This is a genomic window from uncultured Flavobacterium sp., assembly GCF_963975515.1.
Taxonomy (GTDB): Bacteria; Bacteroidota; Bacteroidia; order Flavobacteriales; family Flavobacteriaceae; genus Flavobacterium.
On sequence record NZ_CAXBGY010000003.1, the window covers coordinates 1 to 115,343 of the forward strand.

107 protein-coding genes and 1 tRNA gene (1 of these 108 running past the window's edge) are annotated in these 115,343 nt (G+C 30.5%); 70 read left to right on the top strand and 38 right to left on the bottom strand.

The window, feature by feature from the left end; genetic code table 11:
• Positions 1–362: 362 nt before the first annotated feature.
• From AAC008_RS04615 to AAC008_RS04695, 17 genes are all read left to right on the top strand, one after another.
• Positions 363–749: a GxxExxY protein gene (locus tag AAC008_RS04615; RefSeq protein WP_339887712.1), complete on the top strand. Its 387-nt coding sequence runs from the start codon at positions 363–365 to the stop codon at positions 747–749.
• A gap of 263 nt (positions 750–1,012) precedes the next feature.
• Positions 1,013–2,149, top strand: a complete 1,137-nt coding sequence (gene wecB, locus AAC008_RS04620; protein WP_339887713.1) for a UDP-N-acetylglucosamine 2-epimerase (non-hydrolyzing) — start codon at positions 1,013–1,015, stop codon at positions 2,147–2,149.
• Between the two features lie 22 nt (positions 2,150–2,171).
• Positions 2,172–3,341: a glycosyltransferase gene (locus AAC008_RS04625; protein WP_339887715.1), complete on the top strand. Its 1,170-nt coding sequence runs from the start codon at positions 2,172–2,174 to the stop codon at positions 3,339–3,341.
• A gap of 4 nt (positions 3,342–3,345) precedes the next feature.
• Complete coding sequence (locus AAC008_RS04630; RefSeq protein WP_339887716.1) at positions 3,346–4,392, top strand: GNAT family N-acetyltransferase; 1,047 nt, start codon at positions 3,346–3,348, stop codon at positions 4,390–4,392.
• Between the two features lie 9 nt (positions 4,393–4,401).
• Complete coding sequence (locus AAC008_RS04635) at positions 4,402–5,364, top strand: polysaccharide deacetylase family protein (protein ID WP_339887717.1); 963 nt, start codon at positions 4,402–4,404, stop codon at positions 5,362–5,364.
• Positions 5,354–6,511: a glycosyltransferase family 4 protein gene (locus AAC008_RS04640; RefSeq protein ID WP_339887718.1), complete on the top strand. Its 1,158-nt coding sequence runs from the start codon at positions 5,354–5,356 to the stop codon at positions 6,509–6,511. The genes AAC008_RS04635 and AAC008_RS04640 overlap by 11 nt, the downstream gene beginning before the upstream one ends.
• A complete protein-coding gene (locus AAC008_RS04645) occupies positions 6,504–7,106 on the top strand; it encodes a sugar transferase (protein ID WP_339888136.1) in 603 nt (200 codons plus the stop codon). The genes AAC008_RS04640 and AAC008_RS04645 overlap by 8 nt, the downstream gene beginning before the upstream one ends.
• Positions 7,107–7,119: 13 nt before the next feature.
• Positions 7,120–7,734 (top strand): acetyltransferase, encoded by a 615-nt coding sequence (locus AAC008_RS04650; protein ID WP_339887720.1) that lies wholly within the window; start codon positions 7,120–7,122, stop codon positions 7,732–7,734.
• Positions 7,731–8,285, top strand: coding sequence for a sugar transferase (locus tag AAC008_RS04655; RefSeq protein WP_339887722.1), 555 nt, complete (start codon positions 7,731–7,733; stop codon positions 8,283–8,285). The genes AAC008_RS04650 and AAC008_RS04655 overlap by 4 nt, the downstream gene beginning before the upstream one ends.
• 158 nt (positions 8,286–8,443) lie before the next feature.
• The gene (locus AAC008_RS04660; RefSeq protein WP_339887723.1) at positions 8,444–9,070 is read left to right on the top strand and encodes an outer membrane beta-barrel protein; all 627 of its coding nucleotides are present in this window, start codon (positions 8,444–8,446) and stop codon (positions 9,068–9,070) included.
• 67 nt (positions 9,071–9,137) lie between these two features.
• Entirely contained in the window at positions 9,138–10,274 is a 1,137-nt protein-coding gene (locus AAC008_RS04665) for a DegT/DnrJ/EryC1/StrS family aminotransferase (protein WP_339887724.1), read from the top strand.
• A 178-nt stretch (positions 10,275–10,452) separates the two neighbouring features.
• On the top strand, positions 10,453–12,258 hold the full coding sequence (locus AAC008_RS04670; RefSeq protein WP_339887725.1) for a nucleoside-diphosphate sugar epimerase/dehydratase: 1,806 nt from the start codon (positions 10,453–10,455) through the stop codon (positions 12,256–12,258).
• 61 nt (positions 12,259–12,319) lie between these two features.
• Complete coding sequence (locus AAC008_RS04675; protein WP_339887726.1) at positions 12,320–13,093, top strand: polysaccharide biosynthesis/export family protein; 774 nt, start codon at positions 12,320–12,322, stop codon at positions 13,091–13,093.
• A gap of 2 nt (positions 13,094–13,095) precedes the next feature.
• Positions 13,096–15,462: a polysaccharide biosynthesis tyrosine autokinase gene (locus tag AAC008_RS04680; protein ID WP_339887727.1), complete on the top strand. Its 2,367-nt coding sequence runs from the start codon at positions 13,096–13,098 to the stop codon at positions 15,460–15,462.
• Between the two features lie 1,509 nt (positions 15,463–16,971).
• Positions 16,972–17,730: a hypothetical protein gene (locus AAC008_RS04685; RefSeq protein ID WP_339887728.1), complete on the top strand. Its 759-nt coding sequence runs from the start codon at positions 16,972–16,974 to the stop codon at positions 17,728–17,730.
• Between the two features lie 36 nt (positions 17,731–17,766).
• Positions 17,767–18,159 carry a DUF5675 family protein gene (locus AAC008_RS04690; protein ID WP_339887729.1) on the top strand — a complete coding sequence of 131 codons (393 nt, stop codon included), beginning with the start codon at positions 17,767–17,769 and terminating at the stop codon, positions 18,157–18,159.
• A 72-nt stretch (positions 18,160–18,231) separates the two neighbouring features.
• Positions 18,232–18,447 (top strand): hypothetical protein, encoded by a 216-nt coding sequence (locus AAC008_RS04695; protein ID WP_339887730.1) that lies wholly within the window; start codon positions 18,232–18,234, stop codon positions 18,445–18,447.
• Between the two features lie 847 nt (positions 18,448–19,294).
• On the opposite strand, the gene AAC008_RS04700 is transcribed toward AAC008_RS04695, so the two are convergent.
• Together AAC008_RS04700 and AAC008_RS04705 are read right to left on the bottom strand one after the other, a co-directional pair.
• Positions 19,295–19,579 carry a helix-turn-helix domain-containing protein gene (locus AAC008_RS04700; RefSeq protein WP_339888137.1) on the bottom strand — a complete coding sequence of 95 codons (285 nt, stop codon included), beginning with the start codon at positions 19,577–19,579 and terminating at the stop codon, positions 19,295–19,297.
• A 453-nt stretch (positions 19,580–20,032) separates the two neighbouring features.
• Positions 20,033–21,712: an AraC family transcriptional regulator gene (locus AAC008_RS04705; protein ID WP_339887732.1), complete on the bottom strand. Its 1,680-nt coding sequence runs from the start codon at positions 21,710–21,712 to the stop codon at positions 20,033–20,035.
• Positions 21,713–22,081: 369 nt separating this feature from the next.
• Here AAC008_RS04705 and AAC008_RS04710 point away from each other — a divergent pair, with 369 nt between their 5' ends.
• Entirely contained in the window at positions 22,082–22,816 is a 735-nt protein-coding gene (locus tag AAC008_RS04710; protein ID WP_339887733.1) for a hypothetical protein, read from the top strand.
• 438 nt (positions 22,817–23,254) lie between these two features.
• Here AAC008_RS04710 and AAC008_RS04715 read toward each other — a convergent pair whose 3' ends face one another.
• Together AAC008_RS04715 and AAC008_RS04720 are read right to left on the bottom strand one after the other, a co-directional pair.
• Positions 23,255–24,103 (bottom strand): RteC domain-containing protein, encoded by an 849-nt coding sequence (locus tag AAC008_RS04715; RefSeq protein WP_339887734.1) that lies wholly within the window; start codon positions 24,101–24,103, stop codon positions 23,255–23,257.
• Positions 24,104–24,569: 466 nt separating this feature from the next.
• Positions 24,570–24,752: a helix-turn-helix transcriptional regulator gene (locus tag AAC008_RS04720; RefSeq protein ID WP_339887735.1), complete on the bottom strand. Its 183-nt coding sequence runs from the start codon at positions 24,750–24,752 to the stop codon at positions 24,570–24,572.
• 898 nt (positions 24,753–25,650) lie between these two features.
• On the opposite strand from AAC008_RS04720, the gene AAC008_RS04725 reads away from it, so the two are divergent.
• The 3 genes from AAC008_RS04725 (at position 25,651) to AAC008_RS04735 (ending at position 32,627) form a co-directional block, all read left to right on the top strand.
• Positions 25,651–28,626 (top strand): SusC/RagA family TonB-linked outer membrane protein, encoded by a 2,976-nt coding sequence (locus AAC008_RS04725; RefSeq protein WP_339887736.1) that lies wholly within the window; start codon positions 25,651–25,653, stop codon positions 28,624–28,626.
• A 15-nt stretch (positions 28,627–28,641) separates the two neighbouring features.
• Positions 28,642–30,015 (top strand): RagB/SusD family nutrient uptake outer membrane protein, encoded by a 1,374-nt coding sequence (locus tag AAC008_RS04730; RefSeq protein ID WP_339887737.1) that lies wholly within the window; start codon positions 28,642–28,644, stop codon positions 30,013–30,015.
• Between the two features lie 218 nt (positions 30,016–30,233).
• Positions 30,234–32,627 (top strand): prolyl oligopeptidase family serine peptidase, encoded by a 2,394-nt coding sequence (locus AAC008_RS04735; protein ID WP_339887738.1) that lies wholly within the window; start codon positions 30,234–30,236, stop codon positions 32,625–32,627.
• A gap of 52 nt (positions 32,628–32,679) precedes the next feature.
• Here the strand turns inward: AAC008_RS04735 and AAC008_RS04740 are convergent, their stop codons facing one another.
• From AAC008_RS04740 to AAC008_RS04760, 5 genes are all read right to left on the bottom strand, one after another.
• Positions 32,680–32,964: a DUF6520 family protein gene (locus tag AAC008_RS04740; protein ID WP_339887739.1), complete on the bottom strand. Its 285-nt coding sequence runs from the start codon at positions 32,962–32,964 to the stop codon at positions 32,680–32,682.
• A gap of 92 nt (positions 32,965–33,056) precedes the next feature.
• The gene (locus AAC008_RS04745) at positions 33,057–34,538 is read right to left on the bottom strand and encodes a MauE/DoxX family redox-associated membrane protein (RefSeq protein ID WP_339887740.1); all 1,482 of its coding nucleotides are present in this window, start codon (positions 34,536–34,538) and stop codon (positions 33,057–33,059) included.
• A gap of 98 nt (positions 34,539–34,636) precedes the next feature.
• A complete protein-coding gene (locus AAC008_RS04750) occupies positions 34,637–35,515 on the bottom strand; it encodes a helix-turn-helix domain-containing protein (RefSeq protein WP_339887741.1) in 879 nt (292 codons plus the stop codon).
• Between the two features lie 496 nt (positions 35,516–36,011).
• Positions 36,012–36,746, bottom strand: a complete 735-nt coding sequence (locus AAC008_RS04755) for a CpsB/CapC family capsule biosynthesis tyrosine phosphatase (protein WP_339887742.1) — start codon at positions 36,744–36,746, stop codon at positions 36,012–36,014.
• A 267-nt stretch (positions 36,747–37,013) separates the two neighbouring features.
• Positions 37,014–37,769, bottom strand: coding sequence for a hypothetical protein (locus AAC008_RS04760; RefSeq protein ID WP_339887743.1), 756 nt, complete (start codon positions 37,767–37,769; stop codon positions 37,014–37,016).
• Between the two features lie 341 nt (positions 37,770–38,110).
• Here AAC008_RS04760 and AAC008_RS04765 point away from each other — a divergent pair, with 341 nt between their 5' ends.
• From AAC008_RS04765 to AAC008_RS04895, 27 genes are all read left to right on the top strand, one after another.
• Positions 38,111–38,980 (top strand): ABC transporter permease, encoded by an 870-nt coding sequence (locus AAC008_RS04765; protein WP_339887744.1) that lies wholly within the window; start codon positions 38,111–38,113, stop codon positions 38,978–38,980.
• 162 nt (positions 38,981–39,142) lie between these two features.
• Positions 39,143–40,429, top strand: a complete 1,287-nt coding sequence (locus tag AAC008_RS04770) for an ABC transporter ATP-binding protein (RefSeq protein WP_339887745.1) — start codon at positions 39,143–39,145, stop codon at positions 40,427–40,429.
• A gap of 1 nt (position 40,430) precedes the next feature.
• Complete coding sequence (locus tag AAC008_RS04775) at positions 40,431–41,279, top strand: GT-D fold domain-containing glycosyltransferase (RefSeq protein WP_339887746.1); 849 nt, start codon at positions 40,431–40,433, stop codon at positions 41,277–41,279.
• 15 nt (positions 41,280–41,294) lie between these two features.
• Positions 41,295–42,215, top strand: coding sequence for a glycosyltransferase family 2 protein (locus AAC008_RS04780; RefSeq protein ID WP_339887747.1), 921 nt, complete (start codon positions 41,295–41,297; stop codon positions 42,213–42,215).
• A gap of 72 nt (positions 42,216–42,287) precedes the next feature.
• On the top strand, positions 42,288–43,130 hold the full coding sequence (locus AAC008_RS04785; RefSeq protein ID WP_339887748.1) for a hypothetical protein: 843 nt from the start codon (positions 42,288–42,290) through the stop codon (positions 43,128–43,130).
• A 23-nt stretch (positions 43,131–43,153) separates the two neighbouring features.
• On the top strand, positions 43,154–44,020 hold the full coding sequence (locus AAC008_RS04790; RefSeq protein WP_339887749.1) for a glycosyltransferase family 2 protein: 867 nt from the start codon (positions 43,154–43,156) through the stop codon (positions 44,018–44,020).
• Positions 44,021–44,064: 44 nt separating this feature from the next.
• Positions 44,065–44,934 (top strand): hypothetical protein, encoded by an 870-nt coding sequence (locus AAC008_RS04795; protein WP_339887750.1) that lies wholly within the window; start codon positions 44,065–44,067, stop codon positions 44,932–44,934.
• Positions 44,935–45,091: 157 nt separating this feature from the next.
• A complete protein-coding gene (locus AAC008_RS04800; RefSeq protein ID WP_339887751.1) occupies positions 45,092–45,625 on the top strand; it encodes an acyltransferase in 534 nt (177 codons plus the stop codon).
• Positions 45,626–45,634: 9 nt separating this feature from the next.
• Entirely contained in the window at positions 45,635–46,720 is a 1,086-nt protein-coding gene (locus AAC008_RS04805; protein ID WP_339887752.1) for a glycosyltransferase family 4 protein, read from the top strand.
• Positions 46,721–46,835: 115 nt separating this feature from the next.
• The gene (locus AAC008_RS04810) at positions 46,836–47,582 is read left to right on the top strand and encodes a methyltransferase domain-containing protein (protein WP_339887753.1); all 747 of its coding nucleotides are present in this window, start codon (positions 46,836–46,838) and stop codon (positions 47,580–47,582) included.
• An 87-nt stretch (positions 47,583–47,669) separates the two neighbouring features.
• On the top strand, positions 47,670–48,797 hold the full coding sequence (locus tag AAC008_RS04815; RefSeq protein WP_339887754.1) for an acyltransferase: 1,128 nt from the start codon (positions 47,670–47,672) through the stop codon (positions 48,795–48,797).
• Positions 48,787–49,713: a glycosyltransferase family 2 protein gene (locus tag AAC008_RS04820; protein ID WP_339887755.1), complete on the top strand. Its 927-nt coding sequence runs from the start codon at positions 48,787–48,789 to the stop codon at positions 49,711–49,713. The genes AAC008_RS04815 and AAC008_RS04820 overlap by 11 nt, the downstream gene beginning before the upstream one ends.
• Positions 49,710–50,486 (top strand): class I SAM-dependent methyltransferase, encoded by a 777-nt coding sequence (locus AAC008_RS04825; protein ID WP_339887756.1) that lies wholly within the window; start codon positions 49,710–49,712, stop codon positions 50,484–50,486. Before AAC008_RS04820 ends, AAC008_RS04825 begins: the two co-directional genes overlap by 4 nt.
• A complete protein-coding gene (locus AAC008_RS04830) occupies positions 50,462–51,544 on the top strand; it encodes a glycosyltransferase family 4 protein (RefSeq protein WP_339887757.1) in 1,083 nt (360 codons plus the stop codon). The genes AAC008_RS04825 and AAC008_RS04830 overlap by 25 nt, the downstream gene beginning before the upstream one ends.
• Before the next feature lie 6 nt (positions 51,545–51,550).
• The gene (locus AAC008_RS04835) at positions 51,551–52,933 is read left to right on the top strand and encodes an asparagine synthase-related protein (RefSeq protein WP_339887758.1); all 1,383 of its coding nucleotides are present in this window, start codon (positions 51,551–51,553) and stop codon (positions 52,931–52,933) included.
• Positions 52,923–54,104 (top strand): glycosyltransferase family 4 protein, encoded by a 1,182-nt coding sequence (locus AAC008_RS04840; RefSeq protein WP_339887760.1) that lies wholly within the window; start codon positions 52,923–52,925, stop codon positions 54,102–54,104. Before AAC008_RS04835 ends, AAC008_RS04840 begins: the two co-directional genes overlap by 11 nt.
• Positions 54,101–55,264, top strand: coding sequence for a glycosyltransferase family 4 protein (locus AAC008_RS04845; protein WP_339887761.1), 1,164 nt, complete (start codon positions 54,101–54,103; stop codon positions 55,262–55,264). The genes AAC008_RS04840 and AAC008_RS04845 overlap by 4 nt, the downstream gene beginning before the upstream one ends.
• Before the next feature lie 98 nt (positions 55,265–55,362).
• The gene (locus AAC008_RS04850) at positions 55,363–56,100 is read left to right on the top strand and encodes an FkbM family methyltransferase (RefSeq protein WP_339887762.1); all 738 of its coding nucleotides are present in this window, start codon (positions 55,363–55,365) and stop codon (positions 56,098–56,100) included.
• A gap of 12 nt (positions 56,101–56,112) precedes the next feature.
• The gene (locus AAC008_RS04855) at positions 56,113–57,165 is read left to right on the top strand and encodes an exostosin family protein (protein ID WP_339887763.1); all 1,053 of its coding nucleotides are present in this window, start codon (positions 56,113–56,115) and stop codon (positions 57,163–57,165) included.
• Complete coding sequence (locus AAC008_RS04860; RefSeq protein ID WP_339887764.1) at positions 57,155–58,486, top strand: glycosyltransferase family A protein; 1,332 nt, start codon at positions 57,155–57,157, stop codon at positions 58,484–58,486. Before AAC008_RS04855 ends, AAC008_RS04860 begins: the two co-directional genes overlap by 11 nt.
• Complete coding sequence (locus AAC008_RS04865) at positions 58,479–59,462, top strand: GNAT family N-acetyltransferase (RefSeq protein WP_339887765.1); 984 nt, start codon at positions 58,479–58,481, stop codon at positions 59,460–59,462. Before AAC008_RS04860 ends, AAC008_RS04865 begins: the two co-directional genes overlap by 8 nt.
• Positions 59,463–59,468: 6 nt before the next feature.
• Entirely contained in the window at positions 59,469–60,281 is an 813-nt protein-coding gene (locus AAC008_RS04870; protein WP_339887766.1) for a polysaccharide deacetylase family protein, read from the top strand.
• Positions 60,278–61,360, top strand: coding sequence for a glycosyltransferase family 4 protein (locus AAC008_RS04875; protein ID WP_339887767.1), 1,083 nt, complete (start codon positions 60,278–60,280; stop codon positions 61,358–61,360). Before AAC008_RS04870 ends, AAC008_RS04875 begins: the two co-directional genes overlap by 4 nt.
• Positions 61,357–62,496, top strand: a complete 1,140-nt coding sequence (locus AAC008_RS04880) for a glycosyltransferase (protein ID WP_339887769.1) — start codon at positions 61,357–61,359, stop codon at positions 62,494–62,496. Before AAC008_RS04875 ends, AAC008_RS04880 begins: the two co-directional genes overlap by 4 nt.
• A gap of 61 nt (positions 62,497–62,557) precedes the next feature.
• Complete coding sequence (locus AAC008_RS04885) at positions 62,558–63,871, top strand: O-antigen ligase family protein (protein WP_339887770.1); 1,314 nt, start codon at positions 62,558–62,560, stop codon at positions 63,869–63,871.
• On the top strand, positions 63,834–64,844 hold the full coding sequence (locus tag AAC008_RS04890) for a glycosyltransferase family 4 protein (protein ID WP_339887771.1): 1,011 nt from the start codon (positions 63,834–63,836) through the stop codon (positions 64,842–64,844). The genes AAC008_RS04885 and AAC008_RS04890 overlap by 38 nt, the downstream gene beginning before the upstream one ends.
• A gap of 77 nt (positions 64,845–64,921) precedes the next feature.
• Entirely contained in the window at positions 64,922–66,307 is a 1,386-nt protein-coding gene (locus AAC008_RS04895) for a sugar transferase (protein ID WP_339887772.1), read from the top strand.
• Positions 66,308–66,329: 22 nt separating this feature from the next.
• Here the strand turns inward: AAC008_RS04895 and AAC008_RS04900 are convergent, their stop codons facing one another.
• Positions 66,330–67,439 (bottom strand): DUF4105 domain-containing protein, encoded by a 1,110-nt coding sequence (locus AAC008_RS04900; RefSeq protein WP_339887773.1) that lies wholly within the window; start codon positions 67,437–67,439, stop codon positions 66,330–66,332.
• A gap of 87 nt (positions 67,440–67,526) precedes the next feature.
• Positions 67,527–68,558: a PorV/PorQ family protein gene (locus AAC008_RS04905; RefSeq protein ID WP_339888139.1), complete on the bottom strand. Its 1,032-nt coding sequence runs from the start codon at positions 68,556–68,558 to the stop codon at positions 67,527–67,529.
• Positions 68,559–68,703: 145 nt separating this feature from the next.
• On the opposite strand from AAC008_RS04905, the gene AAC008_RS04910 reads away from it, so the two are divergent.
• Positions 68,704–69,450: a CDP-alcohol phosphatidyltransferase family protein gene (locus AAC008_RS04910; protein ID WP_339887774.1), complete on the top strand. Its 747-nt coding sequence runs from the start codon at positions 68,704–68,706 to the stop codon at positions 69,448–69,450.
• Positions 69,443–70,288 (top strand): glycoside hydrolase family 25 protein, encoded by an 846-nt coding sequence (locus AAC008_RS04915; protein WP_339887776.1) that lies wholly within the window; start codon positions 69,443–69,445, stop codon positions 70,286–70,288. Before AAC008_RS04910 ends, AAC008_RS04915 begins: the two co-directional genes overlap by 8 nt.
• 139 nt (positions 70,289–70,427) lie before the next feature.
• Here the strand turns inward: AAC008_RS04915 and lptB are convergent, their stop codons facing one another.
• The 4 genes from lptB to AAC008_RS04935 all read right to left on the bottom strand — a co-directional run bounded on the left by lptB (position 70,428) and on the right by AAC008_RS04935 (position 73,423).
• Positions 70,428–71,168, bottom strand: a complete 741-nt coding sequence (gene lptB, locus AAC008_RS04920; protein ID WP_339887777.1) for an LPS export ABC transporter ATP-binding protein — start codon at positions 71,166–71,168, stop codon at positions 70,428–70,430.
• 121 nt (positions 71,169–71,289) lie between these two features.
• Positions 71,290–71,640, bottom strand: coding sequence for a carboxymuconolactone decarboxylase family protein (locus AAC008_RS04925; RefSeq protein WP_339887779.1), 351 nt, complete (start codon positions 71,638–71,640; stop codon positions 71,290–71,292).
• A 2-nt stretch (positions 71,641–71,642) separates the two neighbouring features.
• The gene (gene tatC, locus AAC008_RS04930; protein WP_339887780.1) at positions 71,643–72,458 is read right to left on the bottom strand and encodes a twin-arginine translocase subunit TatC; all 816 of its coding nucleotides are present in this window, start codon (positions 72,456–72,458) and stop codon (positions 71,643–71,645) included.
• The gene (locus AAC008_RS04935; protein WP_339887782.1) at positions 72,458–73,423 is read right to left on the bottom strand and encodes a KpsF/GutQ family sugar-phosphate isomerase; all 966 of its coding nucleotides are present in this window, start codon (positions 73,421–73,423) and stop codon (positions 72,458–72,460) included. The genes tatC and AAC008_RS04935 overlap by 1 nt, the downstream gene beginning before the upstream one ends.
• A 156-nt stretch (positions 73,424–73,579) precedes the next feature.
• Here AAC008_RS04935 and AAC008_RS04940 point away from each other — a divergent pair, with 156 nt between their 5' ends.
• A complete protein-coding gene (locus AAC008_RS04940) occupies positions 73,580–75,775 on the top strand; it encodes a RecQ family ATP-dependent DNA helicase (protein ID WP_339888140.1) in 2,196 nt (731 codons plus the stop codon).
• 107 nt (positions 75,776–75,882) lie between these two features.
• On the opposite strand, the gene AAC008_RS04945 is transcribed toward AAC008_RS04940, so the two are convergent.
• Positions 75,883–76,119, bottom strand: a complete 237-nt coding sequence (locus AAC008_RS04945; protein ID WP_339887783.1) for a hypothetical protein — start codon at positions 76,117–76,119, stop codon at positions 75,883–75,885.
• Between the two features lie 129 nt (positions 76,120–76,248).
• On the opposite strand from AAC008_RS04945, the gene AAC008_RS04950 reads away from it, so the two are divergent.
• From AAC008_RS04950 to AAC008_RS04985, 8 genes are all read left to right on the top strand, one after another.
• A complete protein-coding gene (locus AAC008_RS04950) occupies positions 76,249–77,028 on the top strand; it encodes a hypothetical protein (RefSeq protein ID WP_339887785.1) in 780 nt (259 codons plus the stop codon).
• Between the two features lie 43 nt (positions 77,029–77,071).
• A complete protein-coding gene (locus tag AAC008_RS04955) occupies positions 77,072–78,634 on the top strand; it encodes an FAD-dependent protein (RefSeq protein WP_339887786.1) in 1,563 nt (520 codons plus the stop codon).
• An 85-nt stretch (positions 78,635–78,719) separates the two neighbouring features.
• Positions 78,720–79,247 carry an isopentenyl-diphosphate Delta-isomerase gene (gene idi, locus AAC008_RS04960; RefSeq protein ID WP_339887787.1) on the top strand — a complete coding sequence of 176 codons (528 nt, stop codon included), beginning with the start codon at positions 78,720–78,722 and terminating at the stop codon, positions 79,245–79,247.
• Between the two features lie 12 nt (positions 79,248–79,259).
• Positions 79,260–79,670 carry a 6-carboxytetrahydropterin synthase gene (locus AAC008_RS04965; RefSeq protein ID WP_339887788.1) on the top strand — a complete coding sequence of 137 codons (411 nt, stop codon included), beginning with the start codon at positions 79,260–79,262 and terminating at the stop codon, positions 79,668–79,670.
• Between the two features lies 1 nt (position 79,671).
• Complete coding sequence (locus tag AAC008_RS04970; protein ID WP_339887789.1) at positions 79,672–80,121, top strand: peroxiredoxin; 450 nt, start codon at positions 79,672–79,674, stop codon at positions 80,119–80,121.
• A gap of 159 nt (positions 80,122–80,280) precedes the next feature.
• Positions 80,281–81,246 carry a type I phosphomannose isomerase catalytic subunit gene (locus tag AAC008_RS04975; RefSeq protein ID WP_339888141.1) on the top strand — a complete coding sequence of 322 codons (966 nt, stop codon included), beginning with the start codon at positions 80,281–80,283 and terminating at the stop codon, positions 81,244–81,246.
• Positions 81,247–81,303: 57 nt separating this feature from the next.
• Positions 81,304–81,573 carry a hypothetical protein gene (locus tag AAC008_RS04980; protein ID WP_339887790.1) on the top strand — a complete coding sequence of 90 codons (270 nt, stop codon included), beginning with the start codon at positions 81,304–81,306 and terminating at the stop codon, positions 81,571–81,573.
• 77 nt (positions 81,574–81,650) lie between these two features.
• Positions 81,651–81,724: transfer RNA gene (locus AAC008_RS04985), tRNA-Thr, on the top strand.
• A gap of 131 nt (positions 81,725–81,855) precedes the next feature.
• Here the strand turns inward: AAC008_RS04985 and AAC008_RS04990 are convergent.
• The 15 genes from AAC008_RS04990 to AAC008_RS05060 all read right to left on the bottom strand — a co-directional run bounded on the left by AAC008_RS04990 (position 81,856) and on the right by AAC008_RS05060 (position 93,896).
• A complete protein-coding gene (locus AAC008_RS04990; protein WP_339887791.1) occupies positions 81,856–82,578 on the bottom strand; it encodes a DUF4369 domain-containing protein in 723 nt (240 codons plus the stop codon).
• A 96-nt stretch (positions 82,579–82,674) separates the two neighbouring features.
• A complete protein-coding gene (locus AAC008_RS04995; protein WP_339887793.1) occupies positions 82,675–83,979 on the bottom strand; it encodes a DUF819 family protein in 1,305 nt (434 codons plus the stop codon).
• A gap of 126 nt (positions 83,980–84,105) precedes the next feature.
• Positions 84,106–85,968 (bottom strand): peptidase M61, encoded by a 1,863-nt coding sequence (locus AAC008_RS05000; RefSeq protein WP_339887794.1) that lies wholly within the window; start codon positions 85,966–85,968, stop codon positions 84,106–84,108.
• 84 nt (positions 85,969–86,052) lie between these two features.
• Positions 86,053–86,973: an alpha/beta hydrolase gene (locus AAC008_RS05005; RefSeq protein WP_339887795.1), complete on the bottom strand. Its 921-nt coding sequence runs from the start codon at positions 86,971–86,973 to the stop codon at positions 86,053–86,055.
• 2 nt (positions 86,974–86,975) lie between these two features.
• Positions 86,976–87,560 carry a YIP1 family protein gene (locus tag AAC008_RS05010; RefSeq protein ID WP_339887796.1) on the bottom strand — a complete coding sequence of 195 codons (585 nt, stop codon included), beginning with the start codon at positions 87,558–87,560 and terminating at the stop codon, positions 86,976–86,978.
• Entirely contained in the window at positions 87,553–88,032 is a 480-nt protein-coding gene (locus AAC008_RS05015) for a hypothetical protein (RefSeq protein WP_339887797.1), read from the bottom strand. Before AAC008_RS05015 ends, AAC008_RS05010 begins: the two co-directional genes overlap by 8 nt.
• Before the next feature lie 13 nt (positions 88,033–88,045).
• A complete protein-coding gene (locus tag AAC008_RS05020) occupies positions 88,046–88,318 on the bottom strand; it encodes a DUF2089 family protein (protein WP_339887799.1) in 273 nt (90 codons plus the stop codon).
• 119 nt (positions 88,319–88,437) lie between these two features.
• A complete protein-coding gene (locus tag AAC008_RS05025) occupies positions 88,438–88,719 on the bottom strand; it encodes a DUF2805 domain-containing protein (RefSeq protein WP_339887800.1) in 282 nt (93 codons plus the stop codon).
• 139 nt (positions 88,720–88,858) lie between these two features.
• Positions 88,859–89,461: an alpha-ketoglutarate-dependent dioxygenase AlkB gene (locus AAC008_RS05030; protein WP_339887801.1), complete on the bottom strand. Its 603-nt coding sequence runs from the start codon at positions 89,459–89,461 to the stop codon at positions 88,859–88,861.
• Between the two features lie 4 nt (positions 89,462–89,465).
• Positions 89,466–89,819: a MauE/DoxX family redox-associated membrane protein gene (locus AAC008_RS05035; protein ID WP_339887802.1), complete on the bottom strand. Its 354-nt coding sequence runs from the start codon at positions 89,817–89,819 to the stop codon at positions 89,466–89,468.
• Positions 89,820–89,854: 35 nt separating this feature from the next.
• Complete coding sequence (locus tag AAC008_RS05040; RefSeq protein WP_339887803.1) at positions 89,855–90,754, bottom strand: DMT family transporter; 900 nt, start codon at positions 90,752–90,754, stop codon at positions 89,855–89,857.
• Positions 90,755–90,865: 111 nt separating this feature from the next.
• On the bottom strand, positions 90,866–91,615 hold the full coding sequence (gene tpiA, locus AAC008_RS05045) for a triose-phosphate isomerase (protein ID WP_339887805.1): 750 nt from the start codon (positions 91,613–91,615) through the stop codon (positions 90,866–90,868).
• An 82-nt stretch (positions 91,616–91,697) separates the two neighbouring features.
• Positions 91,698–92,195 carry a TlpA disulfide reductase family protein gene (locus tag AAC008_RS05050; RefSeq protein ID WP_339887807.1) on the bottom strand — a complete coding sequence of 166 codons (498 nt, stop codon included), beginning with the start codon at positions 92,193–92,195 and terminating at the stop codon, positions 91,698–91,700.
• A gap of 6 nt (positions 92,196–92,201) precedes the next feature.
• On the bottom strand, positions 92,202–93,281 hold the full coding sequence (locus AAC008_RS05055; RefSeq protein WP_339887809.1) for a MauE/DoxX family redox-associated membrane protein: 1,080 nt from the start codon (positions 93,279–93,281) through the stop codon (positions 92,202–92,204).
• A gap of 72 nt (positions 93,282–93,353) precedes the next feature.
• Positions 93,354–93,896, bottom strand: coding sequence for a DUF1599 domain-containing protein (locus tag AAC008_RS05060; RefSeq protein ID WP_339887810.1), 543 nt, complete (start codon positions 93,894–93,896; stop codon positions 93,354–93,356).
• An 87-nt stretch (positions 93,897–93,983) separates the two neighbouring features.
• Here AAC008_RS05060 and folP point away from each other — a divergent pair, with 87 nt between their 5' ends.
• Positions 93,984–94,841 carry a dihydropteroate synthase gene (folP, locus tag AAC008_RS05065; protein ID WP_339887811.1) on the top strand — a complete coding sequence of 286 codons (858 nt, stop codon included), beginning with the start codon at positions 93,984–93,986 and terminating at the stop codon, positions 94,839–94,841.
• A gap of 33 nt (positions 94,842–94,874) precedes the next feature.
• Positions 94,875–95,591 carry a hypothetical protein gene (locus AAC008_RS05070; protein ID WP_339887812.1) on the top strand — a complete coding sequence of 239 codons (717 nt, stop codon included), beginning with the start codon at positions 94,875–94,877 and terminating at the stop codon, positions 95,589–95,591.
• A gap of 59 nt (positions 95,592–95,650) precedes the next feature.
• Here AAC008_RS05070 and rlmH read toward each other — a convergent pair whose 3' ends face one another.
• Positions 95,651–96,124: a 23S rRNA (pseudouridine(1915)-N(3))-methyltransferase RlmH gene (gene rlmH / locus AAC008_RS05075; protein WP_339887814.1), complete on the bottom strand. Its 474-nt coding sequence runs from the start codon at positions 96,122–96,124 to the stop codon at positions 95,651–95,653.
• 71 nt (positions 96,125–96,195) lie between these two features.
• On the opposite strand from rlmH, the gene AAC008_RS05080 reads away from it, so the two are divergent.
• Positions 96,196–96,819: a murein L,D-transpeptidase catalytic domain-containing protein gene (locus tag AAC008_RS05080; protein WP_339887815.1), complete on the top strand. Its 624-nt coding sequence runs from the start codon at positions 96,196–96,198 to the stop codon at positions 96,817–96,819.
• Here the strand turns inward: AAC008_RS05080 and AAC008_RS05085 are convergent, their stop codons facing one another.
• The 3 genes from AAC008_RS05085 to AAC008_RS05095 form a co-directional block, all read right to left on the bottom strand.
• The gene (locus AAC008_RS05085) at positions 96,820–97,221 is read right to left on the bottom strand and encodes a DUF2721 domain-containing protein (RefSeq protein WP_339887816.1); all 402 of its coding nucleotides are present in this window, start codon (positions 97,219–97,221) and stop codon (positions 96,820–96,822) included.
• A 3-nt stretch (positions 97,222–97,224) separates the two neighbouring features.
• Positions 97,225–98,523 carry a TIGR00341 family protein gene (locus AAC008_RS05090; RefSeq protein WP_339887817.1) on the bottom strand — a complete coding sequence of 433 codons (1,299 nt, stop codon included), beginning with the start codon at positions 98,521–98,523 and terminating at the stop codon, positions 97,225–97,227.
• 108 nt (positions 98,524–98,631) lie between these two features.
• Positions 98,632–101,040 (bottom strand): prolyl oligopeptidase family serine peptidase, encoded by a 2,409-nt coding sequence (locus AAC008_RS05095; protein WP_339887818.1) that lies wholly within the window; start codon positions 101,038–101,040, stop codon positions 98,632–98,634.
• Between the two features lie 180 nt (positions 101,041–101,220).
• Between AAC008_RS05095 and AAC008_RS05100 the strand changes: the two genes are divergently transcribed.
• From AAC008_RS05100 to AAC008_RS05125, 6 genes are all read left to right on the top strand, one after another.
• On the top strand, positions 101,221–102,228 hold the full coding sequence (locus AAC008_RS05100; RefSeq protein WP_339887819.1) for a beta-ketoacyl-ACP synthase III: 1,008 nt from the start codon (positions 101,221–101,223) through the stop codon (positions 102,226–102,228).
• 159 nt (positions 102,229–102,387) lie between these two features.
• On the top strand, positions 102,388–104,163 hold the full coding sequence (gene argS, locus AAC008_RS05105; protein ID WP_339887820.1) for an arginine--tRNA ligase: 1,776 nt from the start codon (positions 102,388–102,390) through the stop codon (positions 104,161–104,163).
• A 13-nt stretch (positions 104,164–104,176) separates the two neighbouring features.
• Entirely contained in the window at positions 104,177–105,634 is a 1,458-nt protein-coding gene (locus AAC008_RS05110; RefSeq protein ID WP_339887821.1) for a hypothetical protein, read from the top strand.
• On the top strand, positions 105,627–107,156 hold the full coding sequence (locus tag AAC008_RS05115) for a LysM peptidoglycan-binding domain-containing protein (protein WP_339887822.1): 1,530 nt from the start codon (positions 105,627–105,629) through the stop codon (positions 107,154–107,156). Before AAC008_RS05110 ends, AAC008_RS05115 begins: the two co-directional genes overlap by 8 nt.
• 3 nt (positions 107,157–107,159) lie before the next feature.
• Positions 107,160–108,674 carry an MBOAT family protein gene (locus AAC008_RS05120; RefSeq protein WP_339887823.1) on the top strand — a complete coding sequence of 505 codons (1,515 nt, stop codon included), beginning with the start codon at positions 107,160–107,162 and terminating at the stop codon, positions 108,672–108,674.
• Between the two features lie 126 nt (positions 108,675–108,800).
• Positions 108,801–109,601, top strand: a complete 801-nt coding sequence (locus tag AAC008_RS05125; protein WP_339887824.1) for a hypothetical protein — start codon at positions 108,801–108,803, stop codon at positions 109,599–109,601.
• 71 nt (positions 109,602–109,672) lie between these two features.
• On the opposite strand, the gene AAC008_RS05130 is transcribed toward AAC008_RS05125, so the two are convergent.
• The 3 genes from AAC008_RS05130 to AAC008_RS05140 all read right to left on the bottom strand — a co-directional run bounded on the left by AAC008_RS05130 (position 109,673) and on the right by AAC008_RS05140 (position 113,073).
• Positions 109,673–111,661 (bottom strand): TonB-dependent receptor, encoded by a 1,989-nt coding sequence (locus AAC008_RS05130; RefSeq protein WP_339887825.1) that lies wholly within the window; start codon positions 111,659–111,661, stop codon positions 109,673–109,675.
• A 105-nt stretch (positions 111,662–111,766) separates the two neighbouring features.
• Positions 111,767–112,615, bottom strand: coding sequence for a hypothetical protein (locus AAC008_RS05135; RefSeq protein ID WP_339887826.1), 849 nt, complete (start codon positions 112,613–112,615; stop codon positions 111,767–111,769).
• Between the two features lie 89 nt (positions 112,616–112,704).
• Positions 112,705–113,073: a hypothetical protein gene (locus tag AAC008_RS05140; RefSeq protein ID WP_339887827.1), complete on the bottom strand. Its 369-nt coding sequence runs from the start codon at positions 113,071–113,073 to the stop codon at positions 112,705–112,707.
• 262 nt (positions 113,074–113,335) lie between these two features.
• On the opposite strand from AAC008_RS05140, the gene AAC008_RS05145 reads away from it, so the two are divergent.
• Positions 113,336–113,815 (top strand): c-type cytochrome, encoded by a 480-nt coding sequence (locus tag AAC008_RS05145; protein WP_339887828.1) that lies wholly within the window; start codon positions 113,336–113,338, stop codon positions 113,813–113,815.
• 21 nt (positions 113,816–113,836) lie between these two features.
• Positions 113,837–115,343, top strand: partial view of a Sec-dependent nitrous-oxide reductase gene (gene nosZ, locus AAC008_RS05150; RefSeq protein WP_339887830.1) — the 5' portion only. 476 nt of this gene lie beyond the right edge of the window; the window shows 1,507 of its 1,983 coding nt (coding positions 1–1,507); it begins with the start codon at positions 113,837–113,839; its stop codon lies beyond the right edge, outside the window.

Below are 115,343 nucleotides of genomic sequence, written 5' to 3' on the forward strand. Positions count from 1 at the left end.
TGTGTAGTTGCTTGAGGATTAGTTAATGAAAGTTGCACGCAGATTTAAAGGATTTAAAGGATTTTTGTTTAGTTGCATGAGAATTAAGTAATGGAAGTTGCACGCAGATTTAAAGGATTTAAAGGATTTTTGTGTAGTTGCATGAGAATTAAGTAATGAAAGTTGCACGTAGATTTAAAGGATTTAAAGGATTTTTGTGTAGTTGCTTGAGGATTAGTTAATGAAAGTTGCACGCAGATTTAAAGGATTTTTGTTTAGTTGCATGAGAATTAAGTAATGAAAGTTGTACGCAGATTTTAAAGGATTTTTGTTTTGTTTTAATTTGAATTTTGAGAAATAGTTATAAAATCAATTTGTGAATTATGGAAGTTGATGAGATTACTTATAAAATTAGAGGTTGTATCTTTAGCGTTTATAATAATTTAGGGCCTGGGTTATTTGAGTCGGTTTATGAGGCTGCTTTACTTTATGAATTAGAGAAAGCAGGTTTAAATGCTAAAAATCAAGTGGAATTAGCGGTTCATTATGATGGTGTTATTTTAGATATTGCTTTTAGAATCGACATCTTAGTTGAAAATAAAGTTTTAATAGAACTTAAATCAGTTGAAGAATTAAAAAAAGTGCACTATAAACAAGTAACTACCTATCTAAAATTATCTGATTTACCAGTCGGTATATTAGTAAATTTTAATACAGATATAATAAAAGATAATATTAAAAGAATAGTAAACAATTACATGGAAAAATAAATAAAAAATCCTTTAAATCCTTTTAAATCTGCGTGAAATAAATAAAGGTTTTAAGTCAAAAATAAACAATAAAAAATCTGTGGAAGTCTATTAAATCAGAGTATTCCGCGTTCTAATAAAAGATATAAGATAAGTATAAAAAATCCTTTAAATCCTTTTAAATCTGCGTGAAATAAATAAAGGTTTTAAGTCAAAAATAAACAATAAAAAATCCGTGGAAACCTGTTCAATCAGTATGCTCCGCGTTCTAATAAAAAAATTAAATGAAAGCACAATTAAAAGTAATGACTGTTGTAGGCACAAGACCTGAAATCATAAGATTATCAAGAGTAATGGCTGCCTTAGACCATTCAGAAGCTATAGAACATATAATAGTCCACACAGGACAAAATTATGATTACGAATTAAACCAAATATTCTTTGATGATTTAGGCATTCGTAAACCCGATTTTTTCCTAAATGCTGCTGGAGCGACAGCTACAGAAACAGTAGGACAAATTTTAATAAAAATAGATCCTTTATTAGAAACCGAAAAACCAGATGCATTTTTAGTTTTAGGAGATACAAACAGTTGTTTATGTGCCATTCCTGCAAAAAAACGTCATATTCCAATCTTTCACATGGAAGCTGGAAACAGATGTTTTGATCAACGTGTACCTGAAGAAACCAATCGTAAAATTGTTGACCATGTATCCGATATCAATTTAACTTATAGTGATATTGCCCGTGAATATTTATTGAGAGAAGGATTGCCTGCTGATCGAATCATAAAAACAGGTTCACCAATGTATGAAGTATTACATCACTATTTACCAGAAATTAAGGCTTCTACCATTTTAGAAACCTTAAAATTAGAACAACATAAATATTTTGTAGTTTCAGCTCATAGAGAAGAAAACATCAACAGTGAAAAGAATTTTAAAGGGTTGATGGAAAGTTTAAACTTAATTGCAGATAAATATCATTATCCAATTATAGTAAGCACACATCCTCGAACTCAAAAAATGATAGACAGCAAGCAAATTGAAATGCGTCCAGAAGTTCAGTTTTTAAAACCAATGGGTTTTAATGATTATAATGCGTTACAACTAAATTCATTTGCAGTTTTATCTGACAGTGGAACAATTTCAGAAGAATCATCAACGTTAAACTTTCCTGCTTTAAACATTAGAGAAGCCCATGAAAGACCAGAAGCTATGGAAGAAGCCTCTGTTATGATGGTAGGTTTAAATCCTGAGAGAATTATGCAAGGCTTAACCCAATTGCAATACCAAAAAAGAGGAGAAGAAAGAACTTTTAGACCCGTTGCAGATTATTCTATGCCCAATGTATCTGATAAAATGGTTAGAATTATATTAAGTTATACAGACTATATTAAAAGAACCGTTTGGAGCGAATAAATAATTGATTTAAAACATTAAAATGTCTAAAAAACAAATTTTTTACATAGGTAATTTTGAGCTACCAGATAAAAATGCAGCGGCACATAGAGTAATAAATAATGCAAAAGCTTTAAGAGAACTAGACTATGAAGTAATATTTATTGGTATTCATAGAGATAATGAAAAAGCAATAAAAAAAGAATTATTTTTTGACTTTGTTTGCTATAGCTTACCTTATCCAAATGGTAGTAAACAATGGATTAAAAGTTTATTAAACATAAATAATTATTTGAGTATAATAAACGAATACAATAATAAGCATTCAATTATTTTATATAATATGCCATCATTTATTATATATAAATTTAAGACTTTTGTAACCAAAAATAGTATTAAAATTTTTTCTGACTGTACTGAATGGAATCAAAATTCAATAAATGGAAACATTTTTTTAAGTTTGTTTAAAATATTTGATAGTAATTTAAGAATGCTTTATCTAAATAAAAAATTAGATGGAATAATATCTATTAGTGATTATTTACATAAATATTATAATTCAAAAACAAACTATTCTATAATAGTCCCACCATTAGTAGATTTAAGCGATAAAAAATGGAAGATTGAAGATGTTGAAATTAAAAATTTTATAGAAATTGTTTATGCAGGTGGAGCGTTTTCTATCAAAGATAAATATGTAAAAGATAGATTAGACATTGTAGTATGTGCTTTATCTAAACTTAAAGAAAAAAACTTTAATTTTGTTTTCAAAGTTATAGGATGTACTAAAGAGGAGTTTTTACTTTTTTATCCAATGTATAAAGATGAAATAACTAACTTAAATGAAAACATTATTTTTTTAGGTAAAATTAATCATTTAGATGCAATTGAAATAATTAAAAATGCTTCTTATTCAATTTTTTTAAGAGACGAAAATAAAGTTACTAAAGCAGGTTTTCCTACAAAATTTGTTGAATCAATTAGCGCAGGAACTCCAGTTTTAACAAATAAAAACAGTAATGTTTTTGATTATTTAGAGAATGGAGTAAATGGTTTTATGATTAATGCTGAAAGTGTAGACACAGTTGTAACTTCATTAATTCCTGCTTTGTCAGTAAGTAAAGAAAAACTGAAAGAAATGAAAAGTTTTACATATAAGTCACAATTATTTTACTACAAGAATTATATAAATATATTTAAAAAGCAATTTTAAAAACATGAATGATTTTAATATAGTTACAATTACTAAAGAAAACATTAGTATTTTTAAAGAATGTTTTTATAGAAATGGTTCTAAAAAAAACAATGAAGTTATAGAATGGCAATTTTTAAAAAATCCAATCAATAAACAATATGTTGATATTGCAATTGATATAAAAAATAATCAAACAGCAGCTATTTATGCTATTTTTCCAATAAAATTTAAAATTAAGAATTCAGTTTTAATTGGTTCACAATCTTTAGATACAATAACAGATATTGATTATAGAGGAAAAGGATTGTTTATAAATTTAGCAAAGGATGTTTATGAAAAAGCGAGCCAAAACGATGTTAAGCTTGTTTATGGATTTCCAAACGGTAATTCAATCTATGGATTTCAAAAAAAATTAGCATGGGAAGTATTAGATCCAGTGCCTTTTTTGATTAAACCTTTTAGGACATCTTATTTTACAAATAAAATATCTTGGTTGTCATGGTTGCCTAATATTAATTTAGTTAGATCAAATAATAAAGTTAACGATAACTACAGAGTTGAAAGTAAGAATGAATTTCCTTTAGCAGTAAATGAAGTTTGGACGAAGTTTTCAAAAACAATTAATGTTGCAGTTAATAGAGATAAAGAATATCTAGATTGGAGATATATTAATAAACCATTAGAAGATTATAAAATAGTCCACGCATATAATGAAGAAAACAAATATATTGGATTTGTAGTTTTTGCAGTTAAAAGTAAACATGGTGGTAAAATAGGATATATAATGGAATTGGTTTACAATACTGATTATAAAGACGCAGGAGAATTTTTATTAAAACATGCTACAAATCAAATTAATCAAAGCAAAGCAGATTGTGTTTTAAGTTGGTGCTTAGAACACTCTCCTAATTATGAAGCTTATAAGGCTCAAAAATTTTATAATATGCCTGAAAAATTTAGACCTATTGAATTACATTTTGGGGCTCGTTCATTTGATGATAATCTTTATGATGTAATAAATAAAAGAGAAAATTGGTACTTAAGTTATTCAGATTCAGATACCGTATAAATAGAAATAATGAATGGAAATTTAATAATATCTTTAGATTTTGAACTACATTGGGGAGCACCTGAGAAGTGGGATTTAGAACAAAAAAAGCAATATTTTCAAAACACACGTTTAGTAATAAATGAAATGTTGCAATTGTTTGAAGAATCTAATTTAAAAGTAACATGGGCTACAGTAGGGTTTTTGTTTTCTTCAAATTTGAATGAATTACTTTCATTTCATCCAGAAGAGAAACCAACATATAAGAATGAAAAACTTAATAACTATAGTTTGTTTGAAAATGAATTGGTAGGAAATAATGAAGAAGTAGATGAATTTCATTTTGCAAAATCAATAGTAAAAAAAATATTAGAAACAAAAGGTCAAGAGTTAGCTAGTCATACATTTAGTCATTATTATTGTGACGAGTTAGGACAGAATTCATCGCAGTTTAACGCTGACATTGAAGCGGCCCAAACTATTTCTTTAAAATTATTTGGAACAGAATTAAAATCGTTAGTGTTTCCTAGAAATCAATACAATAGTGAATATTTAGAAATAATTAAAGCTAATGGTTTTAAAGTAATAAGAGTTAATCCTGATGTTTGGTTTTGGAATAAAAAAAGCAGATTTAACTTCATTGGAAGAGCATTTGATACTTTATTACCAATAAGCAAAACATTAACTTTTAAAACGACATCAATTCAAAAAAAAGGTGATTTAATATTATTACCTGCAAGTAGATTTTTCAGACCCTATTCCTCTAGAGAAAAATACATTCAAAAAATAAAAATTAATAGAATAAAACGAGAAATGCTGTGGGCTGCAAAAAAAGGAGAAAACTATCATCTTTGGTGGCATCCACATAATTTTGGATATAATACAGAAAAAAACATGAAACAACTGAAAGATATTTTAGAATATTATCAACTATTAAAAATAAAATACAATTTTAATTCTAAGTGTATGGAAGATTTTCATCATGAAAAATAAACTAATCCGCATAACAACTGTTCCAATTTCGCTAGACAAACTTTTGTCTGGACAATTGGCATATATGAATCAGTTTTATAAAGTAATTGCAGTTTCATCAGAAAAAAAGTATTTAGAAAAAGTAGGAGAGAAAGAAAATGTTGAGGTTTTCAATATAGAAATGACTCGGCAAATTACACCGGTAAAAGATTTGATATCTGTTTATAAATTATATCTATTTTTTAAAAAACAAAAACCATTTATAGTTCATACACATACCCCAAAAGCAGGAACTGTTGGAATGTTAGCTGCAAAATTAGCAGGTGTTCCAAATAGGTTACACACAATAGCAGGTCTACCTTTATTAGAAGCAACAGGAAATAAAAGAAAATTATTAAATTTTGTTGAGAAAATAACCTACAGATGTGCTACTAAAGTTTATCCAAACTCTTTTGGGTTAAACGAAATTATTATTCAAGAAAAATTTTGTAATCCAGATAAACTAAAAGTTTTAGGAAATGGAAGCACTAACGGAATTGACACTTCTTTTTTTAATGCTAAAAAATATTCTCAAATTGAAAATGATGCCTTAAAAAAGACACTTGAAATTCTTCCAAATGATTTTGTGTTTATTTTTGTTGGCAGATTGGTTTCTGATAAAGGAATAAATGAATTAACTGAAGCTTTTAAGAAATTAAATGGTTTGTTCTCAAATACAAAATTATTACTTGTAGGTCCTTCGGAAACAGAATTAGATCCTTTATTACCTAAAGCTTTAAAAGAGATAGAAGAAAACAAATCTATTATAAGTGTTGGCTATCAAAATGATGTTCGATCTTATTTTGCTATTTCAAATGCTTTAGTCTTTCCAAGTTATAGAGAAGGTTTTCCAAACGTAGTAATGCAAGCAGGAGCGATGGGTTTACCAAGTATTGTTTCCAATATAAATGGTTGTAATGAAATTATTATTGAGAATCATAACGGTATAATAATTCCAGTTAAAAATACAATAGCTATATTTGATGCCATGAAAAAAATGGTTGAAAATGTTGCTTTTTACAACCAATTAAAAGAAAATTCTCGTAAAAGAATAGTAGATAATTATGAGCAAGAAGTAGTTTGGAATGCTATTTTAAATGAATACAAGAAATTGGAAGAAAATGTATAAAACCTTTTTTAAAAGAACACTTGACTTTACAGCAGCACTAATTGGATTTATACTTTTAAGCCCAATTTTTGTGTTTGTCATGATAGGATTGTTTTTTGCTAATCAAGGAAAACCTTTTTTCTTTCAAAGTCGTCCTGGTAAAAACGAACGTCTTTTTAATATCATCAAGTTTAAAACCATGAATGATAAAAAAGACACTTTAGGTCAATTATTACCAGATAGTGAACGATTAACCAAAATAGGTGCTTTTGTTAGAAAAACATCTCTAGATGAAATACCACAATTATTGAATGTAATAAAAGGAGATATGAGCTTAATTGGGCCAAGACCTTTATTAGTGCAATATTTACCTTTGTACAATGAAACTCAAAAACAAAGACACAACATAAGACCTGGAATTACAGGTTGGGCACAAATAAACGGTAGAAACGCTATAAGTTGGAGCCAAAAATTTGAATATGATGTTTGGTATGTTACTAATTGTAGTTTTTTATTAGATATCAAAATACTATTTTTAACCGTTAAAAAAGTTTTTATCAGTGAAGGCATTTCTCAAGATGGTGAAGTAACTATGGAAGTTTTTAAAGGAAATTAATACAAGTGAAATTATGGAAAACAATAAATATCTTTTTGGAGCAAGTGGTCATGCAAAAGTTGTATTAGATGTTTTGTTTTCAAATAACATAAAAGTGTTGGCAGTTGTTGATGATAACCCTAAAGCTCCTTATATTTCAACTATACCAGTTGTCAATACTAAAGACTTTAAAAGTCCTGAGGGTAGCCAATTTATTGTGGCTGTTGGAGATAATGCTATTCGAAAGAAAATAGTAAACAAAAACAACTTCCGTTATTTTTCAGCGGTTCATTCAGATGCCACAATTTCAGCATTTGCTTCTTTAGAAGAAGGAACAATAGTAATGCCACAGGTAGTTGTTAATTCAGATGCAAAAATTGGTAAACATTGCATATTAAATTCAAGAAGTGTTGTAGAACACGACTGTTTTTTAGAAGATTATGTACACATATCACCAAATGCTTCATTAGCAGGAAATGTATTTGTAGGCGAAGGAACACAAATAGGAATAGGAGCAAGTGTCATACAAGGCATAAAAATAGGAAAATGGGTTACCGTAGGTGCGGGTGCTGTGATTATAAGTGATATTCCAGATTACGCAATAGTAGTGGGCAATCCAGGGAAAATAATTAAAATCAGTACTCCATGATTTTAAAAAGAACATTTGATTTTATAGCTTCATTAGTGTCTGTCTTTTTATTTTGTTGGATTATACTAATTTGTATTCTTCTAGCTAGTATTGACACAAAATCATTTGGTTTGTTTCTTCAAAAAAGAATTGGTCAACACGGAAAACCTTTTAAAATTTTCAAAATAAAATCTATGAATGATGCCACGCAAGAAGTGTCCTCTTTTGGTAGATTTATAAGAAAATCAAAACTAGACGAATTACCTCAATTGCTAAATATTTTATTAGGTCAAATGAGTTTTGTAGGCCCAAGACCTGATATTCCGGGTTACTATGATACCCTAGAAGGAGAGAATAGAAAAATACTGGAACTAAAACCAGGTTTGACTTCTGAGGCTTCTATAAAGTATGCCAATGAAGAAGAAATCTTAAGCCAAAAAGACAACCCATTGGATTATAATGATACTGTAATTTTTCCCGATAAAGTAAAAATGAATTTAGAATATTACTATAACCAAAGTATTTTCTTAGATTTGCAGATATTGTTTAGAACGATTTTTTGTGAGAGGTGAGGAGTGAGGAGTGAGAGATTGGGAGATTGGGAGAATGGGAGAATGGGAGAATGGGAGACATGGAGATTGGGAGAAGATAAAAGGCACTAGTGTAAAAAACAAGTAAAAATTAAAAGCCTAAAGTGTTTGGGCCTCAGTTTAAGATTAAAAAAAATATAATGCAAAAGTTTAGTTTAGTTCTGGTTCTGTTATGTAGTATGATGTCTTTTGGACAAAAAAATTGGAATAGAATTTCCATTGAAACGGGTTATGGTTATGTGACTCCTTCTAAATTATATGGTAGTGAATTTAGTAAAAGTGATTTGTCAGGATTTAACCATTTTGATTTTGGAGTGCGTTATATGTTTAATGAGAAAATAGGGGTAAAAGTAAATTTTGGTAGGGATAAATTTGAAAGCGACAATGCGGGTGTTAGGTATAATTCGCTTAATGCTTCAGCGGTTTATAATGTAGGGAGCTTGTTTAATTTGAATTACATGACCAATGAAAGAATAGGCCTTTTAGGGCGAGTAGGGGCTGGTTTAACTTTTGCTAAACCTGAAACTTCTAGTCGTTCTGAGCGAATTGGTACAGCTACTATTGGGTTGACGCCTCAAGTAAAGTTGTCTGAGCGATTTAGTCTATATGGCGATGTGGCTTATGCTTTTCGTTTCAAACAACATTATGGCTTTGACGGAGTGCTTTTAAACAGTGATTACGCCTCAGAAGTAGGGAAAACGACCGTGTTTTCTATAGGACTAATGTTCTATTTAGGGAATAAGACAAAACATGCTGATTGGCACTAAAGTGATCAAAAGAAGCGCTCAAGTAATTTAGTTTTATTGTAAATACATTTAAATTAATTTTTAACTAATGAATCCAGAAAAAATATGGTTGTCATCTCCTCACATGGGAGGCAACGAACAAAAATATATTAATGATGCTTTTGAAACTAATTGGATTGCACCTTTAGGACCAAATGTAAACGCGTTTGAAAAAGACCTTGAAAATTATTTGCAAGATTCCGTTTATGTGTCAGTACTTAGTTCAGGTACTGCAGCAATACATTTAGCACTAATTTTATTAGGCGTTTCAAATGGCGATGAGGTTATTTGTCAAAGCATGACTTTTTCGGCATCAGCAAATCCAATTTTATATCAAGGAGCAACACCTATTTTTATTGACAGCGAAACAGATACTTGGAACTTATGTCCAATAGCATTAGAAGAAGCAATTGTAGATAGAATAGCAAAAGGAAAAAAACCTAAAGCAATTATTGGAGTGCATTTATACGGAATGCCTTTTAAAGTAGATGAAATTAATGCAATATCAAAAAAATATAATATTCCATTAATTGAAGATAGTGCAGAAGCTCTAGGAAGTACATATAAAGGAAAAAAATGTGGAACTTTTAGTGATTTTGGAATACTGTCTTTTAACGGAAATAAAATAATAACCACTTCAAGTGGAGGAGCATTAGTTTGTAAAAGTAAAGAATTAAAAGACAAAGCTGTTTTTTATGCTACTCAATCAAGAGATGAAGCTCCACATTATCAACATTCTGAAATAGGGTATAATTATAGATTAAGTAATATTTGTGCAGGAGTAGGTCGTGGGCAAATGGAAGTGATCGATTTAAGGGTTTCACAAAGAAGAGCTATGAATGCTTTTTACCAAGAACTCTTTAAAGACAATGAGGAAGTCGCTATATTAGTGGAGCCTAATAAAAATTATTTTTCAAACCATTGGTTAAGTGCAATTACACTAGATTCTTATGAAAAAAGAGAAGCTTTGCGTTTGGCTTTAGAAAAAGAAAATATTGAATCACGCCCTTTGTGGAAACCGATGCATCTGCAACCTGTTTTTGAAAAATACCCTTACTATGGCAATAAAGTAGCTGAGCAGCTTTTTGAAAACGGTTTATGCTTGCCTTCTGGGTCTAATTTAACGGAAAAAGATAAAGTAAGGATAGCGGAAAACATAAATTCTTTTTTCACTACATTTGCCTGACATTAAATCCTTTTAGGATTCCTTATTCTTTAATATAATTTGAAATAAAAGCCTAGTGAATAAGTTTGCTCAAAAAATTTACGATAAAAAAATATACACCCTAGGGTACCTACCCAGATGGATTATTTTTTGTATAGATATAGCTATCATAATTTTTGCTAACTTAATGACCTATATTATGTTAGTAAACTTAATTACGGAACTAAGTTTTTATGATGTCTTAAATGTTTACGAACGCTATGGTTTAATATTAATCGTAAACACCCTGTTTTTTATAGTCTATAGAACTTATGCAGGAATTATTAGGCATAGTAGTTTTATTGATGCCATTAAATTGTTTTTGTCTACCTTTTCTTCCTTAATGGTGCTGGTGCTTATCAATTATGGGAGTTTTTTTATTTTTGGAAAAAAAATATTTTTAATTCCGGGATTGATTTTAAGTTTTGTATTGTCTTTTACTTTGTTGTTTTTCTTTAGAATTTTAGTGAAGTTTATTTTTGAAAATTTCATCAACACAACCGATTTAAAACAATTGATACCCGCTATGGTTTATGGGACAGATGCAAATGCTATTGCTGTGGCGAACGCCATTAAATCTGAATTGCCAGCAAGGTTTAAAATTGTAGCCTTTATTGACAATACCAAATCCAATAAATCCAAAAGTATTTTAGGCTTGCCTATTTTATACAACAGTAAAAAAACATCTGTAATCCTAAGAAGTTACCGAGCAAATGCTTTAATTATAGCTGAAAAATCGCTTTCCAAAGAGGAAAAATTAAACATCATTGATGATTGTTTAGAGCATAACATCAAAGTTTTTACAGTGCCTATTGTGACGAATTGGGAAAATGAACAAGAGATTTCCAAACAGATTAAAAGTTTTGAAATTGAAGATTTATTAGATCGAAAACCAATAGTTCTCGATAATAAGTTAGTATCAAGTCAATTGTCAGGTAAAATAGTGGTCATAACGGGTGCTGCAGGCTCTATAGGGAGCGAAATAGTATGGCAAGTTTTAGACTTTAACCCCAAAAAAATAATATTAATTGACCAAGCCGAAACACCTTTGCATCATATTTCATTAGAAATACAAAAAGCAGGTAAAAAAGTCAATGTCATAAGCATTATAGCCGATATCAGAAACAAAGCAAGTATTGAAAAAGTATTTGAATTGTATAATCCGGATATTATTTTTCATGCGGCTGCCTATAAACATGTGCCTTTAATGGAAAAAAACCCATGCCAAGCTATATTTACAAACGTATTAGGAACCAAGAATATTGCGGATTTAGCCATTCAATTTAAGGCTAAAAAATTTGTTATGGTTTCTACCGATAAAGCTGTAAATCCTAGTAATGTAATGGGAGCCAGCAAACGAATTGCGGAGAAGTACATTCAATCCTTGCATTATAAAAACACAAAAGAGCCAGTACATACTACAAAATTCATAACTACAAGATTTGGAAATGTTCTAGGGTCTAACGGTTCGGTGGTGCCTTTGTTTAAAAAACAAATTGAAATGGGAGGGCCAATTACCATTACGCATCCTGAAATTATTAGGTACTTTATGACCATTCCAGAAGCTTGTCAATTGGTTTTAGAAGCAGGAGGAATGGGGAATGGAGGAGAGATTTATATTTTTGACATGGGTAAGCCTGTTAAAATTATTGATTTAGCCAAAAAAATGATACAATTAGCCGGTTTTGAACCCAATAAAGATATTGAAATCAAAATTATTGGCTTAAGACCTGGTGAGAAACTGTATGAGGAATTGTTAAATGATGATTCAAAAACATTACCCACGCACCATCATAAAATTATGATTGCCCAAGAAGAGGAAGAAGATTACAATCAAATTATTGAAGATATAACTGGTTTGATTGCTGTTTCTTCGAGTAAAGAAGAAGTAGAAATTGTTCAATTCATGAAAAAAATTGTGCCTGAATATAAGAGCAAGAATTCAACTTTTGAACTTTTGGATTAATTTTTTGGAATCTTTTTCCTAAGTATTTATTTAATGTATCTTTGCCTTTTAAAAAAAAAGTATGAATAAAGTTTTCCCGATTTTTTTTATTTTGATAGCAAGCTTGTTGTTAGGCTCTTGTTCTTCAACAGAAAAGTTTTCGCTTTTGCAAAATGTAGCTTCTACAGATAGTTTAGCTAAAGCTGATTTTCAGGCTGTATTGCAACCCGATGATGTGTTGATGATTATAATTTCTACAGATAATCCTATAGTGGCCCAACCTTATAATTTATCTGCCGTTAATGTGGCTAGTGTAAGTTCCGAAATTGGGGTTATGCAACAAAGACAATTGAATTATCAAATTGACCAAGAAGGAAATATTCAAATGCCTAATATAGGTACGGTAAAGGTTGCTGGCAAAACTAGGAATGAATTAGTAGAAACCATTAAAGAATTATTGGTTGGAAAAATTACCAACCCCGTTATAACCATTCGTATTTTAAACTACAAAATTTCGGTGCAAGGAGAGGTCAACAGACCTGGAAGTTTCCCAATCAATAGCGAAAGAGTTACCCTTTTAGAGGCTTTAAGCATGGCGGGTGATTTAACCATATACGGTAAACGAGATAATATCTTAGTCATTAGAGAACAGAACGGAGTTAAAAGCTTTCAAAAAGTGGATATCACCAAAGGTGATTTTATAAACTCTCCTTATTATTACTTATCTCAAAATGATGTAATCTATGTGGAACCTAATAAAACAAGAGTAAATTCTTCTGTAATTGGGCCTAACATAACTGTAGGTCTAACAGCGGTTTCCTTATTAATTACTATTTTAGCCATAACAATTAAATAATAATGCAAGAACATATTAAAAACAATTTAGAGCAAGATGACGCTATAAATATTAGAGAAGAAGTTGAAAAGTACTTGCTGCAATGGCGTTGGTTTTTACTTAGTGCTGTTGTTTTTGTAGGGATTGCTTTTTTCTACTTGCGGTATTCGACTCCTATTTATAAATCAACTACCACTATCCTAGTAAAAGATGATAGAAAAGGAGGTATTGCAAATGAGTTGGCTGCTTTTTCTGAATTAGGTATTTTGTCTGGGGCAAAAAGCAATGTAGATAATGAAATTGAAATCATAAAGTCTAGGACTCTAATCGAAAAAACCATTAAGGATTTAAATTTAAACATTAAATACTTTAACAAAGGAAGAATTAAAGATGGCGAGTTATATGGAGAATTGCCCTTTAAAGTGTTCTTTTCCAATTACGATGAAGATTTTTATACCCTAAAGAATTCGTATTTTATCACTAAATTAAACAATCTACAGTTTAGTTTATTTGATGGGAATGACAAACTACTGGGTGATTTTAAGTTTGGGCAAAAAATTAAACTTGAACAAGCTGATTTAGTAGTTATCAATCAAAATGCTAAAAGTGATAAAAATCTATCGGTAGCGGTTCAAATCGTTCCTTTAAAAAGTTTGGTGGAAAGTTATGCCAATAGAGTAGTCGTTTCAGCTTTAAGTAAAAACACCAGTGTAATTGAGCTTTCTATTACAGATGCCACTAAAGCAAAAGCCGAAGATTTTTTGAATACTTTGGTTAAAAACTACAACGAAGATGCCATTGCGGATAAAAACTATATTTCTGAAAGTACTTCTAATTTTATAGATGAAAGACTGGTTTTGATTTCTAAGGAGTTAGAAGATGTAGAGACGGATGAAGAATCGTTTAAGACGAAAAATAAATTAACCGACATACCTTCTGAAGCGGAATTGTTTTTAGAAAGTGCCTCAGAGTATGAAAAAAAGGTGGTGGAAAATGAAACACAAATCAAAGTGGTGGCTTCCATGAGTGAATACATCACCAATAATGATAAAGACTTAATTCCGGCTACTATAATTACTTCAGAAAGTGGTGCAAGTTCTCAGATTAACAAATTTAACGAATTAATTTTAACTCGAAATAGTTTACTTGAAAGTGGGGCTGGACCTGATAACCCTAGAACTATCGCCATTGACAAGCAAATTGCTGAATTAAAAACCAATGTAAACAGTAGTTTAAAAAGTTTAAGACAATCCTTAGAAATTAAAAGAAGGGATTTAAACCGTCAAGGAGCCATTTTAGACGGGAGAATTTCACAAATCCCAGGCCAAGAAAAAGAATATAGAAGTTTGGTTAGACAACAAAATATTAAACAATCCTTGTATTTGTATTTGTTGCAAAAAAGAGAAGAAGCGGCTATCTCTCTTGCCATTACATCGGCTAGTGCCAAAGTAATTGACCCAGCTATCTCTACTATTAATCCAGTATCTCCTAATAGAAGAATTATATTTTTAGGTTCCCTTTTAGTAGGTTTGCTTTTACCTTTTAGTATAATTTATATCAAAAACTTATTAGATACTAAAATAAAGTCACGATTAGATATTGAAAAGAATACTTCTATACCATTCTTGGGAGATGTACCAAAATCAGTTTCGTCTAGTCAAATTATTGATGTCAACAGCCGTTCGAGTACAGCAGAAGCCCTGCGAATTATTCGTACCAATGTGGAGTTTCTATTCAACAATAAAACAGATGGTTTGGCCAAAACCATTTTTGTAACGTCAACCTTTCCTAAAGAAGGAAAAACATTTTTATCCATTAACATAGCTGCGACAATTGCCTTGTCAGGTAAAAAAGTATTGTTAGTAGGAATGGATGTTAGAAACCCTAAACTAAATGAGTATTTGAATGTTCCCGTAACTGGGTTAACCAATTACTTAACCTCAAAAAGCAATGATGTTTCTAACTATATTGTAAAACACGATGATTTTGAGCAGTTTTATATTTTGCCTTCTGGAGTAATTCCTCCAAATCCAGCGGAATTACTAATGAGCAAGAAAGTCAATGAGTTGTTTGCCGAACTAAAACAAGAATATGACTATATAGTAGTAGATACAGCACCAGTTGGATTAGTTACAGATACTTTTGTAATTGCCAATCAAGCTGACTGTTTCTTATATGTAGTAAGAGCCAATATGTTAGACAAGAGAATGCTAAGAATACCAGAAGAATTGTACCAAGAAAAGAAATTGCCTAATATGGCCGTTATTCTAAATGATACGGAGACTGCAAAAGGATACGGATACGGATACGGGTACGGATACGGATACGGAGCTGAAGTTGAAGTAAAAGAGTCTTGGTTGAAGAAAAAATGGAATAAGTTTAATTCTTAAGATTAATTAGGTGTGGTTAAAAGAATGGTTAAAAGGTTAAGAGTTTATAAGGTTAAAAGGAAAAAAGGGTAGTTGTTTTCAACTGCTCTTTTTTTTTGTTAGTAGGGATTTGTGAGAGGGTGACTTGGGGAATGGGTTAAAATGCAATTTTTGTTATGACATCAAATTATCTCTTTACCGTCAGTTCGAGTGGTTCCGATGGCAATCGGAATTGTATCGAGAACTCGTGTTTTGAATTTTAAACAGTATTCTTCATCATGAGTTCTACATATTCCATACTTTACCTAATCACAACCTACAACCTATAACTATAACCTCAAACTTGTCACCCTGAAAGGGTCTCGATAGCTTATCCAACGTCAGAATCGACATTGCTTTTATCTAACAAATGTCCATCCTCACCTTATTCCTAACAGACAACCGATAACCGACAACAACTCTCCGCAAACTTATTAAACCATTGTTGTGTATTGTGGGTAAAGCATATCAAAAGAGCATTAGTTCTTACGAAAAGCGCATAGTCCAGATCCTTTCAGGATGACAAAGTGGTGGGTTGTAGGTTGACGGTTTTGATGAATGTTTATGGTTACTAGTTTTTGAATAGTACTACTAAACGTCTCTCCCCAAACTTGTCACCCTGCAAAGGGTCTCGATAGCTAGTTATTCGTTAGGACTTACATGGTATGGTGTCCCGATTTTTCATAACAACGGTTCTCGATTAGCTTCGCTCAATTCGGCATACCCTCGGGTCATTTTTATTCCATTGCATTCCATAAAAACACTCGAACTGACGGTTGGGATTGAAAAGATTGAAGGATTGAAGGATTGAAGGATTGAAAAGTTGGGAGAGAGGGAGAAGAGGTGATGGGGGGATTGAAAGTTTGAAAGTTTGAAAGATTGGGAGATGGGGGGATGGGGGGATTGGGATATTTTTTTGAAACTACTTGATGGGTTGGGCTAAAAAATGAACTGGTGTGATGCTAAATTTTGAACTAGTTTTGATTTTTGTTGGTGGTGTAGCAGTCTTTTGGCTGATTGATTTTATCCTACAATACAACGCACTACGTGTTCAATTTTGAGTCCAGTATACTCACAAAATTCCTCGATAGAAATTAGTTGGTGTTGTTCCTTATTCAAGTGTTTCTTAATCTTTAATAAGTATAACCTTGCTTGAGCATATTCTTTTCCCATAATGCGTTGCACATCTTTTGGATATATAATTACCCTTGTGCTACTTGGAATCACTTTTTTTGTTTTTACTACTTTATTTTTGTCTCCTGTCAGGTTCTACCTGCTATTCGACCTAAGACAAATTTAACTATAATTTGGATAATTATGGCAATTAAAATAGTCGATTATTTATGTTTTTGTATGTTTTCTAAATAGGGGTCTTTGAATTGTAATTTTTATAACTGAAACTTTGATAAATCATTCGGGATTTAGTTGCAACGATTAACGAATTGAAAGTAGATTTTTTAAAGAATTATTAACTAAAAAAAAATAGAAATTATGGCAAGACAGAAAGGCATAATTAAATTAAAAGGTACTATCGGGGATATTACTTTTTATAAAACGCGAGATGGTCACTTGGCTCGTGAGAAGGGTGGTATCGACGCTAGTAGAATAGCGAGTGACCCTGCTTTTCAGCGAACTCGAGAAAATGGCGCGGAGTTTGGACGGGCAGGTAAGGCAGGAAAACTATTGAGGACTGCATTTAGGCCGTTATTACTAAATTCTACTGACAATAGAATGGTAAGCCGTTTGACGCAAAGAATGGTAAAAGTCATTCAAGCGGATCTGGTAAGTGAAAGAGGTTTGAGAAACGTTATTGATGGGGAAGCTGAATTGTTATTTGGTTTTGAGTTCAATATTCGTGGGAAGTTGGGGACATCTTTGTTTGCTCCTTTTGTGGCAGATATTGACCGTGTGGCTGGTGAGATTAAAGTGGATTTTGTATCCTTTGTACCAGCTAATATGATTGCTGCTCCAAGTGGGACTACTCACTTTAAGATTATTTCTGGAGGAGCTGAAGTAGATTTTGAAGCTGAAACATTCGTGGTTGCTACTTCTGAAACTGCAATCCTGCCATGGGACTCTACTCCAACTGCAGTGATTAGTCACACTAACGCTGTCACTGCAAACTCTACTAAGCCCTTGTTTTTGTCTTTGGGAATAGAGTTTTATCAGGAGATAAATGGACAAATGTATCCTTTGAAGAATGGTTCATTTAATCCTTTATCTCTTGCTAAGGTAGATGGAGGTGTTTAATCTGAAGTTAGAATTTAGAAATCAGAATTTAGAAGTATGATTTTGTTTTTAACAAGAACTTATTTCCCTGAAGGAACTAATGGAACGTTAGAATGGGAGGGCAAAGTCATTTGTAATACAATTGAGCTGCCTTGGAAGCATAATGAAAAGTGCGTTTCGTGTATTCCGGAAGGGAACTATTTTATAAGAAAGCGGTATAGTCAGAAATTTAAATGGCATTTGGAGGTGGTTGATGTTAAAAACAGAAGTTTGATTTTGTTTCATCCAGCGAATAATGCTATAAAAGAATTAAATGGTTGTATTGCTCCTGTTACTAAACTTTCTGGACCAGGTCAGGGTCTAATGTCAAGGACCGCTTTTGAGAAGCTAAAAACTTTAGTTTATCGAGCTTTAGACCGAAAAGAAAGTGTTGAATTAATTGTTAAATAAATCTTGTGAATTGGGGATCTGTTCTGTAATGAGGGGATTCCCGTCTTCACGGGAATAATACTAAATTTAATTATGAAAAAAATAATGAATAGAGCATCTGCTCCAACGCCAAAGTTTTTTAAAGTGCTTCGAACAGTAGGTTTAACCTTAGCTGCCCTAGGTGGAACTATTCTGGCCGCACCAATAGCTTTGCCTGTTTTAGCGACTACAATTGGTGGTTATGCTGCGGTAGCGGGTGGTGTTTTGACAGCGGTGAGTCAGCTAACCATAACCGATGACAGCCAATAACCAAACCTTTATGGGGACTGCGGGAGGCACTTTTTTAAGCATTATACCTAATATTCAATCTGAAGATATTGTCAAGACTATTGTGTTAGCAAGTGTCGGAGCAGTGGTCAGTTTTGTAATTTCGTTACTGCTTAAAAGCCTGCAGAGGAAGCGTAGAAAAGATGTTTAACTTTGGTTGGAGTGCCTTATAGTTAAACATGTTGAAAGCCTAGTTTTTTTTAGACTAGGCTTTTTTTATTTTTTGATAGGCGCTTTGCTTTGGGTAGAGGGGAGGTTTTTTGGAACGCGGATGACACGGATTTGGCTGATTTGCACGGATTTTTTAACCGCAAGGGGCGCAAGGGTTTTACGCTAGGTTCGCTAAGGTTTTTGAGTTTTTTTTGCGGTCCCTTGACTGCGCTCGGGATGGCGATTTATTTAGTCTTGTGGTTTGTTTTTTGGACTGGGTGCAGGGCTTCTGCTAAGTTGTGAATGAAGACTAGACTTCCTTTGTAGGGATTAAAAGATGGTTCGTATCTAATGTAGTCTTTGTTGTTGAGTTCTCGAATGCATTTGTGATAAGTTGCTTTTGAATAAATTTTACTAATACGCATCAGTTCATCTCGTGAAATGCTGATTGGGTTTTGGAATCGGTTTACATTCCAAGCCTGAAATAATGCTATGTATAAGCTGATGTGCGTAGGGTTTAGGTCGTGATCGTGGATTATTCGGTCGAAGAAGCTGGTTAGGTGTTTTGTGTGGTTCATGGGAGGGGGTGGTTAGTATTAAGATTTGAGTATTAAGACTGGAGGATTGAGTATTAAGATTGGAGTATTAAGTATTAAGACTGGTGGGTTTTGTCTTGTAATTACTTGGGGGGTGTGTTGTTTACTTTGTTGTTTTTTAGCAGTTTTTCTATTTCTGCGTTATCATAAAGTATGATGCTTCCTACTTTTGTGTAGGGTAATGTGCCGTTGATTCTCAGGTTTTGTAATGTGCCTGGAGAGATGTTTAGAAGTTTTCGGACTTCAATGGACTTGAGCCATTTCTTTGTTTGTGGGGTTGATGAAGCGAGAATTTCTTTAAAATCATCGATTAGAAGTTGTCGAAATTCTTTTAGGTCTACAAGGGTAATTAAATGCTTAGGATGCATTTGATTGTTGGTTGCGGAGTTTGCGAACCTGTTGGTTTCATTTGCCATAACGGTTGTTTTAGTTTGTTATGGTGCAAATTTGTGGGGTTTGTTTTGTTTTGTATCACAAGCGTTTCAGAAGTTGTGATGGTTTTTTTTGTTGTCAGTTGTCGGTTGACTGTTGTCGGTTGTCAGTTCTCAGTTGTCTGTTATCTGTTATCGGTTGTCAGTTATAGGCTATAGGAATGCGGATGAAACGGATTTTTTGGAACACAGATTGAAGAAATTTGAGAAATCTTTATAATTTTTTGTTGGTTGTCGGTTGTCAGTTGTCTGTTATCTGTTATCTGTTATCAGTTGTCAGTTGTCTGTTGTCTGTTGACTGTTATTTTCTGTTTTTTGGGGTTTGGAGATTTGGAGAGGGGGAGAGAGGGGGAGAGAGGGGGAGAGGGAGATGACTGATAAGTGTCTAGTTTAATTTTTAGGTTTGGGTATTTCATTTAGTTTTTGGATGAAATAGGTAGGTGATATATCTGTTTTGTTTTTGAAGGCTCTTGTGAAGTTTTGTGTTGAACCAAAGCCTATTTCTTCTCCTAGTGCTTTATTGGTGTAGAGACGGTATTTTTTATCGTTTTTTAATAAGGAAATTATATGTTCTATTTTTAAGTCATTTATGTAGTCTATCGTTTTTTTACCTCTGTATTTAAATATAATTTTTGATGCGTATTTTGTATTTGTATGCAATAAAGAGGCTATTCTAATAAGACTCATGTCTTTTTCTAAGTACTTTTTATTTTTTTCAAATTTCTCTAAGTTCTTTATGATTACTTCAACGATTTCTGGGTTTATATCTAATTCTTGGTTATCCGTATTATTTATTTTTGTGTTACTGATATTTGAGTGCATTAACTCGTTAAATTTTGCTTTATAAAACTTTTCATTTTTATAGTGCCTAAAGCCTAAAAAGACTATTATTAGAGACAGCATTACTCCTAATAAATAGTGTATACTACTTTTAGTTTTCATAGTACGTTCCACTTCCTGTTTTTCTGCAATTAATTTTTTAGTATCATACTCTTTGAATATCTTTTGAGAAAGGTATTTGTAATTTTTATTCAACATTTTATCAACTTCCATTAATTTGTTGATGTACGTTAATTGTAGTTTTAGATTGTTTTTTTCTGCATAATGTTTAATTAAAAGCTCGTAGTTTTCTCGGAACACGGGATGTAAGTATTTTTTTTCTACAAATGTGCTATCTACTCTTAATAAGTAAAGGATCGCTTCTTCTTTATGTTTTAATTCCCAATGGCTTTTCCCAATATAAAAATTAGCTAATGTTTCATTTGCAACATCTTTTTTTTCTTTTATACCTGGCATAACTTCTTTTAATTTGTGAATTGCAGCGGTATACTCTTTTTTGTAATATTGGTTTATGGCTTCAGAATGCTTGAAATATGGTACCATTGCCGTGTTTTCTAACGCCAGACTTTCTTTTAACCCTAATTCATTGTAGTAAGTACATTTGTTATAATTTCCAATTTTATTATAGCATAATCCAAGTGAATGTAATGTGTTTAAATAACCTCTCTCACTTTCCTCTTCAAAATAGGCTAAACAGCCTTTGAATAGGGCAATTGCTTCGTCATAAAATCCCAGATAGTATTTGGTATGTGCAATTGAATATTTTAATTTGTTTGACGAATATTCATCGTTTGTTTTAGTTAAGAATTGGTCTGCTATTAAATAATTATCTAATGCTTTACTTATTTCTTTCCTGTCATTAAGAATAATACCTTTTGATAAATAAGCATTTCCAATTAGCTGATTGTTTTTTGATCTTAGAGCAGCAACTACTAAACTATCAGCATATTTTAAAAGATTAGTTTTTTCTTCAAGATGCATTAGCGCTTTGTATGCTTTTGCAGATTGAAACCAATTTTCGTCTGCTTTAGACTTTGATAGCCATGCTTTTGCATATTCCAAATTCACCTCTTTTTTATAATTTTTATTATTTGAAGCATTCTCTAGATAGGAATAGTTTCTATCTTCTAGTTTTTCAAGATTTTTTAACTCTTTTTCTTGAGCGTTTGATAGATTGCTTACTATTAGTAGGATAATAGTAAAAAAAATGTTTGTTATGTTGTTTTTCATATATTGGAGCGTATAGAAAAAGAAGCTTTAAATAGTGCTGTTTTTTTTGATGGGTTAAATTAGAATAAAAGTACTAAAAAAAATTAATGGTAAACAACTGTTAAATTATGAAAACATAAAACCTATTGAAGTAACGGTAGATTTGTTCATTACAAAATGGGTTAAAAGAGATTTTAATGTGTCTTTAATTCTTGAATTGAATATATGTAATTCTGGAATCGCATAGTAAATGAGTTGTGATGCAATAAAACTGCTTGTAGTTTTGCTTCGAATTCAAAATCAAATGCAGCATGTTAGCATGTATTGTTCAGATTAGCTCGAGTGAAATGAACTGACAAAAAAATCAGTTCCATTTTAAAAATTAATTTTATGAAATTCTTTAATTTATGTTTAATCGTATTTTTTTTATTTACTTCTTGTACAACTTCTTCTGATGCAGAAACAGGTATACAACCTCTTTTGAAAAATGATGGCTTACCATTTTTTAAGTTTTATGAAGGAAGTCCCTCGAATATTTTGAATCCATATGACATAGTTGGTCAGTTGCATTCAGAATTATTCACCACATATTATGAGTCAGATAGCTCGGAAACTTCTTTAGAAGCTGTAACAGATCGAGTGGCTCTATTGGCTAATCAAAATTCAGGTTTTGTTTCTTTATCTGGTAGTTCTTATTCTTTTACTTTAGAAGCCAGATTAGCTTATGTTATGCAATATGGCAGTTGTTGTTCTGAAGGTATTATAATTAAAGCACTAGAGAGTGAAACGGCTGTAATTAGTTTGACAGGTTTTGTGAACTCTGTTATTTCTTTGTGTAATGAAGAGAATGATTTTGCTGCTATTTATTCTTTTATTACTCTGTATGAAGACGAAATTTTAGCTTCTAAAAACATTAGTGAATTTGACAAGAAAATTATATTAACTACTAGTTCTATAGTCAGATTTATTAGTTATGAGCGAAAAAAGAGGCCTAAAAAGAATACTGATCCGGAATGGGATTTAATGATTGGGAGTATTGTTGGGAGTATTGAGGGAGGGTCTAGTAGTATTGAGGATGCTATTGTTATGTCTTTGATATGTGGTGTTGTGGAGAATGGATGGTAATGGGTAGTGAAAATTGCAAATTATAGTTGAAAAGGTTGCTTTAGGGTGATAAGAATGTTTGAGTGGTTACACAGAGTTTCTCGAAGTTTGACACGGAGTTGCACAAAGTTTTTTTCATGTGTGGCAGTTGAATTATTGAAATGGTTTGCGTGGGATCCTTGCAGGGTGAGAAGATTGTGGGTAGAAATTTAACCGCAAAGTACGCAAGGGTTTTACGCTAGGTTCGCAAAGGGGTTTTATAGTTTTATTTTTTGAAACACATAGAGACCTAGAATTTTGACTGTAGAAAGTCGCTTTGCTCTGGATAGTTTGACATAGTTGAATTCGGGAGTTTCTTGTGGGCTTTTTACTTTTTAAGGATGACAAATCTATGGTGATAGGTTTGTAAATTTAGATTTTTATTTTTTTGAAAAGGCTGCTTTTTAAGTAGCCTTTTTTTTATTTTTCGTCTGAGTCTGTTATTTTTTTGGTTAGGTTTTCTTTTAGGGAGTTTAGGAAACTTGTTTGTTCTATGGTTTTTCTTTTTTTTATTTCTGTGAATATTCTATTGAATTGTCCCAGGTCTATGTTGAATATTTTTTCTAGGTTTTTTGTGGTTTCGTTTAGGCTGCTATTTCCGTTGTTGAATATTCCTGCTGTATGCAGTGCATATATTAGTTCAACTAATGCAACTTTTGAGCCTGTCCATTTTAATGTTTGTAAAGTTTCGTTATTTTCGTTATTTTTTATTATATTCTTACCATGCTTTTGCAGAGTGGTTTCAATATAGCGATGTAGGGCCTCGTTGGCTATTATCTTGGCGACTTTGTAATCGTGTGATGTAGCGAAAATATAATCTGATTGGAAGTAGGTACTGTCTACTGTTAAGCTAATGTCGTGCTTTCTTCTTATAAAATATTTTTTGTCAAGACAAGTGTTTCCGGATCTGTAATATTTGTAGAATTCTTTATTATCGTTAAAGAAGTTTTTGAGTTTTGCTAGCTCTTTGTTGTAATGTTTTTGAATGTCTTTGTTTGTGCTTGTGGGTTTACTGACCTCCATATTATAGATTTCGTTATAATATATTAGTTTACTAGTTAGCTGAGGTTTTAGCTGTTTAAAAAATTCTATTTCCTTTGTTTTATCTTCAAAGGTGTGCCTTATGAATTCTATTTTTAACTCTTCCAGTTTATTTATAGTTGCCGTCATAGCTTGCTTAGCCTGTAGGATGATATCAACATTACTGCCATGAATTTTTTTTAACTGTTTTTCTAAGGCTGTTATTAAAGTGGTTGAATAAGTTTTCATATGATTTGCGGTTCAAAATTTAGTTAGGCCGCAAATCTATATCATGGTAGTTGTATAGAAAAATGGTCGTGTGTTAGATTCCCGAATTGAATAGTGTAATTCCCGAATTGTGTAGTGTTTTTTTGGAATTCAGATTATAAGAAATATTTATAATGTGTTATTTTTTTTAATAATGCTGAAATGTAATAATGCTATTAATTTGCCTATCCATCTTTAATATCTATTCCTTTTTATATTTTTCCATTCTTTATCCCTCTTATAATTATTCTTATGGTCATAAATTCTACCTCTTATATAAATACCTAAAATGACAACTGGAAACATTATTGCTATTTCATACCATTCCATAATTTGACTTTGAACCAAGGAAAGTTTGCTTGATTTGGGCTCAAAATTGAAAAATTGAAATTGCAAAAACTAATAGTATAGTGTGTGATTCGCGAATTGAATACTAAATTTGAAAGTTTTACAAAGGCTTTTCAGGCCAAAAATCTTTTGGTGAACAATTAAATATTTCTGCAATTTTATTCAAATGATTAATATTATATTTTGCTCTTTTTGAAGGTGCTTCAACATGAGAGATAAAACTATCACTCATTTCTAATTTTTGAGAGAGCTCTAATTGAGTTAGACCTTGCTTTTTTCGCATAGTCTTAATTTTATCAATAATATATCGCTCTATTTTAGTCAAAATGTCTTTGAATGTTTATAATACAAAGAGCAACTAATTTTAATAAAATATCAATGGTACATATACCATATTATAAATATTTTATTTATATTTGCTCTTGAATTAATATATTTGCGATACTTCAAATCAAAATATTGAAGCATTCGCTTTGAATTTCGTCTTAGAAAACTGGTAATTTTAAAAGGAACGAAATGATAAGTACGATGCTCACGTCTATGGCGTGGGCTCACTTATTGTTCCCCGGTATACCAGTACCTCTAAGGCAATAAGCTGAGTTCCATGCCTTTTTTTATGCGGTAAATTCTCGGTTTTTTTATTGGTTGTCTGTTGTCTGTTGTCAGTTGACAGTGTCAGTGTTCAGTGCTCAGTGTTCAGAAAGCAGAAAGTAGTGATCAGTAACCGTTGTTGTCAGTTGTCAGATGACAGTGTACAGTGTTCAGATTGCAGTGTTCAGTTCTCAGTGTTCAGAAAGCAGAAAGTAGTGATCAGTAACCGGTGTTGTCAGTTGTCTGTTGACAGTGTACAGTGTTCAGATTGCAGTGTTCAGTGTTCAGTTCTCAGTGTTCGGTTTGCGGTTGTCTGTTATCAGTTGTCTGTTGACAGTTCTGAGTTTAATGTTTAGAATTTTTAGTATATAAATTCATTGCCTATGGTGAAATAAAAAATACATTTTATAGCTCGACTTTGCTCGGGATGAGATTGCCGCGTTCCTCGCAATGACGTATTGCCGCGTACCTCGCAATGACAGATTGCTTCGTTCCTCGCAATGACAAAAAATGACTTCCTACCTCGTCGGCCAACTCGTTAGGAAGTCTAGACAAACAAAACCAATGTTTCATTTAACCAAACCAAAAGTATGAATAAAATTTCACTCTTTCCGCTTTGGGCTACTTTACCTTTGCCCAAATTGTTTTCTATTTTTTTATTTTTTTGTATAACAGTGGGTTATACGCAGTCCGTCACCGTTACGGGCAGAACTTCTGATGCTTCAGGTGCCTTAGCAGGAGTTACTATTCAAGTTAAAGACAAAGCACAAGGCACGCTCTCTGATGAGTTAGGGCATTACACGCTTAGTGTTTTACCCACTGATATTTTAGTATTCTCGTTTGTGGGTTATAAAACGGTAGAAGTTGCTGTTGGCAATCAATACGTGTTTAATGTTGTGTTGCAAGAAGATACTACTCAACTGAGGGAAGTGATAGTTAATGCAGGCTATTATACTGTAAAAGAAAAAGAAGGTACTGGTAGTATTACTAGTGTTTCAGCAAAGGATATTGAAAAACAGCCTGTAACCAATGTACTTGCTACGATGCAAGGTAGAATGGCAGGGGTCGATATTAGGCAAGACAGTGGTGCTCCTGGTGGTGGGTTTTCTATAAAAATTAGAGGGCAAAATAGTTTGCGAGCTGATGGGAATGAACCCTTGTATATTATTAATGGTGTGCCTTATTCGTCGGAAACAATTGGTGCCATTTCTACTTCTGGTTTTTCCCCTAGTTTGACTAGTCCGTTAAATTCTATTAATCCTTCTGATATTGAAAGTATAGAGGTTTTGAAAGATGCTGATGCGACTGCTATTTATGGTTCCCGAGGAGCCAATGGAGTAGTTTTAATTACTACTAAAAAAGGTAAAGCAGGAGTTACTGCATTTACTTTGAATAGTTCCACTAGTTTTGGAACAGTAACTCGTTTGCCTAAATTAATGAATACGCAGCAGTATCTTGCTATGCGAGAACAAGCTTTTGCGAATGATGGTGTTACTACTTTTCCAAGTTATGCTTACGATGTTAATGGAACTTGGGACAGAAATCGCTACACGGATTGGCAAAAGGAGTTTATAGGTGGTACGGCAAACATCACTAATGTGCAGGCTTCCGTTTCTGGAGGTGGTAGTCAAACTAAGTATTTATTGAGTGGAACCTATCGCAATGAAACGACAGTTTACCCTGGAGATTTCAATTATAAAAAGGGTGCTGCTCATTTTAGTATGGATCACAGCTCTGTAGACGATACCTTTAAATTAAATTTTTCGGGTACTTATAGTTCTCAAGTAAACAAGCAGCCGACTGTTAATTTAACTTCGATTTCTAGAACATTAGCTCCAAATGCTCCTGCAATATATGATGAGCAAGGCAATTTGAATTGGGAGGATAGTACGTGGGACAATCCCTTAGCAGTTTTAGAATCTAAATTCACCTCGCGCACGAACGATTTGGTTGCAAACACCCTACTTTCTTATACGATTTTTAAAAACACAGCCTTAAAAAGTAGTTTTGGGTATTCTGATTTAACGAATAATGAGCTAAATGCTCAGCCTTCAACTATATATAACCCTGCTTATGGTGTGGGTAGTGAGATTTCATTTTTAAGTACTAATTTGACAAATCGAACTTCTTGGATTGCAGAACCTCAACTGCATTGGCATACAAGTACTGGAAAGGGAAAAATTGAAGCCTTGGTAGGTAGTACTTTTCAGCAGCAAAAAACGAATCGTTTGTATGTAAATGGTTATGGATTTGCTAGTAATAGTTTGTTAAGTGATTTGGCATCAGCCTCTTTAAAAATAGTTGATTTGAGTGATGAGACTGTTTATAAGTATCAAGCTTTTTTTGCACGTTTGAATTATACATACGATAGTCGTTATATAGTAAATGTTACAGGACGAAGAGATGGTTCAAGTCGCTTTGGACCAGGAAAACAGTTTGCCACTTTTGGGGCCGTTGGAGCTGCTTGGTTGTTTTCAAAGGAGTCCTTTTTATTAGATAATTCGGTTTTGAGTTTTGGAAAATTGAGAGCTAGCTATGGAACTACAGGAAATGACCAAATAGGAGATTATCAATTTTTGAACACTTATGCTTCTTCAGGAACCAGTTACGACGGTACGATTGGCTTAGATCCAACCCGTTTGTTTAATCCAGCTTTTGGATGGGAGACTAATAAAAAGTTTGAAGTAGCCTTAGAAACCGGTTATTTTAATGATCGTTTATTTTTGACTGCTGCATATTATCGCAATCGATCTTCGAACCAATTAGTTGGTATTCCATTGCCAGGTACTACTGGTTTTCCTTCCTTAAATGGTAATCTTGATGCTACAGTCCAAAATAGAGGGCTAGAGGTTACTTTGCGTACCGTAAATTTTCAGCGTAAAAACTTTGACTGGTCTACGAATTTTAATATTTCTGCAAGTCGCAATAAACTGTTATCCTATCCTGGGCTTGAGGGGTCCACTTATTCTAATTTATATGTGGTGGGTGAACCTACAAGTATTGTTAAAGTATATCATTATACTGGTATGAATGCGCTAACGGGTGCCTATGAGTTTGAAGATATGGATGGAGATGGGGTTATAACTGCAGCAGGAGATAGAAAAGCGGTTGCTGATTTGAATCCGAAATTCTTTGGGGGTTTGCAAAATCAATTTACCTATAAGAATTTGCAATTGGATTTTTTGTTTCAGTTTGTAAAACAACAAGCCTTTAGTTCTATAAATGGTGTTCCTGGTCTGGCTATAAATCAATTGGCCACTGTTAGTGATGCGGAAAATCAACAACCTTTTACGGCTGGAGGCAATAGCGCTTTAACTACTGCCTATTCGCGCTATGTTCGAAGTGATGCCGCCATTGAAGACGCTTCTTATGTGCGTTTAAAAAACATTGCATTGACTTATGATTTGCCTCTAGGTAAACAGCAGAAAATGCAATGCCAACTGTATGTACAGGGTCAAAACCTATTAACTTTTACAAAGTATAAGTCTGGTGATCCTGAAACTAAATTCACGAATGTTTTACCACCGTTGAAAGTATTTACAGTGGGGACGAAGCTAACTTTTTAATCTAACTTACTTATTATGAAAAATTTAAAATTTAGGATAATTCCTCTAATGACTCTATTAATTCTTTTGGGTTGTGACAATTTTGTAACCGTTGAGACCCCTAATTCTCAATTAACGGGTTCTACCGTTTTTGAAGACAGCAATACGGCTAATGCTGCTATGGTGGCTATTTACGCAAAATTACGCGATGGCGGTTTATTGTCGGGCAGTACGAGTAGTTCAAGCGCTACCCTCGGGATGTATACGGATGAATTAATTTATTTTGGTGGGAATGATGAGAATACTTTTCCCTTGTTTACTAATAATCTACTCCCTACTACCTCGTTAGTTTCTCAGCAATGGAATACAAGTTATCATCAGATTTACTGTGCTAATGCTGTTATTGAAGGCTGTGAGTATTCAACTGCTTTGAGTAATGCCCATAAGAACCAATTTATTGGAGAAGCCTTATTTGTTAGGGCATTGGTTCATGGCTATTTAGTTGGTGTTTATGGAGATGTGCCTTACATTATTAGTACCGATTATGCTACCAATAAGCTTGAAGAACGCATGCCTGTTGCTGATGTATATGAAATGATGATAAATGACTTGGAAAGAGCTGTTACTTTGTTGCCTGATGCTTATGTTTCTCCTGAACGCGTTCGTCCGAATCGTTCAACAGCTTCAGCTTTATTGGCTAGAATGTATTTGTATGTTGGACAATGGGCAGAGGCCTCTAATGCAGCTTCTGCAGTGATTAATAATTCACTGTATGTTTGGGAAGATGATATTGATGCTGTTTTCTTAAAAGAAAGTAGTACTACCATTTGGCAATTTTCTCCAAAATTAGAAGGGAACAATACGGATGAAGGAGAGCTATTTATTTTTGAAAGTGGGCCTCCTCCTTATATTGGACTTAGTTCGGAATTATTTAACTCTTTTGGTACAAATGATTTGCGAAAAACGCATTGGATTGCTACCATAAGTGATGGCACCACTACTTGGTATCATGCGCATAAATATAAACAACAGAGTAATACGGGAACTTCTCTAGAATACTCTATTATTTTCCGTTTGAGTGAGCAGTATTTAATTCGAGCAGAAGCTCGAGCTCGACAAGGAGAATTGAGTAGTGCTAAAGAAGATTTGGATAAGGTTAGGCAATTGGCAGGTTTAGCTAATACAACTGCTGTTACTGCTGATGAAATTGTTGCAGCTGTTATGGAAGAGCGTAGACATGAGTTGTTTACAGAATATGGTCATCGTTTTTTTGATTTAAAACGAAATGGTCTTCTTAATACGGTCTTACCTCAAGTAAAACCAGGATGGAATACTACCGACCAATTTTGGCCGCTACCCGAAAATGAATTGTTGGTTAATCCGAATTTAACTCAAAATCCAGGCTATTAATGAGAACTTCTTTTTTAACTGTATTTTATGGAGTTGTTACACTCCTCTTATTTGTGTTAGTTCCCTGTCCCGTAATGGGGCAGGAGCTAGCCCAAAAGAATCTTACTGAAGCTGATTATTCCTTATGGAGTAAAATGAGTGGTGAACAGCTTTCTGACAAAGGGAATTGGACTAGCTATCGTTTATCGTATGAAAATGCTATTGATACTACTTTTCTAGTGCATACCTCGACACAACAAAAGATAGCTTTTCCTACTGTATTGGCTGGGAAGTTTATTAAAGAGGAAAGTTTTGCTTTTCAACGTGAAGACAACTTAGTGCTTTTTAATCTACAAACCCATAAAGAAATTGTTATACCTAAAGTTACGCACTATGGTTTATCGGAAGATGGCACTTATCTCGTGACCCTTGAAAATCAGAACACACTTGTTGTAAGAAAGAATGGGGAGATAGTAAATAGCATTGAAGCTGTTAGTACCTATGCCTTTAATTACCAAAATACATCGTTAGTTTATGCTAGTTTGGATGGTAGTAAAAGTACTATTGGCCTGTTGCGTTTTGACGGTGCCTTAAAGCCAAAAATTTTAAGTACAATTGAAGGTAAAGTAGAAGAGTTGTTTAAGTGGCAAGTTAGCGCCAATTCTTTTGCTTTTTATGCTATTAATGATGTAGAAATATCTCTGAATTATTATGATTTGAGGGCTAAAAAATTACATGTATTAAAGTCTTCAGATAGTAACTTTATGAGCAATATGAATATACTACCTAGTTATAATGCTGCATTAAGCGTTTCTCGTGATGGTCAAAAAGTTTTCTTTGGAATTACTCCAACTTTATCTAAAGACACTAGTATTGTAAAGGAAGATGTTGAGGTTTGGCATTCCAAAGACCAATATATTTATCGCAGTAGAAAATTAAAAGAAGAAATAACTCATGCAAACTACTTGGCTGTTTGGTATCCAAAGAAAAGTTTAGTAAGGCAACTTACAAATGACAGTCAGTCTTGGATAGCTTTAAACGGCAGTCAAGATTACGCTTTGGTTGCTGATGTGAAACAGTATGAACCCCAATATGAATGGATTGCACCGATGGATTATTATTTAATGTCTCTTACAACAGGAAAGAAAGTATTCTTTCTTGAAGCGTTCTCGGGTTATAATATGCATTTGAGTTTTTCACCCGATGGGCGTTATATTACCTACTATAAGGATGGAAATTGGTGGAGTTATACAATAGCTACTCAAAAACATGTAAATCTGACCAAAGGACTCAACGTAGTTTGGGATAATTATGTAATTGATCCGGGTACTGAATTGCATTTGTGGGGTCAAGCCGGCTGGACAAAGAACGATGGCTTTTTGCTGTGTTATGATTATAATGATATTTGGAAAATTGCACCTGATGGTAAGCAGCGAATACGTTTAACCAAAGGAAAAGAAACACAACTGCAATTTAGACTGCATGAAACGGCTATTTCAAATGTTCAGGAATTTAACTATGCTAAAACACCTATATCGGTTTATGACTTGACTCAAGATATTTTATTAGAGGCAGTTGATTTGGTTTCAGGTGCCAAAGGCTACTATAGTTTGTCTCCTAATCAAGAACCAAAGGTTTTTGTTATGGATGAATCTTCTATTACTAATTTAAGTAAAGCAAAAGAAAAGGATGCTTACATTTATATAAAGCAACGTTTTGACCAACCGCCTGCTTTATTTTTTAAGAATGGAAAATCATCAAAAGTTGTTTTTCAAAGTAATTCTCAACATTATAGGTATCAATGGGGAACCTCTGAAATGATTTATTTTAAGGATAGTAAAGGAAATTTTATAAAAGGTGCTTTGTTTTACCCAGCCTCTTATGAGAAAGGTAAAACTTATCCTTTGGTAGTTTCTATTTATGAAAATCTTTCCCAGCAGGTTTATACTTACGTAAACCCAACTTTGCATAACGGTATAGGATTTAATGTTTCTAATTTTACAACTAATGGTTATGCGGTTTTGTTGCCTGATATTGTCTTTGAAAGTGGTAATCCGGGTAAATCTGCTACGGATTGTGTTACAGCTGCTGTGAATCAAGTTATTGCAATGGGGGTTGCAGATGCTGCTAAAATTGGCTTGATGGGTCAATCTTTTGGGGGGTATGAAACTAATATTATTATAACCCAAACCGATCTATTTGCTGCTGCTATAAGTGGTTGTAGTATAGCTAATATTGTGGAAAGTTATTTCAGTTTTAGTTTGAATGGTAACACTATGGAAGCTTGGCGTTATGAAAACCAACAATTACGAATGGGTTTCCCTTTTTATGATAATCAAGAAGCTTATTATACCAATTCACCTTTGCATAATGCTTCAAAGATTACTACGCCACTTTTGACTTGGGCAGGAAAATTGGATAGTACTGTGTCACCTCGACAATCTGAAACTTTATATGCTGCTTTGAGAAGATTGAAAAAGGAACACGTAATGTTATTGTATGAAAATGAAGGGCATATATTTACTGATTCAAAAAATCAAGCCGATTTAACCCATAAAATGTTTGATTGGTTTGGACATTATTTGAAAGATGAGCCAAAGGCTAAATGGATGAAGGCTGATGTGGAAGATTAAAATTAAAATATGCAGTTTCAATTTAAGGAAACTGCATATTCTTTTTTAGTACTTAGTGAGTTACTTTGTACAAGGTTAAACTACAAGCGTTTGCAGCATTTTTTTTCCAAACTTGTCTTGGTACAGCTTCTGTTGACATACAGGTTTGACCTGTGTTAATCTCTGAACAATCTACTTGTACAGGATTACAGTTTAAAGGAGAAGGATTTTGAATAAAGCCAGTAATTAAAGCTGGTTTATTTGCTTCTTCAACCTTAGCTGTTTTGGTGCCAACTGCTGCGGCACTAGCTAATGTGAATGCCAATACAGGCAAAATCACTTTTACAAATGTTCTCATGATAATGTAATTTAAATTATATTTTTTGACTTACTCTTTTCTACAGGTTTTCAGTCTCAATCCTGCCACTGGCCAGTCTGGTTATTAAAAAGTTATTTTTTACTAACTTTATTTATATTGTTTAGTTTATATTTATGTAATTGGTTTCCAATTATTGCATAAAGAATATCATTACTTACATGCATTGCGTTTATCTTAGCATTGTCTACATCATAAATGTAAATACTGGATAAGTACGTACCCTTTTCAATGTTATAGATGTCAACAATTGATGCTTGTTTCCACATTTCCTTTGGTTCATAACGACCCATAATTTTTGAATTGACAAAGAGTAAATTGTTATCTACTGAGGTAATTTGATTCACCGTTGCAGGAAGTGAGGCTATTTTTCTTTGTCCAGTTTCTTTGATATGTGCTATTTTAAGTTTCGCTTTAGTTGTAGTGTCTATAGTGTTTTTGCGATGAATTAGCTTGAGATTTTTGTCTGCAATACTATATTGGTTTCTGTAATAATAAGTATAGATTACTTTTTGATTTTGTCTATCCACATTTAGTACACCATCCGTGTCAAAAAATCCGTCTATCTGCTTTTCTAATAAATTCGGAGCATATTTGACTTCTAGGCTATCTTTAAGTAAAAAAGTACCTAAAATATTGTTTAGGGTTTTAATTTCTTGAGCGCGAAAAACTATTTTGTTAGGTGCAATTATTTCGGCTTTTGAAAAGTAGTAATTGTTATTGTACATCCATAATTTTGCTTTCCAATCTGCCATATTGCCTTTGTAGATCACTGGTACCGTGCCATCCATTAAATAAAAGTATGGAGGAGCAATTTTAACTTGTACCGATCTAAAAGGGAAATCTTCTCTTTCTAATTCAATTTTATAGTGCTTTTTTATTTTAAGCGTTGAGTCGTAAGCTATAATGTGCAGCGGTGCTTGGGTATCTCCCAAATAAATAGTTGAACCCTCTGAACCTGCAAAGTATTTGGAATTATTATCTAATTCAACTTCAGCTATCTTGTTAGATGTACCTTGTATAAATCGTCTAATGAATGGATTTTCTTGGTGCATACTTTCTTCTGAAAAAAAATATAGCATCACAATGAATGTTGAGCTTATGACTGTAATTGTTAGCAGTTTTAGACTAATTTTTAATTTATTGTTAGCTATTATTAAAATTGCCAATGCAGCTAAAAAAGTAAAAATAAGGTTGAAAATCAAGTGTTCTTTCCAGTGCAAGTTATCTAGTATTCCGCCACACGAACATGGAATAAATGAAGCGTAATTTAAAATAACTATTATGTAAACTGTAAACATCACCATTAAAGTAAAAGAGGCTACTAATGCTATATAACGAGTCTTTGGAATTACAAGTAGAAAAGCTATTCCTAATTCTATTATCAACACTGCATATGAAACAAACCCTGTATAAGCACTTATTAGTGGTGATTGTCCTAGTTGGGCTTGGAAGTTTTGAAATTCTAGTAATTTACTAATTGATGCATAAATGAATAAGAAAACAAATAGATAACTTATTATTTCTAGAACTAAAGGTTTATAATTACTTTTCATTTCAGATTCTTTACTAATTTGTTTCGTAAAATTCTGAAATACAAATGTTTATTAGTTGTTTATTTGGGATTTATACTTGTTCAAAAAATAGTTGGCTTCTATTCTTTATTTCTTTTTAAATCGCTAGGAGGGTAGTGGTATTGTTTTTTGAAAGCTTTTGAGAAGTTGGTGTAATCGTTAAATCCGCTCATGAAAGCTATTTCTTTTAAGGGCAAATTGGTTTGAAGGATTAGTGCATGAGCTTGTTTTAGTCTTTGCTCTGTATAGAATCGATAAATGCTTGTATTAAAAAAGTGTCTGAAACCATCTTTTAATTTGAATTCGTTTGTCCCGAAAATATGGGAAAGTTCTTTTAAGGTTGGTAAAGGTTCTTCTAAATGACTCATTATGTATTCATATACTTCTTGGATGATTACAGCGTCCGATTTTCTTGGTATTGCTTTTGAACTATCAGTTGTGATGTCTTGTAGAATTGTTGTTACTGATGATATGAAAATGTTGTTACTGAAGTATAATCTATATACGGTGCAAAACGTTGGAACTAATTGTTTTTGATTATCAATAAGAATTAGTTGGATTGTGTTGTGGTATTGATCGTCGTTGTTGACTTCTTCTTTTATTTTTTTCCAAAGCGGAATCGACTTTTGAGATAGTAAGTTTATAAAATCTGAATTTATTAGATCTTTAGTTTTACTATTTAAAAAGTTTGGGAGGTTGGGGCTGAAGCTTATGATTTGGTAATCACTGTTGAGAATGATGGTAATCTGTACTAAGTTTTGGTAGGTGTAGTGTGGGTTTACGTAACCATTTTCCAGTATGATTTGTTGTAGTTTTTCTGCTAAGTTGTTCAGTGTTTTGGCCACTTCATTTACCTCATGGCTTTCTGATTCTTCAGTAATACGATATGACAAGTTACCCGTTGCTATTTCGAATAGCATTTGGTAGATGTTTTTAATTTGTTGTTGGTTTTGAGCCATTATTACGAATTAATTTTGAAGTGTTTTGTATGCTTATGTTTAGCATTTACTTCCTCAAAATTATAGTAATGGTTTGGTTGAAACTAAAGTTATGGTGTTCAATTCGGGAATTGAGTAGGGTTTTTTGGGTTTGTTTTTTTGTTGACGGTTGTCTGTTGTCTGTTGTCTGTTATCGGTTGTAGGTTGTAGGTTGTCGGTTGTAGGTTGTAGGTTGTCGGTTTTGATTAATGTTTATGGTTACCAGTTATTTGAATGTTAGTACCCAACGTCTCTCCCCAAACCTGTCACCCTGCTCGTGCTGAACTCGTTTCAGTAAAAGAGTCTACTCTGCTCATTGTACGTCAGAATTGACATTGCTTTTATCCAACAAATGTCCATCCACACCCTATTCCTAACAGACAACCGACAACTGTTAACCGACAACAACTCTTCCGAAACTTGTTACCCTGCCATGGTCTAATCAGTAGATACGTAATTAAACCCACAAAATCTCCTCCTAATAAAACCTACAATTATTCTCAAACGCTTTTTTTAGTTGGTCAACTTCCTTAATAATAATTGGATTTGAAAAAGAAGCGATGTGGTGTTTGTGATGAAAGTCAGAACCCACAAAATCAATCATGTTTTCTTTTAATAATTTGTCAGCCATTTTCGCGACTTCTTTTCCGTAATAGCCTGTCGCCGAAAGTAAATTCATTTGAAACAGGCAACCTGCTTTTTTAAGTCTAGAATAGTTTGAAAAATCGGCATGATAAAAAACATAGCGTTCAGGATGCGCTAATACTGGGATATAGCCCGCTACTTGTAACTTAAAAATATAATCGAAAAGTTGAATTGGTGGATTGATATAAGACATTTCGACCAATACAAAATTATCTTTAATCGTCAAGATGTCTTTGTTTTCAAAAAGAGTCACAAAATAATCATCCATAATATATTCAGATGCCGCTTTAAGTTCGACTTTTGCCGTTAGTTCCCTTAAATTTTCTTGAGTATATTCTAAAGTATTTGATATAGTTTCTGGAGTATTATTCCAAATATTCTCAATAGTATGTGGAGAAGTAATAATTTTAGAAAAGCCAAATTCAATCATGTTTTCCAATAAGAATTTTGAATCTTCTATGGTTTTGGCACCATCGTCGATTCCGGGCAACACATGGGAGTGGATATCTACATAGTTCATGGGAACTAAATCGATTAGTCTAAGCTTCGGTTTTAGGAATGAAAACATGTACTAGTAATTTTAGGCAAAGATAGTTTTTTTTTTGTTCAGTTGTCTGTTGTCAGTTGTCTGTTGTCAGTTGTCTGTTGACGGTTGTCTGTTGACGGTTGGAGGTTGGAGGTTGTGGGTTGTAGGTTGTAGGTTGTGGGTTGTGGGTTGTGGGTTGTGGGTTGTGGGTTGTGGGTCTTGGGTTGTTTTTTTTGGATGTTTGTGAGAATTAGCGATGGGTGATTGTTTTTTTTTAGTTTTGTTTTTTCACCCATCGTTGCTTTCTTCTTAGCTACTATAGCTTAGGATAGTAGCTGTATTGAATTTTTTGTGTACTGGTTTGGTCTTTCTTCTTATTTTGTTTCCGAAGGAAATGCAAATGAATGCTAGCCAAAGGTCTTTTTCTGCAGGTGTTTCTATGTCCCAATTAACTGGTTGTTGGACGTCTTCTTTTCCAAAGGTGATTAGGTTACTGTATTTGGTTTCAGAGGTGTCTTCTTCGAAATTCCAATTGGCTATTGCTAGTTGTATGTGTACTACATTGGCTTCGGTTTGCGGCCAGTTGATGTCTTTTTCGGGGTTTATGGATTTTATGTTTAGGTCTAGCGTGTCCCAATTAAAGTCTATTTCCCCATTAAATGTTTTGTCAAGGGGACACAGTTTATTGGCTTCAAAATCGATGAGAAGTTCTACTCCTTTTTCCGTTTTTAAACCATTGACTACGGTTCTTTTTCCGTGCTCATTGTTACTGTCTTCTCCTAAGACATCAAATAATAAGCCGTTTACTCTACCTGCAAAAGATCCTTCTTTTGCTTGGTCGTAGAATTGTTTTGCTAGTAACCTAAATACCCTTGATTTGCTGGAGCAATTACCGAACTCAGTCCCGTGTTTTTTAATGTGGTCATAAACGGGATTGTCACGGAATTGTTCTTTGGTGATTCCGGTTTCAGGTACTTTTCGAACGTAATTTTGATCGTTAGCGCTGTAGAAATTTAGGCCATCAATTGTGCCTATAATGTTGAAGGGTGCGGTTACTTTTGCCATTTTTGTTATAAAGATAAGTTATTTAGATTTTCGTGTCAATAGGTTTTTTCAATTAGGTTTGATGCGTTTTGTTGTGTTTTGCTGTCAGATTGAGTTTTTTGGGAAAAGTGAAACGCGAGGTGGGGGTGGGGAGAAGAGGAGATGGGGTGAAGGGGAGATGGGGAGATGGGGAGATTGAGCGTGTAAATGAAATATTGCATGAAGTTTTTATTACTTGCTTCTATTAGACGTTCTTTTGATTTGTTGGTTTGTTTGTGGGGTTGCAATTATAGTTTGAATTAAATTTGTCCCTTCTTTAAAATAGCTTAATTTTGGAACAATTATAAGATTTAGATTTTTAAATGGGAAAAGACATAAATAATGAAGAGGATTGGTTGTTTGAGATAAAACCAAAAGACAATTTTTTCTCCTTAAACCTTAAAGAGGTTTGGCAATATAGGGATTTGCTTCTTTTATTTGTTAATAGAGATATAGTTACTGTTTATAAGCAGACTATATTGGGTCCTTTATGGTATTTAATTCAGCCTTTATTTACTTCAATAATTTTCACCATTATTTTTAATAATGTAGCGGGTATTCAAACTGGTACGATTCCTCCTTTTTTATTCAATTTAGCGGGTATTATGGTTTGGAATTATTTCACCTCTTGTTTAAATGACACTTCAGATACCTTTAAGAAAAATGCCAGTATTTTTGGTAAAGTATATTTTCCTCGAATAATTGTTCCGTTATCTATTGTAGTTTCCAACCTTGTTAAATTTGGAATCCAATTCCTGATTTTCGTAGCTTTTTATATTTATTATGTTTTTAATGGGATGGAACTTCAGTTGAGTAGCTTAACATTGTTTTTTCCGTTATTAGTCGTATTAATGGGGTTTTTAGGATTAGGATTAGGAATGATAATTTCGTCTTTAGTCACGAAATACAGAGATTTAAGTTTTTTGGTTAGTTTTGGAGTGCAGTTGTTGATGTACCTTTCAGCGGTTATGTATCCTATGGCATTACTTAAGGAAAAACTACCATCATTTGGATGGTTAATAGAATATAACCCTTTAGCATATGTTATTGAAACCTCTAGATATTTACTATTAAAGGAAGGAACCGTTTCTGGGTTTGGAATGCTATATACGGTTGTGATTACGTTTGTAATTGTGGTTGTAGGATTGTTGATTTTTAATAAGACTGAGAAAAGTTTTATCGATACGGTTTAGTTGGGACTTGGAGAATGGGTGATGGGGAGATGAAGAGAATGGGAGATGAAGAGAATGGGTGATGGGGAGAAAGGGAGATGGGGAGAAAGAGAGAATGGGTGATGGGTTTTGAAAAACTTATATGAATCATAGGTTTAAAAATTACAGGTTATAGAATATACTATGAGCAATAGAAACATTATATTAAAAGCTGAAAATATATCTAAGCAGTACCGTTTAGGAACTGTTGGGACAGGAACTTTGAGTCATGATTTGAATCGATTTTGGCATAAGATTAGGGGAAAAGAAGACCCTTATTTGAAAGTTGGGGAAGTTAATGATAGAAGCTCTAAAGGAACTAGTGAATATGTTTGGGCACTAAAGGATATTAATTTTGAAGTTGAAGCGGGTGAAGTTTTAGGGATCATTGGAAAAAATGGAGCTGGAAAATCAACCTTGTTAAAAATATTATCAAAAGTAACAGCTCCCACCACGGGTTCTATTAAGTCTCGAGGTAGAATTGCTTCTTTGTTGGAAGTTGGAACAGGGTTTAATCCAGAGTTAACAGGTAGGGAAAATATCTATTTGAATGGTGCAATTCTTGGAATGACAAAAAAAGAAATTACTTCAAAGCTAGATGAAATAATAGAATTTAGTGGTTGTGAACGCTATATTGACACCCCTACAAAACGTTATAGTAGTGGAATGACAGTTCGTTTAGCTTTTGCTGTTGCAGCTTTTTTAGAACCTGAAATTTTGGTTGTGGATGAAGTATTAGCAGTTGGAGACGCAGAATTTCAAAAGAAAGCTATTGGAAAAATGCAGTCTATTTCAAGAGAAGGAGGGAGAACAGTTCTGTTTGTGAGTCACAATATGATGGCAGTAAAGAGTTTGTGTACTAGAGGGATTGTTTTGGAGAATGGTATGGTAGTTTTTGAGGGCAATATAAATGAATGTGTCGATCGTTATTCTTCAGTAGAATTGGATTTTCTCAAAGAAGAATGTAAACATAATTCATATTACGATAAGGTAAAAATAACAGATCCAAATATAACCATAGGAGAAAAGATAATAGGGCATGGGATGTCAATTAACTTAGGTGATAAGTTGAATATTAATTTTAAAGTTAATGTTTTTGATGATATTTCAGAATTATTTATATCAATGGATATACTAAATGTTAATTCAGAATTAATAGCACATATTACAAATGAAGATGATGGAATAAGTTTTCAAATGTTAAAAAAGAATACGATGATTGAAATAAATGTCAAAACAGAGTCGTTGTTAATGGTGCCAGGAATGTATAGAATGAATCTGTGGGTTGGTTCGGTACAAATAGAAACATTATATACGATTTCTAATTTTCTAATTTTTCAAATGGAGCAAAGTGATTTTACGAAACGAACAAAAGAACTTCCTAAGCATTCTAAAATGTATTTACCAACGATTTGGGAAACTATAAATTAGTATGAAGACAAAAGTTAAAATAATAAAAAGATATTTATCAAAAATATTCAAGAGCAATATTAATCGAATTATTGAGAATGAAATTGTTCCAAATGTTAACGTTATTTCTGCGGAAGATACATTATCACAATTAGAGTTATTTATACACAATAGTCAAAAAGGTGTTTATATGCGTTTTGGTGATGGTGATATTTTTTTATTAAAGAATGTTGATGACGGATACCAAAAAAAAAGTGATTTACTTTCTAAAGAAATGAGTGAAGCTTTATCTTTATCTGGACCAAACGTCTTTAAATGTTTAGCGATTCATTCAGATTTGTTTGGGTATTCTAAAGGAATGATTGGAGGGAATCATAAAAATAAAGATTCATTTGCTTTAAAACTATTTAAAGATAGTTATAAATATTTTGTTGGTAGTGTTATATATAGTCCGGTGGCATTACATTTTGTAGCAACAGAAAATCCAGAAAGAGCCAATAAGTTTCTCAAATTATTAAAAAGTAAAATGGCTGTTTTTATAGGAAATGAAAACATTAAAAGCGACACCTTAAATCTTTTATTTGGACAAGAAGTAATACATGTTAAAACACCTTCTAGCAATGCTTATTCAGAAATTGATAGGATAGAAGATGAAGCTATTGCCTCTATAGAAAAATTAGAGCATTTTAGTGTTGTATGTGTTGCAATGGGATGTTCAGGGAGACCTTTAATGAAGCGCTTGTGGAAGGCAAATCATAATATTTTTCTATTTGATTTTGGAAGTCTTTTAGATGGTATTGACGGAAATGATTCAAGATCATGGTTAAAAATGAATGCTATAAATTATTCAGAACTTCTTAAAGAATTATAAAAGTAGATAAATGTTATGAGACTAAATATTTATGTAGTAATAGTAACTTATAATCCAAAAAAATGGATTGATGTTTGTTTTAATAGTTTGAGAAATAGTACTATTTCAATCAAAACTATTGTCATAGATAACGCCTCTACAGATGGTTCTTCAGAAATAATTAAAGAACACTTTCCCGAAATAGATTTTATTCAATCAAATGAAAATCTTGGTTTTGGAAAAGCTAATAATATTGGGATAAAAAAAGCATATGATAATAATGCCGATTATGTTTTTTTATTAAATCAGGATGCATGGATAAACAATAACTCCATAGAAGAATTAGTAAAAATGGCAGAATCATCACAAACATATGGAGTTTTAAGTCCTATCCATTTAAATGGAAAAGGCAGTGCACTTGATTATAATTTTTCAAAATATATAATACCACCCAAATGCATGAATATATATTCTGATATTTATTTAAATAAAACAGAAAAAACTATTTATGATGTTAATTTTATAAATGCAGCAGCTTGGTTGATTTCAAGAAAATGTATTGAATTGGTTGGAGGTTTTAGTCCGTCTTTTTTTCATTATGGAGAAGATGATAATTATTGTGAAAGGGTTTTGTTTCATAATCTAAAAATTGGAGTTTACCCAAATTCAGAAATTTATCACGACAGAGAACAAAAAGTAAACAATACTTATTTTTCAGATGAAAAATTATTTTATAAAAGAAATATAGTATTTAAGTTTTCTAATCCTTTTTCAAAGAGAACAAAATTTTCTTTTTATAAGTCAGAATTTAAATCGATTTATATTGCATTAGCGTGCCTGGATTTCAAGGGTTTTAGAAAGAGAATTGATTGTGTTTCAGTTTTAAAAACTATAGATTTTAGTACTATAAATAAGAATAAAGAAATTAGTAAAAAAGCAGGTAAGAGTTTTTTGTAAACCGCAATCTTTGCAGTTTAGTAAATGCTTTTATCTTTGGAGTCTAGTTTAGACCAATAAAAAACAGAATTTATGAACAGTAAATTAATTAAAGTTTTAGCAGTATTAGTGAATTATGGTAATGAACAACTGTCTTATCTAGAGGATGTAGTTAAGGAATTAAAAGCATTTGAGAAATATAGTGTAACGATAATTGTAAATTCAAATATTCCTCTTGATATTCAAGGAATAGACAAGGTAAATGTATTTACATTAGATGACTACCAACTGTTGCCATTAACTTGCCGAAAAATAATTTGGGAAAATAAAGACAAATTTGATGTCTTTCTGTATGGGGAAAATGATCATTTGTTTGTTGAGAATCATTTAGACAAGCATATTTTATATACACAAATATTGCCCAAAAATAGAATTCCAGGACTTATTCAAATTGAAAAGGACGGAGATGATATCTATTATCCAGGTTATCATTCAGGTAAAGATTATGCTTTTGAATGGGACTTTAAGAGTGTAGAAACATATCAAGGGAAAAAATTTGCACATTTTTCTAATTTACATCAAGCTACTTTTATCTTAACAAGAGATCAACTTTTACAAGTTGGGAAAAAGATAAATTTTATTGAATTGGTAGATGAGTCTGAAAAGCCCTTTAAATTATTTATAAATAAAATATATAAAAAAGCATTTAGAACTAAGCTCTTTAAAAAAGAGATTTCTTATAGCGTAAAATGCAAAGTTAATACAGATGTTTATAAATTTGGAGGCATTAAAAAAGTAATTTGTATTTCTGATTTCAATGATAATCTGATACATCACCTTCCAAATTTATATATTGAAGGAATTGAAGGAAGAAAAAAATTGCGTTCTGATTCCAAAAGAATGCAAGAATCTTTGGATAGACTTTTAGAAAAATAATTAATCAAGTTAGACATACATAAATGCAATCAAAAGTAAGTATAATTGTTCCTAATTATAACCATCAAATTTTTTTGAAAGAGCGTTTGGATTCTATATTTAATCAAACTTTTCAGGATTTTGAAGTCTTAATTTTTGATGATGCTTCTACTGATGAAAGTTTAAATATATTAAAAGAGTACAAAAATCATCCTAAAGTCACTAGTTTTATTGTAAATCAAACAAATTCGGGTTCACCTTTTAAACAATGGAAAAAGGGAATGGAACTTGCAAAGTCTGAATATATTTGGGTTGCTGAAACAGATGATTTTGCAGCTTTAAATTTTTTAGAAGAACAAATAAAGATGGTAGTAAATTGTGATGCTGTAGTAGCAAAAACGATATCTGTGGATGGGTTAAACGGCACAGAAAGTGAAGTTTTTCATCCTGTTTTCAGTAATACTACAACGAATTCTAAGCTTAATGGAGATATGTTTTTCTCTAGTCCAATAAAAAACGTTAGCTGTGCTGTTTTTAAAAGACCTTCTGTTAATCAACTTAAAAAAATGACTTTCGATCAATTTCCATATATGGGAGATCAAGTGTTTTACTTTGAGTTTTTAAAAAATAAATCTATTTCATTTAATGCAAACACCAAAAGTTATTTTAGAAGAGTTGATTCGAGTGTTTCTAGTTTAAATAAAGGAATTAATTATTTTGAAAAATATTTTACACAACATTTAAAATTTCTAAAATTAATTAGTCCTGATATTGAGCCTGCAAAACAGAAAGAATATTTAAAAAAGCATTATAATAAAATAAAAAATAGAACAAATTTAAAGCAACGCTTTAGTCTTAAGTATGTTACTATAGTTATAAAATATTATTCAAGACTATGGCTATCTTATTAAATTTTTTATTAAAAATAACCTGGAAAATAAATTTGGGTACAAGATTGAAGTACAGACTTAAAAGGTCAAGTTATCAATTTAAAAAAGTATCATGGTCAATAGGACTTTATACTACTACGGAAGATTTTCAATTTAAGAAATGGAAAAAAAGCTTAAATTTTTATTGGTTTTCTATAAAAACTAAACATCCTTATACACACGTTTCTGGTTTTGCAGATCCGTTTTTGGTTGCTCAAAAAGGCAAATTATTTTTATTTTATGAAGCCATTGTAAATAAGAAGGGAGAAATTTGGTCAGCAGAGATTATAGGTAATAAATTAAAAGAAGTTCAAAGTGCAATTATTGAGCCTTTTCATTTATCATATCCTAATGTTTTTGAAGACAATGGAGATTTTTATATGATACCAGAGAGCAGTGAAGATAAAACGGTTAGGTTGTATAAGTCTTTAGAATTTCCTTTAAAATGGGAATTGAAGAAGGTTTTACACAGTGGTTCTAGATTTGTAGATACTAATTTTTTAAAAATTGAAAACATATATTACTGGTTTACTTTTGATTTAGATTTAAACTTGACGAGGCTTTTTTATTCAGATACTATTTCTTCTGAATGGATAGAACACAAGGGAAGTCCAATAGTGTCAAATAGAAATGCAGGAAATTTTATTTTTTCAAATAATGAAATTTTTAGGCCTGTTCAAATCTCAAAAAGGCATTATGGGGAAGGTGTTAATCTTTTAAAAATTGTTGAATTAAATAAAGAAAAATACGAAGAAAATCAGTATATTGTTCCTTTTTTATCAAGTGAGAAAGGGTTTAATTTAGATGGAACACATCATATTAGTACCGTACAATTTAAAGGAAAAACAATTATTGCAGTTGATGGAAAAAACAACAATTTTTATAATGTTATTTAAATAGTATTTTACAATTCTTATGAAGCAATTTTTAAAGCTAATCAAATATTTATTTACGGAAAACTATAAGACAATTTGGTTCAATTTTAAATATTTGCCATTTAAACAAGCAATTTACTTTCCAATAATACTTTCTAAAAACGTTTATATAAAAAAGATGACGGGAAGTATTGTTTTTGATTGCCCAATAAAGTATAATTTAGTAAGTTTTGGATTTGGTGAAGTCGGAATTTTTGACGAAAAAAAGGCCCGATCAATTTGGCAAGTTTCAGGGAAAGTTATTTTTAAAGGGAAGACATTATTAGGACATGGAACAAAAATTTCAGTTGAGAAAAAGGGAGAATTAATATTTGGTTCTAATTTTAAAGTAACTGCCGAAAGTTCATTTGTTGCACATAATAAAATTGAGTTTGGACAAAATTGCTTATTATCCTGGGATATATTAATAATGGATACAGATTCACACTCTGTTGTTGATAGTAATGGAAATATAGGTGAATCTACTAAACCAATTTATATAGGAAATCATGTTTGGATAGGTTGTAGAGCAACAATATTAAAAGGCTCTTTTGTTTCAGATAATTGTATTATTGGAGCAAGTAGTGTTTTGAATAGCAAGTATGAAGTTTCAAATGCAATTTATGCGGGTTCACCTGCAAAATTAGTTAAACAAGATGTAAATTGGATATAATTTTTTAATATGAAAATACTTTATGTTTATGATAAAATGCCTGATGCATATCAGAAATATCTTAATTACTTTTTAGAGTTTATTAAGAAAAAAATACATGTTAGAGCTTTAGCATATAAGAAAGATAATAAAGCAGATTTTAGTGTTTCAAGTTATGGGGTTGCCAGTTACTTTCAGTTTTTTTTACATAAAATAAAGTTGTCTAAATTTAAAAAAATTGACATAAAACATATGAGTAATTTTGATATTATTCATTTGCAATATAGTTTTTTATGGAGAAAGCTTAACGGAATAAAAAACCTTGATAATAGACCTAAAATAGTTATTACTTTGCGAGGTGGCGACACTTTTGTTAAGCCATGGTTGAAAAATTCCTGGAAAGATTTTTATAAAAATTCAGAACATGTTGATGCATTTGTAGTTATGAGTCACGTGCAGAAAAAATATTTAATGCAATGGCAAGTTCCAGAAAATAAAATACATGTAATTCCTATTTCATTTGGAAATTTTTCAAATGCCAAACCAAAATACCCCAATAAGAACGTTATGAAACTTGTATCAGCGTTTAGAATGACTTGGGAAAAAAATATTGCAGGTACTGTTTTTTTTGCAAAACTATTGAAAGATAGAAATATTGATTTTGAATTTGATATTTATGGAGATGGAGGAGACCTAGGGCAACTTCATTATTTAATTGAACGATATGAATTAGCCAATTATATTAATGTAAAAGGAATGGTTGATAATGATATTCTAAAAGAAAAACTGGTTAATTATGATTTTTTTGTTCAATTAAGTTTGTCAGATGCATTGCCCACAAGTGTGATAGAAGCTCAGTCAATTGGTTTGCCATGTATTGTGTCTAATTCTGGAGGTTTGCCTGAGGCTGTAATAAATAATGTTACTGGAATTGTTGAGGATTATAATAACTTAGATTTTTTGGTTGCTGAGACGATTGACTTATGGAATAATGAAGTAAAATATAATAACTTTTCTAAAAAAGCTATTTTAAATGCAAATGAGAATTTTTCAATTGAGGTTGAGTTTGAAAAATTGAAAAATTTATATCAAGAAATAACAAAAACAAAAAACTAGAAATATATTAAGAACTTTTTTTTGATTTAGGTAATATTTATAAATATAAAAACTCAGAACCAAGATAGACGATTAACTATAAAATATAAAAAAATAATAAAAATTAAATTTTAGAATGAATAAATTAACAGATCAGGCATATTGGGAAAATTATTATTCAAAAGCAACAACACAAAAAGAACAAATTCAATCTGTAGTTTCTGAATATGATAAATATTGGGAATTATTATTATCCAATAACGATGCAAACCCTCCCAAAACTATTATTGAAATTGGTGGGTACCCTGGTAGGTTTTTAGCCTATTTATCAGATAAATATGATCTAATGCCAACTTGTTTGGATTTTAATTCGGATCAAAAAAAAATTGATGAAAGTATGGCTTCATTTAATATCAAAGAGTATAAAATCATACAAACCGACATATTTGACTATGAACCAAAAGAAAAGTATGATATAGTTATTTCAAACGGATTTATTGAGCATTTTGAAAAATATCAAGAAGTTATGGATAAGCACACTCTTTTTTTAAAAGAAGGAGGAACAATGCTAATTATGATACCTAATAAAAGATGGCTTAGAAAATGGTATGGTTATTTAGTAGATTATAAAAACCTGAAAGCCCATAATTTGAAATGCATGAAAAAAAGCACCTTTACTAATTATGCCAAAAGAAATGCACTCAAATTGATTTGTTTAGAATATTTTAGTGGGTTTCCATTTACAGTTCATCAAAAATTAAATTTTTTTCAAAAAATGATTTACATTCCAACAAGATTATTTTTTAAAAGAATCAACCCAGTACTTGTCAAAAATCCTTCAAAATATTATAGTAGTTCATTAATTGCTGTTTATAAAAAATGAAGCAACAATAATCAAATTATAGAAAATTAAAATTTATATATAAACGTATAGAATAGGAATTAATAAGTTAACAATTAATATTTTTCAATGGGAATTTTTACCTTAAAGTTAGATAATAACAGAAAATTTGGTTTAGATATATTAAGGGCATTAGCAATTCTATTTGTCATAATAGAGCATGGTTCGGTTTTGTTACCGAAAAAATTAATGGCTGTTTCTGAGTTTTTTATTTTTGATGGAGTATCAATATTCTTTGTTTTAAGTGGTTTTTTAATTGGTGGCATTATAATAAAAATGTTTGAGGATAATGATAGAATGAACTTTAAGTTAATGAGTAATTTTTGGGCAAGAAGATGGTATAGAACTCTCCCAAATTATTATTTAATTTTAGCTATTTTAACGTTCTTAAATTATTTTTTTATAGCTGATTTTAAACTTTGGAAAGTAAAAAGATACATATTTTTTTCGCAAAATTTAATACATTCTCATCCGTCTTTTTTTGGAGAAGCTTGGAGTTTAAGTGTAGAAGAATGGTTTTACTTAATTATCCCGGTCTTAATTGCATTGTTTTTGTGGCTGTTTAGAATTAAGCCCTCAAAAGCGGTTGTTTTAGTAGCAGTATTAACTATTTTTTCTGTAACTGCATTTAGGTACTATAGACATTTAAATATTGATGTAAGCAGCCTAAAGATTTGGGATTTGTTTTTTAGAAAACAAGTTTTTACAAGATTAGATAGTTTAATGTATGGAGTTATTGGTGCATATTTACATTATTATGCTTTTGATAAATGGATTAAATTTAAAAACTTATTATTGGTTGTAGGGATATTAATGTTTTTGTTTTCAAAATTTTATTATCCAAACATAAATGGTGTTTACTTTAAAGTATTTTACTTTTCAATTATTTCATTAGCCACATTATTTACTCTGCCTTTTTTAAGTGTTTTAAAAATAAAGGCAGGTATTTTTTATAAGCCAATTTCTTATTTAAGTTTGATTTCCTATTCAATGTACTTATTAAACTTGAATGTTATTCAAATTTGGATAATAAATAGAATAGACTGGAATATATTTTTAAGCAATGACTTTTTAATAAGTATTATAAAGTATATTGTGTTTTGGATTTTAGTTATTTTACTTTCAATACTTTTGTATAAATATTTTGAACTTCCAATGATGAAACTTAGAGATAAAAAAACCAGAAATGAATTGTAAAGTATCTGTAATTTTGCCAATTTATAATGGTGAAAAAACACTTGCCAGAACTCTTGAAAGTTTGATTCATCAAACCTTTAATGATTTTGAATTAATAGCTTGTATTGACGGTACAAATGATAATTCATTCAAGATTCTTGAAGAAAATAAATTGAAGTTTAAAAAAGTAGTAATCTTAAAAAATGAAATAAACCTTGGATTAGGGCCTACAATGAATCGACTAACGGCAAACGCAGTAGGAGAATATATTGCAGTTGCAGAACAAGATGATTTCTATTATCCTGAACGATTAGATTTACAAGTAAGATTACTAGATTCTAAACCTAATATTGGTTTAGTTTCAGGAATTGCAGATTTTTGGGACGGAAATGAAGTAATTAACAGATTTCCAGGTATTTTAGTTAATGCAAATCAATATCCTCTAGGTCAAGAAATGTTTTTGTTTAATTATAAATACCAAATGAAAGTAGTAAATACTTGTATGATGTTTAGAAAATCAGTTCATATTGATAATGGGCTTTACTTTACTAAACATTATCCAAATATTCCGATAGACTGGGCCTATATTTTGAGATTTTGTTTAGTTTCTGATATCTTTGGTATTCATAAGTCACTTGTTTTGCTTGACAGAAGAAATCAAAGGAATTCAGTAACTTCAAACAAGAAAAACCATTTTTCTGGTGCAAGAGAATTAATCAGGTCATTTAAATATGAATATCCAAATGTAATCACAAAAAAAGACTATAAATTTGCAATGACTACTCAACATATTATAGAATTGCATCAATACAGCAAATATAAGATGCCTTTTTATTTCATAAATTATTATTTTAAAAACACAAGTGATATAAGATGGAGTTCTTTTATCTCAAAAAAAATAAAAGGTTTTTTAAAGCCTAAAACCCAAAAGTCATGATTTCATTAAAAAAAAGAGTAAAAGAATTTCAACTCATACAAAAAATTGGAAAAAAAATTATAAAAGACCCATGTTTTATTAGGACCAAAGAAATTACTCTAAAAGAGCTTAGTAAGAGTCCTAATCGAACAACCATCATTAATTTTTTGTTGGAACTTACATCATCAGAAAATTATTTGGAAATTGGAGTCAGAAATCCAAATGATAACTTTAGTCACATAAAGTGTACTACTAAATTTTCTGTTGATCCAGGTTTAGAATTTAAGGAAAACCCTGTTGATTTTAAATTAACTTCAGATGAGTTTTTTGAAAAGTTAGAGGGAAACAAGCTACAACAGTTTAAGAAAGATATAAAATTTGATGTTATTTTTATAGATGGTTTACATACCTCAGGACAAGTTGAAAAAGACATTCAAAACAGTTTGAAATATATAAAAGATTCCGGGTTTATTATTTTACACGATTGCAATCCACCAACAGAGTTTCATCAAAGAGAAAATTATTTATTCAGAAACTCTCCTGCAGGTGGGTTCTGGAATGGTACTACTTGGAAGGCATTTTATAAATACAGACATTCAAAGGGTTTGTATTCAGTTTGTTTTGATACTGATTGGGGTGTTGGAGTTATTTCTAAAAGTGAATACCCTCAGTTTAATAGAATCCAAGATAGTATAGCAAATGAATATTTTGAATATAGTTTGTTAGATGAGAATAGAAAGGAATACTTGAATTTACAGCTTTTTGAAGAATGGAAAATCAATTTAAAAAAATAAAAATCCTTTTTACCATACCAAATTTTGACACTGCTGGAAGTGGAAAAGTATTGTATGATTTGGCTAAAGGGTTAAATAAAAACTTGTTTGAGGTACATATAGCTTGTTCTCATAGCAATGGTGCTTTTTTTAAAGATGTTGAAATGCTAGGCTTAACTATTCATATAATTGAAGTCACTTGTAAGCCTCGTCCATATTTTAGTATTTTAAGGAGAATTAAACCTTTTAAAAACTTTATCCAAAAAAACAAGTTTGATATAGTGCATTCGTGGCATTGGAGCAGTGATTGGACAGAAATTTTGGCAACTCGTTTAGGTGGGGCAAAATTTGTTTACACTAAAAAAGCTATGACTTGGGGCAATATCCATTGGAAAATTAAAAGTTATTTAAGTAATTTTATTATTACCATTAATGAAGAAATGAGAAATTATTTTCCATATAAAAAAGGACAAAAACTTATCCCATTAGGTTTGGATACTAACTATTATAATCCAGAATTATTTGATAAAAATAAAAATATTGCTTTTAGAATTATTACTGTTGCAAATTTGGTTCCCGTTAAAGGAGTTGAAGTTTTAATTGAAGCTATAAAAGAATTGAATAACAATACTATTTGCCTTGAAATCATAGGTGATGATAAGACTCAATATGCCTTAACATTGAAAAAATATGTAAATGATTTGAATTTGCAAAATCAAATTTCATTTTTAGGTAAATACAATGACGTGAGATCTTTTTTAGCTCAATCAGATTTGTATGTAATTCCAAGTTTAAAAGAAGGCATGCCGATGGCTTTAGTTGAAGCAATGAGTATGGCTAAGCCCGTTTTAGGGTCAAATATTTCGGGTGTAAATTATGTGTTAAAAGGTTTTCATGAATTACTTTTTGAAGCTAAAAATGTAAAAGAATTATCAGAAAAAATTGATATAATGTACAATATGTCAAAATATGAAAGGGAAGAGTTAGGTGGCAAATTAAGAACATATTGTATGAATCATTTTTCCTATGATAAATTTATAGTTGAGCACGAAATATTATATAAAAAACTAGTTAATTAATTATTGATGCATTCTATTAAAAATAAGATTATTCCTAGCGAACCAATTTTTGTTGGTGAAAAAAAAATGCTTGATTATGAGGCTATTTGCGTTTTTGTGGCTACAGGTTTTTTTTTAGATGATGATACATATTTTAAGGAATTAAAAGTTTTAAAACCTGCAACAAATTATTCTGTTGAAAAAGATAAAATAGTTGCGGAAGAATCTTATTTCAAATGGCATTATTCACCAGTAGATAGACCATTAAAGCAAATTGTTCAAGAGTTTTCTGTATTATTTGAAGCCATAATTAAGGAGCAAGTTCAAAATAACACTGTTATTTTACCTCTTTCTGGAGGATTAGATAGTCGTACTCAAGCTGCTGCTTTACATCATTTAGGAAATAAAGTAAATGCTTATAGTTATGAGTTTTATAACGGACATAATGAAACTTCTTATAGTGAGAAAATTGCGAAAGCATGTGGTTTTTCTTTTCAAAAATGGCAAGTGAATGGAGGTTATTTATGGAATGAAATTGAAAATTTAGCCCAAAAAAACCAATGTTATTCTGAGTTTACCCATCCAAGACAAATGGCTTTTGTTGAAAAATATGCAGCAATGGGAGATGTGTTTAGTTTAGGGCATTGGGGAGATGTTTTGTTTGACGATATGCATGTAAAAGATCATATGTCAAACGAACAACAAGTTGAAATTTTATTAAAAAAAGTAATAAAAAAAGGTGGATTAGAATTAGCTAATGTTTTATGGAAATCTTGGGGTCTAGAGGGAGATTTTGAAGGGTATTTAAAAAACAGAATTAGAATATTATTGGACAAGATTGATATTAAAACTAGCGCAAACGCGCAGATAAGAGCTTTTAAGAGTTTATATTGGGCTCCAAGATGGACTAGTACTAATTTATCTGTTTTTGAATCTGTTAGGTCAATATCATTGCCTTATTATGACAACAGAATGTGTGAATTTATATGTTCTGTTCCTGAAAAATATTTAGCAGGAAGGCAGATTCAGATTGAATATTTAAAACTACGTATGCCATCATTGGCAAGAATAACTTGGCAAGACCATAGACCTTTTAATCTATATAATTATAAAAACAATAGGTTTCCTTATAATTTACCATTTAGAGTTTTAGATAAATTAAAGCGTCTTGTTTCAAATAAAAAATTCATTCAACGCAATTGGGAATTGCAATTTATGGGTAAAAATAATGAAGTTGAACTAGAAAAATGGTTATTTGAAAATGAGAGTTTCAAAGCTCTATTAAATCCAGAAATTGTCAAAGAATATTATTCCAATTTTAAAAATAAAGATTCGGTTTATTATTCTCATGATGTTAGTATGTTGCTAACACTTTCTTTATTTACTAAATTAAATAACTATGAAAAATAAGACTATAGCTATTTATTCAGGAGAAATTCCATCTACAACTTTTATTGAGCGATTGATAGTTGGTTTGGCAGTAACAGACACTACTATTTATCTTTTTGGAAAACAAAAAAAGAGAATTTTTTATCCTAAAAATGTTCAATTATTTACCTATTCAAGTAAACTTAGTAAACTAATTGTTTTGCTTAAATATTCTCTTTTACTAATTATTTTTAAACCAAAAGAAAAGAATAAGTTAGATTTAATAATAGCCGCTCAAAAAGGCAATCAAAATGTGAAAAGATTGAAATATTATCCGGTTTTATATCATAAGCCTGATGTTTTTCATTTACAATGGGCAAAAGGAACCGAAGACTGGTTATGGGTAAAGGATTTTGGTATTAAGTTTATCTTAAGTTTAAGAGGAACTCACATTTCAATTAGCCCTATTGCTGATTTGTTTTTAAAACGAATGTATGAAACTAGTTTTCATAAGGTTGACGGCTTTCATGCTGTGTCAAAAGCAATTTTAGAGGAAGCAAAAAAGTATGAGACAAATTTAAAAAACACCTCTGTGATTTATAGTGGACTTGAATTAGAAAAACTAGTTTTTAAGACGAAAACTAATATTAATTCTACATTAAATATAGTGTCTATTGGACGATCGCATTGGTTAAAAGGATATAGCTATGCTCTTGATGCGTTTTCAATTTTAAAACAAGAAAATTTTAATTTTCATTATACAATTATAGGAATAGATAATGATGAAGAATTAATTTTTCAAAGAAATCAATTGGATTTAGATGAATTGGTTACTTTTCAAAAAAACATTGCTTTTCAAAAAGTCATGGAACAAATTTATGATGCAGATATAATATTATTACCGAGTATAGAAGAAGGAATTGCAAACGTAGTTCTTGAAGCAATGGCTTTGGGTACACTAGTAGTTTCAACAGATTGCGGGGGAATGACAGAGATTGTTAAAAATGGCAAAAATGGTTTTATAATCCCTGTCAGAGATTCAAAATCAATAACAGATATAGTAAAAAAAATAAGTTCACTCTCATTGGAAAATTATAATGAAATTACATCAAGAGCAAGAATAGCAGTTGAAAATCAGCATTCAAAAGATAGAATGATTTCTGATTTTGAATCGTTTTATGATAAAGTCAATAATTCAAATAAAACCGAATGAGAATAGGTATAGTACTTCCTTCTGTTCCAAGTTATTCGGAGACTTTTTTTAGTAGTAAAATTAAAGGTCTTCATGCTAGTGGTTTTGAAGTATTTCTTTTTGTGAATAATTTTTCACAAACAACAACTTTAAATTGTAAGACAATAACTGCTCCAAAGTTTTCAAAAAATAAAATGAAGAACACTTTTATTGGTGCATTTTATCTATTAAAAACAGTTCTGTTTTATTATAAAAAAACTCAAAATTTATATCGATTAGATAAAAAAGATGGGTTGTCATTTTCTAAAAGAATTAAAAGTATAATTATCAATAGTCATATTGTTTCTCAAAAGTTGGATTGGTTGCATTTTGGTTTTGGTACAATGGCAATTGGTAGAGAAAATACAGCTGAAGCAATAGGTGCAAAAATGGCAGTTAGCTTTAGAGGTTTTGACCATTATGTTTATCCCATAAAACATAAAGATTGTTATAAATTATTATTTTCAAAAAAAGTAAAATATCATGTACTTTCTAATGGAATGAAAAATGATTTAATCATTAAAACCATTTTAAATGAAAAGATAATTAAGATAACTCCAGCAATTAATGTACAATTGTTTACTAGCCACTCTGCATTTGAAAATAAAAATAATTTTTTAACAGTTGCAAGATTGCATTGGATTAAAGGTTTGGACTATACTTTGGAGGCTTTGTCAATTTTACACAAAAAAGGAATTAACTTTACATATACAATTATTGGTGATGGAAATGAAAAAGAACGTCTGCAATTTTTAGTACACCAGCTTGGCTTAAACGATGTAGTGTATTTTCTAGGGAAATTAGAGCATGAACAAGTTAAAAAAGAATTAGCTAAAGCAACATATTATTTGCAATATAGTTTACAAGAAGGGTTTTGTAATGCAGTTCTTGAAGCCCAAGCAATGGGTAAAATTTGTATTGTAAGTGATGCTGATGGCTTAAAAGAAAACGTTATTGACAATAAAACTGGTATTGTTGTTCCAAAACGAAATCCAGAAGCATTAGCAGCTGAAATAATAGAAGCTATCAATCTTCAAGAATTTGAAAAAGAAAGACTAACAAATAATGCCATTGAAAGAATAAATTCTATTTTTACCATAGATAACCAAGTGAAACAATTTATTGATTTTTATAAAAATTAACTATCAAGCTTTGAATTAGAACTAAAAAAAAGAAAATGTATTATAAAAATTTTATATCACGATTTATTTTAAGAAAAAATTTTATTAAACGAGTTAAAATGAGATTGACTCAAGAAAACAGAAAGTTATTTAAAAATGAGTATGATGATATGGTGTTTTTATTTAAAAAATTAAAAAGAAATCCTAAAATTATTTTTGATTGTGGTGCAAATGTGGGATTTGTTACATATCAATTTAATAAAAATTTTCCAAATTCATTAATTTATGCTTTTGAACCAAATCCCCAAGTTTATAAAGTTTTATGTAAAGAATCTATTAAACAACCAAATAAAATATTTACCTATAATTTAGGGATTGGAGAAGATAATAGTAAATTGGATTTTTACAAAAACAATAATACTGGAACTTCATCATTTTTAAAACCAAATGATTTTCACATGTCTCATCTGGCAAGGAAACATGAGATAATTACAGTTCCAATTATAAAAATTGAAGAATTTTGTAACGAAAATTCAATTGAAAATATAGGAATTCTAAAATTAGATATTGAGGGTTATGAATTAAAAGCTTTAAAGGGCTGTTTAAAATTACTCGAAAACAACAAAATTGACTTTATTTACGCTGAAGTAAATCTAGTGCCAACTTATGAAGGTCAATGTTTAATGGAAGAAGTCGTTTCATTTTTAAGAAAGTTAAATTATATACCGTACAATATATACGGAAATAATGAAACTAAACTAAGAGAATCATTTATTACAAATATTTTATTTATTTCTTCGCAAGTTGCCAAAGAACTTAATAATTTGGAAGGTAATAACTCTGTTTTTACTAATTAAAACTATATTTTTTTGAAAATTTGCATTTCACATATTTTTTTACCTATTAGTGATAAAAGGTTATTATTTATATTAGCAAGACCATTTTATAGTGATTCGGGTTGGTTAATTTCATCAAAAAAAAATGATGAAATTAAAGATAAATATACTATTGTTAAAAACGTTGAACCAAATTCGATTGTTTTATTGCCATTATCAATAAACTATTATTATAATACCAATAATAAACATCTTTTGGAAAAATTAAATGTAATATGTCAAGAAAACAATTGTAAAGCGTATGGTTACATTAGTGGTGATTTTGGAATTAAATTTCCAGAATTCTCTAATATCATTTATTTCAGACAAGGTGGTTTTAAATCGCAATTATCCGATAAAGACAAAGGGTTTATTGTTGGCTTATCCGATCATTTTCAACGATTGTATCAGAAAGAAACCATTAGTCCAAGTATAAAAAAAGAACTTCCCATTATAGGTTTTTGTGGACATGCAACACTTTCATCTATCAAAAAAGCTAAAGAAATTACAAAATGCTTGATAGAAAACGGAAAACGCTTTATTAAAAATCCGTTTAAAAAAGTTTATGAACCTTTGTTTGCATCTGCTTATGAACGCGCCAAATTGCTTAACTATTTCGAACAATCCAATCAAGTAAAAACCAATTTTATTTATAGAGAAAATTACAGAGGTGGTGCAATTACTGAGGGGCAAAGAATAACTACAACATTAGAATATTACGACAATATTTTAGACTCAGATTATGTGTTATGCATTAGAGGAGCAGGAAATTTCTCCGTTCGTTTTTATGAAACCTTAATGATGGGAAAAATTCCTATTTTTGTAAATACAGATTGTTTATTACCTTTTGAGGATGTAATTAATTGGAAAAAACATGTGGTTTGGATAGAATGGAAGGATAGGGGAAATGTTGCACAAATAGTTGCGGATTTTCATTCCAGTTTATCAGCAGATGAATTTGTACATTTGCAAATCAATAATAGAAAATTATGGAAAGAAACACTTTCTGTAAAAGGAATATTAGAAATGATTTCAAATGATATTTAACTATTTAAAATATTTAAAACCTATTTGGTATTTTAATCTAAAGCCAAAAAAAGAATATTGTTATTTTCCATCTGAAGAACAACTAAAACTAAATGGGTTTTACCTTGAAAAGGATCAAGGTTATAAAAGTAAGATTGCTCAAATTCACGATTTAAGTTGGACTGCTTTTCAATCTGGTTTTATTGCAAATATAAAGCAAGACGGTATTGATATTTGGAAAAATAATCAATTTCCAACAGAAGATGAATATCGTTTTTTAAGAAAAAATTTTCACAGTGCTTGGGTTTTTTATGTTTTGTTGATTAAATTAGTCACATTTCATAATCCATTTAAAGAAATTAATAATTTTTTAAAAACAAGAAATGTAAAACGAGTTGATTATTCAAAAAACATTTTAAATGATTCTTCATATGAGTTATTTGAAAGTACATTAATAGCTGCAAACCCTTTTGTTTCTGTTGTAATACCAACATTAAATAGGTATGAGTATCTAAAAGATGTTTTAAGAGATTTAGAAAATCAATCCTATAAAAACTTTGAAGTCATTATTGTAGATCAAACTGATAATTTTAAAAAGGAATTTTATGAAGGCTGGAATTTAGATTTAAAATTTTGGTTTCAAGAGGAGAAAGCCCTTTGGAAAGCTAGAAATGAAGCCATAAAATATGCAAAAGGAGAGTATGTTTTGTTATATGATGATGATTCGCTAGTAGAGGAAGATTGGATTTACGAGCATTTAAAATGTTTAGATTTTTATAAGGCAGACCTTTCTTCTGGGGTTTCCATAAGTGCTATTGGTGCGGAAGTACCAAAACATTATAGTTACTTTAGATGGAGTGATCAATTGGATACTGGTAATGTGTTATTGAAAAGAGATATATTCAATAAGATTGGTTTTTTCGATTTGCAGTTTGAAAAACAACGAATGGGTGATGGCGAATATGGTTTAAGATGCTATTTAAATGGATATAGAAATATATCTAATTACAAAGCTAAACGAATTCATTTAAAAGTGAGTCAAGGAGGTTTAAGACAAATGGGAAGTTGGGATGGTTGGAGACCTAAGAAGCTTTTGGGACCAAGACCTGTCCCTAGTGTTTTATACCTTTCTAGGAAATATTTTGGTGCAAAACAATCAGTTTTTTATATAATGCATTCTATATTACCATCATTAATTCCTTATCAATTTAAAAAGAATAAATGGTTGAAATTTAGTTCGTTTTTGTTATTACCATTATTATTGCCACTTGTTGTGTTTCAAGTATCAAAATCATGGAGTTTATCAAGTGAATTAATTAAAAATAGTACTCCTAATGATTGAAGTTAAATATTATTCTAAAGAATTTGAAAGGGCTCATATTAAATTTGCCCAAAAATATTGGACAAAGAAAAGAAGGTTTACACCAGAGTATATCTATTGGAAATTTAGAGGAATTCAAAGCCAAACTTTAAAATCATTTCTTTTAGCCTTTGACGGTGATGAAGTGGTTGGTCAGATTGGATTGGTTCCTAGTCAAGTAGTTTTAGGAAAGAAAAATTATGAAGCTCAGTGGGCTTGTGATTTGATGGTGGATAATGACTATAGAGGGAAAGGAGTTGCTGAAAAACTATATGATTTTGCTCATGAAAATAAACCCATAACATTAGGGAGTGACCCAAGTCCAGCTGCCGAAAAATCAATGGTAAGAAGAGGATATGTTTCATTAAAGGGACCTAGAAAGTTTGTGTTTCCTTTTAATATTGGAGAAATATTAAAATTGAAAGGAATTAATAATCGTTTTATGAATATGATTCCTAATCCTTTTTTAGCATTCTTATTTCTATTAAAAAAAACAAACTATACCCTTATAGATAAAGGTGAGTATGCTCAATTAAATAACATAACTTTTTCTAAAGAACTGCAATGCAAATATGATGAAGTTTTTTATAATTGGCGTTTTTCAGAGTTTAAGCCTTATTATAAAGGCATTGAATGTTATAAAAAAGATACGTTTAATTTTTTTTCAGGCTATTTTGTAAATGGAATATACTTTTTAACGGATTATAAGGTTTCTAATTTGAGTGCATTTCTGAGAATGACCTCTTTTATATATTTTAAACATAGAAAGTTTAATATCCAAAGAATTAAATTTATAAGTATGAATTTTAGAATTAATTCTATCTTGCCATTTATTGGATTTATTCGTTTTAGAACAATAACTAAAATTATTTTGTTTACAAAATCAATAATTTTAAGGGAAGAGGTTAAGAACAGAAAATTTTATTATACACTATACGATTCAGATGAAAATATATAAGGACTAATGAAAAAGATAATATTAATATGGGATTTTGACGGTCCAATAGGTCAGATTAATTCAAGTTACCCCTATAATTTTAATTTTGAAAATATTGAAAAAGAAATTGAAAATGTAAAATGGTTGATTGACTTTTTAGAAGAAAATAAAATAAAATGCTGTTTTGCAATTACTGGGTTCTCTGCAGAGAACGGTACATATCCATTTTGTTTTCCAGATTTTATAAATGAGATTGCGAAAAAAGGACATGAGATTGCTTCACATAGTTGGAAACATGAGTGGACTCCTATTTTTAAGGAAGAGCAGGTGCATAAAAGTCTTAAAAGAAGTAAGCTGTCTCTTGAAAAAGCTATTGAAAAGGATGATTCCGTGCTAGGTTTCGTGCCTCCACATAATCGACCTATGACATGGGTTAGAAGAGGCGCATTTAGCTTGGGAGATAGGGGTTTGTGGCCTTTTTTTAAGATGGGAGATAATCAAAATTTATTAAAGTTGTTAAAAACAAACGGTTACAAGTGGGTTCGTGTTTCCTACAAGAATATTTTTATGAAGTTTGGTCTCCAACAAAAAAATAGAACAGGGAGGGTTTTCAAACAAGATGGTGTCTTAATTTTAGAAAATCATTATACTGGTTTTGATGAAGTTGTTGTTAATCATATTTTAACCACAGATTATGAAACATATACGATAAGTGCTCATCCTTATATGTTTAGTTTGGAAAATAAGAAAGAGTCCAAAAAAAATTTTCTATATTTTATAGAACAACTTATGAATAGTAATCAACCCATTTCATTTGTTTTACCTTCAGAATTATTATGAAACAGAATAATATTGGAATATTTACTTCAGAATTCCCTCCACTTCCCGGAGGTATAGGAGCTCATGCTTATATGTTGTCTAAATATTTGATGCTAGAAGGTTATGAAATAACTATTTTAACTGATTTTCGTTCTGAAAAGGAAGATATTATTTTTGATGCACAACAAGACTTTAAAATTGTTCGTGTAAAAAGAGGTAAGTTAACCTATTTTAATAGAATTTTAAAAGGAATTACTATAATAAGGCATAATGAAATAATAATAGCTTCGGGGAAATTTTCACTTTGGTTAGTAGGTTTTTTGAAATTATTTTTTCCTCAAAAAAAATACATATCTGTTTTGCACGGCACAGAGCTGAGAGCAGGAAATAAAATAGCTCAAAGTTTTACAAAATGGAGTTTAAAAAAATTCAATAATAATATTGCTGTTTCTAATTACACTAAGAATGTGGCTATATCACTTAATCCTACATTACAAATTGACGTCATTAACAATGGTATTGAAGTTATAACTATAAGTGATATAAAAACAGTAAATAAGCAGGTAATCAATTTAATAACGGTAGGTAATCTTACTTTTAGAAAAGGTCAGCAAAATGTTATAAAAGCATTACCACTTTTAAAAAATACTTTTCCTTTAATTCATTATCATTGTATTGGTATTTCAACTGAAATAGAGTCTTTCGTAAAGTTAGCAGATACACTACAAGTAAAAGAATCTATTACTTTTTACGGACCTTTGTCAAACGAAAAGAAAAATAAAATTTTAGAGAGCAGCACTATTTTTGTAATGTTGAGCGATATAGTAAAAAATGATTTTGAAGGATTTGGTATTGCTATTTTAGAAGCTAATTCATTTGGTATTCCAGCTATTGGTTCAGAAAATTCAGGAATTGCAGATGCTATAAAAAATCATTATTCAGGTATTTTAGTAAATCCTCATCAGCCAGAATTATTACAAACAGCTATTTTTGAAATTGTCCAAAATTATCAAGACTATTCTTCAAATGCAATATCTTGGGCTTCTGAATTTGAATGGAAGACAATTATCCAAAAATATATTAATGTTATTGAAAGATGAAAAATAAAAAGTTAGTTATTATTTCTCATACAGAGCATTACTTAAATGAGAATGGTGCCCTAGTAGGTTGGGGTTCTACAGTTAATGAAATTAATTATTTAGCGGATCATTGGAACGAAATTGTACATGTAGCTTGTTTATATGAACAAGAAGCACCAGCTAGTGCATTACCGTATTTGAAATTAAATGTGGGTTTTGTTAAGCTACCTCCATTTGGAGGAAAAACGTTAAAAAGTAAGATTTTGATAATTACTAAACTTCCTAAAATAATACAACAAGTTAATAATGCTTTACAAGACGCTTCTGAAGTTCAACTTCGTTTACCTACTAGCATAGGGCTGTTTTTATTACCTTTGTTTGCTTTTTATTGGCCACGAAAGTTTGTTTTTTGGGTGAAATATGCAGGAAATTGGAATCAAAGTAAGGCTCCTTTAAGTTATAGAATTCAGAAATGGTTTTTGATTAAAAATTATGCTAAGTGTAAGGTTACTATTAACGGATTTTGGATTAACCAACCGACACATTGCATTTCTTTTGAAAATCCTTGTTTAACTCATGAGGATGTTGAAAATGGAGAAGCCATGCATAAAGAAAAGGATTTTGTCTCTCCGTTTGTGTTTTGTTTTATTGGACGTTTAGATGAAAACAAAGGTATGCAGTATGTAAAAGAAGCATTATCATCTATACCCATTCAAAAAATAAAAGAAGTGCATTTTGTGGGTGACGGCCCTAATATAGAAATGTATAAAAGTCAATTTTCTTTTTTACAAGAAAAGGTTATTTTTCACGGATTTTTACCTCAAGATGAAGTGCATGATGTTTTAAAGAAGAGTAACTTTTTACTTTTACCTTCTAAATCAGAAGGATTTCCAAAAGTAATTGCAGAAGCAGCATGTTATGCTACTATACCTATTGTTTCAAATGTAGGGAGTGTTCCTCATTATATTAATAAGACCAATGGGTTTGTATTCGATATAAATACTCAAAATTATTCGGAAACCATGAATAAGGCTTTACTAACTCCAACTCCAACTTTAAAGAAAATAGCTATTGACTTATTTCCTCTTGCAAAAAAGTTTACTTTTGCAAACTATCTTCATAAATTGAAAGTTGAAATTTTCAATTCTAAAAAATAATTAAAAATATATTTTGGGACCAAAAAAGATTATTAAACAACATTATTTTAAGTTTATTCTTTTGCACGTTTTTATAGGTGTGTTTTTTTATTTTTTCAAACCATTATCTTTTATTTATGCAGCAGTTATCATTCCGCTGGGTTGTTATTTTATAGTTAAAAATAAAAATAATTCAAACGAAGCCTTATTTTGGGCTGCTTATATAGTTGGGGCAGAAGTTTTTTTAAGGATGACCAAAGGAAATATAGGAAATGAATATGCAAAATATGGTGTGATTATTTTTATGTTATTAGGAATATACTTTAAAGGAGTTTCTAGAAGAGCCATTCCTTATATGTTTTACTTTCTTTTCTTACTTCCAGGAGCTTTGTATGGCATTTGGGCTCTTAGTTTTGATGTTGATATTCGAAAAGCCTTGGTTTTTAATTTATTAGGGCCAGTATGTTTGGCTGTATCTAGTATATATTTAGTTGATAAAAAAATTACTTTTCCAGATATTGATAAAATGACACGTTGGATTTTATATCCTCTTATGGCCATGGTTGTATATATATTTTTATATAATCCAAGTATTCGAGATGTAGTTACTGGTACTGATTCTAACTCAGCCACATCAGGAGGTTTTGGACCAAATCAAGTTTCTACCGTTTTAGGATTAGGAATGTTTATTGTTTTTGTTCGTTTACTTTTTTTTTCCAAGACTACTTTTTTAGTAATATTTCATGCTTTTTTACTGTTTATTTTTTCCTATAGAGGAATAATAACCTTTTCTAGAGGAGGGGTTTATACAGGAATTGCAATGATACTTTCATTAGTTTTTTTTACTTATTATTTTGCAACTATAAAAACAAAATTTAAAATTGGGGCTATTACTTTGGTAATGTTTGCAATGGGAATTGGTGTTTTTGTGTATAGTATTTCTCAAACAGGGGGAATGATTTTAAACCGTTATCAAGGAGAAGACGCCTTAGGTAGAGAAAAGGCAAGTAAATTTTCAGGAAGAGAAGATCTTGCAGAGTCTGAAATCCAGATGTTTTTAGATAATCCAATTACAGGTATCGGGGTTGGAAAGAATAAGGAATATAGAGAAGAGATGTTAGGAATTGAAGGTGCGTCTCATAATGAATTGACAAGAATGTTAGCAGAACATGGTTTTTTAGGTGTTATCAATCTGCTAATTCTATTATTCGTGCCAATATTTCATTATTTTTATAATAAGCAATACCTTTTTTTGTTTTCTTTTTATATTTTTTGGTTTTTAACCATAAATCATGCTTCGATGCGGATCGCCGCTCCAGCCTTTATATATGCACTTTCATTATTAAAAGTATCATTTGATGAAGAACCTACTGTACATAGGGAACAAATTACATAAGCACGGATTTAACAAGACTTCTATAGAAACTTTAGGTGTTTTTTTAGCGGATGAAGGGTATACGGTTGCTTATACTTCGGTTAAAAAGAACCAAATTATAAGATTGTTAGACATGATGATGACTACTTTCTTTAAAGCTAAAAAAGTAGATTATATTCTTATAGATACCTATAGCACTTCTAGTTTTTGGTATGCCTTTTTTTGCAGTCAAATTGCAAGGTTTTTTAAAGTAAAATATATTCCCATCCTTCATGGTGGAGATTTACCTAATCGATTGAAAAGCAACCCCTATTTGTGTAAACTGCTTTTTAAAAATGCTTATGCCAATGTGGCTCCTTCGAATTATTTGGTAGAAAAATTTAAAAAAAACGGATTTGAAAATATCGTTTTTATTCCAAACTCAATTCAAATAGACGAATATAAATTTAAGAATAGAATAGCTATTCAACCTCATTTACTTTGGGTCAGATCTTTTGCTAAAATATACAATCCTAAAATGGCTGTTGAAGTTTACAGATTGTTAAAGGAAAAACACCCTAAAGCATCACTCACAATGGTAGGACCTGATAAAGACGGAAGTTTAATCGAAACTAGGCATTTAGCAGAAAGTTTAAACTTAAAAGTAGATTTTACAGGAAAACTATCTAAAGAAGAATGGACTAACTTGGCAAGTAAACATGACGTGTTTATAAATACAACCCATTTTGACAATACACCAGTTAGTATTATTGAAGCCATGGCTTTAGGTTTGCCTGTGGTTTCAACTAATGTTGGTGGAATTCCTTATATGCTCTCTACTGCTAAAAATGCTTTATTGGTAAATGATAATGAGCCTATTGAAATGGCCAATGCGATAGAGGTTTTATTAAAAGATTCTAAAAAAGTTGAAGAACTAACCTCTAATGCTAAATTACTGATTGAAACAATGGACTGGCATGCTGTGAAATTAAAATGGATGAAGCTATTAGAATAATGATTAGTTCAAAAAAACGCGTTTTTGTATTGATAAGTGTATTTTAATTGGTTAATTTGCATAGACAATACATATAAATGAAAACCAAAAAAAAAATACATTTCGAAATTTCGGAAAGAAAGGTCTTGCTTCGAATAATCGATGTTTTTTTTGTGTTAATTTCATTGTATACTTTAGGGAGCGTCTTTAGTTTCTCATACTTTTATATTGATTTTTCTAACTTTTATTGGACTATAGTTTTAGCTTTATACCTTAATTTTTTCGGTACTATTTTTGAATTGTATAATCTTCAAGTAGCCAGTAATCAGTATCAAATGGTTAAGAGTATTATTCTAACTACTTCTTCAACGGTATTGTTTTATTTGTTAACGCCAATTTTTACACCCACTTTACCCGAAAACAGAACTCAAATTATTTATTTTTATATAGCCATTTTTGTAGCCTTGCTTATTTGGAGATTTATTTATTTAAAATTATTTGCTTCTAATAGATTTGTTAAAAGAGTTTTGTTCGTCTGTGACAGCAAATCATTAAATAAAAAAGTAAAAGATTTAGTGACAGTCAACCCTCATTATCAGGTAATGGGTTTTGTAACTTCTCAAGAGGAAAGTGAAAACAAATCGAATTATTACGAAATTCCGTTTGAAGAGCTTGAGGATTTTATTTTTGATAATTCATTAACTGAAATCGTAATTGCTTTTAAACGAAAAGATGAAATTTCAATACAACTATATGAAAAACTCTTAGGTTTATTAGAAGACGGTGTGATTATAAGAGAATATGACCAAGTATATGAAGCAAGTACTAACAGATTGCCGGTTACTTATCTTTCTAAAGATTTTTATAAATACTTTCCGTTTAGTAGGAGTAATCAAAATAAATTTTACTTAACTGCTACACGATTTTTAGATGTAATTTTTTCTTTTATTGGTATTTTAATTGGGTTATGTGTTGCTCCAATAATTATAATATTAAATTTTATTTGGAATAGGGGATCCCTTTTTTATACACAAGAACGTGTAGGTAAAAACAATAAGCCTTTTACGATTTATAAATTGCGTACTATGGTAAAAGATGCTGAAAAAAATGGAGCCGTTTTTGCTATAACTAATGACACTAGAATTACACCTTTCGGGAAATTTCTTCGTAAAAGTAGGTTAGATGAGGTGCCTCAATTTATTAATGTTTTAAAAGGAGATATGTCAATTATTGGCCCAAGACCAGAGCGACCAATTTTTGTGAAACAAATAGCTGAAAAACTACCTTTTTATCAAACACGTCATATTATTAAACCAGGATTAACAGGTTGGGCACAAGTCAATCACGCTTATACTGATACTATTGATGATGCCTTAATTAAACTACAATATGATTTGTTTTACATCAAACACCGAAGTATTTTTTTAGATGTCAATATTATAATTAAAACTATAGGTACAGTGCTTTTCTATAAAGGACAGTAGTGTCGAGATTTGTAAATAAAATTTATTTAGATTGATTTGTTTTGGTTCTTAGGAGTAAAATAAAGTTGGTTAGGATGATTGGTAAAACCGAGATCAAATACACTTTGTTGATTACTAAAATCACATAAATAACCAATAATAATAGTATAAACCATTTTACACGTTTAATTTTTTGGACATTATTTCTATAAAAGAAATAAAGTAAAACCAAATAAAAAGGATTAAACAAAAGAACGTTATAATTCCAAAGCACTTCTTCATGGAAGGAATATAGCCCAATTAGGCTAAAGAATAATCCTAGTAATCCTAGTATTGAAAAATAGACAAAAGTCAATTTTCGGTTGTTTAGAAGTACTATAATTCCAAGCAGTACAATTAGCAAATAAATGGAATCGAAAAAATTAAAAGGAGGCGTTTCTTTTTGTGCTTCAAAAATTGTTGAGGTTCTTGTTACTAGAGGTTTACCATTGTATTTTACAGTTTTCAATTGTTCCATTAAGTCCAAAGGAAGAAATAATTTAGTAGCTTTTTCGTCAACTTTAGTCCCGAAAATGATATTAATGCCTAACTGTTGTAAAAATTGTTCGTTTGCATAAGGGAATAATACACTTCTATAGGTTTGTTCTTGTGGTTTTTGAAAATCTATGGCCTTACTATCTATTACTTCATTTACTTTATCAATAACCATTGTAGTACAATTTTTATCAATAAATTTATAAGTGTAAAAACGTTCGTCTGAAGTTAAGGAGTTGTTGATGTTGTTGTATAATAGTCTGATTTTATCAATTGGTAAATCGAGTTCTTGTTCATAGATGCTTCTGTTCTCATGCCTATAACTGTATTCAAAATCAGCAAAAGGATTGCTGGTTACGAAATATTGCAAATCACCTTTAACAAATCGCAACATAAAATTAGGTGTCTCAAAATCAAATGCACCATAATTAAAAACTACATCAAGATTAGTGGTAATATCTTTAAAACGAATTCCTGTGTGACCATAAAGCGCATAAGAAGGAGAAGCCGTTCCAATGGTTATAATAGAAACTTTAGCATTCTCAGAAACTTGTAAATCTTGAGAAAACCCTTGAAAAAAAACGATTAAAAATAAAAAAGAGAGTAATTTTTTACCCATAACAATTAACTATTTTAAAAGACAAAAGACAAAAGACAAAAGACAAAAGACAAAAGACAAAAGACAAAAGACAAAAGACTTCTAAAGTTATCTGCTAAAAATATCTAAATCTACTTTCAACGAGAAGATGTTAGAATACAAAGCTGCACTTTGGTCTCCTAAATCAGTTAAAGCATAATCGACTTGAATACCTTTATATTTAAAACCTAAACCAATATTTGGTTGAAAACTCAATTTTTTAGAATCATCAATCTGAGTGATTTGTTGAAAGTTTCCAACACCAGCCCTTAAGAACACTAGATCCGTGTATCCCCATTCAAATCCTAACGCAGGGTCAATACTCACTGCTTTAGTAGAAATAATATCGTTAGTTTGTGCAAATTGCATGTTTAAATTTCCAGCTGCTAAAAGACTCATTTCATTATGGAATTCAAACTTTTTTGAAAGTCCTAATTGAGCTTTTGGCAGTGTAATTTCACTTGTTTCAGGTAAATCTTGATTTTCACCAGGAACAGCGTCTTTAATTTTTTGATATTCTTCTTCGTTTATGGTCCAAGTGTTGTAAGTCGTAGTAATATCTCTTAGCATTAAACCAACTTTCCATTCATTATCACTTTCATATTGAAGGCCAACATCAAAACCAAATCCCCAAGAATTAGCAAAATCCCCAATTATTCTTCGTACTACTTTTGCATTTACGCCATAATTAAAGCCTTCAATTGGTAAAGCTCTTGCATAAGAAACCGTCAAAGCATAATCAGCTGTAGAGAAAAGAGAAATTCTATTGTAGTCAATGTTTCCTTGACTGTCAATTAATTGAGTAGTATTTAAGATATCATCCACTCCAAAACGAATTAAGGAAATTCCAAAAGCACTTCTATCATCGATCGGCATTCCAAAAGCAGCATAATCATATTGAGCAATGTTGGCAAAATAACTGGCATGCATTATGGAAACTTGTTTGTCTTCTAATTTTAGTAAACCAGCAGGGTTCCAATAGCCTGAATTTACATCACCCGTACTTGCAACAACAGCATTACTCATTCCCAATGCAGCAGCATCAACACCTATGCTTAAAAATTCATTTGAATATTTTCGCACAGTTTGGCTCCATACCAATACTGGAAGTAATATGAGGGTAATTACAACTAACTTTTTCAATGCAATTGTTTTTTTTACAAATATCGAATAAAATTCTTAATTACTAAACTCTAAAAGTATTAACTTATTGTATTACATTTGCTATAAATATGAGTAAACGATTATGGAAATTAAAAAACACGTACCTAATTTTATAACATTATTGAACTTAGCCAGTGGCTTATTAGCTATAATTGCCGTTTTTAAAGGCTATTATGACGAAGCCTTTTTGTTTGTATGTCTAGGTATTTTCTTTGATTTTTGGGACGGATTCTTAGCAAGAAAGCTAGGTGTTTCAGGAGAATTAGGCTTGCAATTAGATTCATTAGCAGATATGGTAACCAGTGGAGTAGTGCCAGGTTTAATTATGTTTAAATTAATTGAAACTATTCAAAATACCCAATCGCAATACAATGTGACAGAAGAAACTTTCTATATGGGAATGGTTCCTTATTTTGGGTTTCTAATTACAATTGCTTCGGCTTATAGGTTAGCTAAATTTAACATTGATAAACGTCAAATCGATTCGTTTATTGGTTTGCCAACACCAGCAAATGCATTGTTTATAATGAGCATACCTATGATCCAATATGTTGATAATTATGAATGGATAACCAACTTATTAAACAACCCTTTTGTATTAATGTTTCTTACCATTTTAAGTGCTTATTTTTTAAATGCAAATATCCCATTGTTTTCACTTAAGTTAAAATCGTTTGATTGGAAATCGGCTAAATTGCAATATTCATTCATGGCATTTGCAGTAGTGCTATTTTTAATGTTTGATTTTATTGCGATACCTATTATAGTGATTTCATATGTACTATTATCGGTGCTATTTAATTTAAAATCCAAACCAACAATTGGCTAAAAAGAAATCAACAGCTAAACGATCAAAAAAAAATAAAGGGACATCACTAACGAAGCTAGTGGTGTTTTCTGTTTTAGCTTTGTTGTTTGTAATGCTTGCTGTTGTAGTTTATCAATATAGAGATGGAGTTTTGTATTATTTAGGCTATAAGTCTAAACATTCAAATGCATTATCTACTAAAGAAAGAGAACTGCATGATATTCGAATTTATGAAGTTTTAACCACTTATAAAGAAAAGACCATTGGAATAGATGTTTCTCAATATCAAGGTGATGTCGACTGGTCAGAACTAAAGAAAGTTGATGGCAGTTTCGTAGTTGATTTTGTTATCGTTCGTTCGACTGCAGGAAAAGATAAAGTTGATGAAAAATTTAACCATAACTGGAAAAATACAAAAGGTAAATACATAAGAGGTGCTTACCATTATTATCGTCCTAATGAAAATTCGTTACTTCAGGCTGAAAATTTTATCAAGACAGTTAAATTGTCAAAAGGAGATTTACCACCTATTTTAGACATAGAAAAACTGCCAAAAACACAGTCAATTGATAGTTTAAAAGTGGGGTTAAAACGATGGTTGGTTAAAATTGAAAAGCATTATAAAGTCAAACCTATAATCTATTCAGGAGAAAGTTATTACAATGATTTCTTAAAAGATGAATTTTCTGAGTATCCCTTTTGGATAGCCAATTATAATTTTTGGCGAAAAGAAATGGATGATGATTGGTTTTTATGGCAATTCACCGAAAAAGCGCAAGTCAACGGAATTGATGGTCTGGTTGATGTAAACGTTTTTAACGGAATTAAATTAGAGTTGATTGATAAATGTGTGAAGTAGGGTTATTGTATGTTAGGTTTTCAGATATTAGATTTTCAGAAAAATAATTTTGGAACACAGATTTGATAAATTAGAGTAATTTTAGAACTAATTTATAATACAAATTAGTTCTAAACCTATTACTAACACTGAACACTTTTTAAAACTCCAACTTCTTCTTACGCAATTCAAAATTTTGACCTAGATAAACTCTTCTTACCATTTCATCTTCCACTAATTCTTCTGGGATTCCAGCCTTAAGAATTCCACCTTCAAACATTAAGTAGGTTTTGTCTGTAATAGCTAAAGTCTCTTGAACGTTGTGATCTGTGATTAAGATTCCAATATTCTTGTTTTTTAATTGGGCTACAATTCTTTGAATATCTTCTACAGCCACTGGATCAACTCCAGCAAAAGGTTCATCTAATAGAATAAATTTTGGATCCGTAGCTAAACATCTTGCAATTTCAGTACGACGACGTTCACCACCAGAAAGCAAATCACCGCGATTGGTTCTAATGTGTTCTAAAGAAAATTCAGCAATCAATTCTTCCATTTTTGCTTCTTGTTCTTCTTTGGTTTTATTAGTCAATTGAAGTACACTTAGAATATTATCTTCAATACTTAATTTTCTAAAAACAGAAGCTTCTTGCGCCAAATAACCAATTCCGTTTTGTGCACGCTTGTACATAGGAAAGTCAGTAATATCCATATCGTCTAGATAAATATTACCGCTATTTGGTTTTACTAAACCTACAATCATGTAGAAAGAAGTTGTTTTTCCAGCACCATTTGGACCTAAAAGCCCCACAATTTCACCTTGATTTACTTCTACAGAAATACCTTTTACAACACTTCTTTTCTTATAGGTTTTTACTAAATTTTCTGCTCTAAGCTTCATAGTATGGTTATGAGTTTAAAAGGTTATGAGTTTAAAAGGTATTATGGTACAAATAAACAAATAAACAATTTAACAGTTAAACGAATTAACAATAATTTATTTTCTGCCAACTAAATACTGATTACTGAACACTTTCTTCTAGTGCTTCCCAGAATTCATAAGCTCTTCTTAAATGGGGGATTACGATTGTTCCACCAACAAGAGTTGCAATTCCCATGGCTTCCATCATTTCTTCTTTAGTAATCCCGTTTTTATGAGCAGTTTCTAAGTGATATTTGATGCAGTCATCACAACGTAAAACCGCTGAAGCTACTAAGCCTAAAAGCTCTTTAGTCTTAACATCTAAAGCACCTGCTGCATAAGCATTAGTGTCTAAATTGAAAATACGTTTTACAATTTTATTGTTATCCGCTAATAATTTTTCATTCATTTTTGAACGATAGTCATTGAATTCTTCTACTACGTTTGCCATTTTTAAGCTTGTTTAAGTTGATTTTTTACTACAATACCACTAATTAAAATACTAATTTCGTACAATAACATAATAGGTATTGCAACAATTATTTGACTAATAATATCTGGTGGTGTAATAATTGCAGAAAGTATTAGAACTATAATTAAGGTGTATTTTCTATATTTTCTAAGGGAACTTGGTGTAACTAATCCTAATTTAGTTAAAAAGTAAATCAGAATTGGTAATTCAAAAATCAAACCACAGGCTAAAACCGAAGTTTTAATCATTCCTGTATAAGATTCTAAGTTAAATTCATTGACAATTTCTGGACTAGCCGAAAAAGAACCAAAGAAATAAACAGATAAAGGAGTTATGATAAAGTACCCGAATAATACACCCATAAAAAATAATAAGGAAGATACAACGATAAAAAGTACCGCATATTTTTTCTCTTTATCATAAAGCGCGGGACTAATAAATTTCCAAATTTCCCATAATATAAAAGGAAAACCTACTATGAATCCTACTGTAATACAGGTCCAAATCATGAATGAAACTTGTCCGCCCATATCGGTATTCTGAATGATAAAAGGCATTTCGGCGTTACAAATTTGAGCGTCTTGAAAACCAAAATATGTTGATATTTTACAGAAAAACTGATAGGTGATAAATTTTGGATTTTTTGGTCCAAATAAAATATCACTATAAATGTAATCTATAAAAAAATAGGAAGCACTTGCAAACGCTAAAATAGCAATTGTACTTCTTATCAATAGCCATCTTAATTCTTCAAGATGATCTAAAAATGACATTTCTGCTATATTCTTCTTTGCCATTATACAATTCCTTCTTTAAGAATATCGTGTAAATGAATAATTCCTTTGTATTGCCCTTCATCAATTACGACTAATTGTGTAATTGCATTGTTTTCTAATACATTTAAAGCTTCACTAACTAAAATTGAAGTAGGGATATTTTTAGGGTTTTTAGTCATTATATCTTTTGCGGTTAAATCTACAAACGTATCTCTGTCGTTTAACATTCTACGAATATCACCATCTGTTATAATTCCGATAACTTTGTTGTTTTCTATAACTGCAGTAACTCCCAAACGTTTTTCAGAAATTTCCATGATGACTTTTTTAATAGAAGCATCAGGACTTACTTGTGGTGCATGCGTTGTGTCTAACATATCGTTCACTCGAAGTAATAATTTTTTCCCCAAAGCACCACCTGGATGATAAATGGCAAAATCTTCACTTTTAAAATTTCTCATTTCCATTAAACAAACGGCTAAAGCATCTCCTAAAACCAATTGTGCCGTTGTTGAATTTGTGGGTGCTAAATTATTCGGACAAGCTTCAGCATCTACATGAGCATGCAAAACATGATGTGATTCTTTGCCTAAAAACGAATTTAAATCAGCAGTCATACCTATTAAAGTATTGCCAAAACGTTTTAATAAAGGGACTAAAACTTTTATTTCTGGACTATTTCCGCTTTTAGAAATACAAATTACAATATCTTCTTTTAGCAACATTCCCAAATCACCATGTACAGCTTCAGAAGCATGTAAAAACATAGAAGGTGTTCCAGTTGAGTTTAAAGTTGCCACAATTTTTTGAGCAATAATAGCGCTTTTTCCGATTCCAGTTACGACAACTCTTCCTTTGCACACAAATATTTTCTCTACACTTTCAGCAAAATCAGTTGTTAAGTAATCTGCAAGCTTTGCAACGCTTTCACTTTCAGACAGTATTGTTTTTTTTGCAATTAATAGAATGTTTTCAGTAGTGTTCAAAATTTATTTTTATTTTATTTTGGTTTTTTAAAGAAAGTTGTATATTTATAAATGCAAATTTAGGTAAAATCATCTTAAAACATAATATTTAGGTAGAGATAATATTTCTAATAAAATTAAATGATTACCTTCAAAGAATTAAATGCACAAAAAAGAATGAAATCTAGCGAAATAGACATACATAAAGAATTAAAAAAATATTTTGGATTTAACCAATTTAAAGGTTTACAAGAAGGTGTTGTTAAAAGTATCATAACTGGAAATAATACATTTGTAATTATGCCAACAGGTGGAGGAAAATCGTTGTGTTATCAACTTCCTGCATTAGTTTTGGGAGGAACAGCAATTGTTGTTTCCCCTTTAATAGCTTTAATGAAAAATCAAGTAGATGCCATGCGAAGTATAAGTTCAGAATATGGAATTGCCCATGTTTTAAACTCTTCACTTACTAAAACTGAAATAAATCAGGTTAAAGCAGATATTAGATCAGGTGTTACAAAATTATTATACGTAGCACCAGAATCATTAGCTAAAGAAGACTATATTAATTTTTTTAATGAAGTGCCCGTATCATTTGTAGCCATTGATGAAGCTCATTGTATTTCAGAATGGGGACACGATTTTAGACCAGAATACAGAAATTTAAGAAACATTATAAGGTTACTTGGCGATATTCCAATTATTGGATTAACGGCAACAGCCACTCCAAAAGTGCAAGAAGACATTCTAAAAAACTTAGAAATGTCTAATGCTAATACATTTAAAGCTTCATTTAATAGGCCAAACCTATATTATGAAATACGTACAAAAACAAAAAATGTTGAATCAGATATTATTAGGTTCATCAAACAGCACAAAGGTAAATCAGGTGTTATTTATTGTTTGAGTCGAAAAAAAGTAGAAGAAGTTGCACAAGTACTTCAAGTAAATGGAATTTCCGCGGTTCCTTATCACGCTGGATTAGATGCTAAAACTAGAGCTAGACATCAAGATATGTTTTTGATGGAAGATGTTGATGTTGTTGTTGCAACAATAGCATTTGGAATGGGAATTGACAAACCAGATGTTCGGTTTGTAATTCACCATGATATTCCAAAATCATTAGAAAGTTATTACCAAGAAACGGGTCGTGCTGGTCGTGATGGTGGCGAAGGCCATTGTTTGGCTTACTACTCTTACAAAGATGTTGAAAAGTTAGAAAAATTCATGTCAGGAAAACCAGTTGCCGAACAAGAGGTTGGTTTTTCTTTATTACAAGAAGTTGTAGCTTATGCGGAAACTTCAATGAGTCGTAGAAAATTTTTACTGCATTATTTTGGAGAAGAATTTGATGATGTAAATGGAGATGGTGCAGATATGGATGATAATATTCGCAATCCTAAGAAAAAAGTAGAAGCACAAGACCAAGTAGTTATTTTGCTAAATATGGTAAAAGATACTAAGCAAATATTTAAATCAAAAGAATTAATTTTTGCTTTAGTTGGAAAAGTAAACGCAATCATTAAAGCCCAAAAAATTGATGTTCAACCCTATTTTGGAAAAGGAAAAGCCTTTGAAGAAAGATATTGGATGGCTTTAATTCGTCAGGTTTTAGTAGATGGTTTATTGGGAAAAGATATTGAAAGTTATGGTGTTTTAAAGACAACGTCAAAAGGAGAAGCTTATTTAAAAAAGCCAGTTTCATTTATGATGTCTGAGGACCATGAATATAATGAAGTAGAAGATGATGCAATTGTAACAGCTTCTAAGTCAACAGGAATTGCCGATGAAGTGTTAATGGCTATGTTGAAAGATTTACGTAAAAAAGAAGCCAAAAAACTAGGCGTTCCTCCTTTTGTTATTTTTCAAGATCCTTCATTAGAAGATATGGCATTAAAGTACCCAATTTCTATTGATGAGTTAAGTAACATTCATGGAGTAGGAGAAGGAAAAGCCAAAAAATACGGAAACCCTTTTGTGGCTTTAATTAATAGATATGTTGAGGATAATGAAATAACTCGTCCAGATGATTTGGTAGTTAAATCTACAGGTGCTAATTCAGGTTTAAAGCTTTATATTATTCAGAATGTGGATAGAAAATTAGCTTTAGATGATATTGCTAAAGCCAAAGGTTTATCGATGGATGATTTGCTAAAAGAAATGGAACAAATTGTTTATTCTGGAACGAAATTAAATATAAAATATTGGGTTGATGATATTTTAGATGACGAACAACAAGAAGAAATTCATGATTATTTTATGGAATCTGAATCCGATAAAATAGATGTAGCCTTAAAAGAATTTGATGGTGATTACGATACTGAAGAGTTGCGCTTAATGCGAATTAAGTTTATTAGTGAAGTAGCGAACTAGATTTTAGTTGGCAGTGTTCAGATTTCAGATTTCAGTTGGCAGTTTTTAAATCTAATATTCCAAATTCCAAAATTTTATAATTGGAGTTTGGATTTTTTTTTAGAATTTTATTCAAATACTTCTCCACGATGAGGTTTCAAAGCGTCACGAACCATAATCATATCCTTTTCTTCTACAACCATAAAAGCTATAGCGTACATTTCGTTTAGAATTTCAAAACCAGTAATGTTTAGTTCTAATTTTTCTGCTTCAATAAATTCTTTCAAATGAATTTCATGGTGTTCAGCTGTTTTGGCAGCCACTTCTCCCCTAAAATCCCAAATTAGTTTTATTTTTCTCGACATAATTTTTTATAAAAGACAAAGTTACAACTTCAAAAAACATTTCTTTACTTTTGCAAAAAATAAAAAACATTCTAATTATCTGAAATGATATTATATATTGATTATTTTTGATCACAAATTTAAACAAAAATGAAAAAAACAATTTGTAATATTATTTTATTTGTCCTTATAACAAGCTTAATTTCTTGTTCAAGTGATGATGATTCTTCAGATGTAACTATTAATACTATTAAAAAAATTGAAGAAAAAGTTTATAATAACGGTCAGGTTGACACAGATTATTATATAGATTTTAATTACGAAAACAATCTTTTAAAATCACTTTCTGATTCCAACAATAGATTGGACTTTGTTTACAATGGTTCAAAAATTATTGAAATTAAAAGAATAGTAAACAGTCAGCATATTGATTCTAATTTTCTGGCTTATGAAGGAGATTTGTTAAAAACAATTATTCTAGATGATCAAGACGAGAAAACCACATTTAGTTACCAAAATGGTGTTCTAGTTTCAAAAACAAATAGTTATAACAATAATGGAAATTGGGTGACTTTTAATTCTGAAGATTATCAAATTGTTTCAAATAATATAATGCAAACTATTTTTCAAAATCAATTTTCTTCTCAATCTTACAAACAAACATTTGAATTTGATGCCAAAAATAGTATGATGAAAAACATGAATCCTTATTTAAAGTATCTTTTAGAATTAGAAACTTGCAATCTTATTAATCAAAATAACTTGATTAAGAGTTTTAGTTATGACGATGTAAATTCAATTCAAGGGACACAATTTAGAGATTTTGTGATAACTTACAACACAGAAGATTATCCAATTAATATTAAAAAATATAATTTTAATGGTAGTCAGCAAGAATTAATATCAGAAATAATAATTACTTATAATTAATTTCCAAAAATTAATAATCTGAATACCTGAACATCCAAAAAAAATGCCAAAAGAATTCCAATTTCAAGTAGCACCAGAAGTAGCTTCAAACGAAAATTTGTTAGCACAAGCAGTTGCTAAACAACTGAATATTTCTCTAATAGATATTCAGAAAGTTGTAGTTCAAAAACGTTCTATTGATGCCCGTCAAAAAGCGATTAAATTTAATGTAAAAGGACAAGCTTTTTTACAAAATGAATCTTTTGTTGAAACCGAAATTGAATTGCCAAATTATCCAAATGTTTCCAATAAACAAGAAATTATTGTTGTTGGAGCTGGTCCAGCAGGATTATTTGCAGCTTTACAATTAATAGAATTAGGTTTAAAACCAATTGTACTAGAAAGAGGAAAAGACGTACGTGGAAGAAGAAGAGATTTAAAATCCATTAACGTTGACGGAATTGTAAACGAAGATTCTAACTACTGTTTCGGAGAAGGTGGTGCAGGAACTTATTCTGACGGAAAATTATATACACGTTCTAAAAAACGTGGTGATGTGGATAGAATATTACAACTTCTAGTAGCTTTTGGAGCAACCTCTGAAATATTAGTAGAAGCTCATCCGCACATTGGAACCAATAAATTACCGCAAATCATTCAAGATATTCGTGAAAAAATTATTGAATGTGGTGGACAAGTTTTATTTGAAAAGAGAGTCATAGATTTTACGATTAAAAATAACGAAATTCAAGGAGTAGTTTTACACGATGGAACAACAATTGAATCAAATAAAGTTATTTTAGCAACTGGACATTCAGCAAGAGATATTTTTGAGTTGTTGGCTAAAAAAGACATTTTTATAGAAGCAAAACCATTTGCGTTAGGGGTTAGAGCAGAGCACCCTCAGGAGTTGATAGATAAAATTCAGTATTCGTGTGATTTTCGAGGCGAATTTTTGCCACCAGCACCTTATAGTATAGTAAAACAAGTTGCAGGTCGTGGAATGTATTCGTTTTGTATGTGTCCAGGAGGTGTAATTGCTCCTTGTGCTACAAGCCCAGGTGAAGTTGTAACAAATGGTTGGTCACCATCCAAAAGGGATCAAGCTACGGCAAATTCAGGTATTGTAGTTGAATTAAAATTAGAAGATTTCAAACCATTTGAAAAATTTGGACCTTTAGCTGGAATGGAATTTCAAAAAGCCATCGAACAAAAAGCTTGGCAACTAGCTGGTGAAACTCAAAAAGTTCCTGCACAAAGAATGATAGATTTCACTCAAAAGAAAGTCTCATCATCAATTCCAAAAACATCGTATGTTCCCGGAACAACTTCTGTAGAATTAGGAAATGTTTTTCCAGATTTCTTAACCCAAACTATGAGAGAAGGATTTGTGCAATTTGGTAAATCTATGAATGGTTATTTTACAAATGAAGCTATATTACATGCACCAGAAAGCAGAACTTCATCACCAGTTAGAATTCCAAGAGATAATCAAACGCTAGAACATGTTCAAATCAAAGGATTGTATCCTTGTGGTGAAGGAGCAGGTTATGCTGGTGGAATTATTTCTGCAGCAATTGATGGAGAAAAATGTGCTTTGATGATTGCTGAATCGATAAAAGTATAATTCAACAGCCGTTAAACTTTTGCTAAAAATATTTTTGAGCCTAAAAATGGTACTTTTTTCGTATTTTTGAAGTGAAATAAAAATCATGATTGAAGAAAAAGTAATTTTAGTTGATATAAACGATAAGCCAATTGGCTTAATGAATAAAATGGCTGCTCACGAACAAGCCTTGTTACATCGTGCTTTTTCTGTTTTTATATTAAATGATAAAAACGAAGTCATGTTACAACAACGTGCTTCACACAAATACCATTCACCACTTTTGTGGACAAACACTTGTTGCAGTCATCAGCGTGAAGGAGAATCAAATATTCAAGCAGGAAAAAGACGTTTGGAAGAAGAAATGGGTTTTACAACAGAACTCAAAGAATTGTTTCATTTTATCTACAAAGCTCCTTTTGATAATGGTTTAACCGAACACGAGTTAGATCATGTAATGATTGGTTACTCAAATGATGAGCCAAAAATAAATCCAGATGAAGTCGAAAGTTGGAAATGGATGAAAATAGAAGATATTAAAAATGATATGGAAATCCATCCTGAAATTTATACGGTTTGGTTTAAAATTATTTTCGATAAATTTTATCATTATTTAGAAAGCCACACTTTATAAACCATTAGACAAATGAGAGTAACTGTTTCAAGAAAAGCACATTTTAATGCAGCACATCGACTATATCGAAAAGATTGGTCTATGGAAAAAAACGATGCCGTTTTTGGAAAATGCAATAACCCCAATTTTCACGGTCATAATTACGAATTAATTGTAAGTGTAACTGGAGAAGTTGATCAAGAAACGGGTTTTGTTGTAGATGTAAAAATACTTTCCGATTTAATTAAAAAGCATATCGAAAATGCATTTGATCACAAAAATCTAAATGTTGATGTTCCAGATTTTGAAAATTTAAACCCAACAGCAGAGCATATTGCTGTAGTTATATGGAATAAATTAAGGCCATTTATTAATTCAAATAATGACTTAGAAGTTGTTCTGTATGAAACACCACGCAATTTTGTAACCTATAAAGGAAATTAACATGGCATTAAAAATAGGAGATCTAGTTCCAGATTTCAAAGCAAAAACGCAATCTGGTGAAAAATTCGAAATATCAAATCACATTGGAAAGCCATTAGTTATCTATTTTTATCCAAAAGACAACACACCAGGTTGCACAACTCAAGCCTGTAGTTTTAGAGATCAATACCAAGATTTTCAAGATTTAGGTGCAGAAGTCATTGGTGTAAGTGGTGATACTATAGAATCGCACGATAAGTTTGCAAATAAACATAATTTACCTTTTATATTGCTGTCAGACGAGAAAAGAAAATTGAGGTCACTATTTGGTGTTCCAACTCATTTTTTTGGATTAATTCCGGGTAGAGTGACCTATATTATCGATAAAGAAGGTAAAGTTGTTTCGGTTTATAACAGTATTAAGGCTAACGCTCATATTGAACATGCTCTGGAAATTGTAAAAGAGATGTAGTTTTTTGGACTTGTTTAGGTGAATATTAGGAGCAGAATGGCTTGGGCTTATTTAGTTATGCAATTCCTTCCTTCCATTATATCTTTTTTTTCAAAAAAGGATGTCATTCCAGCAAGGGCTATTAATGATTTTTTTTGCATATTTGCAGTGTTTTAAAAAATAAAAATGAAATTTTATCCATTAACATTTAAACCAATCCTTAAAGAACGTATTTGGGGTGGAACAAAATTAAAATCCTACTTAAATAAACCTATTTCTTCTGAAATTACAGGAGAAAGTTGGGAATTGTCAACCGTTTCAAATGATGTTAGTGTTGTTGATAACGGTATTTTAAAAGGAAAAAATGTTAACGAATTAATCGAATTGTATCCAAACGAATTTTTAGGATCAGATACAATTGCTCGTTTTGGTAAAGAATTTCCTTTATTATTTAAGTTTTTAGATGCCAAACAAGATTTATCTATTCAACTGCATCCAAATGATGAGTTGGCCAAAAAACGTCACAATTCTCTCGGAAAAACAGAAATGTGGTACGTTATGCAAGCTGACAAAAATGCCCGTTTAATTGTTGGATTCAAAGAAAACACTAATCAAGAAGCCTACAAAAAGCAGTTAGACAATAAAAATTTAATTTCCCTTTTAAATGAAGTTGAGGTAAAGGCAGGAGATGTTTTCTTTTTAGAAACAGGAACAATCCATGCTATTGGCGCAGGAATTGTAATTGCAGAAATTCAACAAACAAGTGATGTGACTTATAGAGTTTATGATTTCGATAGAGTAGATGCTAATGGAAATAAAAGAGAACTACAAACAGAATTCGCTTTAGACGCTTTAAATTATAATGTTGCAAAAGCACACGTTACCTACGATTCTAAAATAAATACTAGTAATAAAGTCGTGCATTGCGATTATTTTAAAACTAATATTATTCCGTTAAAAGAGGTTTATCATTGGAGAAAGACCAAAGAAGCTTTTACAGTTTTAATGTGTACTCAAGGGGAATTTGAAGTGGAATCCAACCACACTATTTCAAAATATAAAATGGGTGATACGGTTTTGTTTCCAGCGATTTTAGATGAAGTTATCTTAAAAGGAAATGCAACTCTGTTAGAAATTTCTATTTAATTTGTTGTTTGACAAATATATTGTGTAATTTTGCATCAAATTTTAAAATAAGAAAAAATGGCAAGCGTTAAGAACTTGAAAAAAGAAATCAACTACGTTTTAGGAGATATTGTAAACATCGTTTACGTTTGGGAAATGACTAATGGAGGAAAACCAACAGAAGAATCAGATAAATTAGTAGATGAAATTTACGAAACATTTGATGGATTAATGTCAAAAGCAAATGTTAAGAAGGTAGAAGACAAAAAAGGACACTTCAAACAAATTCGTTCAGAGTACGAAGCAGCTGCTAATCAGTTTGTTGCAAAATTGAATGAATTAAATTAAAAAAATCATTAAAAAAAGTGCAATTTTTGTTTGGAAATTAAAAATACAAACCTATATTTGCACTCGAAATTTGAGTTGCCAGCGTAGCTCAGCTGGCTAGAGCAGCTGATTTGTAATCAGCAGGTCGTGGGTTCGAGTCCCTCCGCCGGCTCAAATGTAAAGAGGAAAGTGAAAGCTTTCCTCTTTTTTATTTTAACACTATTTAGAATCTTATTTAGTCAATAAAAAAAGTCCATTTAGTATACAATAACTAAATGGACTTTTTTTGTTTTGATTAACAGCCTATTTTTTTTCAATCACCTTTCTCTCTTTAATGTAAGACTTCAACATTTTTCCGTATTTCGATTTAGCTACCTCAGGGTTCATTTTTGCATCAATACTATCCAAATACCTTACATTGATGTCAGCAATCTCTGAAAGCGCTAAAAAAGGGGCAATTTCTTTATCTGCATGAACTGTTGCAAAGTTTGCAATGTATAAATATTTCTTTCTTGTAAGTTTGTTGGCTTCAGTAGAAATACTATCCATACTGTTTTTGTTCTTTGATTTATAGTTTTCTAATTCTTTTTCAACTAAACCCATGTTCTTGTCATTAAACTTAGCCATCATTTGTTTAAACTCATCATACAACACTTGATTCTTAGAACCCGTTATTTTAGCATCAGCAAAAAATGAATTTAATGTGGTTTCAATTTTCATTTCACCTGGTTCAGCAAAAAAGGGTAAATTATTATCAATTGAATTGGTTTGTCCTCTATCTAAAAACAAATACAACATTTCTGGACTTTCAATATTCAAATAAGTATCAAATTTTGAATCTCCTTTGATGATGATACTATCTAATATTTTTAAAGTAGAATCCTGTACTTGCTGAATGTATAATTTTCCTTGACTTAAGCCTTTAATATTTCCTGTTAAATGTAGATTTTTCCCGTCGTTATCTTTATTTTTACACGAAACAAGACTAATGATAACTAGAGCTAAAGCAATTATGTTTTTTGTCATTTTAATTTTTAATTTATTTTTCAAAAGTAATTATTTTTTTTGATTTTAGGATTTTCAGCTATTAGATTTTTACAAACCCTTTTAATCCTTTAATTTTTATTTAGGAGAAGCAACTTCCATTAAGTAAGCACAAAATATAGCGCCATAAGTCCCTACGACATAGCCAAAAATAGCTAGCAAAACACCAACACTTGCTAGAGAAGGATGAAAGGCAGAAGCTACAACAGGTGCAGAAGCTGCTCCACCAACATTGGCTTGACTTCCAACAGCGATAAAGAAATAAGGAGCTCGAATTAATTTAGCTACTCCAAAAATGATGATGAAGTGAATTAACATCCAAACCATACCAACGATTATTAATCCAGGATTATCCATAACAGAACCTAAATCCATTTTCATTCCGATAGAAGCTACTAATATGTAAATAAAAATACTTCCAATTTTTCCTGCACCAGCACCATCATACGCTTTTAACGGGGTGAATGACAAAGAAAGTCCGATTATGGTTGCAATGGTTATCATCCAAAAGAATTCACCACCAAAAGTAGAGGCAAAGCTTGTCACGTCGTTTACACTTTCAAAATTATTTTTAAAGAAAGTACTTAAGACTCCAGCTCCAAAATGTGATAACGCAACAGCAAAAAAGGCAATTGCTAAAATAATCATATAGTCATTTAAAGAGGGATTTCGTTTTACACTTTCTTGGTAACTTGAAACTTTATCTTGTAACTCTTGCACTGAAGAATTGTCCGCTTTTAACCATTTGTTGATGATTTCTTTTTTGCCAATTCCGTATAATAAAAATGCCATTCCAAGATTAGCCACAACAATATCTACAAGAACCATTGCTCCATATTTTTGTGAATTATATTTAAAAATTTCTAACATGGCTGCTTGATTTGCACCACCACCAATCCAGCTTCCTGCAATCGTTGAAAGTCCTCTCCAAACCGCATCTGGACCAGCTCCTCCAACAGTTTCTGGTGAAACCATTGAGATTAATAAAATTGCAATTGGACCTCCTAAAACAATTCCGACAGTTCCAGCTAAAAAGATGATCAATGCTTTTGGTCCAAGATTTAATAAGGCTTTAAAATCGATACTCAAAGTCATTAAAACTAAAGCAGCAGGTAATAAATAACGGCTTGCAATAAAATATACATTTGAACTTTTTTCTACTTCTTCACCAGCATCATTAATTATAATCCATTCGGGTGAAATTATGTTAAATGAATTTAAAATTGCAGGTAACAAATAACACATTAAAAGAGCCGGAACAACACCGTAGAATTTTTTCCAAAACCCTTCTTCTTTTCCAGAAGTATAAAAAACAAGGCCTAAAAGAAGCATTAAAATTCCAAAAACTATTGTATCATCCGTAAAAAAAGGTGCGTTTCTCATTTGTTTTATTTAAGTCACGAAAATAAACAAAAAATCCTCAAAATACTATGTAAATTGAGGATTCTGTTTTTATTGTCGTAGTTTGTTTAGATCCTGTATCAAGTTCAGGATGACAAAATAGAATGATTAACCTTTTAACCAAGCTTCACGTAAAGCTTCTTTACTTTTGTCAGTTGCCATATAACCTTCTTTAGTTTCTTTTGGCATAACTATTTTTCCTTTGATGTCTATTTCTTTTCCATCACGTTTGATTTTCATAGTGATTGCATCACCATCTTTCCATCCAAAAGAAGCACCAACCGTTTGATTAATATTAGTTAAGTCTAATTTTGTCCCGTTAATTTCAAGAAGAATATCATTGTTTTTTAATCCTAATTCTTTCATAAAAGCATTGATTTCAATTTCTGGTAAATAGAAAAAGGCTTTTGTTTCAGGATTATAAGAAATAATAGGTTGATTTCCTCCAACTAAAAATGGATTCCCAGTTGCTTCAACTTTTGACTCAGTCACTCCCATTTTAGCAAAGTATTCTGAGTAAGGAATTGGCGTTTCTCCTGCTACATATTTGTTTAAAAATGCTCCAACTGATGGGTAAGTTAATTCAGTGATTTTAGCGAATAACTCTTCATCTTTAAATGCTTTTTTAGTTCCATATTCATTAGATAAATCTTGCATTAATTGCAAAATACCTTTTTGACCGTTACTTTTTTCTCTAATTTCAATATCTAAGCACATTGCAATTAAAGCTCCTTTTTGATACACATTTATATATTGATCTTTGTAAGGATCTTTTAAAACGTTTTTACTCATTTTAGTAAAACTCATTTTGTCATTCATGTTGCTTGCTTGAGCAATTTTTTCTGACATTCTTTGGTAAAAAGCATCTTCTTCGATTAGTCCTTGATTTACTTGGAATAAGTTAGCAAAATATTCAGTCACACCTTCATACATCCATAAATGTTCTGACATTTGAGGTTTGTTGAAATCAAAATATTGAATTTCGTTAGAATGAACGGTTAATGGCGTTACAATATGAAAAAATTCGTGAGAAACTACATCTTTTAATTGTTCTTGAAGCATTTCTAAGCCCATCATTTCTGGCATAACAACTGTTGTAGAAGTTGGATGTTCTAATGCACCAAATCCTTTTGCGTCAGTTGGTGACATGCTTGATAGGTATAATAAGATTGCGTATTTTTTTGTGGCATCAAATTTTCCTAAGAATTTCTTTTGCGCACGCATCATGTTTTCCATGTAAGGAGTAATTTCTTTAGCCGTGTATTTTCCTGTTGGAGAATAAACTGAAATGATAATTTCCATATCATCAACCATAAATGAAGTAAAATCTGGTTTAGCATACATAATTGGCATTTCAACCAAAGAAGCATATTTTGAAGCCATAAATACATCTGAAGTATCTGTAGCATCTAAATCGTTCATAGCAGAAACTCCTAATAAAGTTGCTGGATGAGTTATTGTAAGCTTATAAGGTGTTTCTTCTTTAGTTGTGAAGTAACCTACAAAACCGTGTAAGTTTAGCATGAAGTTTTTTCCTGCATCAATGTTTGTTCCAGCAGGAGAAAACACATCATCACTTTCGCCAAAACCACCACCTTTTTCAATATCATAAGTATCGTTAACTAGATAAGTAACTTTTGATAATTTAGTAGCGTCACTAATAGTATAAGAATTGACATCTAATTTCGTAACTCTTAAAGGATTTCCTTTTGCATCAAAAGCTTTTACATCTTCAATATATTTACCGTAGTCATCATCAGAATAAGTTCCTGGAACGATTTTAGGAATATTAAATGTTGCTGTTTCAGTAGTAAAAGTTGGAGCAAGAATGCTTACCATTACTTTGTCTTCTTTTACGTTAACTAAATCAATAGTAACTTCTACATCATTTTGTTTTGAAGCGTTTGTAGTTGCGGTTTTACAACTAAATAAGAAACTTGCTAGTGCAAGCGTTAAAATTATTTTTTTCATTTAAGCTGAATTTATTTCAGCATCTTTTTGTGCTGAAAATTTAATAGTACCAATAAGTAGTTTTTTATTGAAAAATGTTACAATTTAAAGTGATTTTATAAATGAATTAATAGTTTCAGATAATTTATTGATGATTGGTAAATCTGGATTAGAATAAGATTTTATATTTTCTTCATCAGCATTGATTTCTTTGAAAATATGATTCATTTTATCAATAATTTTTAGTTCAGAATTTGGATTTGCTTCGTGTAATAATTTAGCTTCACTTTCTGCTACTTGAATGTCTTTTGTGCCATTTATGATGAGAATAGGCATTTTTAATTTTTTAATTTCTTCTTGCGGATTATAATTCATCCAAGTAATCATATAAGGTTGAACGCTTTCTCTAAAAATAGAAGCTAACATTTGATTTTCTAACTCAAAAGTTTTTCCTTCTTTTAAAATTTTGAAGTTTTCCTCGGTTTTAGCTTTCAAAAAAGGAGCTTGTTTTTCAATTTGTTCTGTAATAATTAAATCAATAGTTCTTCCTGCACCAGCTAAAGAAATATAAGCATCTGCATTGTCTTTTGCAGCAATCATTCCAATTAAAGAACCTTCACTGTGACCCGCAATAATGATTTTATTGTATTTTTTTTGGTTTTTGAAATAAGTGATAATCTCTTTTACATCAGTAATAAAATCATCAAAACGAAGTGATTTTTCGTCTAAGGTTCCTTCTTTCATTTGGGAAATGATTCTTTTGTCAAAACTAAAAGCAACATTTCCGTCTTTAGCAATAGCTTCAGCTAAGTATTTTAAGGAATTATTTTGCATTCCAGGCTGATTTCCATTTCTATTAGTTGGGCCAGAACCAGCAATTATGATTACTAAATTTGGTTTTGATAAAGTGTTCTCTAACGAGAAAAGCGTTCCTTTTATTAGTAAGTTTACTTCGACATCTTCTGTTTTTACTTCTTGAGCGAAAACAACTAGTGGAAATAGTAATAAGAATATAATTTTTTTCATTTTTAGATATTTAAAAGTTGATAAGTGTATGATGATATGAAATTTGCAATAAGAATTACAAGAATAAATAATACAATCTGTTTGGTCGTTTTTGCATTTGTAGCTGTTTTGAAACCATTCCACAATAAGACGACAAGCCATATTATTCCAACTAAACTTAGTATTGATGTTAGGAATAAAATAAAATATTCTTGGGTTGAAATAGTTATACTATTTAAATCACTTAGACTTTCTAAGAGTTTGTTGGAAATAGTTGAAGATGCATCATTAATATTTGCAAGAGTTGTTAGGTAAAACGGAATTCTGGCAATTAGGCTTACATTTAAAATATCTATATACCTGGTTTTTGAATTGAAATATTTTCCCAAAACAAATAAAAAAATGGACAAAATGAGCGTTAAAACGATATTTTGAAGTAAATGATTGATAAAGCTAACTTTGTTTGTAAAGGAAATATGTAAAATACTATCAAATATTGCATTGAATTGATGTCCTAAAAAAGAACCAATAAACAAAAATAATATTCCAAAAATAAGCAATTGCTTTTCAGAAAATTTTTCAAATGGATTTAAAAGTGTTTTAATCATTTTGTATTGATTTTATAATTTTTGATAGTTCTTCTGGTTTTTGAGTTCCTATTAAAATAGAGTCTTTGAAAGAATTCTTATTAGTGTAATGTATTTTTAATCCTTTGTTGCCAGAGATATTATAAGCACCTAATCGAATTCCCCAACCACCATAATCCACAATTGGATTGTATTTTATGACTTCTATTTTTTCAATATTTTGAAATTTGTATGTTTTATGAATTCCAAAAGGAAAGAACTTAATTTCAATTCGGTCGTTATGTACTTTAGTTTTTAGACTCATAATATAGAAAAGTATAGATACTAAAAGCACTATTACAATAGGAATAATGGCTAAACTTTTTGAACTATTCCCATAGTTTTTTTCAATAAATATTTTGTAAAATATAAAACCATTTAAGCCTAAAATCAATAACCAGAACCACCATTGTCGAAATTGCTGTTTTTCTTCAAATAAGATTTTTTCTTCCATAATTTTTAAATTTTCAATCATTCAATTTTTTAATCTTCTCTATCATATCATCTAATTTATTGCGAACAGTAGGATAGCTGTTTCCCATTTGGATTGCCATTTCTTTTAGACTACCGCTGGTTAGGAAAAATTGAAGAATAAAGTTTTGTTCTTCTTCTGAAAGTTGTGATAATATAGGTAGTGGATAATTTCCAGAAACTGTAGTTTCACAGTTTTGACAACTTAATTGCGTTACAACAAGAGTGCTTTCACAGCTTGGACAATTTTTAGGAAATTTAGGTTTCATATAAAATATATTTATACAAATATAAATATTATTTAATATAAAATTAATAAAATTAAAGTATATTTTATTTTTTTTAAATAAAAGTAAAAAAAAAACGCTTGATGAACAAGCGTTAAAATTTAATCAAATTTATTTTTTATGTAGTATTTTGCGTCTAAATCATCGTCTTCAATGACATTAAATTTCATTGGTTTTGGTTTTGGTTTGCTTGCAATGGCTTTCTTTTTCCATAACTCAAATTTTTCTTTATTGAGTTTCTTTCGCATAAATTCATTGACATCATTTTCTACAATACCAAATTCTTCTTTAATGACTTCATAAGGTTTTTTCTCCTCTTGAGCCATGCTAACAATTCGCTCTAAAGTTTCATTGTCTAATTCTGAAATTTTACTTTTTTTCATTTTATGAGAATTACTTCACATTTTTTAAAGGGTTATTAATTACAATATTAGCAAAAAATGTGCAATTTTTCAATATTCATTTTATTTTTAACAATTTGATAAAATATAAACGTTAATTAATTAATTTTATAAGAAATATTTATAAAATTGTTCTAAACGTTAAATTTACTCTAGGTTTTTTAGAACTTGTTGATTTAGGGATTTGATGTTTATAATGAATTTGACTACCTTCTTTCATCAAAATTAAACTCCCGTGTTTTAAAATTAAATTTTGTTTGGCTTCTTTTATAGTATTGTGTTTCAGTTGAAAATTACGTTCTTCTCCCAAACTAATTGACGCAATTATTGGATTTCGACCTAATTCTTTTTCATTATCAGCATGCCAGCCATTACTATCTTTTTCATTTCTATATAAATTTGCAAGTACAGTTGTAAAATTGTGATTTGCTTTTTCTTCAACTAACTCCTTTAAATATATTAAAGTTGCATTCCATGGATAAGGATTCATAATTATATTTGAGTATTTATAAGGCTTACCTTCGTTGCCATATAAAGCAGTTAGTCTGGGTTGTAAATGGTTTTTTCCATAGACAGTGATTGTGTCTTGTTTCCAAGGAATTTCATTATATAATAACTTAAAGAGTTCATCTGCTTTTTCTTTATTTAAAAAGTTTGGATAGTACTCAAATACCGCATCAGGTAAGTTTAAAATTATTTTTTCTTCTGGGAATAGATTTAGCATTTTTTTAGATATATAAATATGCCCAATAAATCAAAAGAAACTGCAAAGGAAGTCGTGAAATTAGTACCCATTTAGGTAATCTTAAACTTGCTTTTTCATTTTGTAACATGTAAAAATGAGTAGCAAAAAAACCAAGTAATAAAATGATTATTCCTATTGCAGCAATTGGGGCTAATACTTCAAATAATAACATAATTCCAAATACAATTTCTAATAAACCACTTACTTTATTTACTAAAGAAGCATTAGGAATATAAGGAGGAATTATTTTAATATACAGTTTTGGATTTCTAAAATGATTTATACCAGCAATGATATAAATAAAAGCCATTACATATTGATGCCAAGGTAAATTCATAGTTACTTTTTTACGAATTTAATGAAATCAATTGATTATTTACGAATTTTAGAAAAGTTAATATTCATAATCACGATAGCAAAAATAATTAAAAGAACTCCAAGCCATTGTGAAACAACAACTGTTTCGTTTAAAATAAAATAAGCCATCATTACAGAAACTGGTAATTCCAAAGAGGAAACAATGCTTCCTAAACCTAATCCAATATGAGGAAATCCAGAATTCATTAACATAGGTGGGATTATAGTTCCGAAAAGGGCTAAAACAATTCCCCATTTCATAAAAATTTCCGTGTTAAAAGGTGTCGTTTGCGTAAATAAAGCAAAACCAGCCACAATAACTGCACCACCTAGAAGCATGTATAAACTTCTTTGTGCTGATGAAATTCCGAGTGCGATTTTATTTGCCGTAAACATTGTTGTTGTAAATGAACATGCAGCTAAGAATCCAAAAAATAAACCTTTCCATTCTATTTCAACGCTTGAGTTTAATAAATTGGTTGCTAATAAAGTTCCAAAAAGAACAATAATAACTGCAAATATCTTCTGTTTTGAGGGTGCTTTTTTATCTAAAAACCATTCTAATAAAACACCAATCCAAACCGATTGCATTAACATTACAATTGCTATGGAAACATCAATATATTTAACACATAAATAATAGAAAACGCTTGTCATTCCTAATGAAGTACCAGCCAACATCAATTGAAAAACATTCTTTTTAGTAGCTTTTAATGCAACAGTTTTAGCTTGTTGTTTTTGAAATAAATTGATAATTAAAATTCCAATTATTCCATATATAAATTGAGATGAAGTTACTTCAGCAGTTGTAAAACCTTCTTGATAAGCAAGTTTTACAAACGTAGCTAACATTCCGTAGCTCGTTGCACCTAACCCAACTAAAAAAACTCCTTTAATAATATTGTTGTTCGACATTTTCTAATTTTTAAAAAGCCTGCAAAGATAGTTTTTCTTTTTATAGGTTGTCTAAAATAAAAAAGGATTTACTAGTTAAAGTAAATCCTTTTAAAAGTTATTTGTTTTATATTAAAAAGCGTTTACAATTGCCAAGAAATCATCTGCTTTTAAAGCTGCTCCACCAATTAAACCACCGTCTACATCAGGATTTGAGAAAATTTCTTTTGCATTATCAGGTTTCACACTTCCACCATAAAGAATTGAAACATTTTCAGCTACTTCTTGCCCATATACTTTATCGATTAAAGTACGGATAAATTTATGCATTTCTTGTGCCTGAGCTGGGGAAGCAGTTTCACCAGTTCCAATTGCCCAAACAGGCTCGTAAGCAAGAACAATATTTTTCCAAGCACTTTTATCTAAATGAAATAATCCATCACGTAATTGATATTCTACTACATTAAAATGGTTGTTTATTTGTCTGTCTTTTAATTCTTCACCAAAGCAAAAAATTACACGCATTTCATGTTTCAATGCAGTGTCAACTTTAAGTGCTAATAAGGCATCAGTTTCATGAAAGTAAGCACGTCTTTCGCTATGTCCAATAATTACAGTGTTTATACCAATTGATGTAAGCATGTCAGCCGAAATTTCACCTGTAAAAGCACCACCTTCTGCTTGATGCATGTTTTGAGCTGCAACCGTAATTCCTTTTCCTTTTGTTGTTTCAACAGCAGTTAAAAGGTTTACAAATGTTGGTGCAACAACTATTTCAGTATTATTTGCTTCTTTTTTTAATATAATTTCTTCAAGAAGTGACATGGTTTCTTGATTGTTTTTATGCATTTTCCAGTTTCCTGCAACGATGTGTTTTCTCATTTTTTATGATTTTTCGATTTTTCGATTTTTTGACAATTAGATTTTCGAAATATCTAATAATCTAATAATCGAATCATCAGTTTTATTTTAGTTTCTCCAATGTTTCAATCAACTTGTCATCATCAGCTTCAATTACTTTAAATAAAGCAATTTTTCCAGTTTTATCTACAACCATGTATCTTGGAATCCAACTTAAATTGATTGATTTTCCAAAAACACCTTTCATTCCGTCAGCGATTAAATAATGTTCTCCTTGAACGTCATATTTTTCAATACCTTTAAGCCAAGAATCATGATTTTTGTCTACAGAAAGGAATAAATAAGTTGCGTCAGGATAGTTTTCTTGTAAGGTTTTGACTTTAGGCATTCCTTTGATGCAATCACTGCACCAAGAAGCCCAAACATCAATAACAATAGTTTTTCCTTCATATTTTTTTAAAATTTCCTGAAAAGTGATGTCTGTGTTTTCGACAGTCTTCATTGTATTTGATAAAGCTTCTTCTTTAAATTCAGTTTGTTGTGCTTGTGAGCATGAAAATGTACCTAAAGCTATTGCGATTATTGAAATTATTTTTTTCATTGCTTTTTATTTAATTTTTGAATAAGGTTGTTTTACCATTTTCTCTAAGGCTTTTCCATTAAATTGATTTGCATCAATTCCGTCATACATTTTAATCTTATTTCCGTTCCATAAGTATAAAACTCCAGGAGTATTTCGGTTATCACCTAATTCATTCCAAAATGGAATAATTTCAATGATTTTATACGGATAAGTTGCTTCTGCGATTTTAAAGAATTCAGGAATTTTGAAAGCTTCTTCATTCATAAAAATAATTTTCACTTCTGGGAAATTCTTGTCTTTTTTTCGCATAGCTGTTAACTCTTTAGCTGCGTGTTGACAGTGGTCACAACCTGGTGCAAAAAAGCAAAGTATTTTTTTACCTTTATCTATATCAGCATAAAATTTGGCATAACCTGATTTTGATGCTTTTGGTTCGTCAACAACTTCTTTTATTTCTTCTGTTTTTTTGACAGTATCTTTCTTTGTTTCAGAAATAACAGGTTCAGAATTTATAAAAGTTGAATCTATTTCAATTGGAATAATAGCATTAATTTCTTCTGTTGTTGGGTTTTCAAGTATTGTTTCAACGGGTCTAATTGGAGCCAACATAAACAATCCTAAAACAGAGGCTAATGTTATTGTTGAAGTAAACCACAAACGACTTTTTACAGTGTCAGGGATTTTAAGCATAAGCAACCAAATTAATAACCCAATAGCAACAATATTTTTTATAATTGCTTCGATGGGAGTCATTGGCAATAGACTTCCAAAACAACCACAGTTTCCAGAATTCCCACCCGTTTTAAATGTTTCATAAGCCAGATGAATGGTAAACACAGCTAATAATAATATAGAAGCAGGTGTAATTACTTTTCTGATTTTGACAGGTAATAAAAATAATAATCCTAAAGCTAATTCAATTCCGATTAAAAATCTAGAAAAATAAGGAGCTATGTTTTCTGTAAAACCTAAAGGATAAAGCTGTTTTACCTCAAAAGTTGATATAGCAAAATAAGGTGAAGGATATAATTTTGCAACTGCTGATAGTATAAAAAGGCCAGCAATTATGATTCTAATTATCCAAGAAAGTGCGTATTTGTTCATAAAATAAAGTTGAATTGTAAAATTACAATTTCTAAAATTAAATTTTGTTAATAGAATGTTATAGCGTTGTTATTATGAATCTTTACCCATTAATATCAATGCAAAAATGGAATAGTTAATCATGTCTTGATAATTGGCATCAATTCCTTCAGAAACTAAAGTTTTGCCTTTGTTGTCTTCAATTTGCTTCACGCGAAGTAACTTTTGTAGAATCAAATCAGTTAAACTATTTACACGCATTTCTCTCCAAGCTTCACCATAATCGTGGTTTTTGTTTTCCATCAATTCTTTGGTTAGCGCTACCTTTTCATCATATAATTTTATACCTTCTTCAAAACCTAAGTCAGGTTGATCAGCGATTCCTTTATCAATTTGAATTAAAGCCATGATGCAATAATTGATGATTCCAATAAATTCAGATGTTTCATCTTCATCTACTTTTCGGACTTCATTTTCTTGTAAACTTCGAATTCTTTGGGCTTTTATGAATATTTGGTCGGTTAGTGATGGCAAACGCAAAATTCTCCATGCACTACCGTAATCTTTCATTTTCTTAGAATATAATTCTCTGCAAATTGCAATAATTGAATCATATTGTTTTGATGTATTCTTCATTAGAATTGTATCTTTGTATATAATTTTCAAAAATAGAGCTTTTTTTTAGATTTTCGGATTTTCAGAAAGCAGATTTTCAGACAAAAGATGGAAAACCTACAACCTACAACTTACAACCTACAACCTTCTATTAATTGCAAAGGACAACTTATAGATTTATCGCAACCCAAAGTTATGGGGATTTTAAATATTACACCCAATTCATTTTATGATGGTGGAAAGTATAAAGATGAAGCTCAGATTTTAAATCAAGTTGAAAAGATGTTGAAAGATGGTGCAACATTTATTGATGTTGGTGCCTATTCGAGTAAACCCAATGCAGAATTTGTTTCAGAAGAACAAGAACTCAATCGTTTGTTGCCTATTATTGAATTATTGATTGAAAAATTTCCTACTATTTTACTTTCTGTGGATACTTTTAGAAGTCAAGTTGCTAAAATTGCTGTTGAAAATGGAGTTACTATAGTAAATGATATTTCGGCAGGAATGTTAGATGAAAAAATGATTGAAACGGTGGCGAAATTACAAGTTCCTTATATTATGATGCACATGAGAGGGAATCCTCAGAATATGCAAAGTCTGACAAATTATGAAGATATTGTTAAGGAGATGATTTATTATTTTTCAGAACGAATTAGTGTTGCAAGAAGTTTTGGTTTGAATGACATCATCATTGATCCAGGATTTGGTTTTGCCAAGACGTTGGAACAGAATTATGAAGTGCTTCAGAAATTAGAATTATTTTCAATATTAGATTTGCCATTATTGGCAGGAATTTCGAGGAAATCTATGATTTATAAAACATTAGAAAATTCAGCAGAAGAAGCTTTAAATGGAACAACCGTTTTAAATACAATTGCATTACAAAAAGGAGCAAAAATTCTACGTGTTCATGATGTTAAAGAAGCTGTGGAATGTGTCACTTTATTCAATAAATTAAATTAGATTCTGAATCAAGTTCAGAATGACAAAGAAAACATGAAAAAATTACTTTTTATATCAATAGCTCTACTTTTTATTTCTTGTAAAAAACAAGATGTGCAATTGCCAAAATCTAATAAAACAATTTTAAAAGATATTCAGGATCATTCACCTGTTTACATGTTTTTTAAAGTTACAGAAAAAGACACAACTTTTGAAGTTAATCGCCAGAACACCATCAGTACAACCAATTGGGTTTTCAATATTGATAAGCGTTTATCTTTAAAATTAGTCATTCCAGAAGTGATGAAATTGCAAGAAAAAAAGAAAAACTCATCCCATACAAAAGAAGGAGCAATTAATGTTTACTCTTATGCAGATTCGATTGGAAAAAATTTAGCTTTTTTACCTTTTACAAATGTCTCATATAGATATGATAATGAATTTTCTAAGTTTTACATCATTGATAATAACAAAGTGTATTTGAGTTTTCAAAACTTCAGTGTGAATTTCAATAAAGAAAATAAAATTACCGTTGACGGGAATGATATTGAAAGAGAAGAATTTGTCGAATTTATAAAAGACTATGTTCCATTTGTAAGTCAAGGAAGACCAGCTTTATTGCATTTAAATTTTGAAGTAAATTTAACGCATGACCAATACATTCAAAATAAAGTTATGCTTAATGAAGTTTTATCAGATAGCATAGCATTTTCTCCAATTGAGTTTATTTACGATACAAAGAAATTACCAGAATGCGGGTGTAAATTGTAATTTGATTGTTCGATTATTTGATTATTCGAACAATCTAAAAGTCTAATAATCTATTTTTCCTACTGATGATGATATGGTTCATTTTTTAAAATCGTAAAACCACGATAAAGCTGTTCAATTACAAACAACCGAACCATTTGATGCGAAAAAGTCATTTCCGATAAAGAGACTTTTCCATTTGCTTTTTGGTAAACTGATTCGCTAAAACCGTAAGGTCCACCAATTACAAAAACTAAGGTTTTAATTCCAGCATTCATTTTCTTTTGTAGAAATTCTGAAAACCCAACACTTGAAAAAGTTTTTCCGTTTTCGTCTAATAAAATTAGATTATCAGTTGGAGTTATTTTAGATAAAATCAATTCTCCTTCTTTTTCTTTTTGTTGAGCTTCGGAAAGGTTTTTAACGTTTTTTATATCAGGAATAATTTCCAAATCAAACTTTATGTAAAACGACAAACGTTTGGTGTATTCTTCAATTAAGGTTTGAAGATTTTTATTGTCTGTTTTGCCAATCGTAATTAGTTTGATGTTCATTTTCTGATTTTCTACAAAAGTAATTAAAATAAAATTCTTTGTTTTGAGTTTAATACTTATAATCCTTTTTAATGAAAAATATTTTAGTATTCATATTCTTCGCTTTTATAAGTTGTAAAGATACTTCTTCAAATAAATTATTTTCTGAAATAAAAGTTATTGAAGAGTCAAAGAAAGATTATTCAAAAACCCATAAAGGAGCTTTAGCATTTTGTAAAGAAAAAGGTTTTGAGGAAGACTATTATTTTTTAGTTGATTTGAGCATTCATTCAGGTAAAAAAAGATTTTTTATTTATGATTTTATAGCTAAAAAAGTTACAGATAAAAATCTTGTTACTCATGGAAGTTGCGATAAATTTGAAGACAACGATACTAAATGGGAAAAGGTCAAGTTTAGTAATAAGGAAGGTAGTCATTGTTCTTCAATTGGGAAATATAAAATTGGAAAACGAGATTATAGCAGTTGGGGAATTAATGTAAAATATTGGTTGCATGGTTTAGAAACTTCTAATAACAAAGCAGTTGAGAGAGTTGTTGTTCTTCATTCTTGGAATGCAGTTAAGAATACAGAAATATATCCAAAATATTCACCTTTAAGCTGGGGTTGTCCTGCTGTTTCTAATGAATTTATGAAAGTGTTAGATGAAAAATTAAAAACATCAGAAAAGCCTGTTTTACTTTGGATTATTGAGTAATTATTCTTTTTCTTCTTCTATCATATCACTCAAGTGAACTCTTAATGCAGTTACAGAAATGCTAATTTCCCAAAAAGATAAAGCTAGAGAAACAAGTAAACAAAGCATACTTGCTCCAAAAAGATAAATGCCAATCATTTGTTGATTTAAAAAAAGTAAAAGCATTGCAAAAACTGATAAAAACAAACACATTACCCCAAACAATTGCATGTAACGAATTAAAGTCAATCTTAAATTTAAATTTTTAATTTGCAGTAAGATATTTTTAGTATGTTCTTGATCATAAGTTTTTTTTAAACCACGAACAATTTGAGCTATAGTTAAAAAGCGATTAGTATAAGCCAATAAAATTAAAGAAGTTGCAGAAAAAAGTAAAGCTGGAGTTTCTATGTTTAATGTCATGATTTAATTTTCGAAGTTCATTATAATTTCATCTGTGTCTAATCTAACTTTCAACCATTCTTTCATCTGTTTTTTTTCTTTTGAATTGATTTTTTCTTTTGATTTTAAATTTGAAATCCAAATGTTTTTTTGAATAGAGTCATTAACTAAAATTGAAGGTTGCAAAACAAAATTTTCAATAGTTGGATATTGGGCTTTTAGTTCTTTGTAAATTTGAGTAGTTAATGTTTTTTGTTTATGAATGCTGTCTAATTGATTAGATAGATTTTCGATAAGAATGGATTTTTCACTAATAGCATTAGTTAATAATTTTTCCTCATCGTTATTGTTACTTTCATTTAAATATGAAAAACCTTGTTGAATTTTTAAATTACAGTCTTGAAGATAATATTTATTTAATTTAGCTCTTAAAACATTGACAGCACTATCCTTTATTAATAATCCTCCATAAGTTAATACAATTTCCTTGCTTTTAGGATTAATAGTTTTTTTTAATAAATAATTATCTGGAAAATTAGCCTCATTATTTACAAATTCGTTGGCTTTTTTCTCAAATTTGTTTTTTTGCACTATGTCGTATCCAAAATAAATACTTGGAATTAAAGTTATGATTACTATTATCCAAACAACTCTATTTACTCTAGCTTTTTCTTTTTCATCAGGATGAACCTTAAAAGGGAATTTTAAAAGGCGTGCGGTGATTAAGGTAGCTAAAGCAATAAAAACAGTATTAATTAAGAACAAATAGAAAGCACCTAAAAAATATTCCCATCTTAAAGTTGCTAAGCCATAGCCAGCAGTGCACAAGGGAGGCATTAAGGCAGTTGCAATAGCGACACCTGGAATAACGTTTCCTTTAAGTTTACTCGAAGTAGCTAAAATTCCGGCTAAACCACCAACAAAAGCAATCAAGACATCATAAATCGTTGGAGAAGTTCTAGCCAATATTTCAGTTTGAGCATCATTTATTGGTGAAATAGCAAAATATAAAGTTGAAGTAACAAGACCAACGGCAGCAGCAAAAAGATAATTGTAACCTGCTTTTTTAAGTAAAGTTAAATCATTAATAGCCATTCCTAAACCCAATCCCATAATGGGACCCATTAAAGGAGAAATTAACATGGCTCCAATAACTACTGCGGGTGAATTTATATTTAGACCTAATGACGCTATAAAAATAGCAAATACTAAAACCCAGAGATTTGTTCCTTGAAAATCAACACCATTATTGATAGATTCTATAACATCTTTAAAGTTTTCTTTTTCCCTGTTTAATTTAAAATTGTCTAATATGTTATTCATGCTAATTAGTTTCTTTAGGGTAAAAATACATTTTCTTTTTTAATTTTTAGCAAAAAAAATCCGATATGGAACTCATATCGGATTTTTGATTTTTAATCGATGTTTTGCTTAATTTTTTAGGTATTTCTCTAAAAATTGATCTTGTTCCCAAAGCAAATGAAAAATATTCTCTTGTGCTACATAGCCATGACTTTCTTTGGGTAAAAGCACCATTCTAACGGGTGCACCTAATCCTTTTAAAGCTTGAAAATAACGTTCCGTTTGTAATGTAAATGTGCCTGGATTATTATCAGCTTCACCATGCACTAATAACATAGGCGTTTTCATTTTTTCAGCATTCATAAATGGAGACATTGTGTTGTAAATTCCAGGAACATCCCAATAATTACGTTGCTCACTTTGAAAACCAAAAGGAGTTAAAGTTCTGTTGTATGCACCACTTCTAGCAATTCCACAAGCAAATAAATTTGAGTGTGTTAATAAGTTTGCTGTCATAAATGCCCCATAACTATGTCCGCCAACAGCTACTTTTGCTTTGTTGATATAACCTAATTTATCTACTGCATCAATAGCAGCTTCAGCATTACCAACTAATTGTTGAATAAAAGTATCGTTTGGTTCTGTTTCTCCTTCTCCCACAATTGGAAAAGCAGCATCATCCAAAACGGCATAACCTCTAGTTACCCAATAAACAAATGAGCCATAATAGGGAAATGTGAATTCATTAGGGTTTTGTGTACTTTGTCCAGCACTATTTTTGTCTTTATATTCTCTTGGATAAGCCCAAATTAACAGAGGTAATTTTTCTTTTTTCTTCATATCATAACCCGCTGGTAAATATAAAGTTCCAGATAAATCTACACCATCTTTTCTTTTATAATTGATAACTTCTTTATATACATTTTTAATGCTTTCAAACGGATTAACAAATTGAGTGATTGCCGTAACTTTCTTGCTTTTTAAATTTCGCATATAATAATTTGGGTACTCATTTTTAGATTGGAGCATAATCATAACTTCTCCTTTTTTCACGTCTTCAATTGAAAGTAAATCTTCTTTTTTGTCTTTATAAGCTGATTGATATAAACGTTTTGGAGTTAATGATTTTAAACTAAATTCATCAATAAAAGGAAATTGACCATCTTTAGTGTAACCATTACCCATTAAATATAAATTATTGTTTTCGACTAATAAAACATTTTGTCCAAATTCATTTTTATGGGTTTCGAAATTTCCAGGATCAGCATAAACATCTTGCGAATTTCTATCGGAAATAATTTTTGGAGCTACAGCACTATTTGAAGGATCAAAAAGATATGTTTTTGTGTTTCTCGTGTCATACCAACTATCATAAGCAATTGCAATATTTTTTGTCCCCCAAGTAATTCCAGAATAGCGTTGTTTCGTTTTTAAAATAGATGTAGGTTTTGTAGTAAAAGGAGCATCCCAACTAAAAACTTCATCTCTAAATTCTACTTCATTTGCTGGATTACCTTCATCTAAAGGTTCTACATAAGATAAAGTTGCAGGTAAATCATTTCTCCAACCCATATTTCTTATTCCCTTTCTAGTTGCCATAAAACCTTTTGGTCTAATTTCATCTAATGGAACTTCATTAACCACTTTTACTAATTTTCCGTTTTCATCATAAATTGTTGAAGTTATTGGAAATCTACTTACAGAAACTATATATGAAAAAGGTTTTTCAACCGTATTAATCATTAAATAACTTCCGTCAGGAGAAAAATTTTCACCAGCATACATTGCAGCTTCTTTGAATAATGTTTTTGTTCCATTTAATGAAACTTTATATAATTCAGAAGTGATTAAACTTTCAAAATTAGCTTCATCCGTTTTGTTTTTCAATAAATCTTGATACGTTCTATTTTGAGATTTTGAACCATCACTTGTTGAAACCGTTGGTCCTGTTGGAATATCTTTTAAGGTATCAATCAAAGCTGGTTTGTTTGCTGGTAAAGTTCTGATCAAAAGACTTTCACTATCTCTAAACCAACTTGCAGGATTTCCAATATTAGCATTAATTATAGCTTCTGTCAGTTTTTTAGCTGAAGCTGATGCAACATCAATTACCCATAATTCAACTCCTTTTTGAGTGGTGTGTGTGAATGCAATTTTCTTGTAGTTTGGTGACCAAGAAATATTTGTAATTCTAGGGTTATTTGGTAAGCCTGAAACTTGACTGATATTTTTATCAGAAAATTTTCTAATTTTCAAATTATTGATGTAGGTAACAGAGCTTGAAATATTAGTAACAGGATTAATTCGTAAACCACCTAATTTCATTTCATCTTGATTTAAATCTTCTAGGTTTTTGTATGTATTTCTATAACTAAACAAGACATATTGACGATCTTTATCCATAGAAATAGATGGAGCTCTTTCATAATCTGCTAAAGCCAAAATCTCTTTTGGTGGAGTTTGATAAGAAATGTTTTCTTGAGAAAAACCCAAGAATCCTATAAATAGGAAAAGTAAGTGTAAAATTTTTGATTTCATAAATAGATTTATATTGGTTTTTTGAAGGCTCTAAAATACGTTGAAAAATTCTATTTTAAATTATAAAAAGAAATATTTTTTTGGTTTGATTTTATTAATTTGAAACATAAAAAATAAAAAACATTGTTTATTTTAAGAATTTGGTAAATTTGTGCCTCAATTATTTCAAATTTACTATTTATGTATCATTCAAAAATAACAGGATTAGGTTTTTATGTACCTGATAATATTGTAACTAATGATGAGTTGTCTAAAAAAATAGACACCAATGACGAATGGATTCAAGAAAGAACAGGGATTCAAGAAAGACGACATATAATAAGAGGAGAAGATACAACTACTTCAATGGGTGTAAAAGCTGCTGAGATTGCTATTGAAAGAGCTAAAATAGCCAAAGAAGATATAGATTTTGTCGTATTTGCTACTTTAAGTCCTGATTATTATTTTCCTGGTCCAGGAGTTTTAGTACAAAGAGATTTGGGTTTAAGAACGGTTGGTGCTTTAGATGTTCGTAACCAATGTTCTGGATTTGTGTATGCTATTTCGGTTGCTGATCAATATATTAAGACTGGAATGTATAAAAACATTTTAGTAATCGGTTCAGAATTACATTCAACAGGATTAGATATGACGACTCGTGGTCGAGGAGTTTCTGTGATTTTTGGCGATGGAGCAGGTGCAGCTATTTTATCAAGAGAAGAAGATTTGTCAAAAGGAATTTTATCAACACATTTACATTCAGAAGGACAACATGCAGAAGAATTAGCCTTAATAGCACCAGGAATGGGAAAAAGATGGGTAACAGATATTATTGCCGATAACGATCCAAATGACGAAAGTTATTTTCCATATATGAACGGACAATTTGTATTTAAAAATGCAGTAGTTCGTTTCAGTGAAGTTATTAACGAAGGATTACAAGCCAATAATTTAGAAGTTTCAGACATAAATATGTTGGTTCCTCATCAAGCAAATTTGAGAATTTCACAATTCATTCAAAAGAAGTTTAGGTTAGAAGACGATCAAGTTTTCAATAATATTCAAAAGTATGGAAATACAACAGCAGCCTCTATTCCAATTGCTTTAACAGAAGCTTGGGAACAAGGAAAAATCAAAGAAGGTGATTTAGTTGTATTAGCAGCTTTTGGTAGTGGATTTACTTGGGGAAGTGTTATTATTCGTTGGTAATTTTTATCAGAAAATAGAAAAAAGAGAAAAAAAAAGGCCATTAAAACCATAAAAAATGCAGTTCATCCGAATTGCATTTTTTTTGTTTAAAAAACTAATTACTAATTACTAATTACTGATTACTAATTATTACATTTGCACCTTTAAAAAACACATTAAATGACTTTACATCAAATTCTTACCCATCAGATTCAAGACGCAATTCAAGAACTTTTCAATTTAAACATTGAAACAATTGAATTTCAAGCGACTAGGAAAGATTTTGAAGGCGATGTAACGATGGTTGTTTTTCCCTTAGTAAAGATTTTAAAAGGAAATCCTGTAGAAATTGGAACTAAAATTGGAACACATTTAGTAGATAAAAATGACATAGTAAGTCGTTTTAATGTAGTTGGAGGTTTTCTTAATTTAGTAATTTCAGATGAATTTTATGTAAAATTCTTCAATTCAATCAAAAATGATGAAGATTTTGGATTCGTAAAAATAGATGAAAATGCTAAAGCTATTATGGTGGAATATTCTTCACCAAATACCAATAAACCATTGCATTTAGGACATATTCGTAATATTTTATTAGGCTATTCTGTAGCTGAAATCATAAAAGCATCAGGAAAAAAAGCCTATAAAACCCAAATCATTAACGATAGAGGAATTCACATTTGTAAGTCGATGTTAGCTTGGCAAAAATATGGTGAAGGACAAACTCCAGAATCTACAGGCTTAAAAGGAGATAAATTAGTTGGAAATTTCTATGTAGAATTCGATAAGAACTACAAAAAAGAAATTGCTGTATTGATGGCTCAAGGAAAAACAGAAGATGAGGCTAAAAAAGTAGCACCATCAATTGTTGAAGCGCAACAAATGCTATTAAAATGGGAAGCTGGTGATGAAGAAGTTGTAACACTTTGGAAAACAATGAACCAATGGGTTTATAATGGTTTTGAAGCAACTTATAAAAACCTTGGCGTAAACTTTGATAGTTATTATTATGAAAGTAACACCTATCTTTTAGGAAAAGAAGTCGTTCAATTAGGATTAGAAAAAGGAATTTTTGAAAAAGATCCTGATGGTTCTGTTTGGATTGATTTAACAGAAGATGGTTTAGATAGAAAAATTGTGCTTCGTTCTGATGGAACAGCCGTTTACATGACACAAGATATTGGAACAGCCATTCAGCGTGTAAAAGATAATCCAGATATTGGTGGAATGGTTTACACTGTTGGAAATGAGCAAGATTATCACTTTAAAGTATTGTTCTTAATCTTAAAGAAATTAGGTTTTGAATGGGCAGAAAGTTTATATCACTTATCGTATGGAATGGTTGAATTGCCTTCTGGGAAAATGAAATCTCGTGAAGGAACAGTTGTTGATGCAGATGATTTAATGGCAGAAATGATTGAAACGGCTCAAAATATTTCAGAAGATTTAGGAAAATTAGATGGTTATTCTGATGAAGAGAAATCTAGTTTATATGAAACTATTGGAATGGGTGCTTTGAAATATTACATGTTAAAAGTAGATCCAAAAAAACAAATGCTTTTCAATCCAGAAGAATCGGTTGATTTTGCTGGAAATACTGGCCCTTTCATTCAATATACATTCGCACGTATTCAATCTATTTTGCGTAAAGCAGATTTTGATTGTTCTAAAGATGTAACGATTGATTTGCATGAAAAAGAGAAAGAATTAATCAAACAAGTTCAACTATATCCTGATGTGATTCAAAGTGCAGCAAGTAATTATAGTCCAGCATTGATTGCTAATTATACATATGAATTGGTAAAAGAATTTAATTCATTTTACCAACAAGTATCTATTTTAGGAGAAACGGATTTGGATAAAAAAATATTCAGAGTTCAATTGTCTAAAACAGTTGGAAATACTATAAAATCAGCCTTTCAATTATTAGGAATTCAAGTTCCTGAACGAATGTAATTTATTTATAAAAGTGGAATCAAATAAAAATTATTTTTTACAAGCTTTTCTTCTGTTGGTAATTTCAGCTGGAGCTTTTATTGCATTTAAAACCATTTTGCCTAAGAAATTAATGGAGCAAAGTAAGTTAGAATCTAAAAACGTAGTTATAGATAGCTTGTTATTAGATGCAATTGATGAAGATAAAAATAATGGATTAGTAGATGAAAATGATTCATTAATTAAAAAAATAATTACTTTTAAGCCTAATCCAAAATCAGGTGTAAAATATACTTCAGAGAAATTTGACAACTACAAAGGCTATCAATATATTATACCTTTTTACGAAAAACTACAAAAATTAGAAGCAACTAAAACTGGAAAAGTAAGAATTGCTTATTTTGGAGATTCTATGAATGATGGTGATATGATAGTTCAAGATATTCGTAAACTTTTTCAAGAACAGTTTGGTGGACAAGGAGTAGGCTTTGTTAATATTACTTCAGAATCTGCAAGTTCAAGAGCCACAATTAAGCATGAATTTTCAAGCAATTGGAGAACACAATCTTATTTAAAAACTAAAAAACCAATACGTTCTTTTGGCGTAAATGGGCATGTTTTTTTTGCTAACGATACATTGCATCCAACTTGGGTAAAATATAAGGCAAGTAACTATAAATTTTTATCACAGTTGGATAATCCAACGTTATATTATGGAAATTCAACCAATAAAGAAGCAATGATTTCTTATGTTATTGGAAAAGACACAATTTATAAGAAACTGAATGGTGAAAACCAATTAAACACTTTAAAATTAGCCGATAATTTAAAAAACGTAAAGGTTAATTTTATTAATGCAGAAAATGTGCCAGTTTATGGCTTCAATTTTGATGATGGAAAAGGAGTTCATGTAGATAATTTTTCAAACAGAGGAAATTCGGGTTTACCTATTTCAATATTTAATGTTGGAATGATGCAAGAATTTAATAATAAATTGAATTATGATTTAATCGTTTTACATTATGGAACAAATGTTTTAAATTATGGTTCTTATGACTATTCTTGGTACGAAAAAAGAATGACAAAAGTAGTTAATCATATTAAGCAATGTTTTCCAGGAGTTGCCGTTTTAATTGTATCAACAGCTGATAAATCAACAAAATATGATTTAGAGATGAAAACCGATTCAGCAGTTTTGCCTTTAGCTATGGCACAAAAAAAATATGCTGTAAAATCAGAAGCCGGATTTGTGAATTTATATACATTAATGGGTGGCGATGGTTCTATGGTTCAATGGGTTGAAGGTGTTCCGTCGAAAGCAAACAAAGATTATACGCATTTTAATTATACAGGTTCTAAAGAAATAGCCAAATTAATTTACAACGAAATTTTTAATGGTTATTCTCTTTTTAAAACCTTAAATAAAGGATTTGTAGTTCCAAAACGAAAAAATGATAGTGTTTACACCAAAATTGATAGTACAAATGAATAAATACCTAATTTTTATTATGGTGTTGACTTTTCAATTTTGTTTTTCGCAAGATGTGGATTCATTATATACAAAAGTTGATTCTATTCAGGGACTTAATGATTCCATTATTTTTCCTGAATATTCAAATAGAATAATAAACGATAAAGCAATTGGAAAATCGTTGCAGATTTTAGATGCAATTGAAAACAAACAATTCAAAAAATTGCGAGTTGTGCATATTGGAGATTCTCATATTCAAGCAGATATTATGACGGATTATATGAGACAAAATCTTCAAAATAAATTTGGTAATGCTGGTTTAGGATTTGTTTTTCCTTATAAAATGGCTATGACTAACGGTTCTCATTTAGCTAAATTAACTTCAGATATTTCATTTAATAATTATAGAAACATTAAAGTTATTGATACTTTACCTGTTGGATTAAGTGGAATTGCATTTTATACAGATAAAAAAGATTTTTCAATAGAGTTGAATGTAAAAGACAATTATAAATTTAATTCAATAAGGGTTATTACACCTAACAATCAAAATTCTTTTTTCGTAGCGAATTCATTTGAAATGAAAAATGAAATTATTCAAACAGAAGTTCCTAAAGAAATTCCCAAAAAAATAACAGGTTACACTACCAAAAAAATTAATAAAACAATAAACCACAAAATCAAAAAAGGAGAAGTTTTATCAATTATTGCCAATAAATATGACGTGAGTGTTTCTGAGATTAAGAAGGCTAATAACTTAAAATCGGACAACATTAATTATGGTAAAACATTAAAAATTCCAACAATAGTTACACAAAAAATTCCAATTGAAGAACCAGATACAAACGATATTGCTTCCGTCGAATTTGAAATTGTGACCAAAGAAGTGACTACCAAAAAGTTTCTGCCTTTAAATCAAATATCTTATCCAATGTCACATGATTATTATAATCTAACACCAATGGATAAAATTTTTATCATTCCAAATACGGATTATTCTGAATTTGCTTTAAACGGAATTGCCTTAGAAAATAGTAAAGCAGGTGTAATTTATAGTGCCATTGGAGTTAATGGTGCTAAATGTTCAGATTTTAATAAGTATGACATGTTTTATCAGCAATTGCCTGCCTTAGAACCTAATTTAATTGTAATCTCTTTCGGAACAAATGAAAGTTTTGATAAATTAGATAATGAAACGTTTATTGAACGATTAAATGAATTAATTGACAAAATAAGATTATTTAATTTTGATGTTGAAATCTTAGTAACAACGCCACAACCCTCACAATTTGGCAGAAAAAACAAGAATTATTTAGTAGAACAATATACTAAAAGTATCATTGACCAAGCCGAAATAAAAAATTATGCTGTTTGGGATATGTATAATGATTTAGGTGGAGCAAAGGATGTAAATACTAATTATAGAAATGGTTTAATTACTTCTGACAAAGTGCATTATACTTACAAAGGGTACAAAAAACAAGCAGACGATTTTTTTGAAGCGTTTATGCAATCCTATCAATATAATAAATCAGGTAAATAAGCATTGGAAACAATACATTTAATAAACGATTGGATTATTCAAAATATTGGTGTTTTGAATGTTGATACTCTTAAGAGTTGGTTTACTTATAACCCAGAAAGGCCTTTGTTATTTAATAGTGCTTTGTTTTTAGGGTTTTTTATAGTTTTCTATCTTCTATATATACTTACCAAAAAAACACATTATTTCAGAATCACTTATGTGGTTTTGTTTTCGTTATTCTTTTATTATAAATGTAGTGGAATTTATTTTGGATTATTGATTTTTTCTTCCGTTTTAGATTATAGCTTGGCTAAATTAATTTATGAAGAAACCAGTAAGGGTTATAGAAAATTTTATTTGATTATTAGTCTTTTAGTCAATTTAGGATTGTTAGGTTATTTCAAATACACCAATTTTTTTATTGATAACATAAACAATATTTTAGATAAAAATTTTGCTTTTTATGATATAATTCTACCCGTTGGAATTTCATTTTATACGTTTCAAACCCTTAGTTACACCATTGATGTTTATCGAAAAGAATTAGAACCAACCAAGAGTTTTATGGACTTTTTGTTTTTCGTTTCGTTTTTTCCACAATTAGTAGCTGGACCAATTGTTAGAGCAAAAGATTTTATTCCTCAGATTTATAATAGACTAAAGCTTTCTAAAGAAGATTTTAATAACGCTTTGTTCTTAATTATTGGAGGTTTGTTGAAGAAAGCTGTAATTTCAGATTATATTTCTACCAATTTTGTGGATAGAGTTTTTGATGCACCAAACAGTTATTCATCTTTTGAAAATTTGATGGCTTCTTATGGTTATGCCATTCAAATTTATTGTGATTTTTCTGGATACTCAGATATTGCTATTGGTTTAGCTTTATTAATGGGATTTTGGTTGCCTGCCAATTTTAGAACCCCATATCAATCAGGTTCAATAACTGAATTTTGGAGAAGATGGCATATTTCATTATCAACTTGGTTGAGAGATTATTTATATATTTCATTAGGGGGAAACAGAAAAGGAAATTTCAGAACATACATTAACTTATTCTTAACAATGTTATTGGGTGGTTTATGGCATGGAGCTAGTTGGAAATTTGTTTTTTGGGGAGTATTACATGGAACTGCTTTAGTCGTAGAAAAATTCTTTGGAAAATTTATTAAGTTACCTAAAAACTATTTTGTTCGTTTTATTCAAGTGGTATTAACATTCCATTTTGTGGTTTTTGCTTGGTTATTTTTTAGAGCTAAAGATTTTACAACAGCTTTTCAAATAGCAGAAAATATCGGAAACTTAACATTTGACTTACATAAATGGCAAACTATAATTTTAGGTTATAAAAATGTATTTATTCTTTTAGCCATAGGTTTTGTTTGGCACTTTTTACCAAATAAAGTCATTGATGGTTTAAGAATAGCTTTCAATAAAACACCTTTACCTTTAAAAGCAGTATTGTTTGGTTTAATCTTTTGGCTAATTTATGCAACTGCCTCTGCTGGTCCGCAACCGTTTATATATTTTCAGTTTTAGAAAAAAAAATATTTTCAAACCTTTCAAATCTAATTAGTTATTAATAATTTTTAGTTAATAAATTATTCGATTTTAAAAATAAAATCACAAAAAAAATAATACTTTTGAAAAATAAACTAATTAATTATGAGTACAGATAAAAAAATTACAAAAGTTGGAGGTTCCGATAAACCAAATACAACTAATTCAGATTATACATTTGTTCCTTCAGCAGAAAACAAATCACAAGCAAATCAATTTAGAATGTTTGCTGTTTTATTATGGCTTGGTGCAATTGTAGCTCAGGTTTTTGCTATACGATTGTTTTTACAAGCAGTTAATACTGGAGAATCACCCGTAAACGTTTGGGTAATTGGACTTATAGTTTTAGATTTAATACTTGTGTTTGCTGGTTCGATTTTATGGAAAAAATCTAACAGACTTGACCCACCATCAGAAAAGAACAAGTTTTTATTCTATATGCAAAATCAATTGGGTGTGATTATGGCTTTTGTGGCTTTTTTGCCTTTAATTATTTTTATTTTAACGAATAAAAAAGTAGACGGAAAAAGTAAAGCAATTTTAGGAAGTATTGCAGGTGTAGCCTTATTAATTGCTGGAATTGGTGGTTTTGAATCAAACATGGCTTCAGTAGAAAAATATACAGAACAAACTAAACAAGTTGAGGATTTAAATGGCGGAAAAAATTATGTTTATTGGACTAAGTTTGGTAAAAGTTATCATTTGTATGAAGATTGTAGTTATATCAATGGAAAGAATACCGATGAGATTTTTCAAGGTACAGTAGCCAATGCTTTTGAAGCAAAAAATATTACAGATCTATGTGATAGATGTGAAAACAGAGCGATAAAAGCCAAAGAAGAAATTGTACAACCCGTAACAGATGGAACAATTGCAGATCCATTTGTTTCTGATTCTTTACAGTAATTTAAATTTATAAAATAAAAAAGGGATAGCTTTAAGTTATCCCTTTTTTATTTGTAATCCTTTTAGAGTTATTAAAAACCATAACTTACATTCATAAACACGTTTCTTCCCATTCTTGGAATATTGTTCCAATCTGCAAAAGTTGAATATTCACTATCTAATATATTTTCAATTCCAGCTTTAAGGTTTAATTTGTTTTCATTTAAATCAAACATATAGTTTGAAGCAAAATTTATAATAGCAAAATCTGGTTTTTTAATTTCACCATATTTTGGGGCGTAATTTGTATGAATCAAATTTCCTTGAAGACCTAATTCAGACGCAAATTTTCTTTTCTTAAATTGTAATTTAGAATTATAGGCTAATGGACTAATGAAAGGCAAGTTTTCATCATCACTACCTTTACCATAGCTATATGTAATTTGATTTATCCATTTTAAATCATTGGTCAAATAAGTTTCAAAATCAAAAACCGATTTTATTATAGTAGCATAATCTAAAGAACTGTAAATCTTAACACCACTTGCTCCAATTGTCATTGGCAAAATAGTTGCATCTGGTGTTCCAATAATATAATTTGAAATATGAAAATAAGAAGTAGTTAACGAAGTTTTAAATTTTGAAGGCTTATAGCTAATAGCAAAAGAACCTTCAACAGATTGTTCATTTTTTAAATCTGGATTTCCCACATAATCATATCTGTCAAAACTATTGAATAAATAAAAGCCATAAGCTTCAGAAATCGATGAAGCTCTTTCACCATAGGCCAATCCGAAATTAAAGCCAAAGCTTTCTTTTTTCCAATTGTAATTTGAAGCTAGACTTTTAAGCATTCTACTTTTATCAGCTTCCATATTTGGATAAAAAATTTGTAAACTTTGTAAGCCGAATGTACTTTTAATTTCATTAAAATGATTTCCCAAACTTGCTGACACTTTTAAACTTGAATTTGGATTAAATTCATACGTATTATCTAAATAAATTCCATTATAAAAAGTAACGACATCAGGCCAAGTCAACATAAACATTATATTCTCATTTGGATCACTTGGATACATTGTCATTTCGGCAAGTGAACGATTATAAAACGAATTAAAAGTAGCTAAAAAGGTATTGTTTTTTACTTTTCCGTTCAAGTTCAAATACATTCCATAGGTATCACTCCAGCCAGGCATATCCATATGAATAGCAACGTTTGGTCGCTTTGTATCATCCATTGTATGTGTAATTGTGTTGTAGTAAACCTTAGTTTCTAATTTATTTACTAGGCTATTTTCGGGTAAATATTCAAATTTTAAAGATGTAATTAAAGCTTCAGCTAAAGAAACATCCATTGGTAATGCAGGATAGCCAACATCTGTAGCTTTGTCATAGATAATTGCCCCTTCAATATATTTGTTTTTATTGAACAAATAACCAGCGGTGCTTGACATATTTAGTTTTCTAAATTGAGAAAATAAAACTTCATTATTGTTGCCAGCTTTATAGTTTTCGGCATCTCTAAACATGATATTGTTGTCAATAAAAAACAAACTGTCAACATAATTTAATGCACCACCTATAATTTTTTGTTGGTTATTAAATTCATAACCCGAATTTATGTAACCGTTAATTCCTTTTTTACCAACTTTACTTTTGCTTCTTTTTAAATCAATTGATCCACCAATCGTTGGACCATGACAACTTCCGCTTTGACCAGAAGAAATTTCGGCTTCAGAAAGATTTGAGACTTCAACATAGGAAGTAATTGGATCCATTTTATCTGTACAAGCACCAAAAATTCGCATTCCATCAATAGTTACAACGGTTCTTTCGGTACTCATGTTGTTGATGTTTGGTTCCCATGCATAACCACCTCTTTTTATCATTTCAACCGTTCCACTTTGTTGTAAATATTCGTCAATAGTTGCTAGAGGTTTAAATTGTTTTTGTTCTAATTGTGCTTGTTTACCAATAAGAATAACTTCTTTTAAACTGATTGGAATCAAAGTGTCTTTTTCTTGGGCAAATAGGGTAGATATACTAAATAATAAAATAGCAATGTAATATGAGTTTTTCATTTTTTTGATATAAAGATTTTCTATGAATTGAAAATCAATTATTTTAAGATTTGAAAAAAATTAAAAAGGTCAAAAAAGTTATTCTGACCTTTTTTAATGGTTTGTTTAGAACTCTAATTCTAAATAAATACTACTAGCTGGAGTAGCTTCTGTGATTATTTCACCTTTTAGAACTTCATCTAATTCATTAAGTAATTGTAGGTTAATTTTCCAATAACCAGTCATAGTTAACGATAATTTTCCTCTATAAAGTTTGTCGGTGGATTGTGTTAAATCTACATTATTTGGAGAACCATGATTTCCCATACTTGGCATTCTTGGGTCGATTTTGATTTTAAAATTATCAACAACAGGAAAAGTCATCATATTTTCCATTTTAAATAAGCCAAAAGTCACATCATTTACAGCAACTTTAGGAGTGTTGGGTTCAATCATTGCAATGATATATCTTTTACTATCAGAACCTGTAAAAGAAGTGACTCTTTGTTTTGCAGAAGCAGGAACATTTACTACAGCTGTTGCAGTATAAGCTACGTCATCAATAGTATAATCTACTTTTAAATCCCAATATTCTGTTTCATTTTGAGCCATTTGGAAAATGATAAAACCATTATAAAGCGTTTCTTTAGTAGCTGTTTTTACAATTTCAGATTTTGGACAAGAATGCATCATAGAAGTCATATGCATTACAGGGTTCCATGTAATAGTTGCATTTTTTTCGTATTCGTTTGTGGTTTTGTTTTTAATACGTAATGAAATACCATTATAGCCCTGTTCTAAAGCCCCATTTGTATTATATAATTCAATACTATGTGTGTCATTTGTAATTTCTTGAATTTTGTTTAATCCATCTAATTCTGTAACAATGGGTTGTGTAGTAGTAGTGTCATCATCAGAAGAGCAAGAAAGCATTGTTCCTAATAAGAATAGGAAAGTATATTTTAAAATTTTCATTTTGTTTTTTATTTATTTTAGACATAAGTTGAGTGTATTGGCTAGTAAATAACCAATAATTTGATATAAATACCAATAACTGAAGATGTTTATGCTAAAATAGGCGGGTGGAAAATAGAAGTACTATTTAATCGAAAGTATATGCAATTATAAAAGGATTTAACCTTTTTTTCAATATAAATTTTTGGATTAAGTACATAAGAAGTAATGTTTTCACAATATAAAACTTCAAAAGTTATAGCGTTGCTTTTATGTTCATTTGATTTTGGATTGTCTTTTTTAGCTTCGTTAGCTAATTCTTTTTTCAAATGACATTTACCATTACACTTTAATTCAGGTTTTAAAGTATTTTCACATAATTGAGTTGATATATAGTCATAATTAACAATATAATTTAAAACAGGAAATACTGGTTTAAATAAAATAAAGGTTATAACTATGAATACTATATTTTTCAACTTTATAATAGAATGAAATAATTAATAGGGCAAAATTAGCAGTTAAAAAAAGTACAAAATATGATTAAAATCATAAAACAATAAAAACTATTTTCTTTTTTTAGATGTTCATTTTAGTATTGTTAAATGCAAAAATATATTTTTTTTTTAAATGTTAATTAGTATTAAAAAAAAACTAAAATAGTTCTTCCAATATGATTTAAGTCATAAATAAAAAAATAAATAAACCTGAAATTTGTATCATAAATTAAAAACAAAGTTTATGAACAAATTATCTTTATTAGTAGTAGTATTTGCTCTTTTCATTTCATGTGGAAAAAGTAAATCAGAATCAGGAGAAGATTTTTCAGCACCAACAGCGACTGAAGAATCTACAACAACTGACGCTTCTTCTTATGATCCAAACAGAGGAGAAGGAAAACACAGCAACATTGAATTGGGTGCAGCTTTAGATGGAGCGATGGCCGCAAAAGGTGAAGAAGTGTCTGGAGTTAAATGTACTTCTTGTCACAAAATGACAGACGAACGTTTAGTTGGACCAGGATGGAAAGGCGTTACAGAGCGTAGAAAGCCAGAATGGATTATGAACTTCATCACAAATCCAGATCCAATGATCGACAAAGATCCAGAATTACAAGCACAATTAGAATTGTGTTTAGTACGTATGCCAAACCAATCATTAGCAGATACAGAAGCTCGTGAAATTTTGGAGTTTATGCGTAAAAATGATGGTGTAAAATAAGTAATTTAAAATCGAAAGTATATGAAAAACAGATTTTTAAAAGCAACTTTTGCTATCGTTTTAATTGGAGCATATTTTGTTTCATGTAAACCAAAAAACACAAGTGACGCCGCAGTTGGTGATGCCGCACAACGTGTATATGTCGCGCCAGGAAAGTATGATGAATTTTATAACTTTGTTTCTGGAGGTTTCAGTGGTCAAATGAGTATTTATGGACTTCCTAGTGGAAGAATGTTGAAAGTTATTCCTATTTTCTCTCAAGATCCAGAAAGTGGATGGGGATATAGTGAAGAAACAAAACCAATGTTAAACACTTCAGAAGGATTTATTCCTTGGGATGACCAACATCACTTAGAATTATCGCAAACTAATGGAGAAGTTGATGGTAGATGGATTTTTGCAAACGCAAATAATACACCTCGTATTGCAAGAGTAGATTTAAAACGTTTCAAAACTGCAGAAATTTTAGAATTACCTAATTCTGCGGGTAATCACTCTTCACCATTTATCACAGAAAATACAGAATATGTAGTAGCAGGAACACGTTTTGGTGTGCCAGGTGATTACGAAGATGGGGATGTGCCAATTAATACTTACAAGAAAAATTTTAAGGCTCACATCAGTTTCATTAAAGTTGACAAAGAATCTGGTGAAATGGATTTATCTTTCCAATTGCGTTTACCAGGTGTTAATTTTGACCTTTCACACGCAGGAAAAGGAAAATCACACGGTTGGTTCTTCTTTACTTGTTACAATTCGGAACAAGCTAACACGCTTTTAGAAGTAAATGCTTCTCAAAATGATAAAGATTTTATCATGGCAGTAAACTGGAAAAAAGCAGAAGAGTATATCAAAGCTGGAAAAGGTAAAATGGAAAAAGCAAAATATGCACATAATACTTGGGACGATGAAACTCATACTGGAAAATCAGTTATTAAAGAAGAAGTTTTAGTATTGGATGCAGAAGCAATGAAAGATGTTATTTATTTAATGCCTTGTCCAAAATCACCTCACGGATGTGATGTTGATCCAACTGGAGAGTACATTGTAGGTTCTGGAAAATTAGCAGCTTTAATTCCTGTATTTAGTTACACTAAAATGTTAGCAGCTATAGACAAAAAAGATTTCGAAGGAGATTATGAAGGTATTCCTGTATTGAAATATAACTCTGTTTTACACGGAGAAGTTCAAAAACCAGGTTTAGGACCTTTACATACTGAATTTGATGGAAAAGGAAATGCATATTCAACTATGTTCGTTTCATCTGAAGTTGTAAAGTGGGATATTAAAACACTTAAAGTGTTAGATAGACATCCAACTTACTATTCTCCAGGTCACCTTTGTGTTCCAGGTGGAGACAGTAAAAAACCTTTTGGAAAGTACATGATTGTATATAATAAAATCACTAAGGACAGATATTTACCAACTGGTCCAGAGTTAACGCAATCAGCTCAGTTATTTGATATTAGTGGAGATAAAATGCAATTATTGTTGGATTTCCCTACAATTGGTGAACCTCACTACGCAC

What these genes read in the sequence shown, in the direction of transcription:
- AAC008_RS04615 (WP_339887712.1), top strand. Translation starts at nt 363, where the DNA reads ATGGAAGTTGATGAGATTACTTATAAAATTAGAGGTTGTATCTTTAGC.
- wecB (WP_339887713.1), top strand. Translation starts at nt 1,013, where the DNA reads ATGAAAGCACAATTAAAAGTAATGACTGTTGTAGGCACAAGACCTGAA.
- AAC008_RS04625 (WP_339887715.1), top strand. Translation starts at nt 2,172, where the DNA reads ATGTCTAAAAAACAAATTTTTTACATAGGTAATTTTGAGCTACCAGAT.
- AAC008_RS04630 (WP_339887716.1), top strand. Translation starts at nt 3,346, where the DNA reads ATGAATGATTTTAATATAGTTACAATTACTAAAGAAAACATTAGTATT.
- AAC008_RS04635 (WP_339887717.1), top strand. Translation starts at nt 4,402, where the DNA reads ATGAATGGAAATTTAATAATATCTTTAGATTTTGAACTACATTGGGGA.
- AAC008_RS04640 (WP_339887718.1), top strand. Translation starts at nt 5,354, where the DNA reads ATGAAAAATAAACTAATCCGCATAACAACTGTTCCAATTTCGCTAGAC.
- AAC008_RS04645 (WP_339888136.1), top strand. Translation starts at nt 6,504, where the DNA reads ATGTATAAAACCTTTTTTAAAAGAACACTTGACTTTACAGCAGCACTA.
- AAC008_RS04650 (WP_339887720.1), top strand. Translation starts at nt 7,120, where the DNA reads ATGGAAAACAATAAATATCTTTTTGGAGCAAGTGGTCATGCAAAAGTT.
- AAC008_RS04655 (WP_339887722.1), top strand. Translation starts at nt 7,731, where the DNA reads ATGATTTTAAAAAGAACATTTGATTTTATAGCTTCATTAGTGTCTGTC.
- AAC008_RS04660 (WP_339887723.1), top strand. Translation starts at nt 8,444, where the DNA reads ATGCAAAAGTTTAGTTTAGTTCTGGTTCTGTTATGTAGTATGATGTCT.
- AAC008_RS04665 (WP_339887724.1), top strand. Translation starts at nt 9,138, where the DNA reads ATGAATCCAGAAAAAATATGGTTGTCATCTCCTCACATGGGAGGCAAC.
- AAC008_RS04670 (WP_339887725.1), top strand. Translation starts at nt 10,453, where the DNA reads ATGTTAGTAAACTTAATTACGGAACTAAGTTTTTATGATGTCTTAAAT.
- AAC008_RS04675 (WP_339887726.1), top strand. Translation starts at nt 12,320, where the DNA reads ATGAATAAAGTTTTCCCGATTTTTTTTATTTTGATAGCAAGCTTGTTG.
- AAC008_RS04680 (WP_339887727.1), top strand. Translation starts at nt 13,096, where the DNA reads ATGCAAGAACATATTAAAAACAATTTAGAGCAAGATGACGCTATAAAT.
- AAC008_RS04685 (WP_339887728.1), top strand. Translation starts at nt 16,972, where the DNA reads ATGGCAAGACAGAAAGGCATAATTAAATTAAAAGGTACTATCGGGGAT.
- AAC008_RS04690 (WP_339887729.1), top strand. Translation starts at nt 17,767, where the DNA reads ATGATTTTGTTTTTAACAAGAACTTATTTCCCTGAAGGAACTAATGGA.
- AAC008_RS04695 (WP_339887730.1), top strand. Translation starts at nt 18,232, where the DNA reads ATGAAAAAAATAATGAATAGAGCATCTGCTCCAACGCCAAAGTTTTTT.
- AAC008_RS04700 (WP_339888137.1), bottom strand. Translation starts at nt 19,579, where the DNA reads ATGCATCCTAAGCATTTAATTACCCTTGTAGACCTAAAAGAATTTCGA.
- AAC008_RS04705 (WP_339887732.1), bottom strand. Translation starts at nt 21,712, where the DNA reads ATGAAAAACAACATAACAAACATTTTTTTTACTATTATCCTACTAATA.
- AAC008_RS04710 (WP_339887733.1), top strand. Translation starts at nt 22,082, where the DNA reads ATGAAATTCTTTAATTTATGTTTAATCGTATTTTTTTTATTTACTTCT.
- AAC008_RS04715 (WP_339887734.1), bottom strand. Translation starts at nt 24,103, where the DNA reads ATGAAAACTTATTCAACCACTTTAATAACAGCCTTAGAAAAACAGTTA.
- AAC008_RS04720 (WP_339887735.1), bottom strand. Translation starts at nt 24,752, where the DNA reads ATGCGAAAAAAGCAAGGTCTAACTCAATTAGAGCTCTCTCAAAAATTA.
- AAC008_RS04725 (WP_339887736.1), top strand. Translation starts at nt 25,651, where the DNA reads ATGAATAAAATTTCACTCTTTCCGCTTTGGGCTACTTTACCTTTGCCC.
- AAC008_RS04730 (WP_339887737.1), top strand. Translation starts at nt 28,642, where the DNA reads ATGAAAAATTTAAAATTTAGGATAATTCCTCTAATGACTCTATTAATT.
- AAC008_RS04740 (WP_339887739.1), bottom strand. Translation starts at nt 32,964, where the DNA reads ATGAGAACATTTGTAAAAGTGATTTTGCCTGTATTGGCATTCACATTA.
- AAC008_RS04745 (WP_339887740.1), bottom strand. Translation starts at nt 34,538, where the DNA reads ATGAAAAGTAATTATAAACCTTTAGTTCTAGAAATAATAAGTTATCTA.
- AAC008_RS04750 (WP_339887741.1), bottom strand. Translation starts at nt 35,515, where the DNA reads ATGGCTCAAAACCAACAACAAATTAAAAACATCTACCAAATGCTATTC.
- AAC008_RS04755 (WP_339887742.1), bottom strand. Translation starts at nt 36,746, where the DNA reads ATGTTTTCATTCCTAAAACCGAAGCTTAGACTAATCGATTTAGTTCCC.
- AAC008_RS04760 (WP_339887743.1), bottom strand. Translation starts at nt 37,769, where the DNA reads ATGGCAAAAGTAACCGCACCCTTCAACATTATAGGCACAATTGATGGC.
- AAC008_RS04765 (WP_339887744.1), top strand. Translation starts at nt 38,111, where the DNA reads ATGGGAAAAGACATAAATAATGAAGAGGATTGGTTGTTTGAGATAAAA.
- AAC008_RS04770 (WP_339887745.1), top strand. Translation starts at nt 39,143, where the DNA reads ATGAGCAATAGAAACATTATATTAAAAGCTGAAAATATATCTAAGCAG.
- AAC008_RS04775 (WP_339887746.1), top strand. Translation starts at nt 40,431, where the DNA reads ATGAAGACAAAAGTTAAAATAATAAAAAGATATTTATCAAAAATATTC.
- AAC008_RS04780 (WP_339887747.1), top strand. Translation starts at nt 41,295, where the DNA reads ATGAGACTAAATATTTATGTAGTAATAGTAACTTATAATCCAAAAAAA.
- AAC008_RS04785 (WP_339887748.1), top strand. Translation starts at nt 42,288, where the DNA reads ATGAACAGTAAATTAATTAAAGTTTTAGCAGTATTAGTGAATTATGGT.
- AAC008_RS04790 (WP_339887749.1), top strand. Translation starts at nt 43,154, where the DNA reads ATGCAATCAAAAGTAAGTATAATTGTTCCTAATTATAACCATCAAATT.
- AAC008_RS04800 (WP_339887751.1), top strand. Translation starts at nt 45,092, where the DNA reads ATGACGGGAAGTATTGTTTTTGATTGCCCAATAAAGTATAATTTAGTA.
- AAC008_RS04805 (WP_339887752.1), top strand. Translation starts at nt 45,635, where the DNA reads ATGAAAATACTTTATGTTTATGATAAAATGCCTGATGCATATCAGAAA.
- AAC008_RS04810 (WP_339887753.1), top strand. Translation starts at nt 46,836, where the DNA reads ATGAATAAATTAACAGATCAGGCATATTGGGAAAATTATTATTCAAAA.
- AAC008_RS04815 (WP_339887754.1), top strand. Translation starts at nt 47,670, where the DNA reads ATGGGAATTTTTACCTTAAAGTTAGATAATAACAGAAAATTTGGTTTA.
- AAC008_RS04820 (WP_339887755.1), top strand. Translation starts at nt 48,787, where the DNA reads ATGAATTGTAAAGTATCTGTAATTTTGCCAATTTATAATGGTGAAAAA.
- AAC008_RS04825 (WP_339887756.1), top strand. Translation starts at nt 49,710, where the DNA reads ATGATTTCATTAAAAAAAAGAGTAAAAGAATTTCAACTCATACAAAAA.
- AAC008_RS04830 (WP_339887757.1), top strand. Translation starts at nt 50,462, where the DNA reads ATGGAAAATCAATTTAAAAAAATAAAAATCCTTTTTACCATACCAAAT.
- AAC008_RS04835 (WP_339887758.1), top strand. Translation starts at nt 51,551, where the DNA reads ATGCATTCTATTAAAAATAAGATTATTCCTAGCGAACCAATTTTTGTT.
- AAC008_RS04840 (WP_339887760.1), top strand. Translation starts at nt 52,923, where the DNA reads ATGAAAAATAAGACTATAGCTATTTATTCAGGAGAAATTCCATCTACA.
- AAC008_RS04845 (WP_339887761.1), top strand. Translation starts at nt 54,101, where the DNA reads ATGAGAATAGGTATAGTACTTCCTTCTGTTCCAAGTTATTCGGAGACT.
- AAC008_RS04850 (WP_339887762.1), top strand. Translation starts at nt 55,363, where the DNA reads ATGAGATTGACTCAAGAAAACAGAAAGTTATTTAAAAATGAGTATGAT.
- AAC008_RS04860 (WP_339887764.1), top strand. Translation starts at nt 57,155, where the DNA reads ATGATATTTAACTATTTAAAATATTTAAAACCTATTTGGTATTTTAAT.
- AAC008_RS04865 (WP_339887765.1), top strand. Translation starts at nt 58,479, where the DNA reads ATGATTGAAGTTAAATATTATTCTAAAGAATTTGAAAGGGCTCATATT.
- AAC008_RS04870 (WP_339887766.1), top strand. Translation starts at nt 59,469, where the DNA reads ATGAAAAAGATAATATTAATATGGGATTTTGACGGTCCAATAGGTCAG.
- AAC008_RS04875 (WP_339887767.1), top strand. Translation starts at nt 60,278, where the DNA reads ATGAAACAGAATAATATTGGAATATTTACTTCAGAATTCCCTCCACTT.
- AAC008_RS04880 (WP_339887769.1), top strand. Translation starts at nt 61,357, where the DNA reads ATGAAAAATAAAAAGTTAGTTATTATTTCTCATACAGAGCATTACTTA.
- AAC008_RS04890 (WP_339887771.1), top strand. Translation starts at nt 63,834, where the DNA reads ATGAAGAACCTACTGTACATAGGGAACAAATTACATAAGCACGGATTT.
- AAC008_RS04895 (WP_339887772.1), top strand. Translation starts at nt 64,922, where the DNA reads ATGAAAACCAAAAAAAAAATACATTTCGAAATTTCGGAAAGAAAGGTC.
- AAC008_RS04900 (WP_339887773.1), bottom strand. Translation starts at nt 67,439, where the DNA reads ATGGGTAAAAAATTACTCTCTTTTTTATTTTTAATCGTTTTTTTTCAA.
- AAC008_RS04910 (WP_339887774.1), top strand. Translation starts at nt 68,704, where the DNA reads ATGGAAATTAAAAAACACGTACCTAATTTTATAACATTATTGAACTTA.
- lptB (WP_339887777.1), bottom strand. Translation starts at nt 71,168, where the DNA reads ATGAAGCTTAGAGCAGAAAATTTAGTAAAAACCTATAAGAAAAGAAGT.
- AAC008_RS04925 (WP_339887779.1), bottom strand. Translation starts at nt 71,640, where the DNA reads ATGGCAAACGTAGTAGAAGAATTCAATGACTATCGTTCAAAAATGAAT.
- tatC (WP_339887780.1), bottom strand. Translation starts at nt 72,458, where the DNA reads ATGGCAAAGAAGAATATAGCAGAAATGTCATTTTTAGATCATCTTGAA.
- AAC008_RS04940 (WP_339888140.1), top strand. Translation starts at nt 73,580, where the DNA reads ATGAAATCTAGCGAAATAGACATACATAAAGAATTAAAAAAATATTTT.
- AAC008_RS04945 (WP_339887783.1), bottom strand. Translation starts at nt 76,119, where the DNA reads ATGTCGAGAAAAATAAAACTAATTTGGGATTTTAGGGGAGAAGTGGCT.
- AAC008_RS04950 (WP_339887785.1), top strand. Translation starts at nt 76,249, where the DNA reads ATGAAAAAAACAATTTGTAATATTATTTTATTTGTCCTTATAACAAGC.
- AAC008_RS04955 (WP_339887786.1), top strand. Translation starts at nt 77,072, where the DNA reads ATGCCAAAAGAATTCCAATTTCAAGTAGCACCAGAAGTAGCTTCAAAC.
- idi (WP_339887787.1), top strand. Translation starts at nt 78,720, where the DNA reads ATGATTGAAGAAAAAGTAATTTTAGTTGATATAAACGATAAGCCAATT.
- AAC008_RS04965 (WP_339887788.1), top strand. Translation starts at nt 79,260, where the DNA reads ATGAGAGTAACTGTTTCAAGAAAAGCACATTTTAATGCAGCACATCGA.
- AAC008_RS04970 (WP_339887789.1), top strand. Translation starts at nt 79,672, where the DNA reads ATGGCATTAAAAATAGGAGATCTAGTTCCAGATTTCAAAGCAAAAACG.
- AAC008_RS04980 (WP_339887790.1), top strand. Translation starts at nt 81,304, where the DNA reads ATGGCAAGCGTTAAGAACTTGAAAAAAGAAATCAACTACGTTTTAGGA.
- AAC008_RS04990 (WP_339887791.1), bottom strand. Translation starts at nt 82,578, where the DNA reads ATGACAAAAAACATAATTGCTTTAGCTCTAGTTATCATTAGTCTTGTT.
- AAC008_RS04995 (WP_339887793.1), bottom strand. Translation starts at nt 83,979, where the DNA reads ATGAGAAACGCACCTTTTTTTACGGATGATACAATAGTTTTTGGAATT.
- AAC008_RS05000 (WP_339887794.1), bottom strand. Translation starts at nt 85,968, where the DNA reads ATGAAAAAAATAATTTTAACGCTTGCACTAGCAAGTTTCTTATTTAGT.
- AAC008_RS05005 (WP_339887795.1), bottom strand. Translation starts at nt 86,973, where the DNA reads ATGAAAAAAATTATATTCTTATTACTATTTCCACTAGTTGTTTTCGCT.
- AAC008_RS05010 (WP_339887796.1), bottom strand. Translation starts at nt 87,560, where the DNA reads ATGATTAAAACACTTTTAAATCCATTTGAAAAATTTTCTGAAAAGCAA.
- AAC008_RS05015 (WP_339887797.1), bottom strand. Translation starts at nt 88,032, where the DNA reads ATGGAAGAAAAAATCTTATTTGAAGAAAAACAGCAATTTCGACAATGG.
- AAC008_RS05020 (WP_339887799.1), bottom strand. Translation starts at nt 88,318, where the DNA reads ATGAAACCTAAATTTCCTAAAAATTGTCCAAGCTGTGAAAGCACTCTT.
- AAC008_RS05025 (WP_339887800.1), bottom strand. Translation starts at nt 88,719, where the DNA reads ATGAAAAAAAGTAAAATTTCAGAATTAGACAATGAAACTTTAGAGCGA.
- AAC008_RS05030 (WP_339887801.1), bottom strand. Translation starts at nt 89,461, where the DNA reads ATGCTAAATCTATTCCCAGAAGAAAAAATAATTTTAAACTTACCTGAT.
- AAC008_RS05035 (WP_339887802.1), bottom strand. Translation starts at nt 89,819, where the DNA reads ATGAATTTACCTTGGCATCAATATGTAATGGCTTTTATTTATATCATT.
- AAC008_RS05040 (WP_339887803.1), bottom strand. Translation starts at nt 90,754, where the DNA reads ATGTCGAACAACAATATTATTAAAGGAGTTTTTTTAGTTGGGTTAGGT.
- tpiA (WP_339887805.1), bottom strand. Translation starts at nt 91,615, where the DNA reads ATGAGAAAACACATCGTTGCAGGAAACTGGAAAATGCATAAAAACAAT.
- AAC008_RS05050 (WP_339887807.1), bottom strand. Translation starts at nt 92,195, where the DNA reads ATGAAAAAAATAATTTCAATAATCGCAATAGCTTTAGGTACATTTTCA.
- AAC008_RS05055 (WP_339887809.1), bottom strand. Translation starts at nt 93,281, where the DNA reads ATGAACAAATACGCACTTTCTTGGATAATTAGAATCATAATTGCTGGC.
- AAC008_RS05060 (WP_339887810.1), bottom strand. Translation starts at nt 93,896, where the DNA reads ATGAAGAATACATCAAAACAATATGATTCAATTATTGCAATTTGCAGA.
- folP (WP_339887811.1), top strand. Translation starts at nt 93,984, where the DNA reads ATGGAAAACCTACAACCTACAACTTACAACCTACAACCTTCTATTAAT.
- AAC008_RS05070 (WP_339887812.1), top strand. Translation starts at nt 94,875, where the DNA reads ATGAAAAAATTACTTTTTATATCAATAGCTCTACTTTTTATTTCTTGT.
- rlmH (WP_339887814.1), bottom strand. Translation starts at nt 96,124, where the DNA reads ATGAACATCAAACTAATTACGATTGGCAAAACAGACAATAAAAATCTT.
- AAC008_RS05080 (WP_339887815.1), top strand. Translation starts at nt 96,196, where the DNA reads ATGAAAAATATTTTAGTATTCATATTCTTCGCTTTTATAAGTTGTAAA.
- AAC008_RS05085 (WP_339887816.1), bottom strand. Translation starts at nt 97,221, where the DNA reads ATGACATTAAACATAGAAACTCCAGCTTTACTTTTTTCTGCAACTTCT.
- AAC008_RS05090 (WP_339887817.1), bottom strand. Translation starts at nt 98,523, where the DNA reads ATGAATAACATATTAGACAATTTTAAATTAAACAGGGAAAAAGAAAAC.
- AAC008_RS05095 (WP_339887818.1), bottom strand. Translation starts at nt 101,040, where the DNA reads ATGAAATCAAAAATTTTACACTTACTTTTCCTATTTATAGGATTCTTG.
- AAC008_RS05100 (WP_339887819.1), top strand. Translation starts at nt 101,221, where the DNA reads ATGTATCATTCAAAAATAACAGGATTAGGTTTTTATGTACCTGATAAT.
- argS (WP_339887820.1), top strand. Translation starts at nt 102,388, where the DNA reads ATGACTTTACATCAAATTCTTACCCATCAGATTCAAGACGCAATTCAA.
- AAC008_RS05115 (WP_339887822.1), top strand. Translation starts at nt 105,627, where the DNA reads ATGAATAAATACCTAATTTTTATTATGGTGTTGACTTTTCAATTTTGT.
- AAC008_RS05125 (WP_339887824.1), top strand. Translation starts at nt 108,801, where the DNA reads ATGAGTACAGATAAAAAAATTACAAAAGTTGGAGGTTCCGATAAACCA.
- AAC008_RS05130 (WP_339887825.1), bottom strand. Translation starts at nt 111,661, where the DNA reads ATGAAAAACTCATATTACATTGCTATTTTATTATTTAGTATATCTACC.
- AAC008_RS05135 (WP_339887826.1), bottom strand. Translation starts at nt 112,615, where the DNA reads ATGAAAATTTTAAAATATACTTTCCTATTCTTATTAGGAACAATGCTT.
- AAC008_RS05145 (WP_339887828.1), top strand. Translation starts at nt 113,336, where the DNA reads ATGAACAAATTATCTTTATTAGTAGTAGTATTTGCTCTTTTCATTTCA.